The organism is Klebsiella sp. RHBSTW-00484 (assembly GCF_013705725.1).
Classification (GTDB): domain Bacteria; phylum Pseudomonadota; class Gammaproteobacteria; order Enterobacterales; family Enterobacteriaceae; genus Klebsiella.
Genome location: NZ_CP055481.1, coordinates 6,033,422 through 6,148,764 on the forward strand (window position 1 = coordinate 6,033,422; position 115,343 = coordinate 6,148,764).

Sequence of the window (115,343 nt, forward strand, 5' to 3'; positions counted from 1 at the left end):
CGGCACGCTCGGTTCCGTTCTGTGCATCTTCGGCTTCGGTCCGTCTGATTTCAGCATGATCGTGCCGGTAGGGATGTGTCTGATAGGCATCAGCATGGGCATCGTTTCCGCCTACTCCAGCTATATTGTAACCAGCGCTCTGCCAGCACGAGATGCACAGCAGTCCGGTGGCGTACAAGCAACATCGCGTAACGTAGGCCAGGCCATCGGCGTTGCGGTCTGCGGTATGGTCATGCTGACGGCGATCACCATGACGGTACAGGGAATGGCAAGCAACGACGCATCGCTAAGCCAGGATACACAGCAGAAGGTGGCGAATATGTCCGTGATCCCTTACCTCAGCGACACCGGTTTTACTAAGCTGATGCTGGATCAGGGTGTTAAGCAAAAAGATGTCTCTGAACTCAATCAGGTGTATAAAACCGCGCGCCTGAAAGCCACGCGGGCGGGCATGATGGCCACCGCTGTAATGACGCTACTGTTTTTATTCGGAACGCGGAATCTGCCTGTTCGCGCCAAAGGTTCCGATGACGTCGCAGGAGAAGAACCGCGTGCGAAAAAGTCCAGAACCTGAGTTAAGACCTGAAAATAACTAGCAACAACGCGCCCCCCGCAAGGAAGGGCGCGTTTTGTCGTTTCTATCAACAAGGAAATCCCCTGTGGTCGATAACCCCACGAAGACAAGCTGGTTACCCCTGATTGTCCTGTGCTTCGCACAGTTTCTGGCCTCTGCCGACAACGTCACGCTCAGCATTGCCACTCAGGCACTGATGAGCGACCTGCACGCCACGCTGGGGCAAATCAGTACCGCAAATACAATGTACCCGCTTATTGCGGGCACGTTTATGGTCGCAGGAGGCATGTTGGGGTGCATCTGGGGTTGGCGAATGTTGTTCCGTATCGGGTGCCTGATTTTTATCCTTGCTGAGGTTGGCGCATTTTTCTCACCGTCTATCACCGTCTTTACCTGGGGTGCGCGTTTGACGGCCGGGATTGGCGGCAGCCTGATGATCCCTGCCGTTTTCGGCCTGATCTCCTCACTTTATCAACAGCGACAACGCGTCACCGCTTTTGGCGCGCTGGGTGCCTCCAGCGGTATTTCATTCGCCTGCGGGCCAATATTATGCGGATATTTACTCGATCACGTCGGCTGGCGCGTGGCGTTTGCTTCGCTTGGTCTGCTGGCGCTGCTTATTTTACTCTGCTCCACCGTCATCCCCAGCGCCGATAAGAAACGGACGTCGATCCCGTTCGATACGCCGGGATTTCTGTTAGGCACCCTGGGGTTATTCCTGACGATTTTCGGTATTCTGCGCATCCCGGTTTGGGGGCTGATTATGCCCTTTGATGCCTCAGTAAACGTTCTTGGCCTGAGCCCCGCGCCTTTCGTCACGCTCAGTGGTCTTATCGTGCTTTTAATCATGCTGCGCTGGGAGCGCCATTTTGAAGCCAAAACCGGCTACGCGCTCCTTCCCTCCGTGTTCCTCAAAACGCGCCTTGTGCGCCATGGGCTATATCTCACAGGCTGGATATTTTTTGCCTACAGCTCCGCTATTTTCACCGTAGTGAGTTTTGCGCAAATCGTCAAAAACGTATCGGCAATGGAAACCGGGTTGCTGATACTCCCTTTTGCGATTTGCCTCGCCGCCTGTTCTCTGGGGTTGCCGCTGTTTATCCAGCAGCGAAACCCGCGTCGTCAGTGCCAAATGGGGCTGATTGCGGGGTTGTCTGGGGCTCTTATTGCCGCCGTGGCGCTGCACGTAACCGGGTTTACCCCTGCGCTTATGGCGTTGGGGCTTTGTTTGATAGGCGCGGGAATGGGGACAATCGCAGCCAATGCCCCGATACTGGTCACTACGGGCGCGGGAAATCATCACGCAGAGCAGTCAGGTGGCGTTCAGGCGGCTTCGCGTGATATCGGGCAAGCGTTGGGAATGGCGCTGATCAGTACCGTTATGCTGACCGTGTTAACCTTCCTGATGAAATATCAGGTACAGCACGACCTGGCCATCAGCCTGCCCGCCCGGCAAATCGTTGAGCATCTCAACTTCATTCCCTGGATAAGCGATCGCGCTTTTCATCAGTTTATACAAACGCAAAACCTGGCCTCCGGCGATCTGATGAACATCCTGAGTCATTATCAGCAGAGCCGACTGCAGAGCACACGCTATGGGCTACTGGCGATGGCGATCGTGACTTTGCTCCTGTTTATCCGCCTGCGTGACCTGCCGAAGTCATCGTAGATTGCGCTATACTGCCGCCACTATCAAAAAAGCGGGACAGAACCATGAACGACAGTGAATTCCATCGCCTGGCCGATACCTTGTGGATGACCATCGAAGAACGTCTGGATGACTGGGACGGCGACAGCGATATCGACTGCGAAATCAACGGCGGCGTGCTGACCATCAGTTTTGAAAATGGCAGCAAAATCATTATTAACCGTCAGGAGCCACTGCACCAGGTGTGGCTGGCAGCCAAGCAAGGCGGCTATCATTTCGACCTAAAAGGCGATGAGTGGATTTGCGACCGCAGCGGCGAAAGCTTCTGGGATCTACTGGAACAGGCGGCAACGAATCAGGCCGGTGAAGAAGTGAGTTTTCGTTAAGGCGGCAAGCTTCGATTTTCCCCGGAGGCGATGCTAACGCATCTGTCCGGGCTACAAAACACTACACCGCACGTACTCGTAGCCCGAGCAAGCGAAGCGCCCCCGGGAAATTTACCAGCACGGAATCACAGGTCTATGCGGCAGGTCAAGAGTAGTGCTGCAACATCGATGATGTCGCGGAATCCTCACCTGCAGCAAGGGTCGCAGCGGCAATCACCTGGCTGCGGAAGGGGATCACCTGTTCGCGGCCATCGACATCAACAATCTGATAGAACTGCGGCAAGTTAAAGTTGATAAAGCTCGAACCGTAGGTAAAGCGGTCATGGGATGACGAGTAGAAGCGGCTGACGTCGCGCACCAGCTCCTCTTTACTGCCTTCGCAGTGGTGATACACCTCAGCGCGGTTGCTCTCATCAAGGATATAGATGTTAAAACCGTTATCGTTATCCGCATCTTCAAAGAAGAACTGAATAATCCCTTCGCTGGCAAAACCATCCACCACCTGCGGCAGCCTGACGTGGTTGGTTTCCACCTGTACCGACAGGCCGTGCAGTTTGTTATGTGAAATCGCACCGTAGAACTCAATGGCGTTTTCCAGCTTCTGCACTGAGACGTTAAGACGCTCGAAGAACAGGCCCCAGGTCTGCCCGGAAACGCGCAGCGCTTTAAAGCGACCGGTATCCTGGCGAGTGCTGGAGAGACGCAGCTCGACGCATTCAGAAACCAGTTGCTGCACGCGAGTGCGGATTAACCCGCGCAGATGCTGGCTATAACAGAACACTTCCACGCTGTCCGGCGGCGCGGCATCCTGATGCATTTTACCAAGAATGGTTTTCAGCGCTTCGATCATCGCCTGCTCGCCGTTGAAGTGCAGCGTACGCACTTCGTTCCACGAGTTGCGATACAGCAGATCAACGCTGCCAATCAAGCATTTTTGCTCTTCGCCAAAGCTGAAAACGTCCAGCTTGCGGAAGTCGAAATGCACCACCTGATTGCGGAAGGCCGCCGTCGGGTCATATTCCAGGTTAACGATGATCGCCAGATGGCGAATTTCGCAAGGGCTGTACAGCGCTTTCGGCGTTGGGGAAGGCAGGCGCAGCGGGAAGTGGTGCGACACATCGGCCACCATCTCCTGCAATTTAGCCAGATCGACAATGCCGTTGCCCTTAATAAACAGGCGAGTTCGTGACGTCAGCAGGCCGTTAAACCAGGCCCAGGCCACCAGCTTATTAAGATAACGGTTATATTCCAGCGGCTGATGGCTAATGATCGATTCCATATCCGGCGCGCGGTTATAGACATACCAACCGGTGCGGTTGGCACGGCCCGGCGGCACGTGGATAAAGGTCAGATTCGGTTCAGACAGGTCCGGTGAAATTTGCGGGTTGACCAGGGTGACTTTCCCCGGCAGCGCTTCAAATGCGGCGTACAGCTTACGCGTCAGCACGCCAATATCCTGCGGACTGGCGGAAACGCTCAGATTATTGCGGCGCGCAAAGCGAATCAGGTTGCGATAGCTTTGCATCATCGCATCAAGCAGCTCGTTGTGCGCCTTGCGTACTTCGTCAATCTTCCAGTTGGCCCGGTTGTCGAGCATCATCAGACGCTTTTCATCCCAACCCCACTCTTTCACCAGATGGCTAACCACTTCACGACGCCAGCCGACACAGGCGCGCTCGCGGCTCAGCTTCTCACACACTTTTAAATAGAAACATCGACGCACCAGGTCGAGGCGCGTTTCGTCTTCAATGGCTTGCAGATAGAGGGTTACTCGCTCCAGCATCATGCAGTACGGATCGAGACCAAACGAGACGATCTCGCCGTCATGCAGGCGCTGTTTGATATCTTTCGCCAGCAGGCGGTTGTTGGGATATTCCCAGGAATAAGCTTCCAGCAGCAGCGTTTTAAGCACCGCTTTATACGGCGAGTCGATACTTTTGTAGAGCTGCCACAGGCTGGCGCCAAAGTACTCTTCCGCCGACAGCGAGCTCAGGCCGCCGAGATCCAGCCATTCGTTCGGCGTCAGTACCCCCTGCGAGTACAGCGACATCACGTAATCATCGTAATGCTCTTCTTCATCGCACGGCACCATATTCCACAGAATACGTTTCCCGGCGAGACGCACGGCAGTACGGTAAAACTCATCCAGCAGCAGGATATGTTGGGTTGAACCGCAGTCTTCGCCGCCGAGGCTACCGCTTTCATTATGACGGAAGCGGTTTTCATCGATCAGGAAGAAGCTGACTTCAACGCCCAGCGATGCCGCCCAGCTTTCCAGCAGGCTGCATTTACGCTGTAACAGCTGACGCTCATCAGTATCCAGCCAGGCCTGGTGACAAACCCAGATGTCGAGATCGGAAGAGCAGCTTTGGCCGACGGATGAAGTACTGCCCATGGAGTAAAGTCCGGTGATCGGCAGTTCGCCTTTCGGCGGCTCCTGCGTCAGCATTCCACGGTGCAGTTCAAGCTCGTCAAGGTAGTGGCGTTGGGTTTCATCAGGCGTGTAGAGGCAAATGCCTCGGGGAACGTTACCGTCAAGGTAACCCGGCATCAACGGGTGATGATAATGTAGTAATGTCGGCAGTAGACTGTAAACCTGCTGGAAAGCGGGTCCCATGGCAGCAAGGGCGCGATCTACGCGCAATTGGTTGATGGCATCCAGTCTCTGTTTCAGTGTCTCAATATAGAGGTACAAGACATATCGCCTGATGTTCAAAAACCCGACGTACAATAGTACGGAGGATTTCAGTATTTCAACAAAAACCGTCACCATTCGTCGTCGGTGTGGTTGTGATGAACTGCTGACTGACAAATGGTTTAAAACGTGATCAATCTAACACCTTGCTCATTGACCGTAAAGAAAGATGCGCTACATACAAGTGTAGCACCGTTTACTATGTGTAAATTCTTCACTACGTTTACGGCAACCGGCTGGCGCATGAAAGGCTAAAAAAGAAGGCCGAGACCCTTCCCCCACAAAACTAACATCCCTAAGACAACAATGTTAGGATGGTTAGTGGTCGACAATGACGGTAACAAGCATGTTAGACAAAGTTTTGAGAATTGCCACACGGCAAAGCCCGCTTGCACTATGGCAGGCACATTATGTGAAAGAACGCCTGGAGTCCTGCCATCCGCAGCTCTCGGTCGAACTGGTGCCAATGGTCACCCGCGGCGACGTGATCCTTGATACCCCCCTTGCGAAAGTGGGTGGCAAGGGCCTGTTTGTCAAAGAATTAGAACTGGCCATGCTGGACGGTCGCGCCGATATTGCCGTCCATTCCATGAAAGATGTCCCGGTGGAATTTCCCGAGGGACTGGGACTGGTCACCATTTGCGAACGCGAAGATCCACGCGATGCGTTTGTCTCAAATCACTATGCGTCTATTGATGAACTGCCGCATGGCAGCATTGTTGGCACGTCAAGTTTACGCCGTCAGTGCCAGCTGGCCGCCGATCGTCCGGATCTGGTGATCCGCTCTCTGCGCGGTAACGTCGGCACGCGCCTGGGTAAACTGGACAGCGGTGAGTATGATGCCATTATTCTTGCGGCGGCGGGCCTGAAGCGCCTGAAGCTGGAAGCGCGGATTCGCCAGCCGCTGTCACCAGAGCAATCCCTGCCCGCAGTGGGTCAGGGCGCGGTCGGTATCGAATGCCGTCTTGACGATGAGTGGACTAAAGCGCTGCTGGCCCCACTGAATCATACGGAAACGGCCATACGCGTACGCGCCGAACGGGCGATGAACACCCGTCTTGAAGGCGGCTGTCAGGTCCCCATCGGCAGCTATGCTGAGCTTATCAACGGCGAACTCTGGTTACGCGCGCTGGTCGGTGCGCCGGATGGCTCGCAGATGGTTCGCGGCGAACGACGCGGTCGTGCGGAAGATGCCGAAACCCTCGGCGTCTCCCTCGCTGAAGAACTGCTGGATAACGGCGCTCGCGACATTCTCGCCGCTGTATATGCAGGAGTTGCGCCTCGATGAGCATTCTGGTCACCCGTCCTCTGCCGCAAGGCGAAGAGCTGGTCAGTCGCCTGCGCGCGCAGGGACGTGTGGCCTGGAGCTTTCCGCTCATTGAGTTTACCCCTGGTCGTCAGCTCCCCGCACTGAGCAACCAGTTGGCAAGGTTGACGGAAGGCGATTTACTCTTCGCACTATCGCAGCATGCTGTAGAGTTTGCCCACGCCCGCCTGCAACAACAGGGCCTACGCTGGCCCTCTGCGCCTGATTATTTTGCGATTGGCCGCACCACTGCGCTAGCCCTGCACAAAGTCAGCAATCATGATATTCGCTATCCGTTAGATCGGGAAATCAGTGAAGTCTTGCTACAATTACCTGAATTACAAAACATTGCGGGGAAAAAAGCCCTCATTCTGCGCGGCAATGGTGGGCGAGAATTACTCGGTGAAACGCTCCGTGAACGCGGCGCAGATGTCACTTTTTGTGAATGTTATCAACGTAGTGCAAGGCACTATGATGGCGCAGAAGAAGCAATGCGCTGGCAGAATCGCGGAGTTTCAACGCTGGTCGTTACCAGCGGTGAGATGCTGCAGCAGCTTTGGACGCTAATACCGCAGTGGTACCGCGAACATTGGCTCCTGAGCTGTCGCATTTTAGTTGTCAGTGAACGTCTGGCCGAACAAGCCAGGGAATTGGGCTGGCAGGATATCCAGGTTGCCGATAGCGCCGACAACGATGCGCTGCTACGCGCATTACAATAACTCTCAACATTGGAAGCCATAATGACGGAACAACAGAATCAATCCGCCGTGGTTGAAGAGACCAGGGAGGCCGTGGAAAAGACACCACAGCCAGAAAAGAATAATGTAGAAAAGAAAAACGGCGGCAGTAAAACCAGTCTCGCCCTGAGCGCAATAGCGATTGCTATCGCCCTCGCCGCTGGCGTAGGCCTTTACGGCCTCACGAAAACTCAGGCAACCCGTCAGAGCGAAACCAGCGCCGAGCTATCCAGCCAGATCGCCGCGCTGCAAAAAGCGCAGGAAAGCCAAAAAAGCGAACTCGAAGGCATTATTAAGCAGCAAGCCGACCAGTTGACGGAAGCCCAGCGCCAACAAGATTCGCTAACGAAGAAGCTTGAAGAGGTACAGGAAAAAGTTGCCATTATCTCCGGTAGCGACGCCAAAACCTGGCTGCTGGCGCAGGCAGATTTTCTGGTGAAACTGGCCGGGCGCAAGCTGTGGAGCGATCAGGACGTGACGACCGCCGCCGCGCTACTAAAGAGCGCCGACGCCAGCCTCGCCGATATGAACGATCCGAGCCTGATTAGCGCTCGCCGCGCCATCACCGACGATATCGCTTCGCTTTCCGCCGTGAGTCAGGTGGACTATGACGGCATCATCCTGAAAGTGAACCAGCTTGCCAATCAGATCGATAATTTGCGTCTGGCAGACAATAACAATGATGACTCCCCGATGGATTCCGATAGCGATGAGCTATCCAGTTCCATCAGCGAATGGCGGGTAAATCTGCAAAAAAGCTGGCAGAACTTTATGGACAGCTTTATTACCGTTCGTCGTCGCGATGAAACGGCCGTGCCGCTGCTGGCACCGAATCAGGATGTCTACCTGCGTGAGAACATTCGCTCACGTCTGCTAGTCGCGGCGCAGGCGGTGCCACGCCATCAGGAAGAGACTTACAAGCAAGCGCTGGATAACGTCTCCACCTGGGTTCGCGCCTACTACGATACTGACGATGCCACTACCAAGGCCTTCCTTGAGGATGTGGATAAACTCAGTCAGCAAAGCATCACTATGGACGTACCGGAAACCCTGCAGAGCCAGGGCCTGCTTGAAAAACTCATGCAGACGCGGGTCCGTAATCTGATGGCGCAGCCCGTCGCGCCGCAGAGCAACGCCCCGGCACCGACGCCAGCAGCCCCCGCGCCAACGCCTGCGCCACAAGGAGAGTAACGCATGTTGAAAATTCTCTTACTCTTCGCGCTGTTGCTCGCTGGAATTATCGTTGGACCGATGATCGCCGGACATCAGGGCTACGTCCTGATCCAGACCGACAACTACAATATCGAAACCAGCGTCACCGGGTTAGCGATCATTCTGATCCTCACCATGGTGGTCCTGTTTGCGATTGAATGGCTGCTGCGGCGTATTTTCCGCACCGGCGCGCATACCCGCGGCTGGTTCGTTGGCCGTAAACGCCGTCGCGCCCGCAAGCAAACCGAACAGGCGCTGCTGAAGCTGGCAGAAGGCGATTATCAGCAGGTTGAGAAGCTGATGGCAAAAAATGCCGATCACGCGGAACAACCGGTTGTAAATTACCTGCTGGCGGCGGAAGCGGCCCAGCAGCGTGGTGATGAAGCTCGCGCTAACCAGCATCTGGAACGCGCAACCGAACTGGCCGGTGACGATCTGATCCCGGTCGAAATCACTCGCGTACGTCTGCAACTGGCGCGCAATGAAAACCACGCAGCACGTCACGGCATCGACAAACTGCTGGAAATCACGCCGCGTCATCCAGAAGTGCTGCGTCTGGCCGAGCAGGCCTATATCCGCACCGGAGCCTGGAATTCACTGCTGGATATCATTCCATCAATGGCAAAAGCCAACGTCAGCGACGAAGAGCATCGCGCTGAGCTGGAACAGCTGGCGTGGATTGGTCTGATGGATAAAGCGCTGGCCGATGGCGGCAGCGAAGGGTTGCGCGACTGGTGGAAAAGCCAGAGTCGTAAAACTCGCAGCCAGGTGGCGCTACAGGTGGCAATGGCTAATCGCCTTATCGAAAGCGATGACCATGATACCGCTCAGCAGATTATTATCGACGGCCTGAAAAAGCACTACGACGACCGTCTGGTGATGCCGATTCCGCGGCTGAAAACCAATAATCCAGAGCAATTGGAGAAGGTGCTGCGCCAGCAGCTCAAAACGGTCGGTGACCGCCCGCTGCTGTGGAGCACGCTGGGACAGTCGTTAATGCGTCACGGCGAGTGGCAGGAAGCCAGCATCGCGTTCCGCGCCGCGCTCAAGCAACGTCCGGATGCGTTTGATTACGCGTGGCTGGCCGATATCCTCGATCGTCTGAATCAACCGGAAGAAGCCGCAACAATGCGCCGCGACGGCCTGCTGCTGACGTTACAAAACAATCCACAGCAGTAAGCTCGATCTTCACTATCGCCTCCACTGGGGGCGATAGCACCCCCCTTCTGCAAATGCTTCACGCTCCCAAATAAAAAAACGCCTGCTCTGAAACCAGGGCAGGCGTTAAAACAGGTCTGTTTGACAACAAATTGGGTGCTTCACTCAACGTAATGTCCATGGTGTTTGATGAGGCTTGCGCGACATCTGTCAGTGGACGATAAGCACCGTAAACGGCTCTGCATCATTCCTGGGTTTATGAGGCACTAAGGCGAACATAAGAGATGGAATGAGCATCTACCCGTTCATTATCGCACAGGATCTACGGAAATTGCATCTATGAGAGTACTGAATTGGGAGTATTCCGCATAATAAATCGCGTCACAATCAGCGAGATATTTTTAGTGAGATCATGGGGATAAGAGAATTTTTGGCAAATTCAGAAAACAAAAAACCCCGCCGAAGCGGGGTTCAAAATTGGTCGGCGAGAGAGGATTCGAACCTCCGACCCACTGGTCCCAAACCAGTTGCGCTACCAAGCTGCGCTACTCGCCGATATACTGCTTTTTTGAATTTTTAGTTCAATTCTTTATAAAGTCGTGGTGCGAAGGGAGGGACTTGAACCCTCACGTCCGTAAGAACACTAACACCTGAAGCTAGCGCGTCTACCAATTCCGCCACCATCGCATGTTCACAACTTTCTAAATAATGGGGTGGCTAATGGGATTCGAACCCACGACAACTGGAATCACAATCCAGGGCTCTACCAACTGAGCTATAGCCACCACTACAAATCTTTTTACGCGGTATTAAACCACCGCAGCTCCAGCACCGGGTAAATGGTGCGCCCGACAGGATTCGAACCTGAGACCTCTGCCTCCGGAGGGCAGCGCTCTATCCAGCTGAGCTACGGGCGCTTAGCGCCGTTGCGGGGTCGGATATTACGGACTTCCTACCCCGCTGTCTAGTGCCTTTTTAAAGAAAATTACCGTTTGCTCATGCTTTGTGCATTTTGTCGCTTATTCCGCCACATTATCAACGTTTCCACGTCGTCCGAGGCCAAAAACCTTATAAATGAGCGTGACAGCCGCCAGAAAAATAATCCCGACGAAGAGCGACATGCGGGTATCGTCATTAAATCCCATACCTATCAGCACGCAAATAAGGAACGCCATCGTTAAATAGTTCGCCCAAGGGAACAGCAGAGAGCGGAACGGATGGCTGGCCATCGCTTCTTTATGCACAAGGCGAAAACGCAGTTGGCTAATCAGAATCACAAACCACGGCACCATACCCGGCAGCACGCTGGCGCTGTAGACATAGACGAAGACCCGCTGTGGATTAGGGATGACATAGTTCAGGCAAGAACCAACTAACAAAATCAGTATCGACAGCGCAACACCCACCGCCGGCACGCCATTACGCGAGACTTTAGCGATCGCCGCAGGCAACTGGTGATTTCTTGCCAGCGCATAAAGCATACGCCCGCAGCTGTACATACCGCTGTTACAGCCGGAAAGCGCCGCCGTCAGCACCACAAAGTTAATAATCCCCGCCGCCGCGGTAATGCCGATTTTGGCAAAGGTCAGCACAAACGGACTGCCGTTGGAGCCAATCTGATCCCACGGGAAAATAGTCACAATAACGAAAATCGCACCGACGTAGAAAATCAGGATACGCCACAGCACCTTCCCTACCGCGCTGCGCAGAGTAACCTGCGGGTTCTTAGCTTCACCGGCGGTAATACCGATAAGTTCAACGCCCTGGTAGGAGGCGACCACAATGCACAGCGCCGTCAGGAAGCCCTTCCAGCCGCCAGCAAAAAAGCCGCCATGCTCGGTCAGATTACCAAAGCCAATGGAGTGTCCGCCGTTGCCAAAGCCAAAGAAAATGACGCCCAGCCCAACCACAATCATCACGATAATGGTGGTGACTTTAATCATCGCGAACCAGAATTCGATTTCACCATATAGCCGCACCGCCGCCAGGTTCGCCAGCGCCACCAGCCCAACGGCAATCAGCGCTGGTATCCACTGCGCCATATCCGGGAACCAAAACTGGACGTAAACCCCGATAGCGGTAATTTCCGATATCCCGACCGCCATCCACATAAACCAGTAGGACCAGGCGGTGAGATAGCCGAAAAACGGACTCATATAGCGATGTGCGTAAACGGCGAACGAGCCGGTTACCGGTTCGAGGAACAGCATTTCGCCCATCGAACGCATGATAAAGAAGACAAACAATCCCGCGATAATGTACGCCAGCAGGACCGAAGGCCCAGCCCACTTCAGCGTACTTGCCGCTCCCATAAATAAACCCACGCCAATCGTGCCACCAAGGGCGATTAGCTCAATATGCCGCGCCTCCAGCCCACGCTGAAGTTCCGCTTTTTTCTCAGTCATATAGCCTCTTGTGTTTGCCCTGCTCCGGATTTATTGCACTCCAAACGAAGGTGTATATATCCCGGTTATTTTTATGAATAAATAAAATGGAAAGCCCTGCCTGAGCGACGGCAAGACCTGCCCGTCGCGTATTAAGCATGCGAATGGTTAATGAATTTTATGGAAATGGCAAATAAAGTATCAGGCGAGTGAATACATTACACAGAATACCCAGGTAAACTCGCCAGAACGTAGTGGAATGTCAAAGCTTATCGGTGTAATGCCAGCGTAAATAGCGTAGCAGGCGGGCCTGTCTTTTTATCCGGCTCGGCTGCGACACCAGGCGATAAAACCATTCCAGCCCAAGGTCCTGCCAGAATTTTGGTGCCCGCTGTACGTGACCAGTAAAGACATCGTAGGTCCCGCCGACACCCATATACAGCGCCTGCGGATAAACATTCCGGCAATCGCGCATCAGGATCTCCTGACGCGGCGAGCCCATCGCCACGGTGACGATTTTCGCCCCACTCTCGCGAATGCGTTCAAACAGCGCCTGACGTTGATCGGCGGCGAAATAGCCGTCCTGGCTACCGACGATATTCACGTTCCAGCGCTGGCGAAGCTGCCGCTCGGTTTGCGCCAACACTTCCGGCTTGCCGCCAATCAGAAACACCGGCGTTCCCTGAACGCCAGCGCGCTCCATCAGCGCTTCCCATAAATCGGCTCCGGCCACGCGCGATACCTGTGCCTGAGGATATTTTTTACGTAATGAGCGCACCACGCTGATGCCATCAGCATATTTAAATTCTGCGGCTTCAATCAGCGCCCGAACCTCGGGGTTGTCTTCTACCGCCAGCATCTTCTCTGCATTAATTGCAACCAGCGTCCCCTTGCGGAGCTCGCCATCGCCGTACAGATAATCCAGAGCGTGTTGCATATCGCGCCAACCAATGAGTTGCAAGCCTCTCAGCAGATACAACGGCGCGGATGTAGTCCCAGTCATGTACACCCTTATCAGACTTGAGGTTGCGTCAGCGGTTTAACCCGCTTATGAATCAGTCCTACGCTATCCAGGAACCAGTACAGCAGCTTTGCCGCCAGCAAGCAGAGACCAAAGATAACAAGGAAAAAAACCACGCGAGAGCCGAATGAATCCAGCCCTTCGCGCGCCAGCACGATCATATTGAAGATAGCGCCGAAACAAAAACTGTGCAGGATCGCCGCTTTATAGCGGTTCGTCTCCCGGTTGCCAAGCTCGTACAGCCAGTCAAACCATTTAATGATTAGCCCAACCGCCACCGCGCCCAGCGGTACAAACCAGACGCCGCCCATCACCACCAGTGAGCCAATCAGGGTCGGCGAAATAGCCAGGCCAGAATGGTTATTCAGCACTTCCCAGGTGAAATAGTTAGCGGTATTGAGCACCATTGTCGGACGACCGTGCCACAACCAACTGGGGATAAAGACGTAAAAATCGCGAATGATCGGTGCCAGGCCCTGGAACTCAATCTTGTCGTAGTTTTGCAGCAACAAAGCCAGATTTTCCCACGGCGAGAAGGTATCGCGGGTCAGATAGAGGAAAGTATAAAACGCCTCGTCACCGCTCACGTTCATGCCATAGCGCTTGAGCGCCAGCCAGAACATACCGACGATACCCATCACGCCCGCCGCCGCCAGCATCCACAAACTAATCCAGCCGCGAATAATGCCGATAAACAGGAAAATGGCAAAAGCGATGATGATGTTCGCACGGGTGCCGCCGACGATAGCGTAGGTCAGCAGGCCAAACGCGACGGTGCTGACGAGGAAAAAAATCCACGCCTTATAATCCTGACGCAGAAAATAGACCACCAGCATCGCCGGAATGAAAAAGTAGAAAAAGCGTTTTAGCGCCACGCCGGAGACTTCGCTGGAGAAGATCTGGCTATAGGAGTTGAGCCGGAATAACAGGAAGCCGTTATGCGCAAAAAAGATCCCGACGCAAAGCAGGGCCAGGCCCAGCAGAATCACCCAGGTCAGATGGGTCTCCACGCGATTCATGGTAAACAATGGGCGATGCTGATGACTCTGGGTCGCCGGGCGCAACCGCGTTTTATAGGTGACGTAGTAAACCGCGTAAAAACAGACTGCGACCAGCAGGGTTTGCAGCAGAATTTCCGGCGGGGCCACCGCCACATCGAAACGGAACACCAGAATGCTGGTCAACGGGAAGCCGAAGAAAAAGGTCAGCAAGAACAGCAACGAGAAAAAGACGTTGAAGTTGAAACGTACGCGGCGAAATTCAAAGTAAGTCGCGGTGGCGATAAATAGCGTCGACAGCAGCCAGACCAGCAGCAGCCCGCTAAATTGCATTAATGTCATGCGCCCTCCCCCGCGGCAATCCGCAACGCTCGTTGCCAGCCCGTCAGGTAATTTGGACGAAAGAAGGCAATCTGATTTTTATCCACACTGGCCAGTTGCCGCTGCGCTTCACGTACAACGCCCACATCCAGCGTATCGCCGGTAAAGAGTACCGGAATATGCTGCTCTGACATATCCTGCCAGAAGGGATTCTCCCGATTCAGTACGCAGGGGATCCCCGCCTGAATCAGCAGGCACAGCGTACCGATACCCTGCTGGCGGGCAAACAGGAAGTAGCCGAGATCGCAGCGGCGCAGCAGGGCAAGGTAATCATCGAACGCTAACTTGTCACCCAGCACCTGAAGATGCTGCTGGCTAAACAGCACCGCGCCAGCCTTGCGAACTTCGTTGATGTAGTCGCTATTATTGGCCGGATAGCCCATCGGAACGACAACGTTGACCGTATCGCCAAACTGCTGGTGAATCGCGCGCAACGCCGCAATATGTTCATTGCTGCGATCGCCGGAATTGCCCACCAGAATAGTCAGCGTCTCGCCGCGCGGGGCGCTATCCGCCAGAGAATTCAGCGCCGGGTCCATGCGGGTCGGGAAGTAGAGCAATTCACCGGGCACGCGCGCATGACGAGCAGCAAACCAGCTCAGGTCGCCTCGGGTGGCAAATACTCGCCCTACTCGCCCCTGTGCCATACGCCGTAGTGGATAAAACAGGCGAAACTTCAGGCTGGCGGAATTCTCATACAGATCCGCACCCCAGATATGCCAGTTAAACTGCGCAGGGCGGATCCCACCGCTGAGCAACGCCAGCCACAGCCCGGTATTGAACTGGCCATGAAAGAAAAAGCGCTGCTGCCGGTTGGCCTTTGCCAGCACAATAACCGCCTGTGCCAGCGACTTTTTCCCTGCAAAGCAGGTGATGGATAGCGCGGGATACGCTTCGCGAATTCCTGTCGCATCACCGACGACCATAAACGAACGAGCCTGCTCGTCATCGACGGCCAGCTCGTCATTAAAGAACCGCAGAACGGTCTGGTTATGGTGGGGGATATCCGATCCCAATACATGTATCAGTGCTGTCATACCCGTTTACGCCAAAGTAAAAACACGCCGCTACAGAGAGCGAAATAAACAATATAAGTAGCCATATACGCCTGCGCCGCGCCGATTGCGCCGTGCGCCGGGATAAGCCAGTGCGAGAATGCGGTCAACAGCGTGAACTGGCTGATTTCCGTCAGAATATAAAAACGCAGCGAGGCCCTGGCGATCACCAGATAGCCATAAACATACGCCCCAACCTTCAGCACATCGCCTACCAGTTGCCAGGCGAAGAGATCGCGCATCGCCGTAAAGCGGTCGGAAAAAAGTAGCCAGATGGCGAAGTCGCGCAGCAACCACACGGTTAAGCTCGCGGCCGCCACCGCCGGGAGGACAAATTTCAGCGATTTGCCAATCTCACGGGTGATGTCCGCTTTGGCAGTCAGGCGAGAGAGTGTAGGCAGCAGGTACACGCTAAACGAAGCGGTAATAAACTGCAAATAGGCGTCGGAAATGCTGCTGACGCCTTGCCAGATCCCCACCGCCTCCCAGCCATAATGGGCCGCCAGTAGGTTACGCATCATCACGTAGGCGACCGGCAGCGTCACCGAGGTGATCAGCGCCATCAGGGTAAACTTCGACAGCTGTCCCGCCAGGCCATTGTCCCAGCGCGGACGCAAGGCGCTCAGCGGAATATTGCCGCGTCGCCACAGCACGATAGCCGCCGGAACCACCACCAGAGCAGGCACCAGTGCCAGACCGAGCAATGCGCCCTGATAGCCGCCGAAACGATAGCAGGCATAGTATGCCGCCACGCCAATCAGGCTCCCGGCGATCAGCGACAGCGCGTTGCCCGCCGCATCGCGAAAACCTTTCATCAGCGCTAACAGGAAGTTCGCCCAGGCAATTCCCATCTGCACTAGCGCCACCAGGCGGACCATGTTTTGGTATTGCTGATGACCAAATAGTCCCTGGCTTATCGGCGCAGCCGCCAGCAGAAAAATCAGTGCCAGCAGAGTTGAAAAACCGAGCACCATCGCCGAAGAGGTACCAACGACTTTATTCAGCTGCTGGCGATCGTCATGATGCTGAGCCACCAGCTTAGTCACGCCGTTAAAGATCCCGGCGCCAGCCAGCACGCCAAGTACGGTCACCAGTTGGCGGAAGTTACCCGCCTGACCCACCCCTGCCGGGCCGAACGATACCGCCAGCAGTTTAACTACCAGCAGTCCCGCTCCGATTTTGACCAACGTGGACGCGGCGGTCCACAGAGAAGCTTTAGCCAGCGACATATCAGGAAAAATAGCTCAGCAGCGAGTTAATCACCGTACGCTGGTTTACCGCCGACAAATTGTAGAATAACGGCAGGCGCAGCAGGCGCTCGCTCTCCTGGGTGGTATAACGATCCGCACCGTGGAACACACCGAAGTTCTCCCCCGCCGGGCAGCTATGCAGTGGAATATAGTGGAACACTGCCAGAATCTCCGCTTCTTTCAGCCAGGCGATCAGCTTGCTGCGATCGTCAATATCGCGCAGCTTGATATAAAACATATGCGCGTTTTGCCCGCAATCTGCCGGGATAGTCGGCAGGTCAATGCGATCGGCACGCGCCAGCGGCAACAGCGCGTCATAGTAGCTCTGCCATAGCGTCAGGCGCTGCTGGTTAATCCGCTCCGCCGCTTCCAGCTGTGCCCACAGGTAGGCCGCCTGTAGATCGGACATCAGGTAGCTGGAGCCAATATCGCGCCAGGTGTATTTATCCACCAGACCACGGAAGAACTGGCTGCGGTTGGTGCCTTTTTCGCGAATGATCTCCGCACGCTCCACCAGCTTACGATCGTTAATCAGCGTCGCGCCGCCTTCGCCGCCCGCGGTGTAGTTTTTGGTTTCATGGAAGCTGAAGCAGCCGATATGACCAATGGTGCCGAGCGCCCGCCCCTTATAGGTAGACATCACGCCCTGGGCGGCATCTTCCACCACAAACAGGTCGTGTTTATTGGCGATGGCCATAATGGTGTCCATCTCGCAGGCCACGCCCGCATAGTGGACCGGCACAATCGCCCGGGTTTTTTCGGTAATTGCCGCTTCAATCAGCGTTTCATCGATATTCATGGTATCGCGACGAATATCGACAAAGACGATTTTCGCTCCGCGCAGTACGAAGGCGTTGGCGGTGGAGACGAAGGTGTAGCTCGGCATAATCACTTCATCGCCCGGCTGGATATCCAGCAGCAGCGCGGCCATCTCTAATGAGGCCGTGCAGGACGGCGTCAACAACGCTTTTACCGTGCCGAAGCGCTGCTCCATCCACTGCTGGCAGCGGCGGGTAAAACCGCCATCGCCGCACAGCTTACCGCTGCCCATTGCGGACTGCATATAATCAAGTTCGGTTCCCACCACCGGCGGCGCGTTAAATGGAATCATCATTTCACCTGTATAACCAGTACGCGGTGCTTTCCACATTCGCACCGCTAAGAATGTAACGTTTAAGCGCGGCGGTGTTGCCCATCTGGGTCGCCACCCGCAATGTAGTCAGTTCACGCTGCGCGGCCCAGTGCCGTGCCGCCTGCATCAGTTCCGCTCCGGCTCCGCGTCCGGCTAACAGGCCAATCCTTGCCTCGCATTCGTTGAGCTGGCGCAGAGAGACAAACGCGCGGATATCGCCATCGGGCGCGCGAAAAATCAGGCACTGGTGATCGAAAGTCCCCCGCACCGCGTTTTCAATCCACTGGGCGTAAAAACGACCGCTGGCATCGGCTGCGTACCAGGGGGCGCGAAAACGGCTCTGAGCAAAGGCCAGCGCCGCCAGCTCGCGCAGCCGAGGAATATCCGCCTCTGTCGCCAGCTCAGCTCCGACATCGTCAGAGGTAGTCAGCGCAAGCGCAAGATCGACCTCCCCCTCCACCAGCCGGAAGCCTAATGCCTGCAGCGCATCCAGGCGGGCGGTATCATCCGCCGCGACTTTCGCCTGCACCCGCGACCATCCGGACAACGCTTGCGCCGTCAGCGGCGGCGCGTCAGTGCCAAAACGCAAAATAGCGCTGTTGACGCCGAAGAAGCGGTTTTCCCAATCCAGGGGATCAATACTGGCGCGGGCGGGCACGGAGAAGATCCAGTAAATATTGGCCGTAGCCGGTTTTTTCCAGTTGCTTCGCCGCGCGTTTGACGCCGTCGTCGTCCAGCCAACCGTTACGCCAGGCGATCTCCTCCAGACAGGCAATTTTGAAACCCTGGCGTTTTTCAACGGTTTGTACAAACATGCTGGCTTCAATCAGGCTGTCGTGCGTGCCGGTATCCAGCCAGGCAAAACCACGGCCCAGCAGCTCCACCGTCAATGCGCCATCGTCGAGGTACATTTGATTGATAGAAGTAATCTCCAGCTCGCCGCGCGCCGAGGGTTTAACCTTTTTCGCGTACTCCGTCACTTTACCGTCGTAGAAATAGAGGCCGGTCACCGCCCAGTTGGATTTGGGCTGCTTTGGCTTCTCTTCCAGCGAGATTGCACGAAAATCGTCATCAAACTCCACCACGCCAAAGCGTTCAAGATCCATGACCTGATAGCCGAACACCGTCGCCCCGGTTGTGCGGGCCGCTACGCTGCGCAGCTTCGGACTAAAACCCTGACCGAAAAAGATGTTGTCGCCCAGCACCAGGCATGAGGGTTCGCCGTTGAGGAACTCCTCGCCGATGATAAACGCCTGCGCTAATCCATCCGGGCTAGGCTGGGCGGCATAGCTTAACTGCACGCCGAACTCCGAGCCATCGCCAAGCAGGCGCTGAAAATCGTGCTGGTCATCCGGCGTGGTGATAATCAGGACTTCGCGGATCCCGGCCAGCATCAGCACCGAGAGCGGGTAGTAGATCATCGGCTTGTCGTAGATGGGTAGCAGCTGCTTTGAGACGCCGCGCGTGATCGGATGCAGGCGGGTACCAGAACCGCCTGCCAGGATAATACCTTTCATTTTTCCCCCTCAAGCACTCAGGCTTGCAGCCCCAGGCGTTCGCCTTGATAACTGCCATCCAGCACCTGCTGCCACCAGGCTTCATTGGCCAGGTACCACTGAACGGTTTTGCGCATCCCGCTGGTAAACGTTTCGTCCGGCGTCCAGCTCAGCTCACGCTCAATTTTCGTCGCATCGATGGCGTAGCGCAGATCGTGTCCAGGACGGTCAGCAACGAAGGTGATGAGATCGCGATAGCGCCCCAGGCCATTCGGTTTGTGCGGCGCTAGCTCCTCCAGCAGATCGCAAATGGTTTCCACCACCTCGATATTCTTCCGTTCGTTATGGCCGCCGATATTGTAAGTTTCGCCCGGCTCACCGCTCGTCGCCACCCGATACAGCGCCCTGGCGTGATCTTCCACATACAGCCAGTCGCGAATCTGCTGCCCGTTGCCATAAACCGGCAGCGGCTTGCCAGCCAGCGCGTTGAGGATGGTCAGCGGAATGAGTTTTTCCGGGAAATGATACGGGCCGTAGTTATTCGAACAGTTGGTGACCAGCGTCGGCAGGCCATAGGTGCGCTGCCAGGCGCGCACCAAATGGTCGCTGCTGGCCTTCGAAGCCGAATAGGGGCTGCTTGGCGCATAAGGCGTGGTTTCGATAAAAAAGGCGTTGCTATCATGCAGATCGCCATAGACCTCATCCGTCGAGATGTGGTGGAAGCGAAAGGCCGATTTTTGGCCATCCTTGAGCCCATTCCAGTAAGCCCGCGTCGCTTCCAGCAGCGTATAGGTACCGACGATATTGGTTTCAATAAACGCCGCTGGACCATCGATTGAGCGGTCAACGTGGCTTTCGGCGGCCAGGTGCATCACGATATCGGGCTGATGATGGCTAAATACTCGATCCAGCTCCGCTCGATCGCAGATATCCACCTGCTCAAAGGCAAAGCGAGCATCTTGAGCAACAGGAGCCAGTGACATCAGATTCCCGGCGTAGGTCAGCTTATCAACGACCACCACGTTATCGGCGGTCTCAGTGATAATTTCGCGTACCACCGCCGAACCGATAAACCCGGCTCCGCCGGTGACCAGAATCGTTCTCACCGCCAGACCCCTTTGGTATCGACGATAAACTGCTGGCTGACGCTATCTCCGCTAATTGCTTTAAACTCATTATGATCGACCAACATCACCAGCACATCGGCGTTCGCTAGCGCGTCGTCCAGTTGCGCCAGAGTGCACAGACCGTCGAGCTTCTGCGGCAATTGATGAATATTCGGTTCAACAACCAACGTCTCGCCGCCATGCCAGCGGGCGATTTGCACGGCAATCGCCATAGCCGGACTTTCACGCAGGTCATCGATATTGGGTTTAAATGCGAGGCCGAAGCAGGCTATTTTCAGCTCGCTGGCGCGCTTATTGCTGGCCGCGAGGCAGTCGGCAACCCTCGCTTTAACCTGGTCGATCACCCATTCTGGTTTATGGTCGTTCACCTCGCGCGCGGTGCGGATAAGCCGCGCCTGCTGTGGGTTCTGCGCCACGATAAACCACGGGTCGACCGCGATGCAGTGGCCGCCAACGCCCGGACCGGGCTGAAGAATATTGACGCGCGGATGGCGATTTGCCAGGCGAATCAGTTCCCAGACGTTAATCCCCTGATCGGCGCAAATCAGCGAGAGTTCATTGGCAAACGCAATATTGACGTCGCGGAAGCTGTTTTCGGTCAGCTTGCACATCTCGGCGGTACGCGAGTTGGTCACCACGCATTCCCCTTCGAGGAAAATTTTATACAGATCGCTCGCGCGGGCGGAGCAAACTGGGGACATTCCACCGATCACGCGATCGTTCTTAATCAGCTCAACCATGACCTGTCCCGGCAGTACGCGCTCCGGGCAGTAGGCGATATTCACATCCGCCGCTTCGCCGACCTGCTGCGGGAAGCTCAGATCAGGGCGCATTTCCGCCAGCCAGCCTGCCATCAGCTCGGTTGAGCCGACAGGGGAAGTGGATTCGAGGATCACCAGTGAGCCTTTCTTCAGCGTCGGCGCGATAGATTTGGCCGCCGATTCAACGAAAACCATATCCGGCTCATGCAGGTCTTTAAACGGCGTCGGTACCGCAATCAGGTAAGCGTCGGCTTCCACCGGCGCGGTGGTTGCACTCAGATAACCCTGCTCGACCGCCGTTTTGACGACGCTCGCCAGATCCGGCTCCACGATATGAATTTCACCACGGTTAATGGTCTCCACGGCATGTTGATTGATATCAACGCCGACCACCCGCTTTTGCCGGGAGGCGAAGGCGGCTGCAGTTGGCAGGCCAATATACCCAAGGCCAATTACCGAAATGGTAGAAAAGCTCATAGCGTTACCTGATTATTTTTAAGTGCGGACAAAATACGATGACACGCTTGTCCATCGCCGTACGGGTTATGCGCCCGGCTCATGGCTTGATACGCGGACTCATCTTGCAGTAAGCGCGTGACCTCATCGACGATGCGCTGGCTGTCAGTACCCACCAGGCGCACGGTGCCAGCGCTGACAGCTTCCGGGCGCTCAGTCATTTCACGCATCACCAGCACCGGCTTGCCAAGCGACGGCGCTTCCTCCTGAATACCGCCGGAGTCGGTGAGAATCAGCCATGCGCGATTCATCAACCAGACAAACGGCAGATAGTCCTGCGGCTCAATCAGCATGACGTTATCAACATGGCCGAGAATGCGGTTAACCGGTTCGCTGACGTTCGGGTTCAGATGAACCGGGTAAACAATTTGTACGTCCGGGTTATTAGCAGCAATTTCCGCCAGCGCATGGCAGATTTGCTCAAAACCGCGACCGAAGCTCTCCCGACGATGCCCGGTAACCAGGATCATCTTCTTGCCATTGCCAAGGAAGGAATAGCGCTCGGTCAGTTCACTGCTTAACGCTTCGTTGCTCAACACGCGATCGCGTACCCAGAACAATGCATCAATCACCGTGTTACCCGTGACCGTAATTTGAGCATCCGCAATGTTCTCCTGCAGCAGGTTCTGTCGCGAGGTTTCCGTCGGCGCAAAATGGTACGTCGCCAGCCGTCCGGTTAACGTGCGGTTCCCCTCTTCCGGCCACGGAGAGTTCAAATCGCCCGTGCGCAACCCTGCTTCGACATGACCCACCGGGATACGTTGATAGAAAGCCGCCAGGCTCGCCGCCATCGTGGTGGTAGTGTCGCCATGCACCAGCACGACGTCCGGTTTGAATGACTCCAGCACCGGCTTTAATCCCTCAAGGATGCGGCAGGTAATCTCCGTCAGCCCCTGACCCGGCTGCATAATATTGAGGTCATAATCCGGAACAATAGAAAAAAGTTTCAACACCTGATCGAGCATCTCCCGATGCTGCGCGGTCACGCAAACTTTCGCCTCAAAATGAGGATCCCTTGCCAGCGCATGTACCAGAGGCGCCATCTTGATGGCTTCTGGTCTCGTGCCAAATACGGTTAGTACTTTCACATCGATTCTCTTCGATTAGGTGATGAAGGCCGAATGTCCTTCATCACAGGCTGCATTCACTGGATACGGCGACGCGATAACGCAACGCCTGCGCCGATGAGCGCGCCCACAATCCCCCACATCACCATCAGAAATACGCGGCGCGGGCTATCGCGTTTTACCGGTTCTTCAGGTGTTCGCAAATACCGGTAAGTCTGAAAACGCGGGTCCAGCGTTGGCCCAACGTTCAATGTTGTTAGCATTGCTCGACTTTGGTCATAGTCGATATCGTATTCCGGCCCCACTGCCTGTAGGTTTTCCAGTCGAGCCTGCAGCATCGGCCGCCCCAGTAAAAACAGTTCCGAATCCGGCAGTTGGTCAGGCGGAATATCGGTTTCGCTGCGAGAAATGTTGTGCTGTTGTGCGACTTTCAGCGCCTGCTCCACGCTATGGTTGCGGCGATTGAAAATCTCACGAGCCACCTCTTCCTGTCGCTTTACCTGCGCTTTCATCTGCACGGTCCGCGCCGCCCAGGCACCTTTCAGTTCATCGTTCAGATGCCCTGCCGCACGCTGGCTGGCGAAAGCGACATACTGACGCAGCAAGTTGTTAGCATCCGGTGCCGTTTCGGCCGTTAGCTTCACGCTATCATTGACGCTTTTTAGCGCATCGCCGGGCATAAACTGAATGTCGTTGATCAGGTCATCCAACAATGCAGCATCCGCGCGGGCGTTGCCCGACTGACGCTGTTTGTAGTAATCCGTTTGCAGCCAGAAGTCGCGCCGGGTATCCCAGGACGCCTGCTGCATAATGAACTCTTTGTACGCCTCGTCCATTACCGAAGGTTGATCGACCGATACAAGATTGGCCTTGATGTCGAGATTGCGTAAGAACTGCTGCTGCGAATAGTAGCCGCCCAGCATATTCACTGTTGGCCGGTCAGTAATCGCCGTTGCGCTCCACTCCTGGCGAGCAAAAAAGGTATAAACCAGAACAATCAGCGCAAAGAGCACTGCCGTACCTGCTATCCAGCTTTTTCCTGCCCATAAGGCGCGAAACAACCCGCGAATATCCAGCTCATTCTCAACGTTCACTGCTCGTGCTCCCGGTAATGGTTGAGTCATCACGTCCCCAGACTTACTTGGTTAATTTGGATTATTGCTGCTGTGTCGCCGTATTCTGCGTCTAATGCGCTTAACCAGACGCGCCACTTTCCAGGCGCGTTTAATGCAGTAGCCATAAAGGAAGAAGGCTAACAAAAACAGTATCAACATCACCCATTCAGGAACAATACGGGTGTATTCCGCCACCACGCCTACCAGCGCCAGCAACGCGGCGGCCAGGGTGATCAGCACGAATGCCTGGCGGGAAGTAAACCCGGCACGCATGATTAAATGATGAATGTGTTGACGGTCCGGGGAGAACGGACTCATCCCTTTACGCAGGCGGCGATACATAATCGCCACCATATCCATCAACGGAATGGCAATAATCCACAGCGCGGTAACCGGGCTAATGGGGTGCGTTTTGCCTTGCGTGGTCTCCAGCAGGATCCAGATGATAGTGAAGCCAATCATGGTACTACCGGCATCACCCATAAAGACCTTGTAGCGACGACCAAGCGCACCGAGGTTAAGTAAAATATAGGGCAAAATGGCGGCGATCATCGCAAAACACCACATCGCCAGGCTGTATTGACCATCAAACCACAGAATGATGCCCGTCGCCGCGAAAGAGACAGAGGAGAGACCGCCAAGCAGACCATCAATACCATCAACCATATTGAAGGCATTGATCGCAGCCCAAACGGCGAAAAGAGTGAGGAAGAATCCGAAAGGGCCGAGCACCAGCTCCCACGAACCAAAAATAAAACCCAGGCTACTAAGATGAAGATTACCGACAGTCATCATAATGACGGCGATGGCGGCCTGAATAACCGCGCGAATTTTTACACTGATATCAAAGCGGTCGTCTAGTGCACCAACCAGCACAAGCACCCCAGCGCAAGACAGATATAACCGCGCGTGGGGGATATAATAATCTGCGATAGCAAACGTAAAACAAATACCTGCATAAACTGAGATACCACCGACTAACGGAATCAAACCCTGATGCCGTTTGCGATAGTTAGGTTTATCCACCAACCCAACTCTTTTTGCCGCCTTACGAGCAACAAATATAAATAGGGTAGTGAATAAGAAAATACTGATTAATTCAGTAATAGCAGTGAGTAAATTCACAACGCATGTGCTCTCAGCATAGTTAATCCGGGAAGTATAACGATGATGTCTCAACTCCTGAAGGGGTAAAGCAGAACATTACAAATTTATTGTATAGATTTTAGTCTGTTAAAGTTCTCTCTGCCTGATATTGTGCCGCACACATCATACGATAACACCCGCTTTGTTTTCCCTTTCTGGATCATACAAACCCAGAAAACAAAACGCCACGCAATAGCGTGGCGTTCTCTGGTTTTTTTTACTTACGAGCGCTTCATCATGTCGAAGAAGTCATCGTTAGTTTTGGTCATCGCCAGTTTATTGATGAGGAACTCCATCGCGTCGATTTCACCCATCGGATGGATGATTTTACGCAGGATCCACATCTTCTGCAGCTCTTCCTGAGTGGTGAGCAGCTCTTCTTTACGCGTACCGGAACGGTTGTAGTCGATAGCCGGGAAGACGCGTTTTTCAGCGATCTTACGCGAGAGGTGCAGTTCCATGTTGCCGGTACCTTTAAACTCTTCATAGATAACTTCATCCATTTTAGAGCCGGTATCGACCAGAGCCGTGGCGATAATCGTCAGGCTGCCGCCCTCTTCCACGTTACGCGCAGCACCGAAGAAACGCTTCGGACGATGCAGGGCGTTGGCGTCAACACCACCGGTCAACACTTTACCGGAAGCCGGTACCACGGTGTTGTAGGCACGAGCCAGACGGGTGATGGAGTCGAGCAGGATGATAACGTCTTTCTTGTGTTCAACCAGACGTTTCGCTTTCTCGATAACCATTTCCGCAACCTGAACGTGACGGGATGCCGGTTCGTCAAAGGTGGAAGCAATAACTTCACCTTTCACCAGACGCTGCATCTCGGTTACTTCTTCCGGACGTTCGTCGATCAGCAGCACCATCAGCACGCAATCAGGGTGGTTGTACGCAATGCTCTGTGCAATGTTCTGCAGCAGCATGGTTTTACCCGCTTTCGGCGGTGCAACAATCAGACCACGCTGACCACGACCGATCGGCGATGCCAGATCCAGGACGCGAGCAGTTAAGTCTTCCGTAGAACCGTTACCACGTTCCATACGCAGACGTGAGTTTGCGTGCAGCGGCGTTAAGTTCTCGAACAGAATCTTATTACGCGCGTTTTCCGGCTTGTCGTAGTTAACTTCGTTAACTTTCAACAATGCAAAGTAACGCTCACCCTCTTTAGGAGGACGAATCTTACCGGAAATGGTGTCACCAGTGCGGAGGTTGAAACGGCGGATTTGGCTAGGGGATACGTAGATGTCATCAGGACCGGCGAGGTAGGAGCTGTCTCCAGAACGGAGGAAACCAAATCCGTCCTGCAGTATCTCCAGCACACCGTCGCCAAAGATATCTTCGCCACTCTTTGCGTGCTGCTTCAGGATGGCAAAAATGATGTCCTGCTTGCGCATACGTGCCTGGTTTTCCAGACCCATATTTTCGCCGAGAGTAATCAGCTCAGAAACCGGCGTATTCTTTAATTCGGTAAGATTCATAATGGTGTGGGTTCTTAAACTCGGGGTAAAACTCGAACTTAATGTTGTGAATGGTATGGCAGGAACATCCATGCCTGTTAACGGCTTTCATCTCGTGTCTGTACGTCGCCTGGTCACAGGAAAGAACGCAGAACTGAAACGACTAGACGGAATGAGTGATAAGCCCGGAATTATTAGCTTCACGCGCATTTTTTGCGGGATGCTTTGGGTAAAACAAGATTCAAACAAAGGTATGTTTAAAACGAAGTCTGGAATTAACTTAGCACGACTCTTGCCGGGCGTCCAGAGATCCGCAAAAAATAGGAGTCTGGACGCCGGAATAGCAAATCGCTTACGCCAGATTGGCGTCGAGGAACTCTTTCAACTGGCCTTTGGACAGCGCGCCAACTTTGGTTGCTGCAACTTCGCCATTTTTGAACAGCAGCAGAGTCGGGATGCCGCGAATGCCGTATTTCGGCGCAGTACCCGGGTTCTGATCGATGTTCAGTTTCGCAATGGTCAGTTTGCCCTGATACTCTTCAGCGATCTCATCCAGAATCGGGGCGATCATTTTGCACGGACCACACCACTCTGCCCAGAAATCGACGAGGGTTAGCCCGTCAGCCTTGAGTACGTCCGTGTCAAAACTGTCGTCAGTCAGGTGAATAATTTTATCGCTCATATTTAACTCCACAGGAATAAGCCTGGTGTGTTGGTGTCGCAGTCATCAACGACGTGTCGATGCTACGTTATGCACGCTATTTTCAGGATGCCCCTTTAAGCCACCTACGTGACACGGCCCATCATGGACCTCGCCGCTCAGGAGTCAAAGCAATCTGTATTCAAACCGGCTTATCGCAGATTTGTCACCCCGGCTCGCTTAAGTAGTCTAAGCTTTCGAGGATTCGTTCAGTTGCCGCAGACGCACCTTGAGTCATTTCATGCATAGCCAACGAAAGGTTGACGTTATTTCACCGGATACGCTTTCTTAATGCAATAGTTAGCTGATATTCTACCACACTATGAGCAAAACACACTTAACAGAACAGAAGTTTTCCGACTTCGCCCTGCACCCGGCAGTGATTGAAGCCCTTGAAACAAAAGGGTTTCATAATTGCACACCCATCCAGGCACTCGCTCTCCCGCTGACGCTGGAAGGTCGTGATGTTGCCGGGCAGGCGCAAACCGGTACCGGTAAAACGATGGCGTTTCTTACGTCAACGTTTCATTATCTTCTCACTCACCCGGCCATTGCTGACCGCCAGGTCAACCAGCCGCGCGCACTGATCATGGCTCCGACCCGTGAACTGGCAGTGCAGATCCACGCAGATGCAGAACCGCTGGCACAGACTGCCGGTCTGAAGCTCGGCCTCGCATACGGCGGTGACGGCTACGACAAGCAGTTGAAAGTACTGGAAAGCGGCGTTGATATTCTGATCGGTACCACCGGTCGCCTTATCGACTACGCCAAACAGAACCATATCAACCTCGGCGCCATTCAGGTTGTTGTCCTCGACGAAGCCGATCGCATGTACGATCTCGGCTTTATTAAAGATATTCGTTGGCTGTTCCGTCGTATGCCGCCGGCCAATCAGCGCCTGAACATGCTGTTTTCTGCCACCCTTTCTTATCGCGTGCGTGAACTGGCGTTCGAGCAAATGAACAACGCCGAATACGTTGAAGTCGAGCCGGAGCAGAAAACAGGTCACCGTATTAAAGAAGAGTTATTCTATCCTTCCAACGAAGAAAAAATGCGCCTGCTGCAGACGCTGCTGGAAGAAGAGTGGCCCGATCGTGCAATTATCTTCGCCAATACCAAACATCGCTGTGAGGATGTCTGGGGCCATCTGGCAGCAGACGGGCATCGCGTTGGCCTGTTGACCGGTGACGTCGCGCAGAAAAAACGTCTACGAATTCTCGAAGAGTTCACCCGTGGCGATATCGATATCCTGGTGGCGACAGATGTAGCCGCACGTGGTCTGCATATCCCAGCGGTTACTCACGTCTTTAACTACGACCTACCGGACGATTGTGAAGACTACGTTCACCGCATCGGTCGTACCGGACGCGCTGGCGCTAGCGGTCACTCAATCAGCCTGGCTTGTGAAGAGTACGCGTTGAACCTGCCGGCTATCGAAACCTATATTGGACATTCGATTCCGGTGAGCAAATACAATCCAGATGCGCTCATGACCGATCTGCCAAGGGCGCTACGCCTGACGCGTCCGCGTCCGGGTAACGGTCCACGCCGTAACGGTCCGCCACGTAACCGTCGTCGTTCAGGTTAAAGCAATATGCCATACACAAAATCGTTCAAGTTGCATCAAGGCGGCAAGAGAACGAATCCCGATGAGCCTACTCTGGTAAGTGATTCGGGTAAGAGAACGCAGCCAACACAGAGGCAATTTGAAGGATGAAGTGTATGAGCTCCACCTCGCTCTATGCAGCTATCGACCTGGGTTCCAATAGCTTTCATATGTTGGTTGTACGCGAGGTGGCGGGGAGCATCCAGACCCTCAGTCGTATTAAACGCAAAGTGCGTTTGGCTGCCGGTCTGAATAGCGACAATACGCTCTCCGCAGAAGCAATGGAACGCGGTTGGCAATGTTTACGTCTGTTTGCCGAACGCCTGCAGGATATACCTCCAGCGCAAATTCGCGTGGTCGCCACCGCGACGCTGCGCCTGGCAGTGAACGCTGGCGAATTTCTGGAAAAAGCGCGGGAAATCCTCGGCTGCCCGGTGCAGGTCATCAGCGGAGAAGAGGAAGCACGTCTGATTTATCAGGGCGTTGCGCATACCACTGGCGGCGCGGATCAGCGTCTGGTCGTGGATATCGGCGGAGCCAGTACTGAGCTGGTTACCGGAACCGGTGCGCAAACCACCTCGCTTTTCAGCCTGTCGATGGGCTGCGTCACCTGGCTGGAGCGCTACTTCGCCGATCGCAGCCTCACCAAAGAAAATTTCGACCTTGCCGAAACCGCCGCGCGCGAAGTGCTGCGCCCCGTGGCCGATGTTCTGCGCTATCACGGCTGGAAAGTGTGCGTCGGTGCCTCAGGCACCGTTCAGGCCTTGCAGGAAATCATGATGGCGCAGGGGATGGATGAACGCATCACCTTAGCCAAGCTACAACAGCTCAAACAGCGCGCGATTCAGTGCGGTCGTCTGGAAGAGCTGGAGATTGAAGGCTTAACGCTCGAACGGGCGTTAGTCTTCCCGAGCGGTCTGGCAATACTGATGGCCATTTTCAGTGAGCTGAACATTCAGTGTATGACCCTCGCGGGTGGGGCACTGCGTGAAGGTCTTGTCTACGGCATGCTGCATCTGTCGGTCGATCAGGATATTCGTAGCCGCACGCTGCGTAATATTCAGCGCCGATTTCTGGTGGATACCGAGCAGGCGCAGCGCGTTGCACAGCTGTCCGCGCATTTTGTTCGTCAGGTGGAAAATAGTTGGGATATTGAGCCATTATGCTTCGATCTGCTGCAAAGTGCCTGTCAGCTGCATGAAATAGGCCTGAGCGTAGAGTATAAGCAAGCGCCTCTGCACGCGGCCTGGCTCGTTCGAAATCTCGACCTGCCCGGCTTCACGCCTGCGCAAAAAAAGCTGCTCGCGACGCTGTTATTAAACCAAACCAACGCGGTCGATCTCTCTTCGATTCATCAACAGAACGCAGTTCCGCCGAGGGTGGCTGAGCACATGTGCCGTCTGCTGCGTCTGGCGATCCTGTTTGCCAGCCGTCGACGCGACGACCTGCTGCCGATGATCGCGCTGGCCGCCGAAGGCGAGAAACTCACGCTGACGCTGCCGGAGGGTTGGCTGGAAAATCATCCGCTGGGGCGGGAGATGGTAGAACAAGAGTGCCAGTGGCAAAGCTATGTCCATTGGCCGCTGCTGCTCAACGGGGATAGCGCGACAAAATAGTCCTGACAGGAAGAGATGATGCGGGAAGAACTGGATTTCAAATCGCTGCGTTTTTTTTCCGCCCTCTTCCGCCTGGGGAATGTTTCGTCTGCCGCCGAAGCGCTGAACATCAGTCAGCCTACCGGTAGCCTGCTATTGAAAAAACTACGCGACCATTTTGACGACCCCCTGTTCGTGCGCGTCGGGCAGCGAATGATACCCACGCCGCGAGCTGACGATATTGCACAGACCATTTTTACCATTCTTCAGTTGGTCGATAACGAACTGCCTGGTAACCCTGAATTTATCCCGCAAACCAGCACGCGTAATTTCACCATCGGCATGACCGATATCAGCCAGATGACGTTGTTACCGCCGCTGCAAGCGCAATTACAGCAGCAGAATGCGGAAGCGATTACCTTTTCAGTGCTGAATATTGATGATCAAACGCTGGGTGCTCTCGAGTCAGGTAAGTGTGATTTAGCCATCGGTTATCTGATGCAGCTACCGGATAGCGTTTACCAACAGCGCCTGTTTAATCAATCATATGTCTGCCTGGCGGCAGAAAATCACCCCAGAATCTGCTCCACGTTTACCGCTGAAAACTGGCGGCTGGAAAAGCATCTGGCGGTTCATGTCAACGGTACCGGGCACGGTGATATTGATAAGTTGCTCAATGAGTACGGTATGCCACGTCGTATCTCCCTTACGCTGCCCAGCTTTTTAGGCGCGGGTGAGCTGGTTGCAGGCAGCGAGCTGATCGCCGTCGTACCGGAGCAATTGGCGCACCATATCATCCATCGCTATCCCTGCCGCAGCTGGCCGCTGCCGTTCTCACTGCCGGAAATTGCAATTCGCCAGGTCTGGCATCAGCGCCTGCACCGCGATCCCGGGCACATCTGGTTACGGTCACTGATCGCCAACTTTGCTGTGACGGGTAGCAATACCATCCTTTATTAATTTTTAAGCTTTCAAAAATAATACTGTATTAGTTTTTCTGATAACCCGTATTACATTCCTCTTATTGCCGTCAATACCTAAAAAAACTTATTCTCCTCGCATCAAGTCATACGAAAAAACAGTTCAGAGGAATATATCATGCGTGGAAAAATCGCTTTAGAAGAACACGTTTCAACACCTAAAAATAACAGCCTTTGGGATTCTACCGGCGAAGCGGCAAGAAATGGCTCTGATTATATGAAAGACGTTGAGCGTCGGTTATTAGATCGCAGCTACCAGCTTGACGAAATGGCTCAACGTAATATTGATCACGTTATTTTGTCATTAACTTCACCTGGCGCACAGTCTATTCTTAATAAAGCCGAGGCGGTTTCCTTCGCTCGTGAAACTAACGACTATATTGTCGAAAACTATGTGAAACCCAATCCAGATAAATTCAGCGCTTTTGCTACCCTCGCATTGCAAAACCCGGAAGCCGCTGCTGAAGAACTGGAGCGTGCGGTTAAAAAACTCGGCATGAAAGGCGCACTGATTAACGGTTACACCAACGTTCAGGATAGCGAACACGGCCTGTACCTGGATGATGAATCCATGCTGGTATTTTGGGATAAAGTGAACGAGCTTAACGTCCCGGTTTACCTGCATCCTCGTGAACCTCTGGAAGGCCCGGCACGCGGGATCTACACTGGCTATGAAAGCCTGATCGGCTCAGCCTGGGGTTTTGCCCAGGAAACCGCAGTTCACGCTATTCGCCTGATGATGAGCGGCCTGTTTGACCGTTATCCTAATCTGAATCTGGTGCTGGGGCATTTAGGTGAAGGCCTGGTTCACATGCTGCCGCGTACTCAGCATCGTCTCTACCGTCAGCGCTTCGGTTGCGGTTTGGGTAAAGCGGAAAAACCGTTAATGCACTATTTGCAGAATAACTTCATCGTCACCACCAGCGGTCACTTTAATACCTATTCTCTGCAAAATGCGCTGGATATTATGGGCCCGGATCGCGTGATGTTCTCCGTCGATTATCCGTACGAAGATATCCATCAAGCCTGCGATTGGTTTGATCCGCTGGAAATGGAGACGGAACTGAAAAATAAAATCGCCTGGGGCAACGCCAGCCGCGTATTCAATATTAAATAATTGAGCATGATTATGATAAAGGGGCCTGCAATCAGGCCCTTTTATTTATCCGCCACATAAAAATGAGGAGATGCTATGCCAGTGGGTATTTTTGTTTGCAGCGGCTCACTGCTTGTCGGTGAAATTTTCGGTGCCTCTCTCAACCGATTTATTCCTGAGCATTTAAAAAAGACCTTACCTTTAATTGCCGGATTAATTTCGATCAGCATGGGCGTATTTTTCCTCAACAAACTGGTAAACCTTCCGCCCATCGCCCTGGCAGTCATTGTCGGCACCATTATTGGTAGCCTGGCGCATATTGAAAAACATATCGAAAACGCAGGCGTTAAGCTGCGCGGCCCGATTGAGAAAATATTCCCCACCAAAGGAGATGCAGGCATCAATGCGGAGGATTTTACTAATCAATTTATCGCCGTATTGATTTTGTTCTGCGCCAGCGGCACCGGTATTTTCGGCGCCTTAACGGAAGGTATGACCGGGGATGCAACGATACTGTTTACGAAATCGATCCTCGACTTCTTCACCGCCGCGATTTTTGCCTCCGCACTCGGCTACATTATCGCCGTCATCTTTGTGCCTCAGCTTATTGTCTTCATTATTCTCTTTTTTGCCGCCAGCTTTATCATGACGATGATTAATCCATCGATGGTGGCTGATTTTACGGCCTGCGGGGGCATCATCATGCTAGCGACAGGCTTTCGGCTCTGCGGAATTCGCGCTTTTCCTACTGCAAATATGTTGCCAGCCCTGCTGCTGGTTATGCCGTTCTCTGCCGCCTGGCAGCAATTCATCGCCTGAAGATCAGCCTTTCTTCGCCTTCGCCAGCATCGCCCGGATGTTGGCGACGTTCGCCTGGCCTTTATGCATCCTCTCTTCCGCCGAGATAACCTTGCGCTCCTGCTCCCAAATCAGGTCGTCCTGCGGCAGCTCCAGCAGGAAGCGGCTCGGCTCCGGACGCACTAGCTCACCGTACTGTCGGCGTTCCCGACATAGCGTAAAAGTCAGCTCTTTCTGCGCACGGGTGATGCCTACGTAAGCAAGGCGTCGTTCCTCATCGACGTTGTCTTCGTCAATGCTGCTTTGATGGGGAAGCAACCCCTCTTCCATGCCGACCAGATAAACATACGGAAACTCCAGGCCCTTTGAGGCATGAAGCGTCATCAACTGAACCTGATCCGTCTCTTCATCAGACTCCCCTCGTTCCATCATATCGCGCAGCGTGAAGCGGGTGACAACCTGCGTGAGCGTCATCGGCTCATCGATTTCGCTCCCTTCCAGCATTTCGGTCATCCAGGTAAAGAGCATATTGACGTTTTTCATCCGCATTTCGGCGGCTTTCGGGCTGGGTGAGGTCTCGTAGAGCCAGGATTCATAATCCACCCCGCGGATCAGGTCGCGGACGGCGACAATTGGCTCACGCTCTGAGAGCTGCTGGATCTCCCGCAGCCAGTGGGTGAAGCGGGTCAGCGACTCATAGCCGCGCCCGGTTAGCGTCTGGTTCAGTCCCATATCGAAGCTGGCGGTAAACATGCTTTTGTTACGCCCCATAGCCCACTCGCCCAATTTTTGCAGGGTCGCCGAACCAATTTCACGCTTTGGCGTATTCACGATACGCAGGAAAGCGCTGTCGTCGTCCGGATTGGTCAACACGCGTAGATAAGCCAGAAGGTCTTTAATTTCCGGGCGGGAGAAAAACGACGTGCCGCCGGAAATTTTGTACGGGATGCGGTTTTGCATCAGCATCTTTTCAAAAACCCGCGACTGATGGTTGCCGCGATAAAGGATCGCATAGTCCTTGTATTCGGTTTTATTAATAAAGTGATGAGCGATCAGTTCACCGGCTACGCGTTCAGCTTCATGTTCTTCATTATTGGCGGAAAGTACCTTCAGTTCCACGCCATAGCCCAGCTCGGAAAACAGGCGTTTCTCAAAGACATGCGGGTTATTGGCAATTAAAATGTTGGCCGCCTTCAGGATACGCCCGGAAGAGCGGTAGTTCTGCTCCAGCTTAATCACCTGCAGCGCCGGGAAATCCTGACTGAGCAGGACGAGGTTCTGCGGCCGTGCGCCGCGCCAGGAGTAGATCGACTGATCGTCGTCACCCACCACGGTAAAGCGCGCCCGTTGTCCCACCAGCAATTTCACCAGTTCATATTGGCTGGTGTTGGTATCCTGATATTCATCCACCAGCAGATAGCGAATCTTGTTCTGCCAGCGTTCACGCACTTCTTCATTGCGCTGCAACAACAGCGTTGGCAGCAGGATAAGATCGTCAAAATCCAGTACGTTGCAGGCTTTCATATGCGCATCGTACAAGCTATAGCAGTGGGCAAAGATCCGATCCCGTTCGCCTTTCGCATTTGCTGCAGCCTGTGAAGGGGTTTGCAGATCGTTTTTCCAGTTTGAGATCGTCGAGATCAACTGCTGGAACACCACTTTGTCATCTTCGATCCGTCCTTCGGTGAGATCTTTTAACAACGCCACCTGATCAGTATCGTCAAATAGCGAGAAGTTAGATTTCATCCCCAAAGCGGCGTATTCGCGTTTAATAATATCCAGCCCCAGCGTATGGAAAGTGGAGATCATCAAGCCGCGTGCTTCTTTGCGCCCCAGCGTTTGCCCGACGCGCTCTTTCATCTCCCGCGCCGCCTTGTTGGTAAAAGTCACCGCCGCGATATGGCGTGCCTGATAACCGCAGCCGCGGATCAGGTGGGCGATTTTATTGGTAATAACGCGGGTCTTACCGGAACCGGCACCCGCCAGCACCAGGCACGGTCCGGTAACGAATTCGACGGCTTGTTGTTGGCCAGGGTTTAAACGCATGGGAATAGTGCTCAATCTTCGAACGGGGTGAGGATTGTAGCAGAAAGAGAGGCGGAGAGAGCAACAGGCTACCCTTTCAGGCAGCCTGTAATCTGTAAATCAGGAAGCCGTCCCGGCAAGCGGCGTGTAACCGTTGCGCTGAGCACTCTTGATCCAGCTGTAGGATCCCATCACTGCAATCGCCGTCAGCAGGACGTACTCGAGCGACATGGCGTAAACGCCCTGCACCGCGTAGATAACCACGCTAATCACGTCGATAAGCACCCACAGCAGCCAGTTTTCCACGTATTTACGCGTCATCAGCACCATCGCCGCAATGGACAACACCAGCATCGTGGAGTCCCAGAACGGGAACGCGTCAGGCTGCAATTCCGGCATCGCAACCTGCATGCCGGTCATTTGCAGCAGGGCGATCATGATACGGGTTAACGTCGCAAACACCGGATCGATAAACTGCGTCATCAGCACAATCGCTACCACGCAGACGCCGCCCAACATTAACGTCTGCTGGCGGGAGAGCCAGCGCACCTTCAACGCGGCTTCTTTCTCATCATTCTGACGGCTCCACGCATACCAGCCGTAAATATTGGCGGCGAAGAAAAACACCTGTAACAGCAGGCTGGCGTAGAGCTGAATCTGGAAAAAAATCGCCGCAAACAGGGTGACGTTAATCAGGCCAAACAGATAGTTGATAATTTTTTCCCGGCTGGCGCACCAGATGCACAACAGGCCAAACACGGTACCGATGGCTTCAATCCACGATAGCGCATAACCGCCTTCGCCGAGAGGAATGTTGACCATCACATTGTTAATGCTAAAAAAGTCCATCACTGACCCCCTTGCTGGCTATCGGAATAAATGGCGCGCAGCGCCAAAGTAATTTGTCGCTCTTCGCCCTGTTGGCACAGCGTTTCCTGCTGGACATAATCATTGATACTGCTGTCGAGGCAACCGTTGTGGGCAACAACCACGTTGAGTAATGAGGCGGTGCGTAATCCGCGCAGCGCGCCGATGGTCATCAGGGCGGCGCTCTCCATATCCGCCCCCAGAATGCCGCGCGCCGACCACTGCACATCCAGTTCCGCTTCGCGATCGGTATAAAAACTGTCATGGCTACGCACCAGACCGCAGACCGCGGGGATATTCATTTTAAGTGACTGCGCCATCAGTTCCCAGGTAAGCCGCGGATCGGCGCAGGCCGGGTAACCCGCTGGCGCATAGGTTCGACTGGTACCATCATCCATAACCGCAGCATGAGCGATAATCACATCGCCGAGCGCAAGGTTATCCTGCAATGCCCCACAGCTCCCGATGCGAATTAAGGTGGTCACGCCAATCTGACGCAGCTCTTCAATGGCGATAGCCGTGGATGGCCCGCCGATGCCGGTGGAAACCACCAGAATTTCAATGCCCTGATACCAGCCGCGCGCGGCGCGAAACTCCCGGTTCTGGCCCAGCAACTCCGGGTTATCAAGAAAACTGATAATGCGATCCACCCGCTGCGGATCCCCCGGCAGCAGCGCATACCGCGCGCCGGTCATCTCTTTGCTCAATTGAATATGGGGTTGCAGCGCCATTCTCCCGTCTCCTTAACTCTTTGCTGTTATCCGATATCAGCCTCCTGCTTTAATTTTTCAGGGGCTAATATCACGATGCGTTCGCCATCGGTATCAATAATCTGTAGCGTTTTCAGGTCATGCAAAATACGGTTAATACTGCGGGTGGTTGCCGCAAATTCCTGGCTGAGATTCTGCTTATCGAGCAAGATTTCTCGCGCACCGCTCTGTTGGTAGCGCTGCCATAATGCCTGGCACATCCGCTGATGCAGCGAGTAGAGGTTGTCGCTACTGGCCTTTTTCGACAGCTGGTAATATTGCTGGCTAAAAAAACGCAGCATCCGCTGGTTAAAATGGTTATCTAACGCCAGCCAACGGCAAAAATGCTCCTGCGACAAACTCAGCAGCTGTACATGGCCAACTGCGACAACCGAGCAGATGTACTGGCGCGACTCGAAGATTTCGAGTTCACCCAGCATGTCGCCCTTACCGTAGCGTGCCTGCTGGTAACGACGCCCATCTTCTGCCTCATAAAAGACATCGACCTCGCCGGCGATAATCAGCGAAAAACGCTGGCATATTTCACCCTGTCGACAGATAAACGCGCCGCGCGGAATTTCTTCAAAGCGCCAACGCTGCATAATTTCCAGTGGGCAATATTTCAGTAATTCATACAGCTGCGGATCGCCAACAATCTCGCTAAGCCCGGCAAGCCAGGCGACTGAAAATTCAGCTTTTTTCATTGCATCCATGTTATCTCTCTCCACGATGGGAAGGACAGGACGGCTGTCCTGGGCAAGAAGGAATACACCGGGTAAAAGTGTCGCTCATCTCCCGCTTCCATTAACCAGGCGGGACATCTGTCCTGGGATGGCGAAGAGTATATGTCCAGGCCCAGGACGGGTGGTAAAGTAACGGCACATCTTTGAGAAGTGAGAACAAAATAATGGCAAAGAGCGCAGCAGCCCTGCACATCCTGGTAAAAGACGAAAAGCTGGCGCAGGAGATCCTTACGAAGCTGGAGCGCGGCGTGAGTTTTGATCACCTGGCAAAGCGCTATTCAAAGTGCCCATCCGGCCGCAACGGCGGCGATCTTGGTGAATTTAATCAAGGGGTAATGGTCGGGCCGTTTGATAAAGCCGTCTTCAGTTGTCCGCTGCTGAAGCCTTACGGGCCGGTCAAAACCAAGTTCGGCTACCACATCATTAAGGTGCTATATCGCCGCTAGCCCATGCTACTATTGCGCCCTGATTCATCCCCATTCAATCAAGGCGCGATCATGGCTAAAACAGCGGCAGCAATGCACATCCTGGTTAAAGAAGAGAAACTGGCCCTCGACCTGCTGGAGCAGATTAAAAACGGTGGCGATTTCGAGAAACTGGCGAAGAAACACTCTACTTGCCCTTCAGGCAAAAAAGGCGGCCACTTAGGTGAATTCAAACAGGGCCAGATGGTTCCTGCGTTTGATAAAGTCGTGTTCTCCTGCCCGGAGCTGGAACCTACCGGCCCACTGCACACCCAGTTCGGCTATCACATCATCAAAGTGCTGTACCGCAAATAACCAGTTTGGCCCTTTTCTTTCGTAAAGGGCCAACATCTGACATGTTAGTTATACGAAAAAATTCCCACTCTTCATGACGGATACTGACTTTTTCTGCAATGGCAGAACCATCATCACATCCAATTCTCAAATCTGACATGTCAAAAACATTCATACCTCTCACTTTTTCGTGATGACAATCACACTACAATGCATTTTTATCGCCATTTTTCGTGATCTAAACGTCAATTTATTACGCTCTCTGTCGTCATATAAAAAATGAGTGATATCTTATGTGACATGTCAGATTGAGTGATATTGTCTCAACTGACTAAAACAGCGGCGTCTCTATGAAGACAAACCCAGGACTCCATGCCATGGTGTGGAGACGCGCACCAGACCTTATGACTTTATTCAGGAAACACGTGTTATGAGTCATTCAATACAACAACAGTCCCTGGATGCGAAAAATGATTTAGAAAAAATCATCGTAACAAAAACGACCAGGAAACTTGTTCCACTGATGGTATTGATGTACATCGTGGCGTATATAGATCGTCAGAATATTAGTTTTGCTAAATTACAAATGGTAGATAGCCTCGGATGGAGTGAAGCGGCTTTTGGACTCGGTGCATCGCTTTTTTTCATCGGTTATTTAGTTTTCAGCGTTCCCGGAAATTTAATATTATCAAAAGTAGGTGCTAAGCGCTGGTTCACTATTAGCTTGTTGTCATGGGGAGTCATTACCATGGCGCTGGCGTGGACCGAAAAAATGTCAACGTTTTACGCCTTGCGTTTCATTCTTGGCGTTGCCGAAGCCAGCTTTTATCCTGGGTTAATTTACTACTCCACTAAATGGTTCCCTTTAAAGTATCGACCACGTATTGTCGGTTATTTAGTCACGGCAAGTATGGTCGCAAACATGATTGGCGCCCCAATTAATGGCTCTCTGCTTAGTATGCATGGTTTTATGGGACTGGAAGGATGGCAATGGTTATTTCTGGCAACCGGAGTGCTGGCGCTTCTGCTGATTGCCCCGGTGCTGCTATGGTTCCCGCAAGGCCCAGAACAGGCTCGCTTCTTAAACAAAGAAGAGAAAAGCTGGTTAATTAAAAAACTGGCGGCCGAACAGGATGCCAACACCGATAAATCGGTCAATAGCTTAGGTAAGTCACTAACCGACTGGCGCGTGCTGGCCCTGGCGCTGGTATACGGATTCATCTGTTTTGGCGCCTACGGTATCAGTTACTGGATGCCGACTATCGTTAAAACGTTCGGTGCCACCGATATGATGAATGGCTTAGTGAACATGATCCCGTGGGCAATGGTTATCGTAATGCTACGCTGGATAACCAGTAAACCAGAACGCACCGAGAACCCTTATATTAATGTTGCATTACCTATGTTCACCGCCGCAATATGCCTGCTGCTCTCGGTCTGGACATTCACACAGCCCGTTATTAGCTTCATCTGTATTTGCGGTGTTGTATTATCAGTATTTGCGATTCAACCTTGCTTCTGGAATTTAACTAAGTTTCTTTCAGGCGCAACGGCGGCAGCAGGCATTGCTATTATTAACTCACTGGCAAACCTGGGCGGATTCTTCGCGCAAAATACCATTCCTCTGGTACGCGATTTAGAAAAAAGTGACTCTGCCCCAATGTTATATTTAAGCGCAGTTATGCTTATCGGCGGCATTGTTACAATATTAATTATTCGCTGGTTAAAGAACATCGCCATCAGGGACGCTAAACCCGTCACACTGTAATTACATAAAGCCTGAAAAATACTCACTAATTTCACACCCTATTTTCAGGGTGCGGCGAGCTACAGCCATAAAAATTAAATCCTTAATTTTATAATTAAGCGTGGTAGATATTATGAAGAAGATAGTTGTTATTGAACCCGGATATTTAAATTACTCCGCAGAAGAAAGTATTTTACGCGAGTGGGACCCGAAGTTTGTTGTCGTTCCGGCAAATGCCTCTCAGGAAGAGAAGTTGCGCCAGGTAAGCGATGCTGATGCCGTCATGGTCCGCGAAGCAACCGTCAGTCGCCCCATGATTGAAGCGATGCTTCAGTGCCGCATCATCGTGCGCTACGGCGTCGGCGTAGACAATATCGATAGCCAGGCGGCAAGAGAGAAAGGAATCTATATCGCCAACGTTCCGGATTATGGATCTGAAGACGTTGCCGAGCACGCTCTGGCGCTGCTCCTTGCCGCAACGCGCCGCATCGCCACCCGCAATCGCGACGTTCGCGATGGCCAGTGGGGGGTTGGCCAACGCGAGCCCATGTTCCGTCTGGCAGGAAAAACGCTCGGCATCGTCGGGTTTGGCCGTATCTCCCGCTGCTTTGTGCAAAAAGCATCCGGGATCGGCTTTAGCGCATTCTGGTTGTCGATCCGCTACTTACCGATGAGCAGGCGTTACTGGCTGGCGTGACCCTGGTCAGTCTCGACACGCTGTGCCATGAAGCGGATTTCATCTCCCTTCACGCACCATTAACCCCGGACACCCATCACCTTATTGGTGAGGCCGAACTGGCGAAAATGAAGCCCAGCGTCATTCTGGTCAATACCTCGCGCGGCGGACTTATCGATGAACAGGCGCTGATCAACGCCTTACTGCAACAACGTATTTTCGCCGCCGGACTCGATGTTTTTGAATCCGAACCCCTCAGTGCAAAAAGTCCATTACTACAAATGGATAACACCCTATGCACGGACCACACAGCCTGGTTTACCGAAGAGTCGGTGATCGAGCTGCAAAGTAAAGCCGCATATGAAGTACGTCGGGCATTTGAAGGCCAACAGCCGCTTAACTGGGTAAACCCATAGATCCGTATTCGTTATAAAAAGAGGAAGTGTTATGTACAGCAAAGAGATTATCGACGGTTTTCGCGCCATTTATTCCACCGCTTCTGTCGCTGATGCCTGCGATCAGATCCTCGGCAAGACTATGTTCCTGCCTTTTGAAATCAAAAACCGCATCAACGACAAAAAAATCGTTGGTCCGGCCGTCACTATTTATGAAGACGTCACTGACGAAAAAGTACCGCCGCAGCATGCGCTGGATGCCATTGATGAATCCGCCAGCGGTTCGGTCATCGTCATTACCGGCAACCCATCACTGGAAACCGTTGCCGTCTGGGGCGGATTAATGACCGCCGGGGCTGTTGCCAATAAACATGAGGCCGCAGTGTTGAACGGCGGCGTCCGTGACCTGGCGGAGATCCGTCGTGATTACGATTTCCCGGTTTACGCAAAAACCGTAACCCCAGGCACTACGCTTGGTCGTTTCAAGACCATTTCAGCCAACCAGCCCGTCACCATCGGCGATGTCACGGTGAATCCAGGGGATTTGATTGTTGGGGATATCGACGGCGTGGTGTGCGTACCGCAGGCGGTCGCAGCAGAAGTATTAGCACTGGCGCAATCCATTGACAGCCGCGAGCTAGAACAAGCCAAACTGATTATTCAGTCCGGTTCTCTGCGTGAAGGCCTGGCGAAATACGGCCGGATCTAATCAACCCGACGCCATCAGCCAAACCAGCTGATGGCGTACCCGGACTATCACATGGAGAACGCAATGAAGCAGTTCGATATTCTTTCATTTGGTGAACCCCTTTTTGAATTCAATCAGCTTCCCACGGAGCGCTCTGAGCAGCATTATCTTAGCGGATTTGGCGGTGACACCTCGAATTTCGCCATCAGCGCAGCGCGACAAGGTGCCCAGGTTGCCATGTTAACCCGCCTCGGTGACGACGTATTTGGTCAGAATTTCAGGGCATTATGGGACGAAGAAAAGGTCGATCATCAATGGGTTGGCGCGCATAAAACAGCCCCGACGGGTATCTATTTTATTTCGCACAACGAACGGGGCCACCACTTTACCTTTTATCGTAAAGGCTCTGCGGCCTCGACGATGACTGTCGATGATATCAATGAGTCCGCGATTGCTGCCGCACGCTTATTTCACAGCTCAGCCATTACCCACGCCATTGGTAATAATGTCAGCGATACGCTTTTTCACGCGATTGAATTATGCAAAAAACACCAAACACTGATTTCCTTCGACACCAATCTGCGGCTCAAACTGTGGCCGCTAGCCCGTGCCCGCGCCATCATTCATGAAACGATCCGTCATGTAGATTACTGCATGCCCAGCCTTGATGAAGCCCGTCTGCTCACCGGGAAACACCATGCAGATGAAATTACGGATTTCTATCTCCAGCTTGGAGCAAAGAATGTGGTGTTAAAAATGGGCGCGGAAGGTGCGATGTTTGCCAATGAGAATCGCCGGGTCATCTATTCCGGCCATAAAGTCGCCACCGTCGATGCTACCGGAGCCGGGGACTGTTTCTCAGGCGCTTTCCTTTATCGCATTATCAAAGGCGATTCACCGGAAGATGCGCTGTGCTACGCCAATGCCGCCGCTGCGCTCACGACAACCGGTTATGGTGCCGTCGCACCCATTCCTCGCCAGCCACAAGTTGAAGTATTGATCCAGCAAACTCAATCACAGTAATCTCCGCCGCGCCTGCCAGCGCGGCACATTTTCGCACGGTACGCCAGCGGCAACTTGTTGCCATATATCATTTTCCCATTCCCGCAAATCTGTTATACAGTCACCTCTATTGCTGGCCGCAAACGGCCGCTCACCGAGTTAACATGCCGGAATTTTCAATCAATATGACAACGGACTTACTCAAAGACGTTATTTATCGTCGTATCAGAGATATGATCATTAACGGCACATTACCGATGGGCTGCAAAATATCAGAATCAGCCCTCGCGACGCGTTTATCTTCCACTAAAGCGCCGGTACGCGACGCTTTGAGACGTCTACAAAGCGAGGGACTGGTACATATCCGTCCGAAAAGCGGAACTTTTGTTTTCAATCTGAGCGATATTGAGTTCAATGGGTTGCTGGAGTTTCGTTATTTTGTCGAGGCAAAAGCGCTGAGGCTGTCCCTGCATCGTAATCAGCGCCAGCTGGTACAAGCATTATCTTCCTATCTCGACCACATGACGTTTTGTCTGGAAAATAATTCCACGCATGAATATATTCGCCTCGATAATCTGTTCCACGAGGCATTATTCACCTATTGCGGCAATGCCTATTTACAGCAATCCTACGTGCTTATTTCCGCGCAGATGGCGACAATTCGTAATTACCTTGGCAGCAATGACGAACATATGCATCGTTCTCATCAACAGCATGTCGCAATCATTCAGGCCATCCAGGATGCGGATGCTGAAAAAGCGCTCCAGGCATTACAGGAACATATCCTTCCAGAAAAAGGCGCGTATTGGGGACAATTCGGCTAACAAAACGGCAATCGCGTCAAAAGCAGATAAAAAAACGGCCCGGTAGCAAGCGCTGACCGGGCCGGATGATAACAAGGTTTTATTAGCCAGCTACTGCAATACGTTTCATATCGGTCATATAGCCGCGCAGTTTCTGGCCTACTTCTTCAATCGCATGGCTACGAATGGCTTCATTCACATCGCGCAGCTGGGCGTTGTCGACAGCGCCTTCAGCAATCGCTTTGCCCAGGTCGCCAGTTTGCAGCGTGGTCATAAACTCTTTCAGCAGCGGTACGCAAGCGTAAGAGAACAGGTAGTTGCCGTATTCTGCGGTATCAGAGATAACTACGTTCATTTCGTACAGACGCTTACGGGCTATGGTGTTCGCAATCAGCGGCAGCTCGTGCAGTGATTCGTAGTAAGCCGACTCTTCGATGATGCCGGAATCAACCATGGTTTCGAATGCCAGCTCAACGCCCGCTTTCACCATCGCGATCATCAGGACGCCTTTATCAAAGTACTCCTGCTCGCCGATTTTACCGTCGAACTGGGCAGCGGTTTCGAACGCGGTTTTACCGGTCTCTTCACGCCAGGTCAGCAGTTTCTTATCGTCGTTGGCCCAGTCAGCCATCATACCGGAGGAGAATTCACCGGAGATGATGTCGTCCATGTGTTTCTGGAACAGCGGCGCCATGATCTCTTTCAACTGTTCAGACAGCGCGTAAGCACGCAGCTTAGCCGGGTTAGACAGACGGTCCATCATCAGGGTGATGCCGCCCTGCTTCAGCGCTTCGGTGATGGTTTCCCAGCCGAACTGAATCAGTTTTTCAGCATATGCCGGGTCAGTACCTTCTTCCACCAGCTTGTCGAAGCACAGCAGAGAACCGGCCTGCAGCATACCGCACAGGATAGTCTGCTCGCCCATCAGGTCAGATTTCACTTCCGCGACGAAAGAGGATTCCAGTACGCCCGCACGGTGACCGCCGGTTGCAGCTGCCCAGGCTTTGGCAATCGCCATACCTTCGCCTTTCGGGTCGTTTTCCGGATGAACGGCGATCAGCGTCGGCACACCAAAACCACGTTTGTACTCTTCACGTACTTCGGTACCCGGGCACTTCGGAGCAACCATCACTACGGTGATGTCTTTACGGATCTGCTCGCCCACTTCCACGACGTTGAAACCGTGGGAGTAACCCAGCGCCGCGCCGTCTTTCATCAGCGGCTGAACAGAACGCACAACGTCGGAGTGCTGTTTATCAGGAGTCAAGTTAACCACCAGATCTGCCTGCGGAACCAGCTCTTCGTAGGTACCGACTTTAAAGCCGTTTTCAGTCGCTTTACGCCAGGAAGCGCGCTTCTCGGCAATCGCTTCTTTACGCAGGGCGTAAGAGATATCCAGACCGGAGTCACGCATGTTCAGGCCCTGGTTCAGGCCCTGAGCGCCACAGCCGACGATGACCACTTTTTTACCCTGAAGGTAGCTCGCGCCGTCGGCGAATTCGTCGCGGCCCATAAAGCGACATTTACCCAGCTGTGCCAGCTGCTGGCGCAAGTTCAGTGTATTAAAGTAGTTAGCCATGATGGTGTACTCCGTGATGTTGTGTGTCTTATTGTTCGGTTCGCTTTTGCGAGAATGAACCCACATTACAACAGGAAATTTATTGCGGAAATTGATATATTCACAACGTCACATTGCAATTTATGCAATGTAGAAAACCGGAGACTCGTCTGTGGATTTACGCGATCTAAAAACCTTTCTGCATCTGGCGGAAAGCCGCCATTTTGGCCGCAGCGCGCGGGCGATGCACGTCAGCCCCTCTACGCTTTCCCGGCAAATTCAACGGCTGGAAGAGGATCTCGGTCAGGCGCTGTTTATTCGTGATAACCGTACGGTAACGCTCACCGAAGCGGGCGAAGAGCTACGCGTCTTTGCCCAACAGACGCTGTTGCAGTATCAGCAATTACGCCACACCATCGATCAGCAAGGGCCGTCGCTGTCGGGCGAGCTACATATTTTCTGCTCGGTGACCGCCGCCTATAGCCATCTGCCGCCCATTCTCGACCGTTTTCGCGCCGAACACCCGTCGGTGGAGATTAAGCTCACCACCGGCGATGCCGCCGACGCGATGGAAAAAGTGGTCACCGGAGAAGCGGACCTGGCGATTGCCGGTAAGCCGGAGACGCTGCCCGGCGCGGTGGCGTTCTCCATGCTGGAAAATCTGGCGGTGGTACTGATCGCCCCGGCGTTACCCTGCCCGGTGCGCAATCAGGTCTCCGTTGATGACCCCGATTGGTCAACGGTACCGTTTATCATGGCCGATCAGGGGCCGGTGCGCCGTCGGATTGAACTGTGGTTCCGCCGTCATAAAATCAGCAATCCATCAATTTACGCCACGGTCGGCGGCCATGAAGCGATGGTATCAATGGTAGCGCTGGGCTGCGGCGTAGCGCTGCTGCCGGAAGTGGTGCTGGAAAACAGCCCGGAACCGGTACGTAACCGCGTGATGATTTTAGAGCGCAGCGATGAGAAAACACCGTTCGAGCTGGGCGTCTGCGCACAGAAAAAACGGCTGCATGAGCCGCTGATTGATGCATTCTGGGAAATTGTTCAGGTTAAATAAGGAAAAAACACGCGCCAGAAACGCTGTTTCCAGCAAGAGCGCGGCATCCCGTCATTAATCAGGGTACGACGTGGTGATCACCGTCGTATCTTTTCCATTGTACTGAAATGTTATTTTCGTTTCTCCGCCCGCATAAAACTGGTCAATGCTTAAATCATTAACACCCTGCCATTTATAGTCTGCGGACATCACGTTATCAGGGTTGTCGATATGCTGGTTTTGGCCTGGTTGCGGATTTTTAATAAAATCGTTTAGCGCATCTGGCCGGATCTTAGAAAGATAAACAGCGTAAGCCTGTAACAATCCCATCTCTTTATATTGGCAAGAATTTACAAAAACCATTTCCTCCGGTGTGTCTTTCTGCAGGCAAATAATATTCGCAGAGAGATCATCTTTCACTATCTCATCAGCATTGACCGTGGAACACAGCAAACAAAAAAATCCAGATAAAAATAAAGGGAATAGTTTCATATAAACCATCCATGATTTACTTCAACGTAAAATAATCCCCCTTCCGATACAGAAGAGGGATGAGATCGCTACGCCAGGAAAAAACGGAACGCTGGGTTATTACTCTCATCGTGACAGTCGTAGCCTAGCTCATGCAACCGGCTTTCGAAATCAGGCTCATGATCGGCAAGCTCGAATGCCGCCAGCACGCGACCATAATCGGTTCCGTGGCTGCGATAGTGGAACAGAGAAATATTCCAGTGGGTGCCCAGCGTATGCAGGAACTTCAGCAAAGCACCGGGGGATTCCGGAAACTCGAAGCTAAACAGGCGTTCTTGCAGCGGTTGCGACGGACGTCCGCCGACCATGTAGCGCACATGAAGCTTGGCCATTTCATCGTCGGAGAGATCCACTACGCTATAGCCACCCTCGTGCAGCAGATTAAGAATTTCTTTACGCTCTTCCAGACCGCGGCTTAGGCGCACACCGACAAATATGCAGGCGTTTTTCGCATCGGCGAAGCGGTAGTTGAACTCGGTGACCGAACGCCCACCCAGCAGCTGACAGAACTTGAGAAAGCTACCTTTCTCTTCCGGAATAGTTACCGCCAGTAGCGCTTCGCGTTGCTCACCCAGCTCGCAACGTTCGGAAACGTAGCGCAGGCCGTGGAAGTTAACGTTCGCACCGGAAAGCACGTGCGCCAGGCGTTCACCGCGAATATTGTGCTGAGCGATATATTTTTTCATCCCCGCCAGCGCCAGCGCGCCGGAAGGCTCTGCCACCGCACGCACGTCTTCAAACAGGTCTTTCATCGCCGCGCAGATCGCATCGCTATCGACGGTAATGATGTCGTCGAGATACTCCCGGCAAACGCGAAAAGTTTCATCGCCGATGCGTTTTACCGCCACACCTTCAGCAAACAGCCCGACGCGGGGCAAATCGACCGGATGGCCCGCGTCCAGTGCGGCTTTCAGGCAGGCAGAGTCTTCTGCTTCAACTGCAATCACTTTGATTTGTGGCATCAGCTGTTTGATCAACACCGCTACGCCTGCCGCCAGGCCGCCGCCGCCGACCGGTACGAATACCCGGTCGATATGGGCATCCTGCTGCAACAGTTCCAGTGCCAATGTACCCTGCCCGGCGATCACCATCGGATGATCGAACGGCGGTACCCAGGTGAACCCCTGCTGCTGCGACAGCTCAATGGCTTTGGCTTTCGCTTCATCGAAGTTAGCACCGTGCAGCAATACCTCTCCGCCGAAGCCGCGAACGGCATCGACTTTAATATCCGCAGTTGCGGTTGGCATGACGATCAGCGCCTTCACCCCCAGACGAGAAGCTGAGAAAGCGACGCCCTGAGCATGGTTGCCCGCCGAAGCGGTAATTACGCCATGAGATTTCTGCTCTTCAGTCAGCCCCGCCATCATCGCGTAAGCGCCACGCAACTTGAAGCTATGTACCGGCTGACGGTCTTCGCGCTTCACCAGAATCACGTTATCGAGGCGCGACGACAGCTTGTCCATTTTTTGCAGCGGTGTAACCTGCACCGCTTCATAGACCGGTGCGCGTAGCACCGCTCTGAGATATTCCGCCCCCTCAGGGGCGGCGGATAGGGGTTGTGACTCGGCCATCATTAACCCCCAAGTTTTGATTTATCACGCACTGCGCCTTTGTCAGCACTGGTTGCCAGACTGGCATAGGCGCGAAGGGCGAAGGAAACCTGACGTTCACGAGCTTTCGGTGTCCAGGCTTTATCGCCGCGGGCTTCCTGCGCTTCACGGCGTGCTGCAATCTCAGCATCGCTCAGTTGCAACTGAATGCCACGATTCGGGATGTCGATAGCAATCATGTCGCCATCTTCAATAATGGCGATATTGCCGCCACTGGCCGCTTCCGGTGAAACGTGGCCAATAGACAGACCCGATGTGCCGCCAGAGAAACGACCGTCGGTGATTAGCGCACAGGCTTTGCCCAGCCCCATAGATTTCAGGAAGGTCGTCGGATAGAGCATTTCCTGCATGCCTGGCCCGCCTTTCGGCCCTTCATAGCGAATCACCACCACGTCGCCAGCCACCACTTTACCGCCAAGAATCGCTTCGACCGCGTCGTCCTGGCTCTCATACACTTTAGCCGGGCCGGTAAATTTCAGAATGCTGTCATCAACGCCGGCGGTTTTAACGATGCAGCCGTTCTCCGCAAAGTTACCGTACAGCACTGCCAGACCACCGTCTTTGCTGTAGGCATGTTCCAGCGAGCGGATACAGCCTTCGGCACGATCGTCATCCAGCGTATCCCAGCGACAGTTCTGCGAAAACGCCTGAGTGGTACGTACACCCGCAGGGCCAGCACGGAACATCTCTTTCACCGCTTCGTCTTTCGTCAGCATGACATCATAGCGATCGAGGGTTTGCGGCAAGGTCAGGCCAAGGACGTTTTTCACATCACGATTCAACAGCCCGGCACGATCCAGCTCGCCCAAAATACCCAGCACGCCGCCTGCACGGTGGACGTCTTCCATATGATACTTCTGGGTGCTTGGGGCGACTTTGCACAGTTGCGGCACGTTACGGGACAGCTTGTCGATATCCGTCATGGTGAAGTCGATTTCAGCTTCCTGCGCCGCCGCCAGCAGATGCAGTACGGTGTTGGTAGAGCCGCCCATGGCGATATCCAGGGTCATCGCGTTTTCGAACGCCGCTTTGCTGGCAATATTACGCGGCAGCGCGGAGGTATCATCCTGTTCGTAATAACGCTTGGTCAGCTCAACGATGCGTGAGCCCGCATTCAGGAACAACTGCTTACGATCGGCGTGGGTCGCCAACAGCGAACCGTTGCCCGGCTGCGACAGGCCCAGCGCTTCGGTCAGGCAGTTCATGGAGTTGGCCGTGAACATCCCCGAGCAAGAGCCGCAGGTCGGGCAGGCAGAACGTTCGACCTGGTCGCTTTGGTCATCGGAGACTTTCGGGTCAGCGCCCTGAATCATGGCATCAACCAGATCGAGTTTAATGATCTGATCGGAAAGTTTGGTTTTCCCCGCTTCCATCGGGCCGCCAGAAACGAAAATCACCGGAATGTTCAGGCGCAGAGACGCCATTAGCATCCCCGGGGTGATTTTATCGCAGTTGGAGATACAGACCATGGCATCGGCGCAGTGTGCGTTAACCATGTACTCCACCGAGTCGGCGATCAGCTCGCGGGATGGCAGTGAATAAAGCATACCCCCGTGGCCCATGGCGATCCCATCATCCACGGCAATGGTGTTAAATTCTTTGGCGACGCCGCCAGAGGCTTCAATTTGCTCCGCAACCAGCTTACCAAGATCGCGCAGGTGAACGTGGCCAGGCACGAACTGGGTGAAGGAGTTAACGACGGCGATAATCGGCTTGCCGAAATCGGCGTCGGTCATTCCAGTGGCGCGCCACAGCGCGCGGGCACCCGCCATATTGCGGCCGTGAGTGGTTGTGGCGGAACGGTACTTAGGCATGCTTTAGTTACTCCCAATTTCTGTTAAATGGGGCGTTGCGTGTCGCCCCATCTTTTTATGCTTATTGATTAACCTGATCCAGCCAGCCCCATTTATCCTCGGTTTCACCGGTGAAGAGGCCAAAGAATGCTTGCTGAATACGTTTGGTGATCGGGCCGCAGCGGCCTTCGCCGACCTGAATACCATCGACGCTACGTACCGGCGTGATTTCAGCGGCAGTACCGGACATGAAGACTTCGTCAGCCAGATACAAGGATTCACGAGACAATACCTGCTCGCGCACTTCAAGGCCCAGATCTTTCGCCAGCTTGATGATAGCGTCGCGAGTGATCCCAGGCAGCGCAGAAGAGGTGAACGGCGGAGTAAACAACACGCCATCTTTTACTTCAAACAGGTTTTCACCTGCACCTTCAGAGATGTAGCCGTTGACGTCCAGCGCGATCCCTTCCTGATAGCCATGACGGCGCGCTTCGCTGCCGACCAATAGAGAAGAGAGGTAGTTACCGCCTGCTTTTGCCGCTGTTGGGATAGTATTTGGTGCAGCACGATTCCAGGAAGAAACCATCGCATCGATCCCCTGATCTAGCGCTTCGGCACCCAGATAGGCACCCCACGGGAACGCCGCGATGATCACGTCAGTGGTGTAGCCGTCTGGTGGGTTAACGCCCATGCCAACATCACCAACAAAGACCAGCGGACGGATATAGGCGCTGGTCAGATTATTTTTGCGCAGCACTTCACGGCAGGCTTCCATTAGTTCATCAACGCTCTGAGAGACCGGGAAACGATAGATTTTGGCGGAGTCACGCAGGCGCTGCATGTGCTCGCGATGACGAAATACTACCGGGCCCTTGTGTGAATCGTAGCAGCGGATGCCTTCGAATACAGAAGTGCCGTAGTGCAGCGCGTGGGACATGACATGTACCTTCGCATCTTCCCAACGTACCATCTCACCGTTGAACCAGATGTAGTCCGCTTTTTTCGTCGTCATTTCTTTTCCTTTTGCGCTCAGGCGCGAATTTGTTGTGATGTAGGTTGCTGGATCTCGACGCAGGCAACGTCGATCAGTTTGCTTAATTGACTAAACAGTAATTCGACGGGCCGCTGGCTGGCAACGGTCAACTCGATATTAATATTCCGGGCGTCGGCAGCCGTTTCCATATTCATGGCGCAAATCTGGAATCCGCGATGGCGCACTACGCGCAGCACACGTTCTAAAGTTTCTGGGTTAGAGCGAGCCTGTAAAGCGACTTGATGTTGCATCATGATAATTTCTCCAGCATTTCTGCGTTACTGGCACCGGGCGGCACCAACGGCCAGACGTTCTCAAGTTCATCGATTGAGACATGAAGCAGATAAGGCCCCTGGCTCGAAAGCATGGTGTCGAGTGCCGCTTCAACCTGGTCTTTACGGGTGATGTGTTGACCAGGGATGCCGAAGGCGCTGGCCAGAGTAAGGAAATCGGGGTTATCAGTCAGAGTGGTTTCGCTATAACGTTCCTGGAAAAACAGCTGCTGCCATTGGCGAACCATCCCTAAACGCTGGTTGTCCAGCAGCACAATCTTCAGCGGCAACTGTTTACGTTTTACGGTGCCCAGCTCCTGCACGTTCATCATGAAAGAGCCGTCACCGGAGATGCAGATAACCGTATCATCCGGACGAGCCACCTGCGCGCCAACCGCTGCGGGTAAGCCGAAGCCCATCGTGCCCAAACCGCTGGAGGTAATGAAGTTTTCAGGACGTGTGTAGGACATATGCTGCGCTGACCACATCTGATGCTGACCCACATCGGTGGTGACCACGCAATTCGCTGGCTTGCGATCGGAAAGCTGCTTCAACAACAGCGGGGCGTAGATAGCATCGCCAGGATGGTCGTAGCGCCAGGCATGCTCAGTACGCAAATCAGCATTACGTTGACGCCAAGTATCGATGGACAGCGGCTGCTGCAGTGCTGGCAGCATCGCATTCAGATCGCCCGTCAGGCCAATATGCACCTGACGAAGCTTGTTCAATTCAGCCGGGTCGATATCCATATGGATTACCTTGGCATGCGGCGCAAAGGTATTCAGCTTGCCAGTCACGCGATCGTCAAAACGCGCGCCCACTGCGATCAGTAGATCGCACTCCTGTACCGCCAGGTTAGCCGCTTTAGTACCGTGCATTCCCAGCATACCCAAATAGTACGGATAATCGGCGTCCACAACACCCAAACCTTTCAGGGTACTGGTCGCTGGCATTCGCGTCACGGCTAGAAATTCACGTAACGCGGGTACCGCCTGCGCCATACCCACGCCGCCGCCAACGTATAACATCGGCTTCTGGGACTGAGCCAACATCTGCAAAGCGTATTCGATATCCGCATATGGGAAGTCAACATCATCAGCTACCATGGAGAAATGCGGGTCGAGATCACCCTGAGCCAGCTGGATATCTTTTGGAATATCGACCAATACCGGGCCTGGACGCCCTGAGTTTGCTACATAGAAAGCTTCAGCGATTACCCGCGGCAGTTCTTCCAGCGACTGCACCAGGAAACTGTGTTTAGTGCAAGCCAGTGATAAGCCAAGAACGTCCACTTCCTGAAATGCGTCCGTACCAATGAACGGAGCAGAAACCTGGCCGGTGATAGCAACAATAGGAACAGAGTCGAGCAGTGCGTCTGCAAGGCCGGTTATCAAGTTTGTGGCGCCGGGACCAGAGGTGGCGATACACACCCCAGTTTTTCCGGTAGCACGGGCATAGCCGATGGCCGCCATCGCCGCCCCTTGTTCATGTCGGCACAGTAAGTGTTCCACGCCGCCGTCATACAACGCATCGTAAACCGGCATAATTGCGCCACCTGGATAGCCAAATACCGTGTCGACTCCCTGTGCTCGCAAAGCATGTACAACCCACCGTGCTCCATTCATAGTTACTTCCCCGTCATAGATCGAGAGAAACAGAACATTATGCTACTCATCATCATCTGCTCCTCACTTCTGTTTTTAAGTTATAAAAAAACCCCCGGACCTTTCGGTGCGGGGGTCTTAGTTCGTTAAGGCTTGTTTTTTAAGCCTTTCCTCGTCCAAGTGCAGCCCCGCACGGTGGGATAATAATCACCACCACGCTAATCACGACCAGGCTAATCACTCGTAGAAGGGCTGTCATTTTATGTTCTTTCTGGCTTCATGTTCGAAGGAATACCTAAAGAGGTACCACAGACATCACATTAAACACAAGATTTTTTTATGACTGAGTTTATTACCCTGCTAACCATTTCTGAGAAGATAATTGTTTTTAATAAGAAAAATATGAAATGAAAATATTTCAATTTGTGGAGCATACCACAGCACTTTCTCATACCGCTGACCCACGATTGCCTTCTGCGAGTCAGTTTCCAAAAATGCCTGAAGCGTAACAACTGGCAGTGAATCGACTGGAAGGAGGCATCTAAAATTCAATATTGCTGGATTACTCAGCAAAAAATCCCCGACATAATTCCTGCTATCAGGAGGTTTTATGTCACTTGCCATAGTTTACACACGCGCTGCTCTCGGGATCGGTGCTCCGCTTATCACGATTGAAGTGCATATCAGCAACGGGCTCCCTGGCCTGACGATGGTGGGACTTCCCGAAACAACGGTTAGAGAAGCCCGTGACCGAGTGCGTAGTGCAATTATTAACAGCGGCTACACCTGGCCTGCAAAGAAAATCACCATCAATCTGGCGCCAGCCGATCTGCCAAAAGAAGGGGGACGATACGATTTACCTATCGCTCTCGCGCTTCTGGTGGCATCAGAGCAGTTAAATGCTACCAAGTTGAATCAATATGAGTTTGTCGGTGAATTGGCGCTTACAGGCGCCCTACGTGGCGTTCCTGGGGCTATATCCAGCGCGATGGAAGCAATAAAGGCGGGTCGAAAAATAATTGTCTCTGACGAGAATGCTACGGAAGTTGGCTTAATCGGCGGTAGCGACTGCCTTATTTCCGGACATCTACAGGAGGTCTGTGCTTTTCTCGAAGGAATAAACCCTCTGAATTTTCCTATCCAGGAAGGAGAATGTTCGAATGAGACATTAGTGGACCTTCGTGATGTCATTGGTCAACAGCAAGGGAAGCGTGCGCTGGAAATCATCGCTGCAGGTGGCCATAACTTGCTGATGATAGGCCCGCCAGGCACTGGTAAAACGATGCTCGCCAGTCGTCTACCGGGTCTGCTGCCGCCGCTGAGTAACCAGGAGGCGCTGGAAAGCGCAGCGATACTTAGTCTGGTCAATTCCAGCCATGCAACGAAACAGTGGCGTTGTAGGCCGTTCCGCGCCCCACATCACAGTGCATCTCTTGCCGCCATGGTGGGCGGAGGGTCAATCCCCGCGCCAGGGGAGATTTCCCTTGCCCATAATGGGATTCTGTTCCTTGATGAGCTACCCGAGTTTGAACGTAGGGTACTGGATGCATTGCGAGAGCCAATTGAGTCAGGGATAATTCATATTTCTCGTACCCGCGCAAAAATCGATTATCCAGCGCGTTTCCAACTCATCGCCGCAATGAACCCTAGCCCGACAGGGCATTATCAAGGCCAGCATAATCGTACATCACCAGAACAGATTCTGCGTTACCTGGGGCGTTTATCCGGCCCCTTTCTTGACCGCTTTGATCTCTCACTGGAAATCCCACTCCCGCCACCGGGGGTATTAAGTCAGGGTACAAACGAAGAAGAGGGCAGCGCCAGCGTACGGCTGCGGGTTTTGGCGGCACGCGAAAGGCAGTTATCCCGACAGAAGAAACTTAATGCGCACCTGGGAAATAACGAAATGAAAGTCTGGTGTCAGCTACATAAAGACGATGCTATGTGGCTGGAGCAGACCTTGTCGCAACTTGGACTCTCGATACGAGCCTGGCAGCGTCTACTCAAAGTTGCCCGAACCATTGCCGATCTTGAGCAGGTGGAACACATCAAACGCTATCATTTGCAGGAAGCCCTCGGCTATCGAGCTATAGACAGGATGTTGCTCCATCTACAAAAACTAATGGCATAAAAAAAGGGCTTACGCCCTTTTTTCTTAATCATCGCTTTCTGTGTAATCTTCCGTACCTTCCACCTGCGGTTTCCCGCCGGACAGAGTATGAAAACGTTTTGGACGCTTAATACGCGCCATATACTTAATCCAGACGCGTTCTATCTCAGTTGCTGGCTCACGTTCGCCGCGACATACCGAAACAAACTGTTTTTCATCTTCGGTAACGGGCTCGCGTTTACCCAATTCGAGTTCATTAAAGGCATAACCATGACGTTCCAGCAGTTGCGCCTCTTTGATGGTGAAATCTCCATGACGGGAAAACCCGCGCGGATAATTTTTATTGTCGAAAAAACGATTAGTTGTCGTAAAGCTTTCCGCCATCCTACACGCTCCTGATTCTTTGGCCGAGCTATTTATGGCGCGGAGTATTAGTTACGCTTGACAGAGCGTCAAACAAAACATTTAAATCATCACGACAAATAATTTTGTGGAGAAGAGTGTGGATACGGAATTGCTCAAGACTTTCCTTGAGGTGAGCAGAACTCGTCACTTTGGCCGGGCTGCGGAGGCGCTTTATCTGACACAGTCAGCAGTTAGCTTTCGTATTCGCCAGTTGGAGAACCAGCTGGGTGTGAATCTTTTCACCCGTCATCGTAACAACATCCGCCTGACTCCAGCTGGAGAAAAACTGCTGCCCTATGCTGAAACCCTGATGAATACCTGGCAGGCCGCGCGTAAGGAGGTCGCAAATTCTTCCCGGCATAATGAATTTTCGATAGGTGCCAGTGCTTCTCTTTGGGAGTGCCTACTCAATGAATGGCTTGGGAAGCTCTACACTGAGCCCTATAACCTGCAGTTTGAGGCGCGGATTGCACAGCGGCAATCGCTGGTCAAACAGCTGCACGAGCGCCAGCTTGATCTGCTGATCACGACAGAATCGCCGAAGATGGATGAACTAAGCAGCCAGTTACTTGGCAACTTTACACTCGCGCTTTATTGCACATCGCCGACTAAAAACAAAAATGAATTGAATTATCTACGCCTGGAATGGGGACCTGATTTTCAACAAAATGAAGTAGGATTGATCGGTAATGACGATATACCTCTGCTAACGACCAGTTCTGCAGAATTAGCCTACCGGCAACTCAGTGCGCTCAAGGGATGCACATGGCTGCCAGTACGGTGGGCACAGGAGAAAATCGGCTTGTATACGGTTACGGATAGCGTGACGCTTTCACGCCCTCTTTATGCAATTTGGCTACAAAACAGCGATAAGCAGACGCAGATTCGCGAGATCCTGAAAAGCAGTATTTTAGGATAAGATCAATCCTCCATGGATGGGGGATATGAGGAATAATAACGAGGAAAATTAAAGACAAAAAAAATCCTTTGCCTAAGCAAAGGATTATTATATGGCAGGGGCGGAGAGACTCGAACTCGCGACACCCGGTTTTGGAGACCGGTGCTCTACCAACTGAGCTACGCCCCTAAATTTTCTTATCATTAAGCCTGCTAGATTAGCAGGCTTAATTTTCTAATAAGTGGCGGAACGGACGGGACTCGAACCCGCGACCCCCTGCGTGACAGGCAGGTATTCTAACCGACTGAACTACCGCTCCACCGAATTTCTTTACAACCACCGGTTTAATGCCCCGGTTTCACTTGCTAATTTGATGCCTGGCAGTTCCCTACTCTCACATGGGGAGACCCCACACTACCATCGGCGCTACGGCGTTTCACTTCTGAGTTCGGCATGGGGTCAGGTGGGACCACCGCGCTGTCGCCGCCAGGCAAATTCTTTGTGCTCAGTACGCAATTCTTTATCGCATCAGCCGCGTTGCCCGCGCTCGTAAAGTCAGTCACATACTTCAGTATGCTCCTTCCTTTCCATCGCTTGTCGCCTTGCTGCTGCGTAAATTATTGCCTACTCAACTCTGAATCTAAGCTGAAAATCTTCTCTCAATTCCGCCAAAACATCTTCGGCGTTGTAAGGTTAAGCCTCACGGTTCATTAGTACCGGTTAGCTCAACGTATCGCTACGCTTACACACCCGGCCTATCAACGTCATCGTCTTTAACGTTCCTTCAGGACTCTCAGGGAGTCAGGGAGAACTCATCTCGGGGCAAGTTTCGTGCTTAGATGCTTTCAGCACTTATCTCTTCCGCATTTAGCTACCGGGCAATGCCATTGGCATGACAACCCGAACACCAGTGATGCGTCCACTCCGGTCCTCTCGTACTAGGAGCAGCCCCCCTCAATTCTCCAGCGCCCACGGCAGATAGGGACCGAACTGTCTCACGACGTTCTAAACCCAGCTCGCGTACCACTTTAAATGGCGAACAGCCATACCCTTGGGACCTACTTCAGCCCCAGGATGTGATGAGCCGACATCGAGGTGCCAAACACCGCCGTCGATATGAACTCTTGGGCGGTATCAGCCTGTTATCCCCGGAGTACCTTTTATCCGTTGAGCGATGGCCCTTCCATTCAGAACCACCGGATCACTATGACCTGCTTTCGCACCTGCTCGCGCCGTCACGCTCGCAGTCAAGCTAGCTTATGCCATTGCACTAACCTCCTGATGTCCGACCAGGATTAGCTAACCTTCGTGCTCCTCCGTTACTCTTTAGGAGGAGACCGCCCCAGTCAAACTACCCACCAGACACTGTCCGCAACCCGGATCACGGGTCCACGTTAGAACACCAGCCATTAAAGGGTGGTATTTCAAGGTTGGCTCCATGCAGACTGGCGTCCACACTTCAAAGCCTCCCACCTATCCTACACATCAAGGACCAGTGTTCAGTGTCAAGCTATAGTAAAGGTTCACGGGGTCTTTCCGTCTTGCCGCGGGTACACTGCATCTTCACAGCGAGTTCAATTTCACTGAGTCTCGGGTGGAGACAGCCTGGCCATCATTACGCCATTCGTGCAGGTCGGAACTTACCCGACAAGGAATTTCGCTACCTTAGGACCGTTATAGTTACGGCCGCCGTTTACCGGGGCTTCGATCAAGAGCTTCTCCTTACGGATAACCCCATCAATTAACCTTCCGGCACCGGGCAGGCGTCACACCGTATACGTCCACTTTCGTGTTTGCACAGTGCTGTGTTTTTAATAAACAGTTGCAGCCAGCTGGTATCTTCGACTGAGTTCAGCTCCGTGAGCAAGTCACTTCACCTACCATCAGCGTGCCTTCTCCCGAAGTTACGGCACCATTTTGCCTAGTTCCTTCACCCGAGTTCTCTCAAGCGCCTTGGTATTCTCTACCTGACCACCTGTGTCGGTTTGGGGTACGATTTGATGTTACCTGATGCTTAGAGGCTTTTCCTGGAAGCAGGGCATTTGTTACTTCAGCACCGTAGTGCCTCGTCATCACACCTCAGCGTTGAATGACGTTCCGGATTTACCTGGAACATCCGCCTACATGCTTAAACCGGGACAACCGTCGCCCGGCTAACATAGCCTTCTCCGTCCCCCCTTCGCAGTAACACCGAGTACAGGAATATTAACCTGTTTCCCATCGACTACGCCTTTCGGCCTCGCCTTAGGGGTCGACTCACCCTGCCCCGATTAACGTTGGACAGGAACCCTTGGTCTTCCGGCGAGCGGGCTTTTCACCCGCTTTATCGTTACTTATGTCAGCATTCGCACTTCTGATACCTCCAGCAGCCCTCACAGGCCACCTTCAACGGCTTACAGAACGCTCCCCTACCCAACAACGCATAAGCGTCGCTGCCGCAGCTTCGGTGCATGGTTTAGCCCCGTTACATCTTCCGCGCAGGCCGACTCGACCAGTGAGCTATTACGCTTTCTTTAAATGATGGCTGCTTCTAAGCCAACATCCTGGCTGTCTGTGCCTTCCCACATCGTTTCCCACTTAACCATGACTTTGGGACCTTAGCTGGCGGTCTGGGTTGTTTCCCTCTTCACGACGGACGTTAGCACCCGCCGTGTGTCTCCCGTGATAACATTCTTCGGTATTCGTAGTTTGCATCGGGTTGGTAAGTCGGGATGACCCCCTAGCCGAAACAGTGCTCTACCCCCGAAGATGAGTTCACGAGGCGCTACCTAAATAGCTTTCGGGGAGAACCAGCTATCTCCCGGTTTGATTGGCCTTTCACCCCCAGCCACAAGTCATCCGCTAATTTTTCAACATTAGTCGGTTCGGTCCTCCAGTTAGTGTTACCCAACCTTCAACCTGCCCATGGCTAGATCACCGGGTTTCGGGTCTATACCCTGCAACTTAACGCCCAGTTAAGACTCGGTTTCCCTGCGGCTCCCCTATACGGTTAACCTTGCTACAGAATATAAGTCGCTGACCCATTATACAAAAGGTACGCAGTCACCCCATTAAAGAGGCTCCTACTGCTTGTACGTACACGGTTTCAGGTTCTGTTTCACTCCCCTCGCCGGGGTTCTTTTCGCCTTTCCCTCACGGTACTGGTTCACTATCGGTCAGTCAGGAGTATTTAGCCTTGGAGGATGGTCCCCCCATATTCAGACAGGATACCACGTGTCCCGCCCTACTCTTCGAGTTCACAGCCTGTGTGTTTTTGTGTACGGGAGTATCACCCTGTACCCTGCGACTTTCCAGACGCTTCCACTAACACACAAACTGATTCAGACTCTGGGCTCCTCCCCGTTCGCTCGCCGCTACTGGGGGAATCTCGGTTGATTTCTTTTCCTCGGGGTACTTAGATGTTTCAGTTCCCCCGGTTCGCTTCGTTAAGCTATGTATTCACTTAACGATAGTGTGTCGGAACACACTGGGTTTCCCCATTCGGAAATCGTCGGTTATAACGGTTCATATCACCTTACCGACGCTTATCGCAGATTAGCACGTCCTTCATCGCCTCTGACTGCCAGGGCATCCACCGTGTACGCTTAGTCGCTTAACCTCACAACCCGAAGATGTTTCGTAAAACACTTCGTGCTGCAAAAATTTGAGAGACTCGAACACACTGTCATTCTGTTCTTATTACGGAGAACAGACACAGTGTGTCGTTTCAATTTTCAGCTTGATCCAGATTTTTAAAGAGCAAAACTTCGCAGTGCACCTTTTCAGGTACACTCTGAAGTTTTCTTATTTTTTGCAGTAAAAGGATGGTGGAGCTATGCGGGATCGAACCGCAGACCTCCTGCGTGCAAGGCAGGCGCTCTCCCAGCTGAGCTATAACCCCATCGTAAAAACTTATCTCTGTACCGCTAATTCTTGTTGAGGCAAGGCGTGGTGACACGAAGCATACTGAAGTATGTGAGTGTCGCCGCAACGCAACATCAGCAAGAATTTGGTAGGCCTGAGTGGACTTGAACCACCGACCTCACCCTTATCAGGGGTGCGCTCTAACCACCTGAGCTACAAGCCTGCAGAGATTTTTTACTGCTAATTTTTCATCAGACAATCTGTGTGAGCACTACAAAGGCAGGTTCTTTAAGGTAAGGAGGTGATCCAACCGCAGGTTCCCCTACGGTTACCTTGTTACGACTTCACCCCAGTCATGAATCACAAAGTGGTAAGCGCCCTCCCGAAGGTTAAGCTACCTACTTCTTTTGCAACCCACTCCCATGGTGTGACGGGCGGTGTGTACAAGGCCCGGGAACGTATTCACCGTGGCATTCTGATCCACGATTACTAGCGATTCCGACTTCACGGAGTCGAGTTGCAGACTCCGATCCGGACTACGACATACTTTATGAGGTCCGCTTGCTCTCGCGAGGTCGCTTCTCTTTGTATATGCCATTGTAGCACGTGTGTAGCCCTACTCGTAAGGGCCATGATGACTTGACGTCATCCCCACCTTCCTCCAGTTTATCACTGGCAGTCTCCTTTGAGTTCCCGGCCGGACCGCTGGCAACAAAGGATAAGGGTTGCGCTCGTTGCGGGACTTAACCCAACATTTCACAACACGAGCTGACGACAGCCATGCAGCACCTGTCTCAGAGTTCCCGAAGGCACCAAAGCATCTCTGCTAAGTTCTCTGGATGTCAAGAGTAGGTAAGGTTCTTCGCGTTGCATCGAATTAAACCACATGCTCCACCGCTTGTGCGGGCCCCCGTCAATTCATTTGAGTTTTAACCTTGCGGCCGTACTCCCCAGGCGGTCGACTTAACGCGTTAGCTCCGGAAGCCACTCCTCAAGGGAACAACCTCCAAGTCGACATCGTTTACAGCGTGGACTACCAGGGTATCTAATCCTGTTTGCTCCCCACGCTTTCGCACCTGAGCGTCAGTCTTTGTCCAGGGGGCCGCCTTCGCCACCGGTATTCCTCCAGATCTCTACGCATTTCACCGCTACACCTGGAATTCTACCCCCCTCTACAAGACTCTAGCCTGCCAGTTTCGAATGCAGTTCCCAGGTTGAGCCCGGGGATTTCACATCCGACTTGACAGACCGCCTGCGTGCGCTTTACGCCCAGTAATTCCGATTAACGCTTGCACCCTCCGTATTACCGCGGCTGCTGGCACGGAGTTAGCCGGTGCTTCTTCTGCGAGTAACGTCAATGAATGCGGTTATTAACCACATCCCCTTCCTCCTCGCTGAAAGTACTTTACAACCCGAAGGCCTTCTTCATACACGCGGCATGGCTGCATCAGGCTTGCGCCCATTGTGCAATATTCCCCACTGCTGCCTCCCGTAGGAGTCTGGACCGTGTCTCAGTTCCAGTGTGGCTGGTCATCCTCTCAGACCAGCTAGGGATCGTCGCCTTGGTGAGCCGTTACCTCACCAACAAGCTAATCCCATCTGGGCACATCTGATGGCAAGAGGCCCGAAGGTCCCCCTCTTTGGTCTTGCGACGTTATGCGGTATTAGCTACCGTTTCCAGTAGTTATCCCCCTCCATCAGGCAGTTTCCCAGACATTACTCACCCGTCCGCCACTCGTCACCCGAGAGCAAGCTCTCTGTGCTACCGTTCGACTTGCATGTGTTAGGCCTGCCGCCAGCGTTCAATCTGAGCCATGATCAAACTCTTCAATTTAAGTTTGATGCTCGTGAATTAAACTTCGTAATGAATTACGTATGTTCACTCAGAGACTTGGTATTCATTTTTCGTCTTGCGACGTTAAGAATCCATGTCACTTTGAGTGCCCACACAGATTGTCTGATAAATTGTTAAAGAGCAGTGCAACGCGGCTTTCGCTCACCGTTGCGAGGTCCCGTATAATACGTTTTCCTCATTCAGAGTCAAGCGTTTAATTTCGCTTTTCTCTGCCGGCGTTCATCGCTGAACCCCGCTAACCCGGCGGCCTGTAAGCCGTTGTTCCGTGTCAGTGGTGGCGCATTATAGGGAGTTCTGAGAAGTTGACAAGCCCTGTTTTCAAAAAATCTTTTAACCGTCTCTTTTTTGCGCAAAACACCCTTAGAGCGGCAGTTTTTCCAGCGATTCGAAGCCATAGCGCCGCAGAACGGATAAAAGTTGTTCAGTTTCTGCCGTCAACGCCATGCAGTACGCAATATTCGCATCACTAGATTTTGCATCCGGCGCTTCATGCTCCAGCAGCCAGGCCGTTCGACGCGCAATGGCCGCACCGGAGTCGATCATTCTCGTCCCCTGAGGCAGAACTTGTTGCAACTCGTCATGTAATAGAGGGAAGTGCGTACAGCCCAGCACAACAGTATCTGGAGGTTCCTGCATCCTCAGCCAGGGCCGCAGGATACGACGCAGCTCATCCAGCGGGACTGGCTCACCATGCAGTTTAGCTTCCGCCAGTTCCACCAACTCCGCCGACCCCAGCATCTCGATCCGGCACTCATTAGCAAAGCGGGCAATAAGTTCGCGTGTATAAGGACGCTTTACCGTCCCGCGCGTTGCCAGCAGACCCACAATACCATTCGCCGTCAAGCGTGCTGCCGGTTTTATTGCCGGGACAACACCAACGACAGGAAATGCGAATTTATCGCGCAGTGCGGGGAGGGAAACGGTACTTGCGGTATTACAGGCAATAACGGCCAGCGCCAGCGGGTAATGCTGCTGAACAGCGGTCACGATCTCAAGGACTCGTTCAACAATAAACTCTTCGCTTTTCTCACCGTATGGAAAAGCGACGTTATCGAAAGCGTAGATGTAATGGAGTTCCGGCAGGAGATGCCGAATCTCATTATATACCGACAACCCACCGACGCCGGAATCAAACACCAGCACGGTGGGACGTGGTTTAGAAGGTGTAGCTGCCAGACAAGGTGTATTCCCGTCCTGCAGTTGGGTAGCCATATGCTGTCTCGTAATCTTTATCGAACAGGTTGGCTATTTTACCACGAACTGTCAGGTGTGAGGTGACAGGATATGACAATCCGACATCCCATAGGCTTACGCCACCCAGTTTAACATCACGGCTGTTGTCATAATCGTTATCGTAACGCTGACCGATATACTGATACATCACGTTCCAACCCAGATCGTAGACCTGTCCCGTCAGTTCATACTTCGCCTGTTGCTTAGCGCGACGATAAAGCACTTTATCTGTTTCATCATCACGCGGGTCGACATACTGCAACGTCAGGTGATGTTCGACTGGGCCGGTCGTGATATTACCCGTCCACTCTACACCTTTAATCGTGGCTGACTTCACGTTAACGTATTGATTGTTTTTGTAATCTATCAGGTTTTGAATTTCGTAATGGTATGCCGACAAGCGCCAATCCAGCGGCCCCGTTAGTCCATCAATTCCCGCTTCCCACTGTTTAGACTCTTCCGGCTTCAGATCCGGGTTAGCTGCGATACCAGGGCCGTAAGAGGAGGCAAAGCGCGTCGCCCCATACTGCTGACCCAGCGACGGAGCCAGGAAACCTGTACCGTAGGAGAGCGTTGCTCGATAACCTTCAACAAACTCCCAGCCCGCCGCCGTCTGCCAGGTACCGTGCCAGCCGAACTGCTCATCGTGATCTTCGCGGCCCGATGCTTCCAGGGTGACGCTATCAATCTGCTGCTGCCCAGTCAGATAAAGCCCGGTAGTGTCGCGTTTGTAGCTATCCGACAGCGTCGTGCTGCTTGAGAATAGTTTTTCCTGTTTCCAGTCAACGCCACCGCTAATTGCACCATGCCCAACCTCAACACTATTCCCCCACTGGATATAACGCTGTTCCATATCGTCGAGCGTCGCATCACCCGCATAGCGGCCGAGGTCATTGCTGTAGTTGTAACTTTTAAGATGCTGATAGTTCGCAATCAGTTGAGAGGAATAGATGCCAGAGTTGTAGCGCAGACCGGTATCCCATGACTGGTTGTAGTTCTGCACTTCATCATTACCGCCCACATAGCCATACCCGCCCTGATCGTAGTCACTGTTCGCGGTATAACCGTAGCCACGGAAGAAACCGGAGAAGCTATCGCCAAACTTATGCTGTACGCCCCCCCAGAACATCTTGTTGCGGTAGCCATCACGATCGCTATCACCACTATAGGTGGAGTTCGGCTGGACGTTAAAACCTTTTGTTGTCTGGTACGAACCGGCGGCCGTGACGAGGGTATCGCCAAAGCGCTTATTCATCGCACCATCGTAGGTCTGATAGCCGTTGCTGCCCACACCCGCATTAATCTGCGAACGCTCTTCGTCACTCATGGTAATGATGTTGACCACACCACCAATCGCCCCGGAACCGTAAACAGCAGAACGCGGCCCGCGGATATACTCAACACGCTGCACCAGGGATACCGGGATCTGGCCAATATCAATGCCATTCGTTATGCCAGCACGCGCCATTGGCACACCATCAATCAGCACCAGAACATGACGCCCTTCCGTGCCGCGAACGTAGAGAGAAGAGCTGCTCCCCATCCCGCCGGTCTGCGAAATATCCACCCCCGGCAGGCGACGCATCACATCATTAAGATCTTTTGACTGCCAGCGCTGAATATCTTCCCGCGTAACAACATCCGTTGGCGCAAGGACCGTGTTGACCGGCTGTTGAAAACGGTTTGCCGTCACCACTAACGTATCTGAATTGCTGTCTTGCGCCCAGCCGGAAAATGCCGTGACGGAGAGGGCCGTCATCAGCGAAGCCTTTTTAATCATTTTAAAAGCATCCGTAATATGCAGAGGATGCCGCCGGCTACTATCAGTAGTACGCGATGATAGAAACCAAATGCGACGTGTTCCGGCAGGTCTTCGGGCTTGGGGTGTGTTATGGATGAAGACTTCCCGCTAAACCACCGCAGTGTCTGCATAATGCGCTCATCCCACTGTTCCTTACCGCTGCGCGTCAGCTCCAGATTTACACTGGATTCCCTATTAACACATAGGACCGGTAACATGATGCTATAATTAGAAACATATAGATGTCCAGACTTCTATCGTTATATTTCTGAATATCATCAGGGCTGGACATCCCCGACACTTTCCCTACAATCCCCGCGTACTTATTTTATTCAGGATGCATCATGACCCCCGAACACCTTCCTACCGAACAATATGAAGCGCAGCTGGCAGAAAAAGTCGTCCGTTTGCAGAAAATGATGGCCCCTTTTGCCACCCCGGTTCCGGAAGTGTTTCGTTCACCGGTCAGCCACTATCGTATGCGCGCAGAATTCCGCATCTGGCACGATGGCGATGACCTGTACCACATCATGTTTGATCCGCAGACCAAATCCCGTATTCGCGTCGATACCTTCCCGACGGCCAGCGAACTGATTAATCAGCTGATGACCGCCGTAATTGAGGGCGTGCGCGACAATCCGGTGCTACGCCATAAGCTGTTCCAGGTCGATTATCTGACCACGATGAGCAATCAGGCCATCGTGTCGCTGCTGTACCATAAAAAGCTCGACGACGAGTGGCGTCAGCAAGCAGAAATCTTCCGCGATGCGCTACGCGCGCAAAATCTGAACATGCATCTGATTGGCCGCGCGACTAAGACAAAAATCGAGCTGGATCAGGACTATATAGATGAGCGTCTGCCGGTCTGCGGGCGTGAAATGGTCTATCGCCAGGTTGAGAATAGCTTCACCCAGCCAAACGCGGCGATGAACATTCAGATGCTGGAATGGGCGGTCGAATCAACTAAAGGCGCAACCGGTGATTTGCTTGAGCTGTACTGCGGTAACGGCAACTTTTCTCTGGCGCTGGCGCGGAATTTCGAACGCGTGCTGGCAACGGAAATTGCCAAACCGTCCGTGGCGGCGGCGCAATACAACATTGCGGCTAACCATATTGATAACGTGCAGATTATCCGTATGGCGGCAGAAGAGTTCACCCAGGCGATGAACGGCGTGCGGGAGTTTAACCGTCTGCAAGGCATTGATCTGAAAAGCTATCAGTGTGAGACGATTTTTGTCGATCCACCGCGCAGCGGGCTGGATAGTGAAACGGAGAAAATGGTACAAGCCTATCCGCAGATTTTGTATATCTCCTGCAATCCAGAAACCTTATGCAAGAACCTGGAAACGCTCAACGAGACGCACGAAGTCACACGCCTGGCGCTGTTCGATCAGTTCCCATATACCCATCATATGGAATGCGGCGTACTGTTAACGAAGAAGTAGATGTCAGTAACCCGGCAACATCATGGTTGCCGGGAAAATTCAGCAGAATTACTCCGCAACCGCACTCTTACGGTTACGCACCTTGTAGCCGATCCAGAACACCATAATCACCGACAGTACGGCCGGGAAGAAGTTAGAACCGATGTCCGGATATTCCGCACGCACCACGGTGCTATAAAGCAGCACGCCAAGAATGAAACACGCAGCGGCCAGCCCCGGTAACCCCACGGGCATACTGCGGTTTTGATAGCGCTGATGCAGACAGTAAACCGTCAGCACTAACGATAAAATCGGGAAAACAGAAAATGAGACTACTGAGCTGAACAGCGCAGCGAAGGTTCCATTAATGGATAACCCTGCGATAAGCGCCAGCAGCAGCGTACCTTTATCTTGAACTGAGTGTTTCATTGCTCGTCCTTCACGTTATTCGGAATGATTTGATTTTTTTCTTGTTCACGGCGATACCAATAATACGCGCCTTTCGAGATCATTCTGAGCTGGAGTACCAGTCGCTCTTCAAGCTGTCGACGCAATTCCGGGCTTACATCCAGAGCCTCGGCGCCAGCGCTAAATACGATGGTGACCATAGCTTCAGCCTGCGCTTCAGTAAAGGCGCGCGGCATGTGGTTTTCGATTTCTAAATAGTCAGCAAGTTCCGCGATAAAATGCTGAATTTCGCGGGCGACTGCGGCACGAAACGCGGCGGACGTACCGGAGCGCTCACGCAACAGCAGACGGAAGGCATTTGGGTTATTGCCGATGAACTCCATAAAGGTAGAAACAGAAGTGCGAATCACACTGCCGCCTTTAGCAATACGCTGTCGCGCCTGGCGCATCAGCTGGCGTAGCATAAGCCCGCTTTCATCTACCATCGTCAGACCGAGTTCATCGACGTCACGAAAATGTCGATAGAAGGACGTCGGGGCAATCCCCGCTTCCCGCGCAACTTCACGCAGGCTCAAGCTGGCAAAACTCCGTTCAGCACTTAGCTGGCTAAATGCGGCTTCCACCAGCGAACGCCGGGTTTTTTCTTTTTGTTGCGCTCTTACGCCCATCACGTTGTCTGAATCCTTCCAAAGGCCCTGACGGCACTATACCAGAGATTAGAACTAATCGGTTTACACTGGATTGTGAATGATTGTTTACGAGCTGTTTCTGCTTTTATGACGCAAAAAAGCACAACGATAATTGGGTTAAAGCCCACCGAATGTTATCATCGTGTTTATTTTATGTATAAAACAGGTGAGTAATGCCATGCCACACTCTTGGGATTATGATGCAATTGTGATTGGTTCAGGCCCTGGCGGAGAAGGTGCTGCTATGGGGCTGGTGAAACAGGGAGCACGCGTTGCCGTCATTGAGCGCTACCATAACGTCGGCGGCGGTTGTACCCACTGGGGCACCATCCCATCGAAAGCCCTCCGCCATGCCGTTAGCCGTATTATCGAATTTAACCAGAACCCTCTCTACAGCGACCATTCCCGTCTTCTTCGTTCTTCCTTCGCCGACATTCTGAACCATGCCGACAGCGTCATTAACCAGCAAACCCACATGCGTCAGGGTTTCTATGAGCGCAACCACTGTGAAATACTGCAGGGCAATGCGCACTTTGTCGATGAACACACGCTTGCGCTTGAATGCCATGACGGCACCGTTGAAACGGTCACGGCGGAAAAATTCGTCATTGCCTGCGGTTCACGTCCCTACCACCCTGCGGATGTCGATTTCTCACACCCGCGCGTTTATGACAGCGATTCGATCCTCAGCCTGCACCATGAACCACGGCATGTGATCATCTATGGCGCCGGAGTGATCGGCTGCGAATATGCATCGATCTTCCGCGGTATGGAAGTCAAAGTCGATCTGATCAACACCCGCGATCGCCTGCTGGCGTTCCTCGATCAAGAAATGTCCGACTCGCTCTCCTATCACTTCTGGAACAGCGGCGTGGTGATTCGTCACAATGAAGAGTACGAGAAAATTGAAGGTGTTGACGACGGCGTCATCATGCATCTGAAATCCGGCAAAAAGTTGAAAGCGGACTGCCTGCTGTATGCCAACGGCCGCACCGGGAATACCGACTCGCTGGCGCTGGAAAACATCGGCCTGCAAACCGATAGCCGCGGTCAGTTGAAGGTCAACAGTATGTATCAAACCGCCCTGCCGCATATTTATGCCGTAGGCGATGTGATTGGCTATCCGAGCCTGGCATCCGCCGCTTACGATCAGGGGCGTATCGCTGCCCAGGCGCTGGTCAAAGGTGAAGCCTCCGCGCATTTAATTGAAGATATCCCTACCGGGATTTACACCATTCCGGAAATCAGCTCCGTCGGCAAAACCGAACAGCAGCTCACGTCCATGAAGGTGCCTTATGAGGTGGGACGCGCGCAGTTCAAACATCTGGCGCGAGCGCAAATTGTCGGCATGAGCGTTGGGACGCTAAAGATCCTGTTTCATCGCGAGACGAAAGAGATCCTCGGCATTCATTGCTTTGGCGAGCGCGCGGCAGAAATTATTCACATAGGCCAGGCGATTATGGAGCAGAAAGGTGGTGGTAACACCATTGAGTACTTCGTTAACACCACCTTTAACTACCCGACAATGGCAGAAGCCTATCGGGTAGCCGCGTTGAATGGCTTAAACCGCCTGTTTTAACGCTGTATCAAAATGGCCATCCATCTTACCGCGGATGGCCTCCGCCAGATGTTCATAGCGGCTACGCAGCGGCGAACCAGGACGATAAACCAGCCCGACGGTACGCCGTGGTTCCGGCTTAATGCACGGTACATAGACGACACCATCGCGTTTTCTTTCCTGCGGCACGGCAAGGGCAGGCAGCAGGGTTATACCGCTACCGGCAGCAACCATGTTACGCAGCGTTTCGAGACTGGTCGCCCGAAAATGGGTATCTTCATCAGCACCAGCTTCAAAACAAAAACCCATCGCCTGATCGCGCAGACAGTGACCATCTTCCAGCATCAGCAGCTTTTCCCCAGCCAGTTCCGACATCGGCACACGGTCACGGTTCGCCCATGGGTGATCTTCGTAGATAGCCAGCAGCATCGGCTCATCAAATAGCGGTACCTCAATAAAGGCTTCGCTCTCTTTGACCAATGCCAGAATCGCGCAGTCGAGCTTACCGCTGTCGAGTTGCGCCAGCAGCTGATGGGTTTGCGCTTCATGCAGATACATTTCCAGCTTTGGAAAGGTCTGGTGCAGCATCGGGATAATCAGTGGCAACAGATAAGGCCCAATTGTCGGGATCAGGCCAATATGCAGCGGCCCGGACATGGACTCTCCCTGTTGGCTTGCCATTTCCTTGAGCACTTTGACTTCGCGTAACACAGTACGCGCCTGGTCCACCAGCAACAGCCCGGCCTGGGTGAACAGAACCTTACGACTGGTGCGCTCCAGCAACATGACGCCAAGCTCATCCTCCAGCTTACGGATTTGTCCGCTGAGAGTGGGTTGGCTAACGTGGCAGGAGTCTGCCGCACGCCGGAATTGGCGATGTTCGGCTAGCGCTACCAGGTATTCAAGATCGCGAATATTCATTATTCATCCTCCATTGCCACGATAGTCCATGGCGATAGATAGAATAGCAATGAACGATTATCCCTATCAAGGATTCTGTTCAATAATAAACCCAGAAACGAGGCAAACCTCTGAAATTCATTGAGCTGCCTCATAGATTCTCTACCCGGATAACTAAAGCCAACGTGAACTTTTGCGGACCTTGTGTCCGCTTTTTTTTGCATAAAAAAAGCCCGGGCATGACCCGAGCTCTATTTATTCACCGACTCAACATCGGCGTGGCTGGCGTTTAGATCAGACGCTGTTTGGCATCAGCAATAGCCTGCGCAACCTGCTGTGGCGAAACACCACCTTTAGCCGCTCGCTTATCAAGGCACGATTGCAACGACAGAATCGGATAGACGTCATCGGCGATCACGCTGCTGAATTTCTGCAAATCGACCAGAGACAGATCTTCTAACGGTTTGCCCTGGGCGATGGCTTCGACCACCGCTTCACCGACAATATGGTGCGCTTCACGGAACGGTACGCCTTTGGCGACCAGATAATCCGCCAGCTCGGTCGCGTTCGCATAACCCTGTTGCGCGGCTTCTTCACAACGCGGGCGTTTCACCTGAATACCATCAAGTACCAGCGCCGCCATATGCAGGCAGTCCAGCCAGGTATCCAGCGCATCGAACAGCCCTTCTTTGTCTTCCTGCATGTCTTTGTTATATGCCAGCGGCAGACCTTTCAGGGTCATCATCATGCCGGTCAGCGCGCCCTGTACGCGGCCACATTTACCGCGGATCAGCTCCAGCGCGTCCGGGTTTTTCTTCTGCGGCATTAACGATGAGCCGGAAGTGACGCGATCGGACAGCTCGACAAATCCTGCTTCACCGGTATTAAAGAAAATCAGGTCTTCTGCAAAACGGGACAAATGCACCATGCCGATAGAAGCATCGGACAACAGTTCCAGGACATGATCGCGGTCAGAGACGCTATCCAGGCTGTTACGAGTGGCTGAAGCAAAGCCCAGCCAGCCAGCCAGCTGTTCCCGATCGATTTCATAGGCCGTGCCCGCCAACGCGCCGCAGCCCAGCGGGCTGACGTCCAGACGCTTCAACGCATCCTGCAGACGGCTTTCGTCACGCGCCAGCATTTCGACGTAGGCCAGACACCAGTGAGCGAAAGTCACCGGCTGCGCGCGCTGCAGGTGGGTATAACCCGGCATCACTGCGTCCTGATTGTTCTGCGCCGTTTCCACCAGCGCGCTTTGCAGCTGACGATTCGCCGACAGTAGTTCCACCACGGTATCTTTACACCACAGCTTCAGGTCGGTCGCGACCTGGTCGTTACGGCTGCGCCCGGTGTGTAGCTTTTTGCCCAACTGACCGACCTTGTCGATCAGCTTGCCTTCAACCCAGCTGTGAATATCTTCCGCATCGCTTTCGAGGATCTGTTGCGGGTTAGACCGCACTTCTTCCAGCAGAATATTCAGCGCATCTTCCAGTTGCAACTGTTCATCAGCGGTCAATACGCCAACCGTCACCAGCGCTTTGGACCAGGCAACAGAGCCAACGATATCCTGCTCCGCCAGGCGATAGTCAAAGCGCAAAGAGTCGTTGAACTGTTTGAACCGCTGATCCGCTGCCTGAGTAAAACGCCCGCCCCAAAGTGCCATAACATGCTTCCTTTATTCGTTAGTTCCGCCGGATTACCCGGCCTACAGTCTTGTAGGCCCGGCAAGCAAAGCGCCGCCGGGCATAAAATATTAAGCCAGAATACGTGTACCGATCGATGTTCCGTTAAACAGCGCTGGCAGCTGTTCAGCATGACGCCAGGAGGCAATATCCACCGGGCGACCTAACGTGCGTGCCGCATCCAGAGCCGCATTCACTTTGACGATCATCCCGTCGGTGATAATGCCCTGCTCAATCAACTGCTCTGCTTTCGCCGCAGTCATCTCGGCAATACGCTGACCTTTGCCGTCAAGAATACCGCTTACATCCGACAGCAGAATCAGGTCTGCGCCAAGCGTTGCCGCCAGTGCGGTAGCCGCCTGGTCAGCGTTGACGTTCATCAGTTGGCCTTCATCGGTGACACCGATAGAGCTGACGACCGGCAGGTAACCGCCAGCCAACAGCGTGTTAATCAGGGCCGGGGAACCCGGCTGTGCAAGCCCCACATGGCCCAGTGCGGCGTCAAGTTGAGTCACCTTAACGCTGTCGCCATCACCAAGGAATAGTCCAACGGAAGCCAGGCCGTGTTTTTTCGCCCACGCCAGCAGCGTTTTATTGGCAGTCCCCGCCAGCGCACCGGTGATAATGTCGATTTGATCCGCAGGGGTCACTCGCAGACCGTTTTTCTTGTTCACTGGCAGATTAAGCTGCTTCATCAGCTCATCCACTACGCAGCCGCCGCCGTGGACAATAATCAGCGGACGCTGGTGCGTCTCGCGATAATTCACCAGCGCGGTAAACAGGCGCTCCAACGCTTCTTCACTATCCAGCAGGACGCCGCCGAGTTTGATAATTAAAGGATTCATCATCACACCTTAAATAAGAGACTGCGTCTCAGCGAAGCCGAAACGGATATTTGCACACTGCACGGCCTGGGCCGCGGCGCCTTTCAGCAGATTATCTTCCGCCGCTACGACGATGATATGTTCATCCTGGACCGCAAAACCGATATCACAGAATGGCAGACCCACGACATTTTTCAATGCGGGCATACCTTTATCATATAAACGCACCAGCGGTTTGTTCGCATAGGCCTGCTGGAACACCGCCGCCACCTGCTCTTTGCTCACGCCAGGCTTCAGGCGGCAGGTGATGGTTTCCAGAATCCCACGCTTAAAGTTGCCCAGATGCGGGGTAAAAATAACGTCCGCACCCAGATGAGTGGATATTTCAGGGTGATGGCGGTGGTTGAAGACGCCATAGGGCTGCAGGCTGACTTCACAGAAGCTGTTGCCGATGGAAGCCTTACGCCCGGCACCGCTAACGCCGCTGGTCGCATTGATCACCGGCCACTGGTTAAGATCCAACAGGTCCGCGTCGATCAGCGGTTTCAACGACAGCTGGGCCGCCGTCGGGTAGCAACCCGGCACCGCAATCAGATTCGCCTCTTTCAGCTTATCGACACTCCACTCGGCCAGGCCGTAAACCGCCTGCTCCAGCAGCTCAGGGTGCTGGTGAGTGAAACCATAATATTTTTCGTAGAAAGCGCCATCGTTAACGCGGAACGCCCCGGAAAGATCGAACACCACGCAACCCGCCGCGAGAAACTGCGGCGCCAGGTCATGGCTCACTTCGTGGGCGGTAGCGAGAAAAACGATATCGACCCCAGCGCTAAACTCGCTAATATCGGACATTGGCTGCAGCGGCAGATCAACAATCCCTTTTAGCTGCGGATGCAAATCGGAAACTAATTTTCCCGCATCATTGCTTTGCGCGGAGACCGTCAAAGCGGTTATGGTCATATGAGGATGGCGATTTACATAGGCCACTAGCTCTGCGCCGGCATAACCGCTGGCGCCCACAATCAGCGTGTTCAACATTGGGGCTTTTCACCTTCTTGCTTACGTATATTTGCTCTGGAAGACCGTTGCCTTCCCCACCCTGTTAAGCCGTAAGAACATCATCCCTACATTAAATAGGTTTTCTTAGGCTCAGCGATAATGTATTTTTATTCACAAATAATGCATGAATATTGATACTATCATGACCCGAGGTGTGTCAACAATGAAAAACAATTTACCGCCCTTTATCGAGATTTACCGCGCGTTGATCGCCACACCTTCCATCAGCGCAACCGAAGAGGCGCTGGATCAAAGCAATGAGTCTTTAATCAATTTACTGGCAGGCTGGTTCCGCGATATTGGCTTTAACGTTGAAGTTCAGCCAGTGCCGGGTACACGCAATAAATTCAACCTGCTGGCCAGTACCGGCAACGGTGCTGGCGGCCTGCTGCTAGCCGGGCATACTGATACCGTCCCGTTTGATGATGGTCGCTGGACTCGCGACCCCTTCACCCTGACCGAGCACGACAACAAACTTTACGGCCTTGGCACCGCGGATATGAAAGGCTTCTTCGCTTTTATTCTCGATGCTTTGCGCGATGTTGATGTGACTAAGTTGAAAAAACCGCTCTATATTCTGGCAACTGCCGATGAAGAAACCAGTATGGCCGGTGCCCGCTACTTTGCCGAAACTACCCAGCTGCGACCGGATTGCGCCATTATCGGCGAACCTACGTCACTGCAGCCGGTACGTGCGCACAAAGGCCACATGTCCAACGCGGTTCGCGTCCAGGGGCAATCCGGCCACTCCAGCGACCCGGCACGCGGCGTCAACGCCATTGAGCTGATGCACGATGCCATTGGTCGCATCATGCAGCTGCGCGACGACTTAAAAGAGCGTTATCACTACGCTGCGTTTACCGTCCCGTACCCCACACTTAACCTCGGAGCGATTCACGGCGGCGATGCCTCCAACCGCATTTGTGCCTGCTGCGAACTGCATATGGATATTCGCCCGCTGCCGGGTATGACGCTCAACGATCTTAACGGACTCCTTGAAGAAGCGCTGGCACCGGTAAGCGAACGCTGGCCCGGGCGTCTGACCGTTTCCGAACTGCATCCGCCGATCCCCGGCTATGAATGCCCGCCGGACCATAAACTGGTTGCGGTTGTCGAAAAGCTGCTCGGCGCGCAAACCGAAGTCGTGAACTACTGCACCGAAGCGCCATTTATTCAGACCCTCTGCCCAACGCTGGTATTAGGCCCTGGCTCCATCAATCAGGCCCACCAGCCGGATGAGTACCTGGAAACGCGCTTTATTAAGCCGACTCGTGAGCTTATCACTCAGGTGGTCCACCATTTTTGCTGGCATTAAAAATACGCATTCTTCCGCTCTTTTGTATCAGGGCGGGAGAGTGACAATTATCACACTTTCATAAGCAACACTTATCAAGCGACCTCTGAGTTAAATTTCGCAAATTGCCGCTATTTATTCGTTTGCTGAAGCGATTTCGCAACAATTGACGTGGGGGTTTTTACGTGGCTTTATAAAAGACGGTTGCTTATCCACTGCTCAAATTATCGAGCGCCGGATATAACAAAATAAAATGAGATGGGGTGTCTGGGGTAACATGAACGAACAATATTCCGCTTTGCGTAGTAATGTCAGTATGCTCGGTAAGGTGCTGGGCGACACCATCAAGGATGCGCTGGGAGAAAACATTCTTGATCGTGTCGAAACTATCCGTAAGTTGTCCAAATCTTCTCGCGCAGGCAATGAAGCCAACCGCCAGGAACTGCTCACCACGTTGCAAAACTTGTCCAACGACGAGCTGCTGCCGGTGGCGCGCGCCTTCAGCCAGTTTCTGAACCTGGCGAATACCGCTGAGCAATACCACAGCATTTCGCCAAAGGGCGAAGCGGCTAGCAATCCGGAAGTGATTGCTCGTACCCTGAGAAAGCTCAAAGACCAACCCAATCTCAACGAAGACATTATTAAAAAAGCGGTGGAGTCCCTGTCTCTGGAGTTGGTTTTAACCGCTCATCCAACCGAGATCACCCGCCGTACCCTGATCCACAAGATGGGTGAAATCAACAACTGCCTGAAACAGCTTGATAACAACGATATCGCTGACTATGAACGTCACCAGGTGATGCGCCGTCTGCGCCAGCTGATTGCCCAGTCATGGCATACCGATGAAATCCGTAAGCACCGGCCTTCCCCGGTCGACGAAGCCAAATGGGGCTTTGCTGTTGTCGAAAATAGCCTGTGGGAAGGTGTGCCGAACTACCTGCGCGAGCTGAACGAACAGTTGGAAGATAACCTCAGCTATCGCTTACCGGTCGATTTTGTCCCGGTTCGCTTTACCTCCTGGATGGGGGGTGACCGCGACGGCAACCCAAACGTGACCGCCGATATTACCCGCCACGTCCTGCTGCTTAGCCGCTGGAAAGCGACCGATCTGTTCCTGAAAGATATCCAGTTGCTGATTTCCGAGCTGTCGATGGTTGAGTGTACCGACGAACTGCGCGAACTGGCGGGTGCGGAAGGCGCGCAAGAACCCTATCGCTACCTGATGAAAAAACTGCGCACGCAGTTGATGGAAACACAGGCCTGGCTGGAAGCGCGCCTGAAAGGGCAGAGACTACCGAAACCAGCAGGTCTGCTCACGCAAAATGAACAGCTGTGGGAACCGCTTTACGCCTGCTATCAATCACTACAAGCCTGCGGCATGGGCATCATCGCCAACGGCGAGCTGCTGGATACTCTGCGTCGCGTAAAAGCCTTTGGCGTACCGCTGGTGCGTATCGATATCCGCCAGGAAAGCACCCGTCATACCGAAGCCCTGGGCGAGATGACCCGCTATCTCGGCATCGGCGATTATGAAAGCTGGTCGGAAGCCGACAAACAGGCCTTCCTGATCCGCGAACTGAACTCCAAACGTCCTCTGCTACCACGTCAGTGGGAGCCGAGCGAAGAAACTCGCGAAGTGCTTGAAACCTGCAAAGTGATCGCCGAAGCACCGCGCGGTTCCATTGCTGCCTACGTGATTTCGATGGCGAAAACGCCGTCTGACGTGCTGGCGGTACATCTGCTGCTCAAAGAGGCCGGTATCGGCTTCGCGCTGCCGGTCGCACCGCTATTCGAAACCCTGGATGACCTGAACAACGCCGACGACGTCATGACCCAGTTGCTGAATATCGATTGGTATCGCGGCTTTATTCAGGGCAAGCAGATGGTCATGATTGGCTACTCTGACTCAGCAAAAGATGCGGGCGTAATGGCCGCATCCTGGGCGCAGTATCAGGCGCAGGATGCCTTAATCAAGACCTGCGAGAAAGCTGGTATTGAGCTGACGCTGTTCCACGGTCGCGGCGGTTCTATCGGTCGTGGCGGTGCTCCGGCTCATGCGGCTCTGCTCTCTCAGCCTCCAGGAAGCCTGAAAGGCGGCCTGCGCGTCACTGAACAGGGCGAGATGATCCGCTTCAAATACGGCCTGCCGGAAATCACCATCAGCAGCCTGTCGCTCTACACCAGCGCGATTCTGGAAGCCAACCTGCTGCCGCCGCCGGAGCCAAAACCGCAATGGCGAGACATCATGGCCGAGCTGTCCGACGTCTCCTGCGAGATGTACCGCGGCTACGTACGTGAAAATAAAGACTTTGTTCCTTACTTCCGCTCCGCTACGCCGGAGCAGGAACTGGGCAAACTGCCGCTGGGCTCGCGTCCGGCAAAACGTCGCCCGACCGGCGGCGTTGAGTCACTGCGTGCGATCCCGTGGATCTTCGCATGGACGCAAAATCGTCTGATGCTGCCCGCCTGGCTGGGTGCTGGTGCGGCGCTGCAAAAAGTCGTCGAAGGCGGCAAGCAGAGCGAGCTGGAAAGCATGTGTCGCGACTGGCCGTTCTTCTCTACTCGCCTCGGCATGCTGGAGATGGTCTATTCGAAAGCGGACCTGTGGCTGGCAGAATATTACGATCAGCGCCTGGTGAAACCTGAGCTGTGGAAGTTAGGTACAGAGCTGCGCGAACTGCTGTCTGCTGATATCGATGTGGTGCTGGCAATCGCCAACGATTCCCACCTGATGGCCGACCTGCCGTGGATCGCCGAGTCAATCCAGTTGCGTAACATCTATACTGACCCGCTGAACGTACTCCAGGCCGAACTGCTGCATCGTTCACGTCTGGCGGAAGAGAAAGGTGAAAAACCGGATCCTCGCGTTGAGCAAGCGCTGATGGTAACCATTGCAGGCGTTGCGGCAGGTATGCGCAACACCGGCTAATTTGCCGGACGCGGTATCCCCGGAGGCGGCGCGTTGCGCCTGTCCGGGCTACCAGCCCGCAAACGGCAGTGAACTCGTAGATTTTGTAGGCCGGGTAAGGCGCTAACCGCCACCCGGCAAAAATGCGAGCACCCTAGCTAAAACAGATTTGTCATCAATTTCGTAGCTCCGTTTACCGGAGCTATTTTTTATTAATGGTGCAGCATCTCGTCGACAATCTGCTCTTTATGCAGCGCATAAGGATAATAGGTTGGCCAGTTATCCATCTCTTTCAGCAGCGCCTCATGCGACTCATTGCCCATAAAGATATGAAAATGCAGGGACTTACGCGGTGCGATAGTGTGGTCGCTGAACTGAACAAATTTCGGCGCTTTTGAATCCGCCTGTGAGCATTCGAACAGGTAGCGCACGCCTTTCTTACCGGATGCGTAGGTCAGAATTTTATAGCCAGAATAGGTGTATTTGCAGGCATTGACGGTTTTCCCAACGTGAAACTCCATCACATTATCTTCGATACCAATCTGGTCCACATCGGTGGCATATCCCTTCTTATAATATTCCCGATATTCGGCCACGCTTTTGCCGGCTTTTTTGGCCTTCTGTTCGAGCACAGGATCCAAATCGCCGTTCAGCAGATAAGGGTTAACCGACTGCCAGATACCATCCCAATCGCTTAACGCTCTGTCTTTTACATCCTGATCGGCAAAAATACCTTCACTCGCCTTTTGCTCCGCCTCAGTTAATGCAGGCCCATGGCTATGGTGGCCGTGGGCAAAAGCCTGGCTACCCGCCAGTAACATGCTGATACCAAGCGCAAGGGCGGAAATCTTTTTGGTCATTACTCTCTCCTGAGTTAACGTTTGCAATAATATGTTACGATATAACATATCAATTAAATCTTACAATACCCTTCGCAGAAAAACCGCTCGGCTTTTCCCTCTGTCGATTTGTTAGGTATGATGAAAAGAGAGCGCTATGCGGAGCAAGAATGGATATCGACATCAATCAGGCCATTGATTCTTTTATTAAAGGCCCGGCAGTAATCGGGAAGGTCCGCTTTTCCACAGAAACCAGACCGGCTTCAGAGAAAGCCGTGAGCGTCGATTTTCCGCGCCTCGAAATCATGCTTGAGGGGCAGGTCCGCGATCCAGCGGTGAAGGCCGACCCAGCCCAGCTCACGCCACACGATGTGTTGTACATTCCTGCTGGCGGGTGGAATGACCCACAATGGCTCGTGCCCTCGACTCTGTTAACCATCTTATTTGGTAAACAGCAGCTGGAATTCGTCCTGCGCAACTGGGACGGCAGCGCGCTTAACGTGCTGGATAAACAGCAAGTTCCCCGCCGTGGCCCTCGAGTGGGATCTTTTCTGCTCCAGGCGCTCAATGAAATGCAAATGCAGCCGCAGGAGCAGCATACAGCGCGCTGTATTGTCATCAGCCTGCTCAGCCACTGCGCCGATCTGCTAGGTAGCCAGGTACAAACTTCCTCACGCAGCCAGGCGCTTTTCGAGGCCATTCGTAAATATATCGATGCCCATTTTGCCGATCCTTTAACCCGCGAGTCGGTGGCGCAGGAATTTTATCTCTCACCAAACTATCTTTCGCATCTGTTCCAGAAATGCGGACCAATGGGTTTTAATGAGTACCTGAATCACATCCGCCTGGAGCAGGCCAGAATGCTGCTAAAGGGCCACGATATGAAGGTCAAAGATGTCGCTCACGCCTGTGGTTTTGCCGACAGTAACTACTTTTGCCGCCTGTTTCGCAAGAACACCGAGCGCTCACCATCAGAGTATCGCCGCCAGTATCATAGCCAGCTCACGGAAAAAACATCGCCTGCAAAAAACTAGATTTTTGTGTGTTAAGCCTGACTTTTGTACGCTCTTTTTTGCTTAAATTTCCCCACAACACGGGATAAACGTGATCTAAATCACCCTTAATAGCAATGCGTACATTTATCCAGTATTTGGCAAATTTGTCATCTGGCGACCCTTCATGTGAAAGCCGTATTCTTACCTCAACGACACTATCGAATTAAGCATTGAGGAAAGTACTATGGAACTCTATCTGGACACCGCAAACGTAGCCGAAGTTGAACGCCTGGCACGTATCTACCCGCTGGCTGGCGTTACCACCAACCCAAGCATTATCGCCGCTGGCAAAGCCTCGGTTTGGGACGTACTACCGCGCTTGCAAAAAGCCGTCGGACCGGAAGGTATTTTGTTCGCTCAGACTATGAGCCGCGACGCTCAGGGTATGGTTGAAGAAGCCAAACGTCTGAGCAACGCCGTTCCCGGCATCGTGGTAAAAATCCCGGTCACCGCTGAAGGCCTTGCCGCTATCAAGCTGCTGAAAAAAGAAGGTATCACTACCTTGGGTACCGCCGTCTACAGCGCCTCTCAGGGCCTGCTGGCCGCGCTGGCGGGTGCTAAATATGTTGCCCCTTACGTGAACCGCGTCGACGCCCAGGGCGGTGACGGCATTCGCACGGTGCAGGAGCTGCAATCCCTACTGGAAATGCACGCGCCGGAAAGCAAAGTGCTGGCCGCCAGCTTCAAAACCCCACGCCAGGCGCTGGATTGCCTGTTAGCCGGTTGCGAAGCTATCACCCTTCCGTTAGATGTAGCGCAACAAATGCTCGGTACCCCTGCGGTAGAGTCAGCCATTGAGAAGTTTGAGCAGGACTGGAATAACGCTTTTGGAACTCTGAACCTGTAACCCGATCGGCGAGCCGCCCAGGGGGGTGGCATCACGGTCATCCAGGAGGAATAGAAATGGATCGCATTATTCAATCACCCGGTAAGTATATTCAAGGCGCAGACGCAATTGCTCGCCTTGGTGGGTACCTCAAACCGCTGGCTGAACGCTGGCTCATCGTTGGCGATAAATTCGTACTCGGCTTTGCCGAAGAAAAATTGCGTAAAAGCCTGGCAGATGCTGGCCTGGTTGCCGAAATCGCGCCGTTTGGCGGCGAATGCTCGCATAATGAAATCAATCGATTACGCGATATTGCGGGCTCAGCTCAGTGTACCGCCGTGCTGGGAATTGGCGGCGGTAAGACGCTGGACACCGCGAAAGCATTAGCACACTTTATGAATCTGCCGGTAGTTATTGCTCCGACGATTGCCTCTACCGATGCACCGTGTAGCGCGCTCTCGGTTATCTATACCGATGATGGTGAATTTGATAGCTACCTGATGCTGCCGCGTAACCCGAATATGGTCATTGTCGATACGCAAATCGTTGCCGGAGCTCCGGCACGCCTGCTGGCTGCAGGCATCGGCGACGCGCTGGCAACGTGGTTTGAAGCCCGTGCCTGCTCCCGTAGCAACGCGACTACCATGGCGGGCGGCAAATGCACCCAGGCAGCGCTGGCGCTGGCCGAACTGTGCTACAACACGCTGATTGAAGAAGGTGAAAAAGCGATGCTGGCGGCGGAGCAGCACGTCGTCACTCCGGCGCTAGAACGCGTGATTGAAGCCAATACCTACCTGAGCGGCGTTGGTTTTGAAAGCGGCGGCCTGGCGGCGGCACATGCTATCCATAACGGTCTAACCGCGATTCCAGATGCTCACCACTATTATCACGGTGAGAAAGTAGCCTTCGGAACGCTAACGCAATTGATGCTGGAAAACGCCCCGGTGGAAGAGATCGAAACCGTGGCGGCGCTGTGCCACAGCGTTGGGTTGCCTATCACCCTGGCGCAGCTGGACATTAAAGCCGATATTCCAGGCAAAATGCGTACCGTGGCGCAAGCCGCCTGTGCAGAAGGCGAAACCATCCACAATATGCCTGGTGGTGCGACGCCGGATCAGGTCTATGCGGCTCTGCTGGTCGCCGACCAGTACGGTCAACGCTTCCTGCAAGAGTGGGAATAACCTCCTGCCCACACCCGCTTCCGGCGGGTGTGTTCTTTTATGTTCTTTCTCCGCCCCATTGCCAGCCAAAACGATGTGCTTTATAGTGCGATTTTCCTCTGGGTGAGTCGTAAATATGCAATCATCAGATCGAAGAATGAGCATTTATGCCATTCTGCAACAGGACAAAAAAGTCGTCGTTAATGAGCTTGCCGAGAAATTCGGCGTCACCAAAATGACCATCCGCCGCGACCTTTCTTTCTTTGAAAAACAAGGCATTGTCAAAACCACCTATGGCGGAGCCTATCTCACCAGCGGCGCCAGCGTAGAGCCCAGCTTTCAGCTAAAATCGATACAAATGGTCGATGATAAGCATCTGATTGGCCAAAAAGCCGCCGAGCTGGTCGAAGATGGCGATACCATTATTATCGACTGCGGGACCACACCACTCGCCCTCGCTCAGTTTATTTTCGATAAGAAAATCATGGTGATAACCAACTCTGTTCCGGTAGTTAATCTACTGAAAGGGAGAAAAAACATTAAGCTGATCGTGGCGCCCGGCGAGTATGAAGACGATACCCAGGGGATGATCTCTTTTAGCACCGCTGACTTCTATAGCAATATCCACGCCGACAAGGTATTCCTCAGTACCCAGGGTATTAACGAACTGGGTGAATTGACGGTCCCCAAAATGACCGACGCCCACGTAAAACGAGCGCTGATGCGGGCTGGACGGCAAAAAATCCTGCTGGCTGATAAAAGTAAATTTGGTCAAACCTTCCTCGCAGGCCACGCCCGTCTGGCAGACCTTGATCTCGTTATCAGCCAAACTGGCCTCCCTGCCGACACCCTCACGCAGCTCAATAAACAAAACGTAGAACTTCTGCTGGCTGATAGCAGCCTCTGACTTTCAGACGTCTGACAACAGGCGTCTGTGTTTTTTCACACACCCAATATGTTCTTTCTGTATCCTTTAAATGACAAAGAAACAAAAAAGATCATTTTTAAGTTGACAAAAACACACCTCAAGCGTGGAATAGGGATACCCACTCCAGAATTGAGGTCTTTATGAACGGATTACTAAGCTTCAAACCCACCAACAACGATTGTGATTTCGAGCGTATCGCCAAAAAGCAAAATCAGATGTTCCACCGCGTGGCGACGATTTGCCCGGAACGTGCTGAGATCATCACCGAATCCTTTAAACGCTCCGAAGGCAAATCGATTGTCATTCGCCGGGCGCTGGCGATGGCCGACATTCTGGAAAAGATGACCATCTATATCGAACCAGACATGCTGATCGTCGGCAACCAGGCGAGCGCCAACTTCGCCGCACCGGTGTTCCCGGAATACTCATTCAACTGGGTGATTGACGAGCTGGACGAGTTCGACAAACGCTCTGGCGACAGCTTCCAGGTGGCCGAAGAAACCAAAGCGCGTCTACGCGTGCTGCAGGACTACTGGCAGGGAAAAACCCACCAGGATGAAGTCCTGACCAACTTGCCGCAAATGAACCGCCTGGCAGAAAAACAGGGCGTACTGCATCGCGGCGGCATCAGTATGTCCGGCGATGGTCACATCATCCCTAACCATGATTTCGTGCTGGAAGTCGGCTACGGCGGCATGCGCGATATTGCTAAGCAGCACCTGGCAGAAGACAAAGATCTGACTGAAGAGCAGACCGATTTCTACCAGGCCGTCATCATCACCATGGATGCGGCGCTGAATTACTGCAAGCGTTTCTCCCTGCTGGCTAAAGAAGAAGCGGCGCAAACTGCCGATGCTAAACGCCGCGACGAACTGCTGGCAATGAGCGAAATGTTCGCTCACCTGATGGAAGGCAAAGCGCAGAATTTCTACGAAGCTGTCGAAACTGTCTATCTGACTCACCTGCTGATGATGATCGAAAGTAACGGTCACTCCTTCTCCTTTGGTCGCTTTGACCAGTACGTATGGCCGTTCTACGAAGCGGATATCAACTCCGGTAAAATCAGCAAAGAAAAGGCGCTGGAGATCCTGACCCACTTCTTCATCATGACCAACAGCCTGAACAAAGTTCGCCCGTGGGGTCACACCCAATACAGCGGCGGCTACCCGCTCTATTCCAACCTGATGGTTGGCGGCATGACGCCTGACGGCACCGACGGTACCAACGATCTGTCGTATCTGTCACTGGAAGCAATGGCATTGACCGGCCTGCCGGAGCCAAACCTGAGCGTACGTTTCTCCAAAGATACTCCGCACTCGCTGATGCAGGATTCGGCAAAACTGATCCGTAAAGGCTTCGGTATGCCGTCCATCTTCTGTGACGAAGTGGTTATCCCGGCGATGATGACCCTTGGTCTGAGCGAAGAAGTAGCGCGTGAATATGCCTCGATGGGCTGCGTGGAAACGGCAATTCCGGGCCGCTGGGGCCATCGTGCCACCGGTATGACCTACGTGAACTTCGGCAAAATTCTTGAACTGGTAATGAACAACGGCTGCGATCCAGCAACCGGCGTACAACTGGTTAAAGTAAACGGCAAAGAAGGCCGCGAGATTAACTACGAGTCATATGACGAAGTGTGGGCCGCGTGGAACCAGCTGCTAGAGTTCTACTCCGACCTGGCAGTGGACTGTGACCTGGTCTGCGACCGCGCGCTGAAATATCACGATGCCGACGCCTTTGCCTCTGCGACCATCAACTGCTCGCTGGAGCGTGGTAAAACGTTGAAAAATGGCGGTGCCGAGTATGACTTCGTCAGCTCCTCCAACATCGGTCCTTCCGTGGTAGGCGACAGCCTGGCCGCAGTAAGAAAACTGGTCTTTGATGACAAAGTGCTGACGCTCAAAGAACTGCGCGACGCCATGGACTGCAATTTTGAAGGCCTTGAAGGTGCCCGCGTGCGTAAGCTGTGCCGCAACGCACCGAAGTTTGGTAACGATATCGACTACGTTGACTACATCGTAGCTGACGTATTCGAGTCCTATCTGAAGCTGCTGCCAAAATATAAAACCGACCGTTATGGCAAAGGTCCGAAGGGCTGTGGATACACCATGTCCACCTCCAACATCACCTCTTACGTACCGAATGGTTTTGACGTTGGCGCGACCCCGGATGGCCGTCTGGCAACCCTGCCGCTGAACGAAGGTGCATCACCGTGCCTTGGCGCTGATAAAGAAGGCCCGACGGCGGTGATCAACTCCGTGGCGAAGTTGCCAAACCAGAAAATTGCTGGCGGCCAGCTGTTGAATATGAAATTCACGCCGAGCGCGCTGGAAGGTGACGACAACCTGGAGAAATTTACCCACTTCATGGAAGCCAGTCGCGAGAAGAATATCTTCCACAACCAGTTCAATATCATCGACTCGAATATTCTGCGTGCCGCCAAAGAGCGCCCGGAAGATTATCCGAACCTGATGGTCCGCGTGGCTGGTTACTGCGCCCTGTTCTCAACGCTGATGCCGGAAGCGCAGGATGCGATTATCGCCCGTACAGAACTGGCATGGTGAGAGTGAGGTAATATGAAGACTGGTCTGATTTCCCGTATTCAACGCTACTCGACCAAGGATGGTCCGGGGATACGTAGTACCGTATTTATGCAGCAATGTAATTTACGCTGTCAGTGGTGTGCGAATCCGGAAACTATCAGGCCAGGTTTTAACGTTTTCTGGTTTAAAGAGCGGTGCCGTCAATGCGGCACCTGCACCCAGGCCGCAATCAACAACACCATCACCATGGCGGAGCCGGGTAATGGCGTGAATATCGACCGGAAAAAATGTACTAACCTGCTGGACGTCGTCGATATGTGCCCCTATGACGGCTACGAAAAAGTGGGCAAAGAGATGACTTCCCGCGAGCTGGCCGATCTGCTGCTGCGCGATAAATCGTTTTACGATTCCAGCCACGGCGGCGTCACTTTTTCTGGTGGCGAACCGGCGCTACAGGCCGAATTCGTCAGAGAAACCGCTCTGTTGTTAAAAGAAGCTGGCGTACATGTCTGCCTCGATACCGCAGGACACATTCGTTGGGAGAAACTGCGCCCGCTGATTGAAACCGTCGATTTAGTTTCTTACGATTTTAAAGCCTTTAATGCCGAGACGCATCTCGCCTGCACTGGCGTGGATAACCGCCTGATCCTTGAGAATGCCAAAGCCATTGCGGCAATGGGCACGCCGATGCTTGCCCGTATGGTCATTGTTCCAACGCGCAATGACGACCCGGAAGATATTCGCCAACGCCTCGATTTTATCCGCAAACTTGGCAGCGCCGTGCTGCAGGTCGATATCCTGGAATATCACATCTATGGTGTCGGAAAATATCAAAAGCTTGGTATGCCTTATCTTCTTAACAATATTCCGGCCTGCCAGCGGGAAATGACCGAACAAATAAAACATTACGCCGAAGAGATTGGCCTGAAAGCAACTATTGGCGGCTAAAGGATGAACATGTTGAACTTTATTATTACTGAAACCTACAAAGAAATGAGTGGACTGGCAGCAGAGCGGATTGCTCTTGCGCTAAAGAAAACGTCAGATTTAGTGATGGCGCTGCCCACAGGAGGAACACCCGTTGGCCTTCTCGAAGAGATGAGCCGAATGGCCAAAAGCGGCGAGGCCGATTTTTCCAGTGCCAAATCATTTAATATTGATGAATATATTCCGCTGAAAAAAGATGACCCGCAGAGCTATTATTGGTTTCTCAATCACTACTTTTATCAGCATGCTAATATTTCTGTCGAAAATACCTTTGTCCCGGATATTCTGGCCGATGATTTAACCGCCGAATGCGCACGTTACGAACAAACTATCCAGGCACATGGTGATTTTGATATCACCATCCTCGGCATTGGTCATGACGGGCATATTGGCTTTAACGAACCACACGCTACCCATAGCCCCGTCTGTCACATTATTGATCTTAATGAAGAAACTATCGAAGCCAATGCTCGATTCTTCTCACATAAAGAAGATGTTCCGCAGCAGGCCATTACCCTCGGTATGGGGACTATCCTGAGAAGTAAAGAGATCGTCCTGATTGCTAACGGAAAATCGAAAGCGGCGGTGATGAAGCAACTTCACGACTGCACCCGCATTGACCCGTTATTCCCTGCATCATTCTTACTGATGCATCCTGACGTCACCATTATTTGCGACCGCGAGGCGGCGTCGCTTATTAACGCGTAAGGTGGGCATATGAAAATCCAGAGTAAACGCGTCTGGCTGGCCGGCGGATTCTATCCGGCGCAGTTAACGCTGGAAAATGGACTGATCAGCGACATCACGCTGGGATTGAGCGAAAATGCCGATCACGACTACGGTTCCCGGCGCATTATACCCGGTCTTATTGATACCCATGCCCACGGGGCCTGGGACTACGACACCAACGAAAACGACCCTGAAGGTCTACGGCGCTGGACATCGCGTTTACCGGAAGAGGGCGTCACCGCATTTTGCCCCACCACGGTCACCGATGAAGATACAACCCTGCTGGCCGCACTGGAAAACATCTCTCAGGTGATGGATGAAGGTTATCAGGGCGCGGAAATTCTCGGTATCCATCTGGAAGGACCATTTCTCAGCCAGATCTACCGTGGCGCACAGCCGGAAAAACAGATTCGTCCTGCCAGCGTCAGCGAGTTTCAGGCTTTTGAGCGTGCGGCCCATGGGCGCATTATCGCCATCAGCCTCGCGCCGGAAGAAGATGCCGAATTTGCCCTAACGCGTTACTGCGCGCAAAAAGGGATCGTGGTCAATATGGGCCATTCGGATGCCTCCTTCGAGCAGGCGGTGGAAGCCGTTGCCAATGGCGCAAAAAATGTGACTCACGTGTTTAACGGAATGGCGAAATATGTCAATCGTGAACCCGGGCTTTTAGGGGCTGCGCTGCGCCTCGACGGCCTGTACGGCGAAGTGATTGCCGACGGTATTTTCGTCAGTCTGGTCTCCGCATCTAATCTTTATCGGGTGATGCCTCTAATTAGTTGAATCTGATGTATAATGCGGGCTTTTGAGGTTCTTTCATGGCCAGCGTTAACATTCATTGTCCTCGTTGTCAGTCTGCACAGGTCTACCGCCATGGTCAGAACCCTAAAGGCCATGACAGATTTCGCTGCCGTGACTGCCACCGCGTTTTTCAGCTCACTTACACTTATGAGGCCCGTAAGCCGGGCATTAAAGAGCTGATCACTGAAATGGCCTTCAATGGCGCCGGGGTTCGCGATACCGCCAGAACACTGAAAATTGGCATTAACACCGTCATCCGGACTTTAAAAAACTCACGCCAAAGCGAATAACGTCTTCGCCCGTTGCTCATGCTGATGTGGCGCTTATCTGCGAACTTGATGAGCAATGGAGTTTCGTTGGCAGTAAAGCCCGGCAACACTGGCTCTGGTACGCGTATAACACCAAAACAGGGGGTGTACTGGCCTACACTTTTGGTCCCCGTACCGATGAAACCTGCCGGGAACTACTGACACTGCTTACGCCATTCAACATCGGCATGATCACCAGCGACGACTGGGGCAGCTATGGCCGGGAGGTGCCGAAGGATAAGCATCTGACCGGAAAAATATTCACCCAACGGATTGAGCGCAATAACCTGACGCTGCGCACCCGCATTAAGCGCTTGGCTCGTAAAACAATCTGCTTCTCGCGTTCAGTAGAGATCCACGAAAAAGTCATCGGGACGTTTATTGAAAAACACATGTTCTACTAATTGGAAGCATCACCCTTTATCGCATCAAAAATGATGATGACGTCATTATGATTAGCGATTCGATGAAAGCAAAAGGGTGCCCACCCGGTCGCTATATGTTCGGTGGGGAACCGATGATTTTAGGCGAAGATGGCGCAACGCGACGTGAAAACGGCGTGCTGGTCGGCAGCACGTTAAAACTTAATCGCGGACTCTATAATATGGTCGAAGACGCGATGGTACCTTTTGGCGCGGCATTAAAATCCTGCACGATTAATCCAGCCCGACTTTTAGGGTTAGATAATCATAAAGGTAAATTACAACGCGGTTTTGATGCCGACATTGTCGTATTAGAAGATGATTACCAGGTCAATACAACTTATTGCAAAGGAGTCATCGCCTATTCCGTAAATTAAGAATAGTTTTATCGACCTGACATCACATAATTAAGCGGTTATTACATAATAACCGCCGATTTTTTATTTCAAAAAATTAATTAAAAATCAGTCTTTTAAAGGATTTAATAAAATGCGACAGAGATAACATTAAGTAATTTTAAATTCCCTTAAAAATAAAACCACAAAAACAATACGGCTATAGCACCGTAATACCCATCGCGGGTCAGTCAGTATAAATCACCAGGTGATTATGCTGGCTTCAGGATTTTTATTTCTAAGGGAACGACTATGAATATATTGGGTTATCTCCAGAAGGTTGGCCGCGCGTTAATGGTGCCGGTCGCCACATTGCCCGCCGCAGCGATTTTAATGGGTATCGGGTATTGGATTGATCCCAATGGTTGGGGAAGTTCTAACGCCCTTGCGGCGTTATGCATTCAGTCCGGGGCCGCCATTATCGATAATATGGGCGTGCTTTTCGCTGTAGGTGTCGCTTATGGCATGTCAAAAGATAAAGACGGCGCTGCAGCGCTAGCGGGTTTCGTGGGTTTTCTCGTTTTAACCACGCTGTGTTCACCGGCCGCCGTCGCAATGATCCAGAAGATTCCTGCAGATCAGGTACCTGCTGCTTTCGGCAAGATTAAAAACCAGTTTATCGGCATTATGGTTGGTATCATTGCCGCCGAACTTTATAACCGCTTCAGCAGCATCGAACTGCCAAAAGCACTCTCCTTCTTCAGTGGACGCCGACTGGTGCCCATCGTCACCTCTTTCGCCATGATCGTCGTGGCCTTCGCCCTGATGTTTATCTGGCCGGTGGTATTTAGCGGCCTGGTGAGCTTTGGTGAGCATATCCAGAAGCTTGGTTCGTTCGGTGCCGGGGTCTATGCCTTCTTCAACCGCCTGCTGATTCCAGTCGGTTTACACCATGCGCTCAACTCGGTGTTCTGGTTTGATGTCGCTGGAATTAATGATATTCCCAACTTCCTCGGCGGCGCGCAGTCGCTTGCCTCAGGTAAAGCGGTACTCGGTATCACTGGTCGCTACCAGGCAGGTTTCTTCCCTATTATGATGTTCGGCCTGCCGGGCGCAGCGCTGGCGATTTATCAGTGCGCGCGTGCGGAAAACAAAGCCAAAGTGCTGGGTATTATGATGGCTGGTGCCTTTGCCGCCTTCTTTACCGGCATTACCGAACCGCTGGAATTTTCCTTCATGTTCGTTGCGCCGGTACTGTACCTTATCCACGCTGTCCTGACCGGCATCTCGGTATTCATCGCCGCCAGCATGCACTGGATTGCCGGTTTTGGCTTTAGCGCTGGTTTAGTCGATATGGTGCTCGCCTCCCGCAACCCGCTCGCCACGCAATGGTATCTGCTGATCCCAATGGGCCTGGTGTTCTTTGTTATCTACTACCTGGTCTTCCGCTTCACCATCATCAAATTTAACCTAATGACGCCGGGCCGCGAACTGTCTGTGGACGGTAGTTGCGCCGATGGCGAAGACCTCAATGTTAGTGAAAACAAAGAGCAAAGCGCTGCGGCACTGGCTCGCCAGTATATTGCGGCCATCGGCGGCTCTGATAACCTGACCGCTATCGATGCCTGTATCACTCGCCTGCGTTTAGGTGTTAAAGATGCCGCTCTGGTGAACGATGCGCTGGCAAGACGCCTGGGCGCCAGCGGCGTGATTCGTCTGAACAACACTAATGTGCAGATTATCGTTGGGTTTGTAGCAGAGAAAATCGCCAATGAGATGAAAACCACCGGTCACGTCGACGCAGCAGAAGCACTGCCGGTCGCCGCGGCACCTACCGCATCCAAACCACGTACGACGACCGCCACCACGGTTATCGCCGAACTGCTCTCCCCGGTCAGCGGCGAAGTTGTCGCCTTAGAACAGGTGCCAGACGAAGCTTTTGCCAGCAAAGCGGTCGGTGACGGTATCGCCATCAGACCGACCAGCCCTATCGTCGTCTCTCCTGCAGCGGGTACGATCGTCAAAATCTTCAATACCAATCACGCGTTCTGCCTCGAAACCGAAAAGGGTGCGGAGATTGTGGTCCACATGGGACTGGATACCGTCGCGCTGGATGGTCAGGGGTTTAAGCGGTTAATTGAAGAAGGCGCAGAAGTCGTCGCAGGGCAGCCCATCCTTGAGATGGATCTTGAGTTTCTCAATGCAAATGTGCGTTCGATGATTAGCCCGGTGGTGTGTAGCAACATTGAAGACTTCGCCTGTCTGGAAATCAAGGCACAAGGCCAGGTTATTGCCGGGCAAACGTTGCTCTATGAGATTAAGGGATAAACTTACAGACAAACTTGGTTTAGATAGGGTGCCGTATTCTTGTCGGGTGGCGGCTAACGCCTTACTTGACCTACAAAACCATTAATATCAGCAGATTATACACACCCCGCAGGCCCGGTAAGGCGCTAGCCGCCACCGGGCAATTCCTGAGACGCACACTTTGTTAGCAATCTGAGACACTCTGTACCTGAACTTCGCGTTTTTTCAGGCTAATAATGGTCAGCGCCAGCACGATAAGCACGATACCTGCGCCTTCCACCAGCCCGGGGTTTTCCCCTAACAGCCACCAGGAAAAAAGTACACCGCAGACCGGCACCGCCAGGGTACTCAACCCCGCGACGCTGGCGGGCAAATTACGCAATACAAACAGCCATAGACACCAGGCCAGCGCTGTCGCCAGAACGGCGCTATATCCCAACGCCCAAAACACGCCGGGTTGCCAGTCAATGCTGCGCTGCGGCACCAGCCACGCCACCGCGCTCATCACCAGCGCGCCATACAACATCTGCCAGGTCGTCAACGCCAGCAAATCAACATGCGGATAGCGGACATACATCCGCTTTACCACAATCGCACTGGCTCCCCAGCTCATCCCGGAGAGGATCGCCAGTAGCGCGCTTTTCATTGATGAAAAATCAAGTTGCCACGGTTGCAGCACCAGCAATAAGCCGCATGCTGCCACCCCAATCGCAGCATACTGCAACCGCCGCATGCGCTCGCCTAAAAACAGCGCCGCCATAATCACCACCCAAAACGGCATGGTATAGCTCAGAATAGCGACCTTCCCGGCACCACCGCTAACTAACGCCCACTGTGCTAACCCCACCATACCGCAGGTCTGCAACAGGGCAATCGCCAGCGTATAGCCAAACGGCGTTGGCTGCATCCCGCGCCCGCGTAGGAACAAAACGATAAGCAGCAAAGCGGCACCCAAAATACAGCGTAGCGCGGTAAAATCGAACGCGCCGATATAGAGCGTCACCTGCTTCATCGCAATCCAGCTGTAGCTCCAGATAAGCGTCAGAATAATCAGGCCGCCGAAGGCCCGCAGGCTGCTGTTCCCTGCCATAGTTATCATCTATCCGTTATGAAGATTTTGCGGGCACTATACTCGCTTTACTGACGGGGCGATAAACCAAAAGCGGCGACGAAGGAGGTTCGTCGCCGCAGAGCAGAGAAAGCGGGGATAAATCTAAATCTTACTTACGCCGGGCGCACGCCCAGGGTGTGGCAAATCGCGTAGCTCATTTCCGCGCGGTTCAGCGTATAGAAGTGGAAATCCTTGACCCCTTCGCGGCTTAAAATCTTCACCATGTCCATGGCGATGTTCGCGCCCACCAACTGACGGGTTTCGGCGTCATTGTCCAGACCTTCGAACATTTTCGACATCCACGTCGGGATCCGCACATTGGTCATATCGGCAAACTTTTTCGCCTGTTTAAAGTTCGAGACCGGCAGAATGCCCGGGATTATTTCCACGTCGATTCCCGCTGAGACGCAGCGGTCGCGAAAACGCAGATAGCTTTCGACATCAAAGAAGAACTGGGTGATCGCGCGGTTTGCACCCGCATCCACTTTACGTTTCAGGTTGAGCAGGTCAGCCTGGGCGCTTTTGGCTTCCGGGTGGACTTCCGGATAGGCCGCAACGGAGATATCAAAATCCCCGACCTCTTTGAGCAGAGTGACCAGATCGGCTGCGTACATATCTGGCTTACCGCTGCCCGGCGGCAGGTCGCCACGCAGAGCAACGATATGGCGGATTCCGCTATCCCAGTAATCCTGGGCAATGGCGCGCAGCTCATCGCGGCTGGCATCAATACAGGTCAGATGCGGCGCGGCTTCCAGACCGGTACGATCCTTAATGCCTTTGATAATACTATGGGTACGGTCACGTTCACCGGAATTGGCACCGTAGGTAACGGAGACAAACTTCGGCTTCAGGCTGCTCAAGCGATCGATGGATTTCCACAGGGTTTGCTCCATTTCACTGGTGCGCGGCGGAAAGAATTCAAAGGACACATTAATCTGACCCTGCACTTCCGCCAGGCTCTGATTCAGGGCTTCCCGCTGATTGGCGTGAAAAAAGCTCATACCTTACCTCATCAATCGCATTTTATTGTTTGTTGTGTTCGCGAACTTCTATACGTTTAGACGTCCAGATGTAAAAATGACGGAAAAGAGCGCAGGCGTCAATAGAAAAATCTGCGTAAAGAGTGAGGAATATTCAGGCAAGTTGAAAAAAGCTCATCTGTTTTCGAGCCGCTTGACCTGCGCCTGTCAACCAGCAGCAGCAAACTCTCAGCAAATTAGGATTTTTTTATCCGCACAATTTTGAAGCACTTCAAATAATCACAATTTCCCCCGATCCGATGATGAAAATGAGGTTGCGATGAAATCAGCCTTGTCCCACGATAAGTATAACGTTCTACTAAAACGTTCTACTTAATAAAAATAACGCAACATTGCGTCTTCATCGGGGGAATCAGCATGGGTCTGATATCAGGGTTCATAAAGTCATTATCAAAATTGTCGATGATTGGCCGGGCATTAATGCTGCCAATCTCACTTCTGCCCGCGGCGGGCTTACTGCTGGCTTTCGGCGATAAATTCCATTTACCGCTGATGATGAACGCAGGCGGGGTCATCTTTGATAACCTCCCGATGCTGTTCGCTATCGGTTCTGCGGTTGGTCTGGCATCGGAATCAGGTATCGCCGCGCTTTCCGCCGCCGTTTCCGTTTTCGTCACCAATATCACCATCGGTACCGTGCTGAGCATTACGCCGGAGATGGCGTCCCAGGGCGGAAAATATGCCATGGTGGTCGGCATCCCCACGCTGCAAATGGGGGTCTTTGGCGGGTTAATTTGCGGCATCCTTGCCGCCTGGTGCTACAACCGCTTCCACTCATTGCAGCTGCCTGAGTTCCTGGGTTTCTTTTCCGGCAAACGTTTTGTGGCAATCGCCACCGCCTTCCTGTCATTTATTCTTGGCCTGCTGCTGCCGTATATCTGGGAGCATATCCAGTCGGGCATCGATGCATTATCGGTAGTCATCAACGGCGATAACCAGGCGGCGTCGACCTTTATCTTTGGTCTTGTTGAACGTGCGCTCATCCCGCTCGGCCTGCACCATATCTGGTATCCCTCTTTCTGGTACTCTTTCGGCGACTTTACAACCCAGAGCGGCCAAATGATCCACGGCGACCAGACTATCTGGTTCAAAATGCTGGAAGAAGGCGTGAAATCGTTCAGTTCCGATAGCTATCAAAACGCCGGTAAATTCATGCAGGGCGAATTCCCGCTGATGCTGTTCGCGCTGCCGGCAGCCTGCCTGGCGATGTACCATGAAGCGCATACCAAAAATAAGAAAATCGCGGCCGGTATTCTCTTTTCCGCCGCCCTGACCTGCTTCCTGACAGGTATTACCGAACCGGTTGAATTCACCTTTATTTTCGTCGCCCCGATTTTGTATGTGTTCAACGCCATCATGGCGGGCCTGTCTTATATGGCCATGTACCTGCTGCACGCACATATCGCCAAGTCGTTTTCTGCCGGGCTTATCGACTACATCTCCTTTGGCATCCTGCCATCGTTGAATGGCTACCAGACCAACTTCCTGAGCGCAGTGTTTGTTGGCGTGCCGATGGCGCTGATTTATTATTTCACCTTCCGTTTCGTCATCCGTCGTTTTGATGTTAAAACACCGGGCAGAACTGAAGTGACCGTGACCGCTGATGACAAAACCGATGCCGAGCTGGCAACGGAGATCATCAACCTGCTCGGCGGCGCGAAAAATATTGATTCTGTCGGTTCCTGCATCACCCGACTTCGCCTGGAAGTTGCCCAGCGAGACGCTGTCGATAAAGATGGCCTGAATGGAATTGGCGCACGCGGGGTGGTATTTGTCGGCGATAATGGCATCCAGGTTATTTTTGGTGCCAGAGCGCAATTTATCGCACAAACCCTGTCGGGGATGATTGGCAAATAATCAGAAGGTGTTATGGTGTGGAAGATCGCCCGTCCCTGGCAGGCGATCTTCTTCTATCTGACTGTCATAAAAGAGTTTTCAGGGAGAGATTTTGAAGAAAGTCAGCATCATTGATGTCGCTAAAATGGCGGGGGTTTCCGTTTCGACGGTATCGTTAGTACTGCGTCAGAAAGGGAAAATATCCGAAGCCACCATTGAAAAAGTCAATGCTGTTATCAACGAACTGGGGTACGTCCATAACGTTGCCGCTGCGAACCTGCGCTCGAATACCTCCAATCTTATCGGCCTGATATTGCGCGATTTCAGCGACAGCTTTTCTATCAAAGTCATGGCCAGCATCGTGCAGGAACTGGAAACCCAGGGTTATATGGTTTTCCTCGGCCAGCCGCGCGACGATAGTGAATATCTCGAACGTTGCTTACTCTCTTTCAAACAGCAGGGCGTCGCAGGGGTGATTTATCTGGCCTCCGACTCCGCCACCTTGCCCACCCCGCTGCTTCAGTACCCGCTTCCGCTGGTTATCGTGTCACAGACGCCGCTGGCAGAAAGTTGCAATCAGGTTGTTCGCGATAACCGCCAGGCGGCGAGCCTTGCCACGCGCTATTTGATCGAACGCGGGCACCGTTACATTGCCTATATTGGCGGTCAGGAAAACGATCTCATCCGCCAGCAGCGCCTGTTGGGTTTTCGCTCCGTGCTGGACAAGTACGACATGACGATGCGCGACGAATTCATGCCGGCATGCAGTAACGATACCCAGGCCGCCAGCGTTGCCACGCGCCAGCTGCTCGAGAAAAACAACGCCATCACCGCGTTGCTCTGCCACTCCCCGGACGCCATGATCGGTTGCCTCAGCGGGATTAACCAGGTGGGGCGAACCGTCGGTAAAGATGTATTCCTTACCCAACAGGTTGCGCTGGTCGGCTTTGAAGACATGATGCACGTGAATTTGACCTCACCCTCCTTTACTTACGTCTCTTCGGCTAGCGAAGAAACCGGGCGTCAGGCGGCAACCCTGATAACGCGGAAGATCAAAGAGCCAACGCTGCAAACGCAGAGCATCACGCTTTCCGGGCAACTGGTGGCGAGAGAATCCGCCTGATGCGCTAGCGAGCCGCCAGGCAGTTATCCAGCAGAGGAAGCCATTTTTGAACGGATTCATGACTGTGCGGGGCGTAAATGACGCCGAGCCCCAGCGGCATCCGCTCTCCTTCATGCAGTTGGCAAAAAACCACGCCCTGGCGCTGAATAGCAGAAAATGACGCCGGCAGCAGGATCATCCCCTCCCCACGCGCAATTCGCGCCAGCAGGACATCATGCTCTGCCGGTTCCTCCACATAGCCCGGCGTATAGCCTGCGCGGTCAAAAATGCGCCGCGTATAGTCAAAAAAGGCCGGATTACGCTCACGCTTAAACCAAAACAGCGGTCGATGATCAAGCGCGCTTAACATGAGATTTGCCCGTTCGGACTCTGGCCAGGATGCAGGCAACGCCGCAATGAGCGGTTCGCGATACGGCAAAGGATGCAGACTCAGCCCCTCGGTATTCAGCGGCAGCGCCACCAGCGCCGCATCAAGCTTACCTTTTCGCACCAGTTGGGCCAGGGCCGGTGATGATTGCCGGGTGATATGCAAAGCGCTCGAATAATCACTCAGTGCGGACTCTACTGCGGCAAAAATACCTTGCTCAAAGGCCGTCGTTAGCCCCAGACGCAGGGGCTGATGCGAATATTCAGAGAGCTGGCCCAGCGCGGCCAGAGTGCGATCCTGAAGATCCAGCAGCGGCTGAATAATGTCCAGCACCCGCCGCCCCTCATCGGTAAGAATCAGGCCTTTGGTGTGACGCAAAAACAACGTCACCCCCAGCTGCGTTTCCAGATGGCGGATATGACGGCTTAGCGGCGGCTGCGAAATAAATAGCCGCTGCGCCGCCCGACTGATGTTGTTCTCCTGTGCGACGACGGCAAAGTAGCGCAGCAGGCGAATATCCAGAGTGTGTATACACATAATCATTCAAGATACATCGAGGCGGCAAGCGAATGAATCCCCAGTCACGTACAAGTAGTACGTGACTGGGGTGAATGAACGCAGCCAACAAAGAGGCAGCTTGAAGGATGAAGTGTATAAACGTGAATTTGTCATACTGAAAAGGTATCACGAAAAGGGTATTACTCAAGCCCGGCAAACTCCCCTAACCTTCCTCACAACGCATAATCACCATGAGGAAAGAACATGACCAGCGTTCGTTTTACCACCGGACTTGAGATGCTGCAGCGCGTGGATGGCAAAGGCGGCGATGCCGTCGTTAACAGCCTGAAAGATATCGCCCCCGATTTTTCCCGCTATCTGATCGAGTTTCCCTTCGGCGACATTTACGCCAGGCCGGGGCTTGATTTACGTAGCCGGGAAATCGCCACCATCGCCGCACTAACGGCCCTCGGCAACGCCGCACCGCAGCTAAAAGTACATATTGCCGCCGGATTAAATGTCGGCCTGACGCAAGAAGAAATCACGGAAGTCATAATGCAGATGGCAGTCTATGCCGGGTTCCCGGCGGCCCTGAATGGCCTGTTTGCCGCCAAAGAGGTTTTCGCGACGCACTGATCGTTTCAGGCCGGGCTAACCGCCCGGCCTGAGGTTCTTATTTCTTCACATCGACGATGCGCATACCGTTAAGCTGTTCATCTGTTATCTTATTTCCGGCTTTGAAGTAATCCACGACCGCATTTGAAACGTAGTAGCCGCCAGAAGTATTACGCGCCTGCCCTTGGGTAAACGCAGCAAATCCATCGCCACCATCGGCAAGGAAGCTATTGGTAGCAATATGATAAACCGCCGCATCCTCAACCGGTTTGCCGTTTAACATGAATGATACAACGCGCTGACCTACCGGTTTGCTGCTGTCGTAGTGCATTTCCAGACCTTTAGAGACCTGCAGTACGCCGTTGCTCAACCCTGCACCGTGTTCCATCAGGTTACGCAGTTGCTTCCCGCTCAGATTCATCGTCACCAGCTCATTAGGGAATGGGAAGGTGCTGATAACAGCCCCCATGCTTACCGCTCCGGCAGGAATTTCATTACGAATACCACCCGAGTTAGTTAACGCCAGCTGCGTTTCCTTACCTGCCGCCTGCATCAATGCATCTGCGGCAAGATTGCCCAGCGGCGAAGAGACGCCATAAGCACGGGTCAGTTCGACGGGCGACTGAGTAATAACCTGCTGCACCACCTGATCCAGTTTCTTATTCCAGCCATCAATGACCTGCTTCGTCTGCGGGTCGGGCTGCCACTCATCGGCATAAATGGTTTTCAGCTCGAAGCTCTTCACCGCAAACTGATGCGGCTTCTCCTGATAATCCAGCACCAGCTTACCGACGTCGATGCCGCCGCTATCGGTGGAGAGGATCAGCGTATTGCCGACCTTGATCGGTTCTGGCGTCCCTACATGAGCGTGGCCGGTGATCAAAACGTCCAGCCCTTTTACCTGACCTGCGGTCTGAATATCTTTATCCAGCGCACGGCGCACATCGGTGCCACCCTGGCTCGACTGACGCGCCGGAACGCCTTCATGAATCAGCGCAACGGTCAGATCCACTTTTCCCTTAAGTTCATCGATATAGTGTTGCAACCATTTAATCTCATCGCGCGCTTCAATACCGACCCGCGTCGCGGCGGACACCGTATCATCAAAGGCAAAAACGCCGTGCAGGCCAATCACGCCGATTTTCACGCCATCTTTTTCGATAATGGTATACGGTTTATCCCAGAACGATTTTTGACTGTTTTGATAAAAAATATTGCCCTGCACAATCGGGAATTTGGCCTGGCTAAGTTGTAAAAGCGTATTGTCCCAGCCGTGATCGAATTCATGATTACCGATGGTTGCCGCATCATAGGGCATGGTATTCATAATATCGATAATCGCTTTGCCTTTGGTCAGGCTGCTGATATAGGGGCCGGTAAAATAATCTCCAGCATCAAAAAACCAGGTCGCGCTATTTTTTGCTTTTTCTTGTTTCACCATCGTCGTGATATTCGCCCAACCGCCAATATCCCGTTTACCGTCTGCAATCCACGGCACTTTATAGGGTTCAACATGGGCATGAAGGTCGTTGGTATAAATAATGGTGACATCTTTGGCGCATGCCCAGAAAGGCAAAGTCAGCAGGATGGCGGCGCTAATTGTTTTTAATTTCATCGGAGTTCCTTTCAGAAGTAAAGAACCGCTAAGTTACGTTCTGAAAGACTTTTTTATGTGAGTGCTCTCACATCTCAATACCACACGAGCACGGCAGAATTAACGACCTGTAAAAATCGTTGGTATTCGCCTGCAAAACGTTCGGCTGCCGCAACTTGGGTCTGGCGAATTCCACCGACTACCATTATCCGGACTATCGGCTGGGTTATCCGGCACTCTGCTGCGAAGCCTGCGGCAGCTACCCGCCTTTATTTAATGATGCGGAATTCGGATTCTGGTTATCGGCTTATTTGACGGCGTATGCCCACGAGGTCCCTTTTCAGGGAAAGCACGCAGGGGAAAATCGAAAGATGGTTTGCTCTCTGGCTCATTCCCGGAGAGAAAAGCAAACGATACCCGCGCTGACGGCCAGCCGACGTTTCACGAAATGGCTGGAAAAGAGACCAGAATTCACGCAAAGCGCCCTGTTTTCCGCAGGGCGGGTGACGCAAATACTGGCCTCACTGGCTCAGAAGTATAACGCGGCGCTTACAGCAGCTGCGCCAGACGATTGATATCGGACTGAATCGCCCCGGCGGTCACATCACGACCGGCGCCTGGCCCACGGATCACCAGCGGATTATCACGATACCAGCGGCTCTCAATAGCAAAGACGTTATCACACGGCAGCAGTGCCGCCAGCGGATGCTCTTCGCGCACCGCTTCAACGCCGACACGGGCTTTACCATTAGCGTCGAAACGCGCGACATAACGCAGCACCAGGCCCATTTCACGCGCTGCTTCCAGACGCTGTAGCATCTGCTCGTTCAGCTCTTCGCCATTCTCAAAGAAGTGATCGACGGAGCCCTCTTCGCAGTGGGCTGGTACCAGCGACTCCACGCGCACCTGATCCGGCTCGATGTTGTAACCGGCTTCACGCGCCAGAATCACCAGCTTACGCATCACGTCTTTCCCTGAAAGATCCACGCGCGGATCGGGCTCGGTCAGCCCCTGCTGCCAGGCCTGATCGACAAGGTCGGTGAACGGCACGGTGCCGTCAAATTGCAGGAACAACCACGAAAGCGTGCCGGAGAAAATGCCGCTCAGCGCCAGGATATTATCGCCGCTATCAATCAGATCGCGCACCGTGTGGTTGACCGGCAGCCCGGCACCGACGGTGGCGTTGTACAACCAATGACGGCCCGTTTTCTCAAACGCGTCATGAATCTGCCGATATTTACTGCTGCTACTGGCACCCGCCAGCTTATTGGCGCTAATAACGTGGAAGCCATGGCTGGCGAAATCGAGGTACTGATCGGCCAGTTGCTCGCTGGCGGTCACGTCCAGCACCACTAAATCATCGTACGGATGCGCACGCATCCACAGGAACAGCGACTCTTCATCCTGTTCAACGGCTTCATCATTAAAGAAAGCCAGCGCGCGACTGGCGTCCAGGCCTTCATAATTGAGCAAGCTGCGGCGGCTATCCACTACCCCGGCGAGAATAAACTCGAAACCGGTGCGAGCGGAGAGCGTAGTCTGCTCGCGGGCAAACAGCTCCAGCCAGCGGGAACCGATATTGCCTTTACCAAACAGCACCAGACCAATGCGCTTTTCCGCACGGAACAGCGACTGATGCAGGCCCTGAATCAGGCTTTCGGTTGGTCCGGCACGCAGCACCGCGACCAGGCTGATGCCCTCTTCAGATTGCCAGGTAAACTCCACTGGCTGGCCTTTGAGCTGCTGCCAGAAACGGTGGCAGTGCAGCGGATTACGGGTCACGCCAGCACCAACCATCGCCACCAGCGCCAGCTTCTGGCGCAGGCGCAGTTCGCCCGGCAGCCCCGCTTCATCCAGCAGCTTAAGCGCGCTATCGGCCACTTCAGAGGTGTAGCAGAACTGCAGCAGCTTACGGTCGGCGTGTACACCCACCGCCAGCGGGCGCAGCTGGGCGCGTTTTAAAATCGCATCCAGATCTTTATGCGCCAATTTGAAATCCTGGCCGCCGGGCACCTGAAACTCAATCAGGCAGACATCATCATGACTGGTGACAATCCGCGCCCCGGTGCCGGAAGCCAGCACGCGTTCGATACGCGTAGAGCCTTGATCCGGCGTATAGCTACAGCGTAATTGTAAATCGATATCGCTGCCGGATACCGGCTGTAATGTACGGGCATGCAGCACCGGCGCCGCCAGACGGGCCAGTTCGCTGGCCTCATCAAGGCGCAGCAGCGGCAGCAGGCAGGCATCTTTCACCTTACGCGGGTCAGCACTGTAGACCCCGGCCACGTCGCTCCAGATAGTGACGCGAGTCGCCCCGGCCAGCGCGCCGATTTGGGTAGCGGAATAGTCGGAGCCGTTACGCCCCAGCAGCACGGTTTCCCCGGCGTTGTTACGCGAGATAAAGCCGGTCACCACCAGACGTTTGTTCGGATGCTGCGCCATCAGCTGCTGTAAAAGCGGATAAGATAAACCTTCATCCACCTGCGGCTGCGCGGAGCGTTCGGCGCGTAAGAAACTGCGCGCATCCAGCCATGCGGCTTCCACGCCGAGATGATTCAGCACCGCCGCCATCAGGCGAGCTGACCAGACTTCGCCGTGGCCGACGACTTCGGCATATATCGCGTCCGTCACGCCGCTATCAAGCAGCCCGGCCAGGCGCTCAAGATCGTGAATAAACGTGGCGATCAGCGCGTCGGCAGCGTCTGCCGACAGCAGCCCGGAAATCAGCTCCGTCTGGTAACGACGAAGCGACTGTTGCACTTGATGCGCAGAGAGACGATCGGTTTGGCTGAGCTTCAGCCAGCTGATCAACTGGTTGGTGGTACTGCCGGCGGCGGACACGACCATCATATCGCCCACCTGCGAATACTCCGTCATGATCCCCGCGACGCGCAGGTAACATTTCGCATCCGCTAAACTACTCCCACCAAATTTGTGCAGTTGACGACCTTTCGCCCCTGCCTGCGCAATCACACTCATGTTTATTCCTCGTTTGCTGCCCGGAAGCCATTTTCCAGGTCGGCAATTAAATCTTCACCATCTTCAATACCGGTCGAAATACGCAGAAGCGTCTCTGAGATCCCCGCCGCCGCACGCGCCTCAGGCGCCATGCCCGCGTGGGTCATCGTCGCCGCATGGGAAATCAGACTTTCTACGCCCCCCAGCGATTCCGCCAGCGTAAACAGCGATAATCCGCTCAGGAAACGACGCAGCGTCTGCTCATCGCCATCCAGCTCGAAGCTTAGCATCGCGCCAAAACCTTTTTGCTGACGCGCCGCAATCTCATGCCCCTGGTTTTCCGGCAAGGACGGATGGTACAGTTTTTTCACCAGCGGTTGGGTTTGCAGATAATCGACAATCGCCTGCGCATTGCGCTGCGCCACTTCCATACGCGGAGAGAGCGTACGTAAACCGCGCAGCAGCAGGTAGCTATCAAATGCGCCGCCGGTGACGCCGATATTATTCGCCCACCATGCCAGTTCGGTGACAATCGCCGGATCTTTAGCGATAACCACCCCGGCCACCACATCAGAGTGACCGTTCAAATATTTGGTGCATGAATGCAACACCAGATCGGCACCCAGCGCCAGCGGATTCTGCAATGCCGGGCTCAGGAAGGTGTTATCCACTACGCTCACCGCACCAGCCTCACGCGCCAGCCCGCAGATTTTCGCAATATCCACAACTCTCAGCAATGGATTACTTGGGCTTTCGACCAGAACCAGCTTGGGTTTTTCCGCCAGCGCGGCGCTCAACGCCTGCTCGTCATTCTGATCGACAAACAGCACGCGATAACAACCCCGTTTCGCCAGGCTATCAAACAGACGATAGCTGCCGCCGTAACAGTCGTGCGGCGCCACCAGCACATCGCCTGGTTTCAGGAATACCGTGGTGACCAGCAGAATCGCCGACATCCCGGTATTGGTGAGAACAGCCCCCGCGCCGCCCTCTAGCTCTGCCAGCGCACGCTGCACCACATCACGGGTCGGGTTACCGCGACGAGAATAGTCGTGAGCGCGAGGTTCGTTAAATCCGGTGAAGTTATAGGTGCTGGAGAGGTGAATCGGCGGGACAACGCAACCGTACTGCTCGTCGTCATTTAAACCGCTACGCACTGCGATGGTGGCCTGTTTACGCGTCATGTTGGGGAGTTCCTGGCTGAATCGGTGAAAAGTCAGGCTTCAGAGTAAACATAGTTATAATAGACGTCAATACATCTGGACATCTAAACTTCTTTGCGTATAGATTGAGCAAACAGGAAATAGCCGTTAAAATTATATGCATTAGCGCACATCCGTAGCGGCTTGTTTGGTGTCAGACGCGCCCCTCTACGGTAAACTACGCGCAATTATGGCCTGAACTCGCGTTCCTGGCCCTTAACTAATGAATAGAGGATTAAAGGTAACTCATGGCTGAATGGAGCGGCGAATATATCAGCCCATACGCTGAGCACGGTAAGAAGAGTGAACAAGTAAAGAAAATTACGGTTTCCATTCCTCTGAAGGTGTTAAAAATCCTCACCGATGAACGCACGCGTCGTCAGGTGAACAACCTGCGTCACGCTACCAACAGCGAACTGCTGTGTGAAGCGTTCCTGCATGCCTTTACCGGTCAACCGTTGCCTAACGATGAAGACCTGCGTAAAGAGCGCAGCGATGAAATCCCGGAAGCGGCGAAACAGATTATGCGTGAAATGGGTATCGACCCGGATACGTGGGAATACTAAATCACTGAGAGCGGCCAGGGAAACCAGCCGCTCTTTTTATATGTATAACAAGGACGTTATGCCATGAAGTATTGTGTTCTGGCGCTTAGCCTGGCGTTGACCTTCTCCGCGCATGCCTGGGAACCGCAGACCGGCGATATCGTTTTTCAAATCTCCCGGTCATCACAAAGCAAAGCTATCCAGCTGGCGACTCATTCCGATTACAGCCACACCGGCATGGTCGTGATTCGCAATAAAAAACCCTACGTCTTTGAAGCCGTTGGGCCGGTGGTTTACACGCCGCTGCAAAAGTGGGTCGCGCAGGGTGAGGACAGCAAATACGTCGTCCGACGCGTGCGCGGTGGGCTTACCGCTACGCAGCAAAAACAGCTGGCGCAAACGGCAAAACGCTACCTCGGTCAACCTTACGATCTCTTCTTCTCATGGAGCGACGAGCGTCAGTACTGCTCCGAGGTCGTGTGGAAGGTGTATCACCGCGCCCTGGCGCTACAGGTGGGTAAACTGCAAAAGCTGAGTGAGTTCGATCTCAGCTCCCCGGCCGTTCGCGCCAAACTCAAAGAACGTTATGGTCAGAATATCCCGCTGAACGAAACCGTGATCTCGCCGCAGGCGCTATTTGACGCCCCGCAACTGGAAACCGTAGAAAAAAACTGGCCGCTGTTCTCCTGGTAACCGATCACGAAAAACCTGTTCATCGCATGGGTGTGCTTTCTACTGTATGGCTGCGCCACCTACCCGCAGGCCATCAAACCCACGACAGAAAAACCGTCTCTCGGGCCAGAAATCTATATCGTCAATCACGGCTGGCATACAGGAATTATCCTGTCTGCCGACGACGTAAACACGATTCTGCCGCAGCTTAAAACGCGTTTCCCCCAAGAGGTACAATGGTATGAAATCGGCTGGGGCGATAAGGGCTTTTACCAGTCTCAGGAGATAACCAGCCGGCTTACGCTCCAGGCGATGTTCTGGTCATCCGGTGCGGTGATGCACGTTGTCGCCTTTTCCGGGACGCCCGAGCGCTATTTTTCCGGCAGCACGATGGCTGAATTAAGCCTGAGCGCAAGCCAGAACAGCAGTCTACTGCGCTACATTGGCCGCAGCTTTTCCCGCGATGAAACAGGCAAGCTGATACCGTTAAAAAAAGGGATCTACGGCGACAGCCAGTTTTACGCGGCAAATGGCCGTTATGGGATACTCAATACCTGTAATAAATGGACGGCAAAGGGGCTGGAAAGCGCGGGGATGACGATTAATCCCTCGCTAAAACTGACGGCGGGAAGCGTGATGAAGGCCGTGGAGAAGAATAAAGGTTGTCTGAATTTGTACTGCTATCCTCTGTAAAACAGAGACAAAAAAGCCGCCCTGAGGCGGCTTCTTCTTCAGCAAATTACTTGCTGGTACCCGGCACGCTGAAACGCTTGTTGAAGCGGTCAACACGGCCACCGGTAGCAACATCACGCTGTTTGCCGGTGTAGAACGGGTGGCATTTACCGCACACGTCGAGGTTCAGGTCGTGACCTACGGTAGAACGGATTTTTATGACGTTACCGCAAGAGCAGTTTGCAGTAACTTCGTCGTATTTCGGATGAATATCTTTTTTCATGGGAGAACCTCAGTTAAGGCCGCGTCGCTCTTCCAGCCCTAACGCCAGACACCACGCGATGTTAATAATTTCCCGTCGCTATTCCGCTATGCGAAATCCCCGGGTAATAGATTTTGATGCTGCACAAAGCACATCAAAGGCGGCGAATCATACAGAATTTGACCAGCATATGCAAACTGATCCGCGAGCCCTTATCACAATGTGTATACTAACCCGCCAGATTTCAAGTCAGGAAGATTAAATGCCCGTCGCTCACGTTGCCCTGCCCGTTCCGCTGCCCCGCACTTTTGACTATTTGCTGCCTGACGGTATGCCGGTCAAAGCGGGCTGTCGCGTGCGCGTCCCGTTCGGCAAGCAGGAGCGCATCGGCATCGTAACGGCGATCAGCGAGCGCAGCGAATTACCGCTCAATGAGCTCAAACCGGTTGCTGAAGTCCTCGACGCCGAGCCCGTCTTCTCCTCTTCCGTCTGGCGACTGCTGCTGTGGGCAGTGGATTACTATCATCATCCGATTGGCGATGTGTTATTCCACGCGCTACCGATCATGTTGCGCCAGGGGAAACCCGCCAGCGCGACGCCGATGTGGTACTGGTTTGCCACCGAGCAAGGGCAAGCGGTTGATATCAATAGTCTTAAACGCTCACCAAAACAACAGCAGGCGCTGGCAGCACTGCGTCAGGGGAAAATCTGGCGTCATCAGGTTGCCGAGCTGGAATTTAACGACGCCGCGCTACAGGCGCTGCGGGGTAAAGGTCTTACTGAGCTGGCCAGCGAAGCGCCTGGTATCACCGACTGGCGAACAAGCTTCTCGGTACCCGGCGAGCGCCTGCGCCTCAATACTGAACAAGCGACCGCCGTTGGCGCGATTCACAGCGCCTCAGACAGCTTTTCCGCCTGGCTGCTGGCCGGGATCACCGGGTCCGGGAAAACGGAAGTTTATCTGAGCGTTCTGGAAAACGTGCTGGCGCAGGGTCGCCAGGCGCTGGTGATGGTGCCGGAAATCGGCCTGACGCCGCAGACTATCGCCCGTTTCCGCCACCGTTTTAACGCTCCGGTAGAAGTGCTGCACTCAGGTCTTAACGACAGCGAGCGTCTTTCGGCGTGGCTAAAAGCCAAAAACGGCGAAGCGGCGATTGTGATCGGCACCCGTTCGTCGCTGTTCACCCCATTCAAAGACCTTGGGGTGATCGTTATCGACGAAGAGCACGACAGTTCTTACAAACAACAGGAAGGCTGGCGCTACCACGCTCGCGATCTGGCGGTCTGGCGCGCACATAGCGAGCAGATCCCGATTATTCTTGGTTCGGCGACCCCGGCGCTGGAAACGCTTTATAACGTTCGTCAGGGCAAGTATCACCAGTTGAAGCTAACCAAACGCGCGGGTAATGCGCGCCCGGCCCAACAACATGTTCTGGATTTAAAAGGGCAGCAGCTCCAGGCCGGGCTTTCTCCGGCGCTGATCGGCCGCATGCGTCAGCATCTGCAGGCCGATAACCAGGTGATTCTATTTTTAAATCGCCGCGGCTTCGCGCCTGCACTACTGTGTCACGACTGCGGCTGGATTGCGGAATGCCCACGCTGCGACAGCTACTACACACTGCATCAGGCCCAGCATCATCTGCGCTGTCACCACTGCGACAGCCAAAGGCCGATTCCACGCCAGTGCCCCTCCTGCGGCTCAACGCACCTGGTACCAGTGGGGCTTGGAACCGAGCAGCTTGAGCAAGCGCTGGCACCGATGTTTCCCGATGTGCCGATTTCCCGTATCGACAGGGATACCACCAGCCGTAAAGGCGCGCTCGAACAATACCTTGCAGATGTTAATCGCGGCGGCGCGCGCATTCTTATCGGTACCCAAATGCTGGCGAAGGGCCATCATTTTCCGGATGTCACCCTGGTCTCTCTATTGGACGTTGACGGAGCGCTGTTTTCCGCTGATTTCCGCTCAGCGGAGCGTTTTGCTCAGCTCTATACGCAGGTTTCGGGACGCGCAGGCCGCGCTGGTAAGCAGGGTGAAGTGATCCTTCAAACTCATCACCCGGAGCACCCACTGCTGCAAACGCTGCTCTATAAAGGATACGACGCGTTTGCCGAGCAGGCGCTAGCGGAGCGGCAGAGTATGCAACTGCCGCCATGGACCAGCCACGTTCTGATTCGCGCGGAAGATCATAATAATCAGCAAGCGCCGCTATTTTTACAGCAGTTGCGTAACCTGCTACAGGCCAGCCCGCTGGCTGACGATAAGCTCTGGGTGCTCGGCCCGGTCCCGGCGCTGGCACCGAAGCGCGGAGGCCGCTGGCGCTGGCAGATTCTGCTCCAGCATCCGTCACGCATTCGTCTGCAGCACATCGTCAGCGGGACCCTGGCGTTGATTAATACCTTACCGGAAGCGCGCAAAGTGAAGTGGGTCCTGGATGTCGATCCTATTGAAGGTTAAAGCTTCTCTTGCGAGGCGGATCGAAAAATTCAACCGCCGTCACGTTTTTCATGAAAATTCTGTAACTCTCTGGATGTACTATCTGTTAAAAATGTTGCTGATGTCAGAACGCAAGGGATGTGTCTGCGCCAGTCAGCGAGGAGAAAACAGGTGAAGCCCAAAAAACAGGTGGTTGCCGCCACGATGAAAGACGTTGCCGAGAAGGCAAACGTCTCTACGGCAACTGTATCCCGAGCGTTAATGAACCCCGATAAGGTTTCGCAGAGCACCCGTAACCGGGTAGAACAGGCGGCGCTTGAAGTCGGCTATTTACCACAATCGCTCGGGCGCAACATGAAGCGCAATGAGTCGCGCACTATCCTGGTGATTGTGCCGGATATTTGCGATCCCTTTTTTAGCGAGATCATTCGCGGCATCGAAGTCACCGCTGCGGAACAAGAGTATCTGGTGCTGATTGGCGATTGCGCTCATCAGAACCGTCAGGAAAAAACCTTTATCGATCTGATTATTACCAAGCAGATCGACGGTATGCTGCTGCTGGGTTCGCGCCTGCCCTTCGATGCGGGTGTAGAAGAACAGCGCAATCTGCCGCCGATGGTGATGGCTAATGAGTTTGCTCCTGAGCTGGAGCTACCGACAGTGCATATCGATAACCTTACCGCCGCGTTCAACGCCGTTAACTATCTGCAGGAACTGGGGCACCACCGCATTGGCTGTATCGCCGGTCCGGAAGAGATGCCGCTTTGCCATTACCGCCTGCAAGGCTACGTCCAGGCGCTGCGGCGCAGCGGAATGACAGTCGATCCACACTATATCGCTCGTGGTAATTTTACCTATGAAGCCGGAGCCAACGCGCTGGAACAGCTTCTGGCATTACCAGTACCGCCAACGGCCGTCTTCTGCCATAGCGATATTATGGCGTTGGGCGCACTCTCGCTGGCGAAACGTCGCGGGCTGAAAGTTCCTGACGATCTGTCTATTATTGGCTTTGATAACATCTCTTTGTCTGAATTTTGCGATCCGCCATTGACGACCGTCGCGCAACCGCGTTTTGATATTGGCCGCGAAGCGATGCTGCTTTTGCTGGATCAGTTGCACGGGCACAACGTCAGCAGCGGTTCTCGATTACTCGACTGCGAGCTCATCGTTCGCGGCAGTACGCGCAAAATCCGAACATAACCATCAGGCTTTCGGGCCTGCTCTTCTGGTCAAAGGCCCGCCGCTTAAGTAACATGGCGGGCTGAAAAACGAATAAGACAGCGAAACGATAGTGGCACAACGAGATTATGTACGCCGCAGCCAACCGGCTTCTTCGCGGCGCAAAAAGAGCAATCCCCGAAGCTCAAGGAACAAGCAAAGCGGCTTTTCAGCGGTTTCGCCCACTATGGTTGCGATCGCGGCGGCAGTGCTGGTGGCTTTTATCGGTGGACTGTACTTCATCACGCACCACAAAAAAGAAGAAGCTGAAGCGCTGCAAAATCGCCAGGCAACAGGTAACGGTTTACCGCCGAAGCCGGAAGAACGCTGGCGCTATATTAAAGAGCTGGAAAGTCGCCAGCCTGGCGTTCGTGCGCCTACTGAACCGACAGCTGGCGGTGAAGTCATGAAGCCGGAACAGCTGACTAACGAACAGCGCCAGCTGCTGGCGCAAATGCAGGCCGATATGCGTCAGCAGCCCACGCAGCTGACCGAAGTGCCGTGGAATGAACAAACCCCGGCGCAGCGCCAGCAAACGCTGCAGCGTCAACGTCTGGCTCAGCAGCAGGTGCAACAACAGCAGTTAGCACAGACCCAACAGCAAACTCAGGTTCAGCAGCCGCGAACTCAGCCACGAGTTGTGGAGCAACCCAAACAGGTACAGCAGCCGAAGCAAACCGCGTCAACCCAGCAGCCGTATCAGGATTTGCTGCAAACGCCAGCGCATACCAATACCGCGCAGCCTAAAACGCAGGCTGCCGCACCGGTGACCCGCGTCGAGGAAGCACCGAAAACTGCCGCGACGGAGAAAAAAGACGATCGCAGTTGGATGATTCAGTGCGGGTCCTTTAAAGGCGCTGAGCAGGCGGAAACCGTTCGCGCGCAGCTGGCATTTGAAGGCTTTTCCTCGCACATCACCACCAATAACGGCTGGAACCGGGTAGTGATCGGGCCACTGAAAGGCAAAGACAACGCCAGCAACATGATTGAACGCCTGAAGATGGCCGGACACGCAAACTGCATTCGTCTCGCCGCCAGGGGTTGAAACCCTCAAAATCCCCCCCATTTATAATTGCATTCTGCCCCGCGTAAACGCGGGGCCTCTATTCCGCTTTTGCAACCAAGGGGTCTGCTCGTGACTACAATTGTAAGTGTTCGCCGTAACGGCCATGTCGTTATTGCCGGTGATGGCCAGGCTACACTGGGCAACACCGTAATGAAGGGCAACGTGAAGAAAGTTCGCCGTCTGTACAACGACAAAGTGATCGCAGGCTTTGCTGGCGGCACCGCTGACGCCTTCACCCTATTCGAACTGTTTGAACGTAAGCTCGAAATGCATCAAGGCCACCTGGTGAAAGCCGCCGTTGAACTGGCGAAAGACTGGCGTACCGATCGCATGCTGCGCAAACTGGAGGCGCTTCTGGCCGTGGCTGACGAAAACTCATCGCTTATCATCACCGGTAATGGTGACGTTGTGCAGCCAGAAAACGACCTGATTGCTATCGGCTCCGGCGGTCCTTACGCCCAGGCCGCAGCCCGCGCCCTGCTGGAAAATACCGAACTGGGCGCACGCGATATCGCAGAGAAAGCGTTGAATATTGCAGGTGATATCTGCATATATACCAACCACTTCCATACCATCGAAGAATTGACCTCCAAAGCGTAAGGATCTCCCATGTCTGAAATGACCCCACGCGAAATTGTCAGCGAACTGGACAAACACATTATCGGCCAGGACGCAGCCAAGCGCTCCGTCGCCATCGCTCTGCGTAACCGCTGGCGTCGTATGCAGCTTAACGAAGAGCTGCGCCACGAAGTCACGCCGAAAAACATTCTGATGATCGGCCCAACCGGCGTCGGTAAAACCGAAATCGCCCGTCGTCTGGCAAAACTGGCCAACGCGCCGTTCATCAAGGTTGAAGCAACTAAATTCACCGAAGTAGGCTATGTTGGTAAAGAAGTGGATTCGATTATCCGCGATCTGACCGATGCAGCGATCAAAATGGTTCGCATGCAGTCCATCGATAAAAACCGCTACCGTGCAGAAGAGCTGGCGGAAGAGCGCATCCTTGATGTGCTGATCCCACCGGCAAAAAACAACTGGGGCCAGGCTGAACAGCCTCAGGAACCTTCTGCCGCGCGCCAGTCTTTCCGCAAAAAACTGCGCGAAGGGCAGCTCGACGACAAAGAGATTGAAATCGATCTTGCGGCTGCGCCGATGGGCGTTGAAATCATGTCCCCTCCGGGCATGGAAGAGATGACCAGCCAGCTGCAATCAATGTTCCAGAATCTGGGCGGCCAGAAGCAAAAACCGCGTAAGCTGAAAATCAAAGATGCGATGAAGCTGTTGATTGAAGAAGAAGCGGCGAAGCTGGTAAATCCGGAAGAGCTGAAGCAGGATGCTATCGATGCGGTTGAGCAGCACGGTATCGTGTTTATCGACGAAATCGACAAAATCTGTAAACGTGGCGGCAACTCTTCAGGCCCTGACGTTTCACGCGAAGGCGTACAGCGCGACCTGCTGCCGCTGGTTGAAGGCTGCACCGTCTCCACCAAGCACGGGATGGTGAAAACTGACCACATTCTGTTTATCGCCTCCGGCGCGTTCCAGGTGGCCAGCCCGTCTGACCTGATCCCAGAGTTGCAGGGTCGTCTGCCGATTCGCGTTGAGCTGAAAGCACTGACCACCCATGACTTCGAGCGCATCCTGACTGAGCCGAATGCCTCTATCACCGTGCAGTATAAAGCGCTGATGGCGACTGAAGGCGTTAATATCGAGTTCACGGAAGATGGCATCAAACGCATTGCTCAGGCCGCCTGGCAGGTCAACGAAACCACTGAGAACATCGGTGCCCGTCGCCTGCATACCGTACTGGAGCGTCTGATCGAAGATATCTCATACGACGCCAGCGAAATGAACGGTCAAAGCGTGACTATCGATGCAGAATATGTCGGTAAACATCTGGATGTTCTGGTGGCAGATGAAGATCTGAGTCGTTTTATCCTATAATCCGGTTCAATATATTTTCATCACTATAGATGGGGCTATAGATACCCAAAATAATTCGAGTTGCAGGCAGGCGGCAAAGGAATGAATCCCCAGGAGCGTACATAAGTACGTAACTGGGGTGAATGACAAATCTGCCGGGAGCAGATTTGAACGTCGCTTGCGACGGCCCGTGAGGGCGAGGCCCATGGATGGGCCGAGTCGTCCGTAGCCAACGTACCTGCAGCTTGAAGTATGAAGGGTAGAGCCCCATTTTTATTGGCCGGGACTAATGACTGAACAACCGATAAACAAAACCCAGGCCTGGCTGGAAAGCCTGCGCCCCAAAACGTTACCTCTGGCCTTTGCCGCCATCATTGTCGGCTCCGCTCTTGCCTGGCATCAGGGCAGTTTCGATCCCTGGGTTGCCCTGCTGGCAATAATTACTGCGGGCTTACTGCAAATACTCTCCAACCTCGCCAATGATTATGGCGATGCGGTAAAAGGTAGCGACAAACCTGACCGCATCGGTCCCCTGCGCGGTATGCAGAAAGGGGCGATTACTCAGGCACAAATGAAACGCGCGTTAATTCTGACCGTGGTGCTGATTTGCCTCTCTGGCCTGGCGCTGCTGTTCTCAGCCTGGCAAACCATGGCCGACTTTATCGGCTTTATGGTGCTTGGCGTGCTGGCAATTGTTGCCGCCATCACCTACACCGTCGGCACCCGACCTTACGGATACATTGGTCTCGGCGATATTTCCGTGCTGGTTTTCTTCGGCTGGCTTAGCGTTGTCGGAAGCTGGTACCTTCAGGCGCACAGCATTGAAGCGGTCATTTTCTTACCCGCGACCGCCTGCGGCCTGCTGGCTGCTGCGGTATTAAATATTAATAACCTGCGCGATATCGACAGCGATCGTGATAACGGCAAAAACACCCTCGCCGTGCGTCTGGGGCCGGTTAACGCTCGCCGCTACCATGCCTGTCTCCTCATTGGCGCTCCGCTGTGCCTGGCGCTGTTTAATCTCATCTCGCTGCATAATCCCTGGGGTTGGCTGTTCCTGCTGGCTACGCCGCTGCTGGTTAAGCAGGCGCGTTTTGTGATGCGCGAGCGCGAGCCTGTGGCCATGCGCCCGATGCTGGAAAGAACGGTAAAAGGCGCGCTGCTGACCAACCTGCTGTTTGTTATCGGAATTATTCTCAGCAAGCTGGCAGGTTAACTGACAAATATCAATTAACAATTGATGATTTTGCCAACAACACGATTCCCGAGATATACTGAAAATTCTCGCAGCAACTGAACGTTAAGCCTATGAAATACGATACTTCCGAGCTTTGTGACATCTACCAGGAGGATGTCAACGTCGTGGAACCTCTGTTCTCCAACTTTGGGGGACGGTCGTCGTTTGGTGGACAAATCATCACGGTGAAATGTTTCGAGGATAACGGGTTGCTCTACGATATGCTTGAGCAGAACGGCCGTGGTCATATCCTGTTAATCGATGGCGGTGGTTCCGTTCGACGCGCATTAATCGACGCCGACCTGGCGCGTCTGGCCGTGCAAAACGAATGGGAAGGGTTAGTGGTCTATGGCGCAGTGCGCCAGGTTGACGATCTGGAGGAGATGGATATCGGCATCCAGGCGCTGGCCGCCATTCCCGTGGGAGCCGCAGGTGAAGGCATCGGCGAAAGCGACGTTCGCGTCAACTTCGGCGGCGTCACCTTCTTCTCTGGTGACCATCTGTACGCTGATAATACCGGGATAATCCTCTCAGAGGATGCTCTGGATATTGAGTAACGCCCCCGTTCATAAAAAGGCCTTCTCTCTGAGAAGGCCTTTTTATTTCACACAAGAAATTAGTACAGCTTCTTAGCGCAATCCAACCAGTCACTTTTGAACGGACGCTTCATGCTTTCGATGGCGTCGATGATATCGTGATGAACCAGCTTCTCATTCTGAATACCAACACAGCGACCGCCAAAGCCCTGCAGCAGCAGGTCGATAGCATATGCGCCCATACGGGATGCCAGAATACGGTCATAAGGAACCGGGGAGCCACCGCGCTGGATGTGACCCAGTACGGTTGCACGGGTTTCACGACCGGTCTCTTTCTCAATGTAATCAGCCAGTTCGTGGATATCGCACATATGTTCAGTAATGGCCACAATAGCGTGTTTTTTCCCTTTAGCGATACCGGCTTTAATTTCTGTCACCAGATCATCACGGGTGTAGTCAACTTCAGGAACCATGACGAATTCACAGCCGCCGGAGATTGCTGCTGCCAGGGTCAGGTCGCCGCAGTAACGGCCCATCACTTCAACAACGGAAATACGTTGGTGAGAGGAAGAAGTATCACGCAGGCGGTCAATCGCCTCAACAACGGTGCTCAGCGCAGTAAAGAAACCGATAGTGTAGTCAGTACCTTTAATATCGTTGTCGATAGTGCCCGGCAAACCGATGCACGGGAAGCCCATTTCAGTCAGGCGCACAGCGCCCATATAAGAACCGTCACCACCGATAACGACCAGCGCATCCAGGCCGCGTTTTTTCATATTCTCAAGAGCAACTGCGCGAATGTGTTCTTCGCGAAATTCCGGGAAGCGCGCTGACCCCAGGAAGGTGCCGCCACGGTTGATCATGTCGGAAACGCTATAGCGGTCAAGCTGAACCATACGATCTTCATACAGGCCGAGGTAACCGTCATAGATTCCAAAAACTTCCAGACCTTCCGTTAATGCCGCGCGCACAACGCCACGAATTGCTGCGTTCATGCCCGGCGCATC

96 protein-coding genes, 8 tRNA genes, 3 rRNA genes, 2 pseudogenes and 1 riboswitch (2 of these 110 running past the window's edge) are annotated in these 115,343 nt (G+C 53.4%); of the genes and pseudogenes, 52 read left to right on the forward strand and 57 right to left on the reverse strand.

Annotation, left to right across the window (positions count from 1 at the left end; all coding sequences use genetic code 11):
- From HV213_RS28380 to cyaY, 3 genes are all read left to right on the forward strand, one after another.
- A protein-coding gene (locus HV213_RS28380) for an MFS transporter (RefSeq protein ID WP_181484152.1) crosses the window boundary here: on the forward strand, nucleotides 1–574 show its final stretch. It extends 1,103 nt beyond the left edge of the window; 574 of the gene's 1,677 nt are visible here — the last part of the coding sequence; its start codon lies off the left edge, out of view; it ends in the stop codon at nucleotides 572–574.
- A gap of 85 nt (nucleotides 575–659) precedes the next feature.
- Nucleotides 660–2,243, forward strand: a complete 1,584-nt coding sequence (locus tag HV213_RS28385) for an MFS transporter (RefSeq protein ID WP_181484153.1) — start codon at nucleotides 660–662, stop codon at nucleotides 2,241–2,243.
- Between the two features lie 44 nt (nucleotides 2,244–2,287).
- A complete protein-coding gene (gene cyaY, locus HV213_RS28390) occupies nucleotides 2,288–2,608 on the forward strand; it encodes an iron donor protein CyaY (RefSeq protein WP_181484154.1) in 321 nt (106 codons plus the stop codon).
- A gap of 145 nt (nucleotides 2,609–2,753) precedes the next feature.
- On the opposite strand, the gene cyaA is transcribed toward cyaY, so the two are convergent.
- The gene (cyaA, locus tag HV213_RS28395) at nucleotides 2,754–5,303 is read right to left on the reverse strand and encodes a class I adenylate cyclase (protein ID WP_110276873.1); all 2,550 of its coding nucleotides are present in this window, start codon (nucleotides 5,301–5,303) and stop codon (nucleotides 2,754–2,756) included.
- Between the two features lie 346 nt (nucleotides 5,304–5,649).
- On the opposite strand from cyaA, the gene hemC reads away from it, so the two are divergent.
- The 4 genes from hemC to hemY are packed head-to-tail and all read left to right on the forward strand — an operon-like array spanning nucleotide 5,650 to nucleotide 9,737.
- Nucleotides 5,650–6,591, forward strand: coding sequence for a hydroxymethylbilane synthase (hemC, locus tag HV213_RS28400; RefSeq protein ID WP_181484155.1), 942 nt, complete (start codon nucleotides 5,650–5,652; stop codon nucleotides 6,589–6,591).
- A complete protein-coding gene (hemD, locus tag HV213_RS28405; RefSeq protein WP_181484156.1) occupies nucleotides 6,588–7,328 on the forward strand; it encodes a uroporphyrinogen-III synthase in 741 nt (246 codons plus the stop codon). Before hemC ends, hemD begins: the two co-directional genes overlap by 4 nt.
- Before the next feature lie 21 nt (nucleotides 7,329–7,349).
- Nucleotides 7,350–8,537: a uroporphyrinogen-III C-methyltransferase gene (gene hemX, locus HV213_RS28410; protein ID WP_181484157.1), complete on the forward strand. Its 1,188-nt coding sequence runs from the start codon at nucleotides 7,350–7,352 to the stop codon at nucleotides 8,535–8,537.
- Nucleotides 8,538–8,540: 3 nt separating this feature from the next.
- Entirely contained in the window at nucleotides 8,541–9,737 is a 1,197-nt protein-coding gene (gene hemY, locus HV213_RS28415) for a protoheme IX biogenesis protein HemY (protein WP_181484158.1), read from the forward strand.
- Between the two features lie 457 nt (nucleotides 9,738–10,194).
- Here hemY and HV213_RS28420 read toward each other — a convergent pair.
- The 19 genes from HV213_RS28420 to trxA form a co-directional block, all read right to left on the reverse strand.
- Nucleotides 10,195–10,271 (reverse strand) — tRNA-Pro (locus HV213_RS28420).
- 45 nt (nucleotides 10,272–10,316) lie between these two features.
- A tRNA-Leu gene (locus HV213_RS28425) sits at nucleotides 10,317–10,403 on the reverse strand.
- A 22-nt stretch (nucleotides 10,404–10,425) separates the two neighbouring features.
- Nucleotides 10,426–10,501: transfer RNA gene (locus HV213_RS28430), tRNA-His, on the reverse strand.
- A 55-nt stretch (nucleotides 10,502–10,556) separates the two neighbouring features.
- Nucleotides 10,557–10,633: transfer RNA gene (locus tag HV213_RS28435), tRNA-Arg, on the reverse strand.
- Nucleotides 10,634–10,735: 102 nt separating this feature from the next.
- Nucleotides 10,736–12,121: a bifunctional threonine/serine APC transporter ThrP gene (gene thrP / locus HV213_RS28440; protein ID WP_181484159.1), complete on the reverse strand. Its 1,386-nt coding sequence runs from the start codon at nucleotides 12,119–12,121 to the stop codon at nucleotides 10,736–10,738.
- A gap of 241 nt (nucleotides 12,122–12,362) precedes the next feature.
- A complete protein-coding gene (gene wecG, locus HV213_RS28445; RefSeq protein ID WP_181484160.1) occupies nucleotides 12,363–13,103 on the reverse strand; it encodes a lipopolysaccharide N-acetylmannosaminouronosyltransferase in 741 nt (246 codons plus the stop codon).
- 11 nt (nucleotides 13,104–13,114) lie between these two features.
- Nucleotides 13,115–14,461, reverse strand: coding sequence for an ECA oligosaccharide polymerase (wzyE, locus tag HV213_RS28450; protein WP_181484161.1), 1,347 nt, complete (start codon nucleotides 14,459–14,461; stop codon nucleotides 13,115–13,117).
- A complete protein-coding gene (locus HV213_RS28455; RefSeq protein WP_181484162.1) occupies nucleotides 14,458–15,537 on the reverse strand; it encodes a TDP-N-acetylfucosamine:lipid II N-acetylfucosaminyltransferase in 1,080 nt (359 codons plus the stop codon). The genes wzyE and HV213_RS28455 overlap by 4 nt, the downstream gene beginning before the upstream one ends.
- Nucleotides 15,534–16,784 (reverse strand): lipid III flippase WzxE, encoded by a 1,251-nt coding sequence (gene wzxE / locus HV213_RS28460; protein ID WP_181484163.1) that lies wholly within the window; start codon nucleotides 16,782–16,784, stop codon nucleotides 15,534–15,536. The genes HV213_RS28455 and wzxE overlap by 4 nt, the downstream gene beginning before the upstream one ends.
- Nucleotide 16,785: 1 nt before the next feature.
- Nucleotides 16,786–17,916, reverse strand: a complete 1,131-nt coding sequence (gene rffA, locus HV213_RS28465) for a dTDP-4-amino-4,6-dideoxygalactose transaminase (protein WP_181486518.1) — start codon at nucleotides 17,914–17,916, stop codon at nucleotides 16,786–16,788.
- Nucleotides 17,917–17,920: 4 nt separating this feature from the next.
- Nucleotides 17,921–18,595, reverse strand: a complete 675-nt coding sequence (gene rffC, locus HV213_RS28470; RefSeq protein WP_181484164.1) for a dTDP-4-amino-4,6-dideoxy-D-galactose acyltransferase — start codon at nucleotides 18,593–18,595, stop codon at nucleotides 17,921–17,923.
- Complete coding sequence (rfbA, locus tag HV213_RS28475) at nucleotides 18,573–19,454, reverse strand: glucose-1-phosphate thymidylyltransferase RfbA (RefSeq protein ID WP_181484165.1); 882 nt, start codon at nucleotides 19,452–19,454, stop codon at nucleotides 18,573–18,575. The genes rffC and rfbA overlap by 23 nt, the downstream gene beginning before the upstream one ends.
- A gap of 17 nt (nucleotides 19,455–19,471) precedes the next feature.
- Nucleotides 19,472–20,539: a dTDP-glucose 4,6-dehydratase gene (gene rffG / locus HV213_RS28480; RefSeq protein ID WP_181484166.1), complete on the reverse strand. Its 1,068-nt coding sequence runs from the start codon at nucleotides 20,537–20,539 to the stop codon at nucleotides 19,472–19,474.
- Nucleotides 20,536–21,798: a UDP-N-acetyl-D-mannosamine dehydrogenase gene (gene wecC / locus HV213_RS28485; RefSeq protein WP_181484167.1), complete on the reverse strand. Its 1,263-nt coding sequence runs from the start codon at nucleotides 21,796–21,798 to the stop codon at nucleotides 20,536–20,538. The genes rffG and wecC overlap by 4 nt, the downstream gene beginning before the upstream one ends.
- A complete protein-coding gene (gene wecB, locus HV213_RS28490; RefSeq protein WP_112216131.1) occupies nucleotides 21,795–22,925 on the reverse strand; it encodes a non-hydrolyzing UDP-N-acetylglucosamine 2-epimerase in 1,131 nt (376 codons plus the stop codon). The genes wecC and wecB overlap by 4 nt, the downstream gene beginning before the upstream one ends.
- Nucleotides 22,926–22,981: 56 nt before the next feature.
- Nucleotides 22,982–24,028, reverse strand: coding sequence for an ECA polysaccharide chain length modulation protein (gene wzzE / locus HV213_RS28495; protein ID WP_181484168.1), 1,047 nt, complete (start codon nucleotides 24,026–24,028; stop codon nucleotides 22,982–22,984).
- A gap of 21 nt (nucleotides 24,029–24,049) precedes the next feature.
- The gene (gene wecA / locus HV213_RS28500; protein WP_110276890.1) at nucleotides 24,050–25,144 is read right to left on the reverse strand and encodes a UDP-N-acetylglucosamine--undecaprenyl-phosphate N-acetylglucosaminephosphotransferase; all 1,095 of its coding nucleotides are present in this window, start codon (nucleotides 25,142–25,144) and stop codon (nucleotides 24,050–24,052) included.
- A 242-nt stretch (nucleotides 25,145–25,386) separates the two neighbouring features.
- The gene (gene rho / locus HV213_RS28505; protein ID WP_110276891.1) at nucleotides 25,387–26,646 is read right to left on the reverse strand and encodes a transcription termination factor Rho; all 1,260 of its coding nucleotides are present in this window, start codon (nucleotides 26,644–26,646) and stop codon (nucleotides 25,387–25,389) included.
- 331 nt (nucleotides 26,647–26,977) lie between these two features.
- A complete protein-coding gene (gene trxA / locus HV213_RS28510) occupies nucleotides 26,978–27,307 on the reverse strand; it encodes a thioredoxin TrxA (RefSeq protein WP_004097507.1) in 330 nt (109 codons plus the stop codon).
- 340 nt (nucleotides 27,308–27,647) lie between these two features.
- Here trxA and rhlB point away from each other — a divergent pair, with 340 nt between their 5' ends.
- From rhlB to HV213_RS28535, 5 genes are all read left to right on the forward strand, one after another.
- Nucleotides 27,648–28,913 carry an ATP-dependent RNA helicase RhlB gene (rhlB, locus tag HV213_RS28515; protein WP_110276892.1) on the forward strand — a complete coding sequence of 422 codons (1,266 nt, stop codon included), beginning with the start codon at nucleotides 27,648–27,650 and terminating at the stop codon, nucleotides 28,911–28,913.
- Between the two features lie 125 nt (nucleotides 28,914–29,038).
- Nucleotides 29,039–30,547 (forward strand): guanosine-5'-triphosphate,3'-diphosphate diphosphatase, encoded by a 1,509-nt coding sequence (gene gppA, locus HV213_RS28520; RefSeq protein WP_181484169.1) that lies wholly within the window; start codon nucleotides 29,039–29,041, stop codon nucleotides 30,545–30,547.
- An 18-nt stretch (nucleotides 30,548–30,565) separates the two neighbouring features.
- Complete coding sequence (locus HV213_RS28525) at nucleotides 30,566–31,486, forward strand: LysR family transcriptional regulator (RefSeq protein ID WP_181486519.1); 921 nt, start codon at nucleotides 30,566–30,568, stop codon at nucleotides 31,484–31,486.
- Nucleotides 31,487–31,624: 138 nt separating this feature from the next.
- The gene (locus tag HV213_RS28530; RefSeq protein WP_181484170.1) at nucleotides 31,625–32,623 is read left to right on the forward strand and encodes an amidohydrolase family protein; all 999 of its coding nucleotides are present in this window, start codon (nucleotides 31,625–31,627) and stop codon (nucleotides 32,621–32,623) included.
- 75 nt (nucleotides 32,624–32,698) lie between these two features.
- Nucleotides 32,699–33,421, forward strand: coding sequence for a DUF554 domain-containing protein (locus HV213_RS28535; RefSeq protein WP_181484171.1), 723 nt, complete (start codon nucleotides 32,699–32,701; stop codon nucleotides 33,419–33,421).
- Nucleotides 33,422–33,424: 3 nt separating this feature from the next.
- Here HV213_RS28535 and rep read toward each other — a convergent pair whose 3' ends face one another.
- The 4 genes from rep to HV213_RS28555 all read right to left on the reverse strand — a co-directional run bounded on the left by rep (nucleotide 33,425) and on the right by HV213_RS28555 (nucleotide 37,754).
- Nucleotides 33,425–35,446, reverse strand: coding sequence for a DNA helicase Rep (gene rep, locus HV213_RS28540; protein WP_181484172.1), 2,022 nt, complete (start codon nucleotides 35,444–35,446; stop codon nucleotides 33,425–33,427).
- 99 nt (nucleotides 35,447–35,545) lie between these two features.
- A complete protein-coding gene (gene pnuC, locus HV213_RS28545; RefSeq protein WP_181484173.1) occupies nucleotides 35,546–36,274 on the reverse strand; it encodes a nicotinamide riboside transporter PnuC in 729 nt (242 codons plus the stop codon).
- Nucleotides 36,274–37,023, reverse strand: coding sequence for a nucleoside phosphorylase (locus HV213_RS28550; RefSeq protein ID WP_181484174.1), 750 nt, complete (start codon nucleotides 37,021–37,023; stop codon nucleotides 36,274–36,276). Before HV213_RS28550 ends, pnuC begins: the two co-directional genes overlap by 1 nt.
- Nucleotides 37,024–37,049: 26 nt before the next feature.
- Complete coding sequence (locus HV213_RS28555; RefSeq protein ID WP_181484175.1) at nucleotides 37,050–37,754, reverse strand: Crp/Fnr family transcriptional regulator; 705 nt, start codon at nucleotides 37,752–37,754, stop codon at nucleotides 37,050–37,052.
- Between the two features lie 194 nt (nucleotides 37,755–37,948).
- On the opposite strand from HV213_RS28555, the gene ppiC (HV213_RS28560) reads away from it, so the two are divergent.
- From ppiC (HV213_RS28560) to HV213_RS28590, 8 genes are all read left to right on the forward strand, one after another.
- Nucleotides 37,949–38,230, forward strand: a complete 282-nt coding sequence (ppiC, locus tag HV213_RS28560) for a peptidylprolyl isomerase PpiC (RefSeq protein ID WP_110276899.1) — start codon at nucleotides 37,949–37,951, stop codon at nucleotides 38,228–38,230.
- A 51-nt stretch (nucleotides 38,231–38,281) separates the two neighbouring features.
- Complete coding sequence (gene ppiC / locus HV213_RS28565; RefSeq protein ID WP_110276900.1) at nucleotides 38,282–38,563, forward strand: peptidylprolyl isomerase PpiC; 282 nt, start codon at nucleotides 38,282–38,284, stop codon at nucleotides 38,561–38,563.
- Nucleotides 38,564–38,972: 409 nt separating this feature from the next.
- A complete protein-coding gene (locus HV213_RS28570; RefSeq protein ID WP_181484176.1) occupies nucleotides 38,973–40,310 on the forward strand; it encodes an MFS transporter in 1,338 nt (445 codons plus the stop codon).
- A gap of 112 nt (nucleotides 40,311–40,422) precedes the next feature.
- Entirely contained in the window at nucleotides 40,423–40,986 is a 564-nt protein-coding gene (locus tag HV213_RS33620; protein WP_275944284.1) for an NAD(P)-dependent oxidoreductase, read from the forward strand.
- Nucleotides 40,983–41,381, forward strand: coding sequence for an NAD(P)-dependent oxidoreductase (locus HV213_RS33625; RefSeq protein WP_275944285.1), 399 nt, complete (start codon nucleotides 40,983–40,985; stop codon nucleotides 41,379–41,381). Before HV213_RS33620 ends, HV213_RS33625 begins: the two co-directional genes overlap by 4 nt.
- 31 nt (nucleotides 41,382–41,412) lie before the next feature.
- On the forward strand, nucleotides 41,413–42,069 hold the full coding sequence (locus HV213_RS28580) for an RraA family protein (protein WP_181484177.1): 657 nt from the start codon (nucleotides 41,413–41,415) through the stop codon (nucleotides 42,067–42,069).
- 63 nt (nucleotides 42,070–42,132) lie between these two features.
- On the forward strand, nucleotides 42,133–43,071 hold the full coding sequence (locus HV213_RS28585; protein WP_181484178.1) for a sugar kinase: 939 nt from the start codon (nucleotides 42,133–42,135) through the stop codon (nucleotides 43,069–43,071).
- 164 nt (nucleotides 43,072–43,235) lie between these two features.
- Nucleotides 43,236–43,874 (forward strand): GntR family transcriptional regulator, encoded by a 639-nt coding sequence (locus HV213_RS28590; RefSeq protein WP_000205685.1) that lies wholly within the window; start codon nucleotides 43,236–43,238, stop codon nucleotides 43,872–43,874.
- 82 nt (nucleotides 43,875–43,956) lie between these two features.
- Here the strand turns inward: HV213_RS28590 and ilvC are convergent, their stop codons facing one another.
- Nucleotides 43,957–45,432 carry a ketol-acid reductoisomerase gene (ilvC, locus tag HV213_RS28595; protein WP_181484179.1) on the reverse strand — a complete coding sequence of 492 codons (1,476 nt, stop codon included), beginning with the start codon at nucleotides 45,430–45,432 and terminating at the stop codon, nucleotides 43,957–43,959.
- 151 nt (nucleotides 45,433–45,583) lie between these two features.
- Here ilvC and ilvY point away from each other — a divergent pair, with 151 nt between their 5' ends.
- Nucleotides 45,584–46,474 (forward strand): HTH-type transcriptional activator IlvY, encoded by an 891-nt coding sequence (ilvY, locus tag HV213_RS28600; RefSeq protein ID WP_181484180.1) that lies wholly within the window; start codon nucleotides 45,584–45,586, stop codon nucleotides 46,472–46,474.
- A gap of 54 nt (nucleotides 46,475–46,528) precedes the next feature.
- Here the strand turns inward: ilvY and HV213_RS28605 are convergent, their stop codons facing one another.
- The 7 genes from HV213_RS28605 to ilvL form a co-directional block, all read right to left on the reverse strand.
- Complete coding sequence (locus HV213_RS28605; RefSeq protein ID WP_181484181.1) at nucleotides 46,529–46,945, reverse strand: hypothetical protein; 417 nt, start codon at nucleotides 46,943–46,945, stop codon at nucleotides 46,529–46,531.
- 68 nt (nucleotides 46,946–47,013) lie between these two features.
- Nucleotides 47,014–48,555: a threonine ammonia-lyase, biosynthetic gene (gene ilvA / locus HV213_RS28610; RefSeq protein WP_181486520.1), complete on the reverse strand. Its 1,542-nt coding sequence runs from the start codon at nucleotides 48,553–48,555 to the stop codon at nucleotides 47,014–47,016.
- Between the two features lie 2 nt (nucleotides 48,556–48,557).
- A complete protein-coding gene (gene ilvD, locus HV213_RS28615; RefSeq protein ID WP_110276908.1) occupies nucleotides 48,558–50,408 on the reverse strand; it encodes a dihydroxy-acid dehydratase in 1,851 nt (616 codons plus the stop codon).
- Between the two features lie 61 nt (nucleotides 50,409–50,469).
- Entirely contained in the window at nucleotides 50,470–51,399 is a 930-nt protein-coding gene (locus tag HV213_RS28620) for a branched-chain amino acid transaminase (protein ID WP_181484182.1), read from the reverse strand.
- Between the two features lie 17 nt (nucleotides 51,400–51,416).
- Nucleotides 51,417–51,674 (reverse strand): acetolactate synthase 2 small subunit, encoded by a 258-nt coding sequence (gene ilvM, locus HV213_RS28625; protein WP_110276910.1) that lies wholly within the window; start codon nucleotides 51,672–51,674, stop codon nucleotides 51,417–51,419.
- The gene (gene ilvG / locus HV213_RS28630) at nucleotides 51,671–53,317 is read right to left on the reverse strand and encodes an acetolactate synthase 2 catalytic subunit (protein WP_181484183.1); all 1,647 of its coding nucleotides are present in this window, start codon (nucleotides 53,315–53,317) and stop codon (nucleotides 51,671–51,673) included. The genes ilvM and ilvG overlap by 4 nt, the downstream gene beginning before the upstream one ends.
- A 139-nt stretch (nucleotides 53,318–53,456) precedes the next feature.
- A complete protein-coding gene (ilvL, locus tag HV213_RS28635; RefSeq protein WP_001311244.1) occupies nucleotides 53,457–53,555 on the reverse strand; it encodes an ilv operon leader peptide in 99 nt (32 codons plus the stop codon).
- Nucleotides 53,556–53,906: 351 nt separating this feature from the next.
- Here ilvL and HV213_RS28640 point away from each other — a divergent pair, with 351 nt between their 5' ends.
- Nucleotides 53,907–55,427 carry a YifB family Mg chelatase-like AAA ATPase gene (locus HV213_RS28640; RefSeq protein ID WP_181484184.1) on the forward strand — a complete coding sequence of 507 codons (1,521 nt, stop codon included), beginning with the start codon at nucleotides 53,907–53,909 and terminating at the stop codon, nucleotides 55,425–55,427.
- A gap of 24 nt (nucleotides 55,428–55,451) precedes the next feature.
- Here HV213_RS28640 and HV213_RS28645 read toward each other — a convergent pair whose 3' ends face one another.
- A complete protein-coding gene (locus HV213_RS28645) occupies nucleotides 55,452–55,790 on the reverse strand; it encodes a MaoP family protein (protein ID WP_110276913.1) in 339 nt (112 codons plus the stop codon).
- A gap of 118 nt (nucleotides 55,791–55,908) precedes the next feature.
- Here HV213_RS28645 and hdfR point away from each other — a divergent pair, with 118 nt between their 5' ends.
- Nucleotides 55,909–56,730 carry an HTH-type transcriptional regulator HdfR gene (hdfR, locus tag HV213_RS28650; protein WP_181484185.1) on the forward strand — a complete coding sequence of 274 codons (822 nt, stop codon included), beginning with the start codon at nucleotides 55,909–55,911 and terminating at the stop codon, nucleotides 56,728–56,730.
- Nucleotides 56,731–56,822: 92 nt separating this feature from the next.
- On the opposite strand, the gene HV213_RS28655 is transcribed toward hdfR, so the two are convergent.
- The 9 genes from HV213_RS28655 to btuB all read right to left on the reverse strand — a co-directional run bounded on the left by HV213_RS28655 (nucleotide 56,823) and on the right by btuB (nucleotide 65,420).
- Nucleotides 56,823–56,898, reverse strand: a tRNA-Trp gene (locus tag HV213_RS28655).
- A 53-nt stretch (nucleotides 56,899–56,951) separates the two neighbouring features.
- Nucleotides 56,952–57,028: transfer RNA gene (locus HV213_RS28660), tRNA-Asp, on the reverse strand.
- A 56-nt stretch (nucleotides 57,029–57,084) separates the two neighbouring features.
- Nucleotides 57,085–57,200 (reverse strand): 5S ribosomal RNA (rrf, locus tag HV213_RS28665).
- Between the two features lie 198 nt (nucleotides 57,201–57,398).
- Nucleotides 57,399–60,307 (reverse strand): 23S ribosomal RNA (locus HV213_RS28670).
- A gap of 206 nt (nucleotides 60,308–60,513) precedes the next feature.
- Nucleotides 60,514–60,589, reverse strand: a tRNA-Ala gene (locus HV213_RS28675).
- A gap of 109 nt (nucleotides 60,590–60,698) precedes the next feature.
- A tRNA-Ile gene (locus HV213_RS28680) sits at nucleotides 60,699–60,775 on the reverse strand.
- A 71-nt stretch (nucleotides 60,776–60,846) separates the two neighbouring features.
- Nucleotides 60,847–62,386: ribosomal RNA gene (locus HV213_RS28685) — 16S ribosomal RNA — on the reverse strand.
- The 16S, 23S and 5S rRNA genes sit together here with 4 tRNA genes alongside, the layout of an rRNA operon.
- A 381-nt stretch (nucleotides 62,387–62,767) precedes the next feature.
- On the reverse strand, nucleotides 62,768–63,619 hold the full coding sequence (gene murI / locus HV213_RS28690) for a glutamate racemase (protein ID WP_181484186.1): 852 nt from the start codon (nucleotides 63,617–63,619) through the stop codon (nucleotides 62,768–62,770).
- Nucleotides 63,564–65,420, reverse strand: coding sequence for a TonB-dependent vitamin B12 receptor BtuB (btuB, locus tag HV213_RS28695; protein ID WP_181484187.1), 1,857 nt, complete (start codon nucleotides 65,418–65,420; stop codon nucleotides 63,564–63,566). The genes murI and btuB overlap by 56 nt, the downstream gene beginning before the upstream one ends.
- Before the next feature lie 67 nt (nucleotides 65,421–65,487).
- Nucleotides 65,488–65,669: riboswitch (cobalamin riboswitch) on the reverse strand.
- Nucleotides 65,670–65,785: 116 nt separating this feature from the next.
- Between btuB and trmA the strand changes: the two genes are divergently transcribed.
- The gene (trmA, locus tag HV213_RS28700) at nucleotides 65,786–66,886 is read left to right on the forward strand and encodes a tRNA (uridine(54)-C5)-methyltransferase TrmA (protein WP_181484188.1); all 1,101 of its coding nucleotides are present in this window, start codon (nucleotides 65,786–65,788) and stop codon (nucleotides 66,884–66,886) included.
- 48 nt (nucleotides 66,887–66,934) lie between these two features.
- On the opposite strand, the gene HV213_RS28705 is transcribed toward trmA, so the two are convergent.
- On the reverse strand, nucleotides 66,935–67,294 hold the full coding sequence (locus HV213_RS28705) for a YijD family membrane protein (protein ID WP_181484189.1): 360 nt from the start codon (nucleotides 67,292–67,294) through the stop codon (nucleotides 66,935–66,937).
- Nucleotides 67,295–67,309: 15 nt separating this feature from the next.
- Nucleotides 67,310–67,944: pseudogene (fabR, locus tag HV213_RS28710) on the reverse strand (HTH-type transcriptional repressor FabR).
- Between the two features lie 196 nt (nucleotides 67,945–68,140).
- On the opposite strand from fabR, the gene sthA reads away from it, so the two are divergent.
- Complete coding sequence (sthA, locus tag HV213_RS28715; RefSeq protein ID WP_181484190.1) at nucleotides 68,141–69,541, forward strand: Si-specific NAD(P)(+) transhydrogenase; 1,401 nt, start codon at nucleotides 68,141–68,143, stop codon at nucleotides 69,539–69,541.
- Here sthA and oxyR read toward each other — a convergent pair.
- The 4 genes from oxyR to argC all read right to left on the reverse strand — a co-directional run bounded on the left by oxyR (nucleotide 69,524) and on the right by argC (nucleotide 73,961).
- Nucleotides 69,524–70,441: a DNA-binding transcriptional regulator OxyR gene (oxyR, locus tag HV213_RS28720; RefSeq protein WP_181484191.1), complete on the reverse strand. Its 918-nt coding sequence runs from the start codon at nucleotides 70,439–70,441 to the stop codon at nucleotides 69,524–69,526. The genes sthA and oxyR overlap by 18 nt on opposite strands.
- A 268-nt stretch (nucleotides 70,442–70,709) precedes the next feature.
- On the reverse strand, nucleotides 70,710–72,083 hold the full coding sequence (argH, locus tag HV213_RS28725; RefSeq protein ID WP_181484192.1) for an argininosuccinate lyase: 1,374 nt from the start codon (nucleotides 72,081–72,083) through the stop codon (nucleotides 70,710–70,712).
- A gap of 90 nt (nucleotides 72,084–72,173) precedes the next feature.
- Complete coding sequence (argB, locus tag HV213_RS28730; RefSeq protein ID WP_110276177.1) at nucleotides 72,174–72,950, reverse strand: acetylglutamate kinase; 777 nt, start codon at nucleotides 72,948–72,950, stop codon at nucleotides 72,174–72,176.
- Between the two features lie 6 nt (nucleotides 72,951–72,956).
- A complete protein-coding gene (gene argC / locus HV213_RS28735; RefSeq protein ID WP_181484193.1) occupies nucleotides 72,957–73,961 on the reverse strand; it encodes an N-acetyl-gamma-glutamyl-phosphate reductase in 1,005 nt (334 codons plus the stop codon).
- A gap of 184 nt (nucleotides 73,962–74,145) precedes the next feature.
- On the opposite strand from argC, the gene argE reads away from it, so the two are divergent.
- The gene (argE, locus tag HV213_RS28740) at nucleotides 74,146–75,297 is read left to right on the forward strand and encodes an acetylornithine deacetylase (protein ID WP_181484194.1); all 1,152 of its coding nucleotides are present in this window, start codon (nucleotides 74,146–74,148) and stop codon (nucleotides 75,295–75,297) included.
- Nucleotides 75,298–75,553: 256 nt separating this feature from the next.
- Nucleotides 75,554–78,205 carry a phosphoenolpyruvate carboxylase gene (ppc, locus tag HV213_RS28745; RefSeq protein ID WP_181484195.1) on the forward strand — a complete coding sequence of 884 codons (2,652 nt, stop codon included), beginning with the start codon at nucleotides 75,554–75,556 and terminating at the stop codon, nucleotides 78,203–78,205.
- A gap of 191 nt (nucleotides 78,206–78,396) precedes the next feature.
- Here ppc and zinT read toward each other — a convergent pair whose 3' ends face one another.
- Nucleotides 78,397–79,044: a metal-binding protein ZinT gene (zinT, locus tag HV213_RS28750; protein ID WP_181484196.1), complete on the reverse strand. Its 648-nt coding sequence runs from the start codon at nucleotides 79,042–79,044 to the stop codon at nucleotides 78,397–78,399.
- Nucleotides 79,045–79,193: 149 nt separating this feature from the next.
- Between zinT and HV213_RS28755 the strand changes: the two genes are divergently transcribed.
- From HV213_RS28755 to nagE, 11 genes are all read left to right on the forward strand, one after another.
- Nucleotides 79,194–80,057 carry an AraC family transcriptional regulator gene (locus HV213_RS28755; RefSeq protein ID WP_181484197.1) on the forward strand — a complete coding sequence of 288 codons (864 nt, stop codon included), beginning with the start codon at nucleotides 79,194–79,196 and terminating at the stop codon, nucleotides 80,055–80,057.
- 205 nt (nucleotides 80,058–80,262) lie between these two features.
- Nucleotides 80,263–80,925, forward strand: a complete 663-nt coding sequence (gene fsa, locus HV213_RS28760; RefSeq protein ID WP_112216360.1) for a fructose-6-phosphate aldolase — start codon at nucleotides 80,263–80,265, stop codon at nucleotides 80,923–80,925.
- 56 nt (nucleotides 80,926–80,981) lie between these two features.
- Nucleotides 80,982–82,085, forward strand: coding sequence for a bifunctional L-1,2-propanediol dehydrogenase/glycerol dehydrogenase (gene gldA / locus HV213_RS28765; RefSeq protein ID WP_181484198.1), 1,104 nt, complete (start codon nucleotides 80,982–80,984; stop codon nucleotides 82,083–82,085).
- A 136-nt stretch (nucleotides 82,086–82,221) separates the two neighbouring features.
- A complete protein-coding gene (locus tag HV213_RS28770; protein ID WP_181484199.1) occupies nucleotides 82,222–82,971 on the forward strand; it encodes a DeoR/GlpR family DNA-binding transcription regulator in 750 nt (249 codons plus the stop codon).
- 161 nt (nucleotides 82,972–83,132) lie between these two features.
- The gene (locus tag HV213_RS28775; RefSeq protein WP_181484200.1) at nucleotides 83,133–85,556 is read left to right on the forward strand and encodes a glycyl radical protein; all 2,424 of its coding nucleotides are present in this window, start codon (nucleotides 83,133–83,135) and stop codon (nucleotides 85,554–85,556) included.
- Nucleotides 85,557–85,568: 12 nt separating this feature from the next.
- Nucleotides 85,569–86,483: a glycyl-radical enzyme activating protein gene (locus tag HV213_RS28780; RefSeq protein WP_181484201.1), complete on the forward strand. Its 915-nt coding sequence runs from the start codon at nucleotides 85,569–85,571 to the stop codon at nucleotides 86,481–86,483.
- 9 nt (nucleotides 86,484–86,492) lie between these two features.
- Nucleotides 86,493–87,230, forward strand: coding sequence for a glucosamine-6-phosphate deaminase (gene nagB / locus HV213_RS28785; RefSeq protein ID WP_181484202.1), 738 nt, complete (start codon nucleotides 86,493–86,495; stop codon nucleotides 87,228–87,230).
- Between the two features lie 9 nt (nucleotides 87,231–87,239).
- Entirely contained in the window at nucleotides 87,240–88,031 is a 792-nt protein-coding gene (locus HV213_RS28790; RefSeq protein WP_228288582.1) for an N-acetylglucosamine-6-phosphate deacetylase, read from the forward strand.
- 35 nt (nucleotides 88,032–88,066) lie between these two features.
- A protein-coding gene (locus tag HV213_RS28795; protein WP_181483804.1) for an IS1-like element IS1N family transposase occupies nucleotides 88,067–88,761 on the forward strand; the annotation gives its coding sequence in 2 pieces (ribosomal slippage) (nucleotides 88,067–88,313 and nucleotides 88,313–88,761; 696 coding nt in all).
- Nucleotides 88,762–88,808: 47 nt separating this feature from the next.
- The gene (locus tag HV213_RS28800; RefSeq protein WP_228288583.1) at nucleotides 88,809–89,156 is read left to right on the forward strand and encodes an amidohydrolase family protein; all 348 of its coding nucleotides are present in this window, start codon (nucleotides 88,809–88,811) and stop codon (nucleotides 89,154–89,156) included.
- 270 nt (nucleotides 89,157–89,426) lie between these two features.
- Complete coding sequence (gene nagE, locus HV213_RS28805) at nucleotides 89,427–91,442, forward strand: N-acetylglucosamine-specific PTS transporter subunit IIBC (protein ID WP_181484203.1); 2,016 nt, start codon at nucleotides 89,427–89,429, stop codon at nucleotides 91,440–91,442.
- 163 nt (nucleotides 91,443–91,605) lie between these two features.
- On the opposite strand, the gene HV213_RS28810 is transcribed toward nagE, so the two are convergent.
- Nucleotides 91,606–92,511: a DMT family transporter gene (locus HV213_RS28810; protein WP_181484204.1), complete on the reverse strand. Its 906-nt coding sequence runs from the start codon at nucleotides 92,509–92,511 to the stop codon at nucleotides 91,606–91,608.
- A 134-nt stretch (nucleotides 92,512–92,645) separates the two neighbouring features.
- Nucleotides 92,646–93,533: a methylenetetrahydrofolate reductase gene (metF, locus tag HV213_RS28815; RefSeq protein ID WP_181484205.1), complete on the reverse strand. Its 888-nt coding sequence runs from the start codon at nucleotides 93,531–93,533 to the stop codon at nucleotides 92,646–92,648.
- A 396-nt stretch (nucleotides 93,534–93,929) separates the two neighbouring features.
- Between metF and HV213_RS28820 the strand changes: the two genes are divergently transcribed.
- Nucleotides 93,930–95,429 (forward strand): PTS transporter subunit EIIC, encoded by a 1,500-nt coding sequence (locus tag HV213_RS28820; RefSeq protein WP_181484206.1) that lies wholly within the window; start codon nucleotides 93,930–93,932, stop codon nucleotides 95,427–95,429.
- Nucleotides 95,430–95,520: 91 nt separating this feature from the next.
- On the forward strand, nucleotides 95,521–96,531 hold the full coding sequence (gene malI / locus HV213_RS28825; RefSeq protein ID WP_110276161.1) for a Mal regulon transcriptional regulator MalI: 1,011 nt from the start codon (nucleotides 95,521–95,523) through the stop codon (nucleotides 96,529–96,531).
- Between the two features lie 4 nt (nucleotides 96,532–96,535).
- Here the strand turns inward: malI and HV213_RS28830 are convergent, their stop codons facing one another.
- Entirely contained in the window at nucleotides 96,536–97,441 is a 906-nt protein-coding gene (locus HV213_RS28830) for a LysR family transcriptional regulator (RefSeq protein ID WP_181484207.1), read from the reverse strand.
- Nucleotides 97,442–97,660: 219 nt separating this feature from the next.
- On the opposite strand from HV213_RS28830, the gene HV213_RS28835 reads away from it, so the two are divergent.
- Nucleotides 97,661–98,032: a carboxymuconolactone decarboxylase family protein gene (locus tag HV213_RS28835; RefSeq protein WP_181484208.1), complete on the forward strand. Its 372-nt coding sequence runs from the start codon at nucleotides 97,661–97,663 to the stop codon at nucleotides 98,030–98,032.
- Between the two features lie 37 nt (nucleotides 98,033–98,069).
- Here the strand turns inward: HV213_RS28835 and HV213_RS28840 are convergent, their stop codons facing one another.
- Nucleotides 98,070–99,626: a bifunctional metallophosphatase/5'-nucleotidase gene (locus HV213_RS28840; protein ID WP_181484209.1), complete on the reverse strand. Its 1,557-nt coding sequence runs from the start codon at nucleotides 99,624–99,626 to the stop codon at nucleotides 98,070–98,072.
- Between the two features lie 119 nt (nucleotides 99,627–99,745).
- Between HV213_RS28840 and HV213_RS33630 the strand changes: the two are divergent.
- Nucleotides 99,746–99,937: pseudogene (locus tag HV213_RS33630) on the forward strand (cytoplasmic protein); the annotation flags it as partial.
- A 217-nt stretch (nucleotides 99,938–100,154) separates the two neighbouring features.
- Here the strand turns inward: HV213_RS33630 and HV213_RS28845 are convergent.
- On the reverse strand, nucleotides 100,155–102,587 hold the full coding sequence (locus tag HV213_RS28845) for a bifunctional aspartate kinase/homoserine dehydrogenase II (RefSeq protein ID WP_181484210.1): 2,433 nt from the start codon (nucleotides 102,585–102,587) through the stop codon (nucleotides 100,155–100,157).
- Nucleotides 102,588–102,589: 2 nt separating this feature from the next.
- Nucleotides 102,590–103,750, reverse strand: a complete 1,161-nt coding sequence (metB, locus tag HV213_RS28850) for a cystathionine gamma-synthase (RefSeq protein ID WP_110276157.1) — start codon at nucleotides 103,748–103,750, stop codon at nucleotides 102,590–102,592.
- Nucleotides 103,751–104,016: 266 nt separating this feature from the next.
- Here metB and metJ point away from each other — a divergent pair, with 266 nt between their 5' ends.
- The 3 genes from metJ (at nucleotide 104,017) to HV213_RS28865 (ending at nucleotide 105,678) form a co-directional block, all read left to right on the forward strand.
- Complete coding sequence (metJ, locus tag HV213_RS28855; RefSeq protein ID WP_004869405.1) at nucleotides 104,017–104,334, forward strand: met regulon transcriptional regulator MetJ; 318 nt, start codon at nucleotides 104,017–104,019, stop codon at nucleotides 104,332–104,334.
- Nucleotides 104,335–104,397: 63 nt separating this feature from the next.
- Entirely contained in the window at nucleotides 104,398–105,006 is a 609-nt protein-coding gene (locus HV213_RS28860; protein WP_181484211.1) for a YiiX family permuted papain-like enzyme, read from the forward strand.
- A 3-nt stretch (nucleotides 105,007–105,009) separates the two neighbouring features.
- Nucleotides 105,010–105,678, forward strand: coding sequence for a TIGR02117 family protein (locus HV213_RS28865; protein ID WP_181486521.1), 669 nt, complete (start codon nucleotides 105,010–105,012; stop codon nucleotides 105,676–105,678).
- A 46-nt stretch (nucleotides 105,679–105,724) separates the two neighbouring features.
- Here HV213_RS28865 and rpmE read toward each other — a convergent pair whose 3' ends face one another.
- The gene (rpmE, locus tag HV213_RS28870) at nucleotides 105,725–105,940 is read right to left on the reverse strand and encodes a 50S ribosomal protein L31 (protein WP_110276155.1); all 216 of its coding nucleotides are present in this window, start codon (nucleotides 105,938–105,940) and stop codon (nucleotides 105,725–105,727) included.
- Nucleotides 105,941–106,181: 241 nt separating this feature from the next.
- Between rpmE and priA the strand changes: the two genes are divergently transcribed.
- From priA to rraA, 7 genes are all read left to right on the forward strand, one after another.
- Nucleotides 106,182–108,377: a primosomal protein N' gene (gene priA, locus HV213_RS28875; RefSeq protein WP_181484212.1), complete on the forward strand. Its 2,196-nt coding sequence runs from the start codon at nucleotides 106,182–106,184 to the stop codon at nucleotides 108,375–108,377.
- 150 nt (nucleotides 108,378–108,527) lie between these two features.
- Nucleotides 108,528–109,556, forward strand: a complete 1,029-nt coding sequence (gene cytR, locus HV213_RS28880) for a DNA-binding transcriptional regulator CytR (RefSeq protein WP_181484213.1) — start codon at nucleotides 108,528–108,530, stop codon at nucleotides 109,554–109,556.
- Nucleotides 109,557–109,647: 91 nt separating this feature from the next.
- The gene (gene ftsN, locus HV213_RS28885) at nucleotides 109,648–110,619 is read left to right on the forward strand and encodes a cell division protein FtsN (protein ID WP_181484214.1); all 972 of its coding nucleotides are present in this window, start codon (nucleotides 109,648–109,650) and stop codon (nucleotides 110,617–110,619) included.
- Between the two features lie 90 nt (nucleotides 110,620–110,709).
- Entirely contained in the window at nucleotides 110,710–111,240 is a 531-nt protein-coding gene (gene hslV, locus HV213_RS28890) for an ATP-dependent protease subunit HslV (RefSeq protein ID WP_110276151.1), read from the forward strand.
- 9 nt (nucleotides 111,241–111,249) lie between these two features.
- Nucleotides 111,250–112,584 carry an HslU--HslV peptidase ATPase subunit gene (gene hslU / locus HV213_RS28895; RefSeq protein WP_110276150.1) on the forward strand — a complete coding sequence of 445 codons (1,335 nt, stop codon included), beginning with the start codon at nucleotides 111,250–111,252 and terminating at the stop codon, nucleotides 112,582–112,584.
- Between the two features lie 268 nt (nucleotides 112,585–112,852).
- Nucleotides 112,853–113,779, forward strand: coding sequence for a 1,4-dihydroxy-2-naphthoate polyprenyltransferase (menA, locus tag HV213_RS28900; protein WP_181484215.1), 927 nt, complete (start codon nucleotides 112,853–112,855; stop codon nucleotides 113,777–113,779).
- Nucleotides 113,780–113,871: 92 nt separating this feature from the next.
- Nucleotides 113,872–114,357 (forward strand): ribonuclease E activity regulator RraA, encoded by a 486-nt coding sequence (gene rraA, locus HV213_RS28905; RefSeq protein ID WP_181484216.1) that lies wholly within the window; start codon nucleotides 113,872–113,874, stop codon nucleotides 114,355–114,357.
- A gap of 59 nt (nucleotides 114,358–114,416) precedes the next feature.
- Here the strand turns inward: rraA and pfkA are convergent, their stop codons facing one another.
- On the reverse strand, nucleotides 114,417–115,343 hold the 3' portion of the coding sequence (gene pfkA / locus HV213_RS28910; RefSeq protein ID WP_181484217.1) for a 6-phosphofructokinase. Its footprint extends 36 nt past the window's final position; only the last 927 of its 963 coding nucleotides appear in the window; its start codon lies beyond the right edge, outside the window; its stop codon occupies nucleotides 114,417–114,419.

Bases quoted from the DNA above. Each gene is read 5' to 3' on its own strand.
- HV213_RS28605 (WP_181484181.1), bottom strand. From the start codon at position 46,945: ATGAAACTATTCCCTTTATTTTTATCTGGATTTTTTTGTTTGCTGTGT.
- HV213_RS28860 (WP_181484211.1), top strand. From the start codon at position 104,398: ATGAAGTATTGTGTTCTGGCGCTTAGCCTGGCGTTGACCTTCTCCGCG.
- HV213_RS28775 (WP_181484200.1), top strand. From the start codon at position 83,133: ATGAACGGATTACTAAGCTTCAAACCCACCAACAACGATTGTGATTTC.
- HV213_RS28535 (WP_181484171.1), top strand. From the start codon at position 32,699: ATGCCAGTGGGTATTTTTGTTTGCAGCGGCTCACTGCTTGTCGGTGAA.
- trxA (WP_004097507.1), bottom strand. From the start codon at position 27,307: ATGAGCGATAAAATTATTCACCTGACTGACGACAGTTTTGACACGGAC.
- priA (WP_181484212.1), top strand. From the start codon at position 106,182: ATGCCCGTCGCTCACGTTGCCCTGCCCGTTCCGCTGCCCCGCACTTTT.
- hemD (WP_181484156.1), top strand. From the start codon at position 6,588: ATGAGCATTCTGGTCACCCGTCCTCTGCCGCAAGGCGAAGAGCTGGTC.
- HV213_RS28835 (WP_181484208.1), top strand. From the start codon at position 97,661: ATGACCAGCGTTCGTTTTACCACCGGACTTGAGATGCTGCAGCGCGTG.
- HV213_RS28645 (WP_110276913.1), bottom strand. From the start codon at position 55,790: ATGGCGGAAAGCTTTACGACAACTAATCGTTTTTTCGACAATAAAAAT.
- ppiC (WP_110276900.1), top strand. From the start codon at position 38,282: ATGGCTAAAACAGCGGCAGCAATGCACATCCTGGTTAAAGAAGAGAAA.
- gldA (WP_181484198.1), top strand. From the start codon at position 80,982: ATGGATCGCATTATTCAATCACCCGGTAAGTATATTCAAGGCGCAGAC.
- cyaY (WP_181484154.1), top strand. From the start codon at position 2,288: ATGAACGACAGTGAATTCCATCGCCTGGCCGATACCTTGTGGATGACC.
- hemX (WP_181484157.1), top strand. From the start codon at position 7,350: ATGACGGAACAACAGAATCAATCCGCCGTGGTTGAAGAGACCAGGGAG.
- ilvD (WP_110276908.1), bottom strand. From the start codon at position 50,408: ATGCCTAAGTACCGTTCCGCCACAACCACTCACGGCCGCAATATGGCG.
- wzxE (WP_181484163.1), bottom strand. From the start codon at position 16,784: ATGTCGCTGGCTAAAGCTTCTCTGTGGACCGCCGCGTCCACGTTGGTC.
- pnuC (WP_181484173.1), bottom strand. From the start codon at position 36,274: ATGGACTTTTTTAGCATTAACAATGTGATGGTCAACATTCCTCTCGGC.
- rffA (WP_181486518.1), bottom strand. From the start codon at position 17,916: ATGATTCCATTTAACGCGCCGCCGGTGGTGGGAACCGAACTTGATTAT.
- hslU (WP_110276150.1), top strand. From the start codon at position 111,250: ATGTCTGAAATGACCCCACGCGAAATTGTCAGCGAACTGGACAAACAC.
- rfbA (WP_181484165.1), bottom strand. From the start codon at position 19,454: ATGAAAGGTATTATCCTGGCAGGCGGTTCTGGTACCCGCCTGCATCCG.
- metJ (WP_004869405.1), top strand. From the start codon at position 104,017: ATGGCTGAATGGAGCGGCGAATATATCAGCCCATACGCTGAGCACGGT.
- ppiC (WP_110276899.1), top strand. From the start codon at position 37,949: ATGGCAAAGAGCGCAGCAGCCCTGCACATCCTGGTAAAAGACGAAAAG.
- argC (WP_181484193.1), bottom strand. From the start codon at position 73,961: ATGTTGAACACGCTGATTGTGGGCGCCAGCGGTTATGCCGGCGCAGAG.
- HV213_RS33620 (WP_275944284.1), top strand. From the start codon at position 40,423: ATGAAGAAGATAGTTGTTATTGAACCCGGATATTTAAATTACTCCGCA.
- rho (WP_110276891.1), bottom strand. From the start codon at position 26,646: ATGAATCTTACCGAATTAAAGAATACGCCGGTTTCTGAGCTGATTACT.
- menA (WP_181484215.1), top strand. From the start codon at position 112,853: ATGACTGAACAACCGATAAACAAAACCCAGGCCTGGCTGGAAAGCCTG.
- metB (WP_110276157.1), bottom strand. From the start codon at position 103,750: ATGACGCGTAAACAGGCCACCATCGCAGTGCGTAGCGGTTTAAATGAC.
- HV213_RS28530 (WP_181484170.1), top strand. From the start codon at position 31,625: ATGCGTGGAAAAATCGCTTTAGAAGAACACGTTTCAACACCTAAAAAT.
- HV213_RS28620 (WP_181484182.1), bottom strand. From the start codon at position 51,399: ATGACGACGAAAAAAGCGGACTACATCTGGTTCAACGGTGAGATGGTA.
- HV213_RS28585 (WP_181484178.1), top strand. From the start codon at position 42,133: ATGAAGCAGTTCGATATTCTTTCATTTGGTGAACCCCTTTTTGAATTC.
- HV213_RS28590 (WP_000205685.1), top strand. From the start codon at position 43,236: ATGACAACGGACTTACTCAAAGACGTTATTTATCGTCGTATCAGAGAT.
- ilvG (WP_181484183.1), bottom strand. From the start codon at position 53,317: ATGAATGGAGCACGGTGGGTTGTACATGCTTTGCGAGCACAGGGAGTC.
- rhlB (WP_110276892.1), top strand. From the start codon at position 27,648: ATGAGCAAAACACACTTAACAGAACAGAAGTTTTCCGACTTCGCCCTG.
- trmA (WP_181484188.1), top strand. From the start codon at position 65,786: ATGACCCCCGAACACCTTCCTACCGAACAATATGAAGCGCAGCTGGCA.
- sthA (WP_181484190.1), top strand. From the start codon at position 68,141: ATGCCACACTCTTGGGATTATGATGCAATTGTGATTGGTTCAGGCCCT.
- wzyE (WP_181484161.1), bottom strand. From the start codon at position 14,461: ATGACATTAATGCAATTTAGCGGGCTGCTGCTGGTCTGGCTGCTGTCG.
- argH (WP_181484192.1), bottom strand. From the start codon at position 72,083: ATGGCACTTTGGGGCGGGCGTTTTACTCAGGCAGCGGATCAGCGGTTC.
- ilvL (WP_001311244.1), bottom strand. From the start codon at position 53,555: ATGACAGCCCTTCTACGAGTGATTAGCCTGGTCGTGATTAGCGTGGTG.
- ilvM (WP_110276910.1), bottom strand. From the start codon at position 51,674: ATGATGCAACATCAAGTCGCTTTACAGGCTCGCTCTAACCCAGAAACT.
- HV213_RS28640 (WP_181484184.1), top strand. From the start codon at position 53,907: ATGTCACTTGCCATAGTTTACACACGCGCTGCTCTCGGGATCGGTGCT.
- wecG (WP_181484160.1), bottom strand. From the start codon at position 13,103: ATGACTGGGACTACATCCGCGCCGTTGTATCTGCTGAGAGGCTTGCAA.
- hemC (WP_181484155.1), top strand. From the start codon at position 5,650: ATGTTAGACAAAGTTTTGAGAATTGCCACACGGCAAAGCCCGCTTGCA.
- rraA (WP_181484216.1), top strand. From the start codon at position 113,872: ATGAAATACGATACTTCCGAGCTTTGTGACATCTACCAGGAGGATGTC.
- HV213_RS28800 (WP_228288583.1), top strand. From the start codon at position 88,809: ATGATTAGCGATTCGATGAAAGCAAAAGGGTGCCCACCCGGTCGCTAT.
- HV213_RS28555 (WP_181484175.1), bottom strand. From the start codon at position 37,754: ATGGATGCAATGAAAAAAGCTGAATTTTCAGTCGCCTGGCTTGCCGGG.
- wzzE (WP_181484168.1), bottom strand. From the start codon at position 24,028: ATGACTCAACCATTACCGGGAGCACGAGCAGTGAACGTTGAGAATGAG.
- argB (WP_110276177.1), bottom strand. From the start codon at position 72,950: ATGATGAATCCTTTAATTATCAAACTCGGCGGCGTCCTGCTGGATAGT.
- HV213_RS28570 (WP_181484176.1), top strand. From the start codon at position 38,973: ATGAGTCATTCAATACAACAACAGTCCCTGGATGCGAAAAATGATTTA.
- HV213_RS28455 (WP_181484162.1), bottom strand. From the start codon at position 15,537: ATGACAGCACTGATACATGTATTGGGATCGGATATCCCCCACCATAAC.
- HV213_RS28755 (WP_181484197.1), top strand. From the start codon at position 79,194: ATGGATATCGACATCAATCAGGCCATTGATTCTTTTATTAAAGGCCCG.
- btuB (WP_181484187.1), bottom strand. From the start codon at position 65,420: ATGATTAAAAAGGCTTCGCTGATGACGGCCCTCTCCGTCACGGCATTT.
- thrP (WP_181484159.1), bottom strand. From the start codon at position 12,121: ATGACTGAGAAAAAAGCGGAACTTCAGCGTGGGCTGGAGGCGCGGCAT.
- HV213_RS28770 (WP_181484199.1), top strand. From the start codon at position 82,222: ATGAGCATTTATGCCATTCTGCAACAGGACAAAAAAGTCGTCGTTAAT.
- nagE (WP_181484203.1), top strand. From the start codon at position 89,427: ATGAATATATTGGGTTATCTCCAGAAGGTTGGCCGCGCGTTAATGGTG.
- rpmE (WP_110276155.1), bottom strand. From the start codon at position 105,940: ATGAAAAAAGATATTCATCCGAAATACGACGAAGTTACTGCAAACTGC.
- hemY (WP_181484158.1), top strand. From the start codon at position 8,541: ATGTTGAAAATTCTCTTACTCTTCGCGCTGTTGCTCGCTGGAATTATC.
- fsa (WP_112216360.1), top strand. From the start codon at position 80,263: ATGGAACTCTATCTGGACACCGCAAACGTAGCCGAAGTTGAACGCCTG.
- HV213_RS28550 (WP_181484174.1), bottom strand. From the start codon at position 37,023: ATGGCGCTGCAACCCCATATTCAATTGAGCAAAGAGATGACCGGCGCG.
- HV213_RS28810 (WP_181484204.1), bottom strand. From the start codon at position 92,511: ATGGCAGGGAACAGCAGCCTGCGGGCCTTCGGCGGCCTGATTATTCTG.
- ilvA (WP_181486520.1), bottom strand. From the start codon at position 48,555: ATGGCCGAGTCACAACCCCTATCCGCCGCCCCTGAGGGGGCGGAATAT.
- ilvC (WP_181484179.1), bottom strand. From the start codon at position 45,432: ATGGCTAACTACTTTAATACACTGAACTTGCGCCAGCAGCTGGCACAG.
- HV213_RS28525 (WP_181486519.1), top strand. From the start codon at position 30,566: ATGCGGGAAGAACTGGATTTCAAATCGCTGCGTTTTTTTTCCGCCCTC.
- argE (WP_181484194.1), top strand. From the start codon at position 74,146: ATGAAAAACAATTTACCGCCCTTTATCGAGATTTACCGCGCGTTGATC.
- oxyR (WP_181484191.1), bottom strand. From the start codon at position 70,441: ATGAATATTCGCGATCTTGAATACCTGGTAGCGCTAGCCGAACATCGC.
- ppc (WP_181484195.1), top strand. From the start codon at position 75,554: ATGAACGAACAATATTCCGCTTTGCGTAGTAATGTCAGTATGCTCGGT.
- metF (WP_181484205.1), bottom strand. From the start codon at position 93,533: ATGAGCTTTTTTCACGCCAATCAGCGGGAAGCCCTGAATCAGAGCCTG.
- HV213_RS28820 (WP_181484206.1), top strand. From the start codon at position 93,930: ATGGGTCTGATATCAGGGTTCATAAAGTCATTATCAAAATTGTCGATG.
- nagB (WP_181484202.1), top strand. From the start codon at position 86,493: ATGTTGAACTTTATTATTACTGAAACCTACAAAGAAATGAGTGGACTG.
- murI (WP_181484186.1), bottom strand. From the start codon at position 63,619: ATGGCTACCCAACTGCAGGACGGGAATACACCTTGTCTGGCAGCTACA.
- HV213_RS28845 (WP_181484210.1), bottom strand. From the start codon at position 102,587: ATGAGTGTGATTGCGCAGGCAGGGGCGAAAGGTCGTCAACTGCACAAA.
- HV213_RS28840 (WP_181484209.1), bottom strand. From the start codon at position 99,626: ATGAAATTAAAAACAATTAGCGCCGCCATCCTGCTGACTTTGCCTTTC.
- HV213_RS28580 (WP_181484177.1), top strand. From the start codon at position 41,413: ATGTACAGCAAAGAGATTATCGACGGTTTTCGCGCCATTTATTCCACC.
- rep (WP_181484172.1), bottom strand. From the start codon at position 35,446: ATGCGTTTAAACCCTGGCCAACAACAAGCCGTCGAATTCGTTACCGGA.
- HV213_RS28705 (WP_181484189.1), bottom strand. From the start codon at position 67,294: ATGAAACACTCAGTTCAAGATAAAGGTACGCTGCTGCTGGCGCTTATC.
- HV213_RS28830 (WP_181484207.1), bottom strand. From the start codon at position 97,441: ATGATTATGTGTATACACACTCTGGATATTCGCCTGCTGCGCTACTTT.
- zinT (WP_181484196.1), bottom strand. From the start codon at position 79,044: ATGACCAAAAAGATTTCCGCCCTTGCGCTTGGTATCAGCATGTTACTG.
- HV213_RS28780 (WP_181484201.1), top strand. From the start codon at position 85,569: ATGAAGACTGGTCTGATTTCCCGTATTCAACGCTACTCGACCAAGGAT.
- gppA (WP_181484169.1), top strand. From the start codon at position 29,039: ATGAAGTGTATGAGCTCCACCTCGCTCTATGCAGCTATCGACCTGGGT.
- HV213_RS28790 (WP_228288582.1), top strand. From the start codon at position 87,240: ATGAAAATCCAGAGTAAACGCGTCTGGCTGGCCGGCGGATTCTATCCG.
- wecC (WP_181484167.1), bottom strand. From the start codon at position 21,798: ATGAGCTTTTCTACCATTTCGGTAATTGGCCTTGGGTATATTGGCCTG.